This is a genomic window from Methylomonas sp. DH-1 (assembly GCF_046097555.1).
Lineage (GTDB): Bacteria > Pseudomonadota > Gammaproteobacteria > Methylococcales > Methylomonadaceae > Methylomonas > Methylomonas koyamae.
Genome location: NZ_CP143090.1, coordinates 1 through 115343 on the forward strand (window position 1 = coordinate 1; position 115343 = coordinate 115343).

98 protein-coding genes and 9 pseudogenes (1 of these 107 running past the window's edge) are annotated in these 115343 nt (G+C 51.5%); 66 read left to right on the forward strand and 41 right to left on the reverse strand.

Going from position 1 to position 115343, the window contains the following annotated elements:
• The first annotated feature begins 56 nt into the window (after positions 1-56).
• From VXJ35_RS22585 to VXJ35_RS22650, 14 genes are all read left to right on the forward strand, one after another.
• Positions 57-365 carry a hypothetical protein gene (locus VXJ35_RS22585; RefSeq protein WP_064023655.1) on the forward strand — a complete coding sequence of 103 codons (309 nt, stop codon included), beginning with the start codon at positions 57-59 and terminating at the stop codon, positions 363-365.
• A gap of 276 nt (positions 366-641) precedes the next feature.
• Positions 642-1868, forward strand: coding sequence for a DUF1173 domain-containing protein (locus tag VXJ35_RS22590; protein WP_064023656.1), 1227 nt, complete (start codon positions 642-644; stop codon positions 1866-1868).
• A gap of 43 nt (positions 1869-1911) precedes the next feature.
• Complete coding sequence (locus VXJ35_RS22595) at positions 1912-2271, forward strand: DUF6876 family protein (RefSeq protein WP_064023657.1); 360 nt, start codon at positions 1912-1914, stop codon at positions 2269-2271.
• A 277-nt stretch (positions 2272-2548) separates the two neighbouring features.
• Complete coding sequence (locus VXJ35_RS22600) at positions 2549-4486, forward strand: PRTRC system ParB family protein (RefSeq protein WP_082881122.1); 1938 nt, start codon at positions 2549-2551, stop codon at positions 4484-4486.
• A gap of 2 nt (positions 4487-4488) precedes the next feature.
• Positions 4489-4926 carry a hypothetical protein gene (locus VXJ35_RS22605; RefSeq protein WP_064023659.1) on the forward strand — a complete coding sequence of 146 codons (438 nt, stop codon included), beginning with the start codon at positions 4489-4491 and terminating at the stop codon, positions 4924-4926.
• A gap of 11 nt (positions 4927-4937) precedes the next feature.
• Entirely contained in the window at positions 4938-5153 is a 216-nt protein-coding gene (locus tag VXJ35_RS22610) for a PRTRC system protein C (RefSeq protein WP_082881123.1), read from the forward strand.
• Between the two features lie 87 nt (positions 5154-5240).
• Entirely contained in the window at positions 5241-6461 is a 1221-nt protein-coding gene (locus VXJ35_RS22615; protein ID WP_064023660.1) for a hypothetical protein, read from the forward strand.
• Positions 6454-7224, forward strand: coding sequence for a PRTRC system protein B (locus VXJ35_RS22620; RefSeq protein WP_064023661.1), 771 nt, complete (start codon positions 6454-6456; stop codon positions 7222-7224). The genes VXJ35_RS22615 and VXJ35_RS22620 overlap by 8 nt, the downstream gene beginning before the upstream one ends.
• 11 nt (positions 7225-7235) lie before the next feature.
• Positions 7236-7865: a PRTRC system protein A gene (locus tag VXJ35_RS22625; protein ID WP_054758365.1), complete on the forward strand. Its 630-nt coding sequence runs from the start codon at positions 7236-7238 to the stop codon at positions 7863-7865.
• A 35-nt stretch (positions 7866-7900) separates the two neighbouring features.
• The gene (locus VXJ35_RS22630; RefSeq protein ID WP_054758364.1) at positions 7901-8116 is read left to right on the forward strand and encodes a hypothetical protein; all 216 of its coding nucleotides are present in this window, start codon (positions 7901-7903) and stop codon (positions 8114-8116) included.
• A gap of 76 nt (positions 8117-8192) precedes the next feature.
• Positions 8193-8918, forward strand: coding sequence for a PRTRC system ThiF family protein (locus VXJ35_RS22635; RefSeq protein WP_064023834.1), 726 nt, complete (start codon positions 8193-8195; stop codon positions 8916-8918).
• Between the two features lie 78 nt (positions 8919-8996).
• Positions 8997-9239 carry a WGR domain-containing protein gene (locus VXJ35_RS22640; protein WP_082409599.1) on the forward strand — a complete coding sequence of 81 codons (243 nt, stop codon included), beginning with the start codon at positions 8997-8999 and terminating at the stop codon, positions 9237-9239.
• A gap of 30 nt (positions 9240-9269) precedes the next feature.
• Positions 9270-9587 (forward strand): H-NS family nucleoid-associated regulatory protein, encoded by a 318-nt coding sequence (locus tag VXJ35_RS22645; protein ID WP_054758361.1) that lies wholly within the window; start codon positions 9270-9272, stop codon positions 9585-9587.
• 58 nt (positions 9588-9645) lie between these two features.
• Entirely contained in the window at positions 9646-10284 is a 639-nt protein-coding gene (locus VXJ35_RS22650) for a hypothetical protein (protein ID WP_157198326.1), read from the forward strand.
• A gap of 105 nt (positions 10285-10389) precedes the next feature.
• On the opposite strand, the pseudogene VXJ35_RS22655 reads toward VXJ35_RS22650, so the two are convergent.
• Positions 10390-10452: pseudogene (locus VXJ35_RS22655) on the reverse strand (IS200/IS605 family transposase); the annotation flags it as partial.
• Between the two features lie 149 nt (positions 10453-10601).
• Between VXJ35_RS22655 and VXJ35_RS22660 the strand changes: the two are divergent.
• The 5 genes and pseudogenes from VXJ35_RS22660 (at position 10602) to VXJ35_RS22680 (ending at position 19424) form a co-directional block, all read left to right on the forward strand.
• Complete coding sequence (locus VXJ35_RS22660; protein ID WP_054758359.1) at positions 10602-10946, forward strand: site-specific integrase; 345 nt, start codon at positions 10602-10604, stop codon at positions 10944-10946.
• Positions 10947-11062: 116 nt separating this feature from the next.
• Positions 11063-11218, forward strand: a pseudogene (locus VXJ35_RS22665) (IS5/IS1182 family transposase); the annotation flags it as partial.
• A 489-nt stretch (positions 11219-11707) separates the two neighbouring features.
• A complete protein-coding gene (locus tag VXJ35_RS22670; protein WP_054758358.1) occupies positions 11708-12259 on the forward strand; it encodes a hypothetical protein in 552 nt (183 codons plus the stop codon).
• Positions 12260-12329: 70 nt separating this feature from the next.
• Positions 12330-12941: a hypothetical protein gene (locus VXJ35_RS22675; protein ID WP_157198327.1), complete on the forward strand. Its 612-nt coding sequence runs from the start codon at positions 12330-12332 to the stop codon at positions 12939-12941.
• Between the two features lie 822 nt (positions 12942-13763).
• A complete protein-coding gene (locus tag VXJ35_RS22680; protein WP_408953950.1) occupies positions 13764-19424 on the forward strand; it encodes a calcium-binding protein in 5661 nt (1886 codons plus the stop codon).
• Between the two features lie 153 nt (positions 19425-19577).
• Here VXJ35_RS22680 and VXJ35_RS22685 read toward each other — a convergent pair whose 3' ends face one another.
• From VXJ35_RS22685 to VXJ35_RS22715, 7 genes are all read right to left on the reverse strand, one after another.
• Positions 19578-21128: a TolC family protein gene (locus VXJ35_RS22685; RefSeq protein WP_231914932.1), complete on the reverse strand. Its 1551-nt coding sequence runs from the start codon at positions 21126-21128 to the stop codon at positions 19578-19580.
• Positions 21118-22461 (reverse strand): HlyD family type I secretion periplasmic adaptor subunit, encoded by a 1344-nt coding sequence (locus tag VXJ35_RS22690; RefSeq protein ID WP_064023664.1) that lies wholly within the window; start codon positions 22459-22461, stop codon positions 21118-21120. Before VXJ35_RS22690 ends, VXJ35_RS22685 begins: the two co-directional genes overlap by 11 nt.
• A complete protein-coding gene (locus VXJ35_RS22695; RefSeq protein WP_064023665.1) occupies positions 22458-24647 on the reverse strand; it encodes a type I secretion system permease/ATPase in 2190 nt (729 codons plus the stop codon). The genes VXJ35_RS22690 and VXJ35_RS22695 overlap by 4 nt, the downstream gene beginning before the upstream one ends.
• A gap of 824 nt (positions 24648-25471) precedes the next feature.
• A complete protein-coding gene (locus VXJ35_RS22700; protein WP_157198329.1) occupies positions 25472-26596 on the reverse strand; it encodes a hypothetical protein in 1125 nt (374 codons plus the stop codon).
• Positions 26597-26687: 91 nt separating this feature from the next.
• Positions 26688-27113 carry a hypothetical protein gene (locus tag VXJ35_RS22705; RefSeq protein ID WP_064023667.1) on the reverse strand — a complete coding sequence of 142 codons (426 nt, stop codon included), beginning with the start codon at positions 27111-27113 and terminating at the stop codon, positions 26688-26690.
• 90 nt (positions 27114-27203) lie between these two features.
• Positions 27204-27512: a hypothetical protein gene (locus VXJ35_RS22710; protein WP_157198330.1), complete on the reverse strand. Its 309-nt coding sequence runs from the start codon at positions 27510-27512 to the stop codon at positions 27204-27206.
• A gap of 475 nt (positions 27513-27987) precedes the next feature.
• Positions 27988-28389: an HNH endonuclease gene (locus tag VXJ35_RS22715; RefSeq protein WP_082881125.1), complete on the reverse strand. Its 402-nt coding sequence runs from the start codon at positions 28387-28389 to the stop codon at positions 27988-27990.
• Between the two features lie 469 nt (positions 28390-28858).
• On the opposite strand from VXJ35_RS22715, the gene VXJ35_RS22720 reads away from it, so the two are divergent.
• On the forward strand, positions 28859-30106 hold the full coding sequence (locus VXJ35_RS22720; protein ID WP_064023669.1) for an IS256 family transposase: 1248 nt from the start codon (positions 28859-28861) through the stop codon (positions 30104-30106).
• On the opposite strand, the gene VXJ35_RS22725 is transcribed toward VXJ35_RS22720, so the two are convergent.
• Positions 30028-30615: a hypothetical protein gene (locus VXJ35_RS22725; protein ID WP_157198331.1), complete on the reverse strand. Its 588-nt coding sequence runs from the start codon at positions 30613-30615 to the stop codon at positions 30028-30030. The genes VXJ35_RS22720 and VXJ35_RS22725 overlap by 79 nt on opposite strands.
• 577 nt (positions 30616-31192) lie before the next feature.
• Here VXJ35_RS22725 and VXJ35_RS22730 point away from each other — a divergent pair.
• The 16 genes from VXJ35_RS22730 to VXJ35_RS22805 all read left to right on the forward strand — a co-directional run bounded on the left by VXJ35_RS22730 (position 31193) and on the right by VXJ35_RS22805 (position 47409).
• A complete protein-coding gene (locus VXJ35_RS22730; RefSeq protein ID WP_064023670.1) occupies positions 31193-32407 on the forward strand; it encodes an ABC-three component system protein in 1215 nt (404 codons plus the stop codon).
• Positions 32404-32847 (forward strand): three component ABC system middle component, encoded by a 444-nt coding sequence (locus tag VXJ35_RS22735; protein ID WP_157198332.1) that lies wholly within the window; start codon positions 32404-32406, stop codon positions 32845-32847. The genes VXJ35_RS22730 and VXJ35_RS22735 overlap by 4 nt, the downstream gene beginning before the upstream one ends.
• Positions 32844-33875 carry an AAA family ATPase gene (locus VXJ35_RS22740; protein ID WP_064023672.1) on the forward strand — a complete coding sequence of 344 codons (1032 nt, stop codon included), beginning with the start codon at positions 32844-32846 and terminating at the stop codon, positions 33873-33875. Before VXJ35_RS22735 ends, VXJ35_RS22740 begins: the two co-directional genes overlap by 4 nt.
• A gap of 82 nt (positions 33876-33957) precedes the next feature.
• Entirely contained in the window at positions 33958-35055 is a 1098-nt protein-coding gene (locus VXJ35_RS22745; RefSeq protein ID WP_064023673.1) for an IS5 family transposase, read from the forward strand.
• An 89-nt stretch (positions 35056-35144) separates the two neighbouring features.
• The gene (locus tag VXJ35_RS22750) at positions 35145-36056 is read left to right on the forward strand and encodes a DUF3732 domain-containing protein (protein ID WP_157198333.1); all 912 of its coding nucleotides are present in this window, start codon (positions 35145-35147) and stop codon (positions 36054-36056) included.
• A 103-nt stretch (positions 36057-36159) separates the two neighbouring features.
• Positions 36160-37257, forward strand: coding sequence for an IS5 family transposase (locus VXJ35_RS22755; protein ID WP_064023675.1), 1098 nt, complete (start codon positions 36160-36162; stop codon positions 37255-37257).
• A gap of 596 nt (positions 37258-37853) precedes the next feature.
• Positions 37854-38237, forward strand: a complete 384-nt coding sequence (locus VXJ35_RS22760; RefSeq protein ID WP_157198334.1) for a hypothetical protein — start codon at positions 37854-37856, stop codon at positions 38235-38237.
• Positions 38238-38824: 587 nt separating this feature from the next.
• Complete coding sequence (locus tag VXJ35_RS22765) at positions 38825-39142, forward strand: hypothetical protein (protein WP_064023676.1); 318 nt, start codon at positions 38825-38827, stop codon at positions 39140-39142.
• A 15-nt stretch (positions 39143-39157) separates the two neighbouring features.
• Positions 39158-41245 carry a MobH family relaxase gene (mobH, locus tag VXJ35_RS22770; RefSeq protein WP_064023677.1) on the forward strand — a complete coding sequence of 696 codons (2088 nt, stop codon included), beginning with the start codon at positions 39158-39160 and terminating at the stop codon, positions 41243-41245.
• The gene (gene traD / locus VXJ35_RS22775) at positions 41245-43089 is read left to right on the forward strand and encodes a conjugative transfer system coupling protein TraD (RefSeq protein WP_054759902.1); all 1845 of its coding nucleotides are present in this window, start codon (positions 41245-41247) and stop codon (positions 43087-43089) included. The genes mobH and traD overlap by 1 nt, the downstream gene beginning before the upstream one ends.
• The gene (locus VXJ35_RS22780; protein WP_157198335.1) at positions 43067-43465 is read left to right on the forward strand and encodes a hypothetical protein; all 399 of its coding nucleotides are present in this window, start codon (positions 43067-43069) and stop codon (positions 43463-43465) included. Before traD ends, VXJ35_RS22780 begins: the two co-directional genes overlap by 23 nt.
• Before the next feature lie 2 nt (positions 43466-43467).
• Positions 43468-44100, forward strand: coding sequence for a DUF4400 domain-containing protein (locus tag VXJ35_RS22785; RefSeq protein ID WP_054759906.1), 633 nt, complete (start codon positions 43468-43470; stop codon positions 44098-44100).
• A 14-nt stretch (positions 44101-44114) separates the two neighbouring features.
• The gene (locus VXJ35_RS22790) at positions 44115-44606 is read left to right on the forward strand and encodes a thermonuclease family protein (RefSeq protein ID WP_064023679.1); all 492 of its coding nucleotides are present in this window, start codon (positions 44115-44117) and stop codon (positions 44604-44606) included.
• Positions 44603-44971, forward strand: coding sequence for a hypothetical protein (locus VXJ35_RS22795; RefSeq protein ID WP_054759910.1), 369 nt, complete (start codon positions 44603-44605; stop codon positions 44969-44971). Before VXJ35_RS22790 ends, VXJ35_RS22795 begins: the two co-directional genes overlap by 4 nt.
• A 16-nt stretch (positions 44972-44987) precedes the next feature.
• Positions 44988-46400, forward strand: a complete 1413-nt coding sequence (locus VXJ35_RS22800; protein WP_064023680.1) for an MBOAT family protein — start codon at positions 44988-44990, stop codon at positions 46398-46400.
• Positions 46372-47409 carry a hypothetical protein gene (locus tag VXJ35_RS22805; protein WP_157198336.1) on the forward strand — a complete coding sequence of 346 codons (1038 nt, stop codon included), beginning with the start codon at positions 46372-46374 and terminating at the stop codon, positions 47407-47409. The genes VXJ35_RS22800 and VXJ35_RS22805 overlap by 29 nt, the downstream gene beginning before the upstream one ends.
• A gap of 194 nt (positions 47410-47603) precedes the next feature.
• On the opposite strand, the gene VXJ35_RS22810 is transcribed toward VXJ35_RS22805, so the two are convergent.
• Positions 47604-48020, reverse strand: coding sequence for a PIN domain-containing protein (locus tag VXJ35_RS22810; protein WP_064023682.1), 417 nt, complete (start codon positions 48018-48020; stop codon positions 47604-47606).
• A complete protein-coding gene (locus tag VXJ35_RS22815) occupies positions 48007-48240 on the reverse strand; it encodes an AbrB/MazE/SpoVT family DNA-binding domain-containing protein (RefSeq protein WP_064023836.1) in 234 nt (77 codons plus the stop codon). Before VXJ35_RS22815 ends, VXJ35_RS22810 begins: the two co-directional genes overlap by 14 nt.
• A gap of 221 nt (positions 48241-48461) precedes the next feature.
• Between VXJ35_RS22815 and VXJ35_RS22820 the strand changes: the two are divergent.
• Positions 48462-48686 (forward strand): annotated as a pseudogene (locus VXJ35_RS22820) (cold-shock protein); the annotation flags it as partial.
• Positions 48687-48821: 135 nt separating this feature from the next.
• Here the strand turns inward: VXJ35_RS22820 and recD are convergent.
• The 4 genes from recD to VXJ35_RS22840 form a co-directional block, all read right to left on the reverse strand.
• Positions 48822-50828 (reverse strand): exodeoxyribonuclease V subunit alpha, encoded by a 2007-nt coding sequence (recD, locus tag VXJ35_RS22825; protein WP_064023684.1) that lies wholly within the window; start codon positions 50826-50828, stop codon positions 48822-48824.
• Positions 50825-54538: an exodeoxyribonuclease V subunit beta gene (gene recB, locus VXJ35_RS22830; RefSeq protein ID WP_064023685.1), complete on the reverse strand. Its 3714-nt coding sequence runs from the start codon at positions 54536-54538 to the stop codon at positions 50825-50827. Before recB ends, recD begins: the two co-directional genes overlap by 4 nt.
• Entirely contained in the window at positions 54535-58095 is a 3561-nt protein-coding gene (recC, locus tag VXJ35_RS22835) for an exodeoxyribonuclease V subunit gamma (RefSeq protein ID WP_064023686.1), read from the reverse strand. Before recC ends, recB begins: the two co-directional genes overlap by 4 nt.
• A gap of 121 nt (positions 58096-58216) precedes the next feature.
• Positions 58217-59119 (reverse strand): WYL domain-containing protein, encoded by a 903-nt coding sequence (locus VXJ35_RS22840; RefSeq protein ID WP_064023687.1) that lies wholly within the window; start codon positions 59117-59119, stop codon positions 58217-58219.
• A gap of 687 nt (positions 59120-59806) precedes the next feature.
• Here VXJ35_RS22840 and VXJ35_RS22845 point away from each other — a divergent pair.
• Together VXJ35_RS22845 and VXJ35_RS22850 are read left to right on the forward strand one after the other, a co-directional pair.
• Positions 59807-60928 carry an NAD(P)H-dependent oxidoreductase gene (locus tag VXJ35_RS22845; RefSeq protein WP_082881127.1) on the forward strand — a complete coding sequence of 374 codons (1122 nt, stop codon included), beginning with the start codon at positions 59807-59809 and terminating at the stop codon, positions 60926-60928.
• A pseudogene (locus VXJ35_RS22850) lies at positions 60889-61122 on the forward strand (integrase core domain-containing protein); the annotation flags it as partial. The gene VXJ35_RS22845 and the pseudogene VXJ35_RS22850, both read left to right, overlap by 40 nt.
• A 90-nt stretch (positions 61123-61212) precedes the next feature.
• Here VXJ35_RS22850 and VXJ35_RS22855 read toward each other — a convergent pair.
• The 8 genes from VXJ35_RS22855 to VXJ35_RS22890 form a co-directional block, all read right to left on the reverse strand.
• Positions 61213-61992, reverse strand: coding sequence for a zinc-dependent peptidase (locus VXJ35_RS22855; RefSeq protein WP_064023689.1), 780 nt, complete (start codon positions 61990-61992; stop codon positions 61213-61215).
• Between the two features lies 1 nt (position 61993).
• Positions 61994-62650: a DUF1614 domain-containing protein gene (locus VXJ35_RS22860; RefSeq protein ID WP_064023690.1), complete on the reverse strand. Its 657-nt coding sequence runs from the start codon at positions 62648-62650 to the stop codon at positions 61994-61996.
• Between the two features lie 19 nt (positions 62651-62669).
• The gene (locus tag VXJ35_RS22865; protein WP_064023691.1) at positions 62670-63080 is read right to left on the reverse strand and encodes an alkaline phosphatase family protein; all 411 of its coding nucleotides are present in this window, start codon (positions 63078-63080) and stop codon (positions 62670-62672) included.
• A gap of 228 nt (positions 63081-63308) precedes the next feature.
• Positions 63309-63542, reverse strand: coding sequence for a hypothetical protein (locus tag VXJ35_RS22870; RefSeq protein ID WP_157199373.1), 234 nt, complete (start codon positions 63540-63542; stop codon positions 63309-63311).
• Positions 63523-63840: a hypothetical protein gene (locus VXJ35_RS22875; protein WP_157198337.1), complete on the reverse strand. Its 318-nt coding sequence runs from the start codon at positions 63838-63840 to the stop codon at positions 63523-63525. The genes VXJ35_RS22870 and VXJ35_RS22875 overlap by 20 nt, the downstream gene beginning before the upstream one ends.
• Positions 63841-64002: 162 nt before the next feature.
• Positions 64003-64491 carry a putative toxin-antitoxin system toxin component, PIN family gene (locus VXJ35_RS22880; protein ID WP_064023693.1) on the reverse strand — a complete coding sequence of 163 codons (489 nt, stop codon included), beginning with the start codon at positions 64489-64491 and terminating at the stop codon, positions 64003-64005.
• Positions 64481-64732, reverse strand: coding sequence for a type II toxin-antitoxin system Phd/YefM family antitoxin (locus VXJ35_RS22885; RefSeq protein ID WP_064023694.1), 252 nt, complete (start codon positions 64730-64732; stop codon positions 64481-64483). Before VXJ35_RS22885 ends, VXJ35_RS22880 begins: the two co-directional genes overlap by 11 nt.
• A gap of 275 nt (positions 64733-65007) precedes the next feature.
• Complete coding sequence (locus VXJ35_RS22890) at positions 65008-65805, reverse strand: hypothetical protein (protein WP_157198338.1); 798 nt, start codon at positions 65803-65805, stop codon at positions 65008-65010.
• Positions 65806-65868: 63 nt separating this feature from the next.
• Between VXJ35_RS22890 and VXJ35_RS22895 the strand changes: the two are divergent.
• Positions 65869-66547 (forward strand): annotated as a pseudogene (locus tag VXJ35_RS22895) (IS5 family transposase); the annotation flags it as partial.
• A gap of 321 nt (positions 66548-66868) precedes the next feature.
• Here VXJ35_RS22895 and VXJ35_RS22900 read toward each other — a convergent pair.
• From VXJ35_RS22900 to VXJ35_RS22910, 3 genes and pseudogenes are all read right to left on the reverse strand, one after another.
• Positions 66869-67182, reverse strand: a pseudogene (locus VXJ35_RS22900) (transposase); the annotation flags it as partial.
• A 327-nt stretch (positions 67183-67509) separates the two neighbouring features.
• Positions 67510-67689: a hypothetical protein gene (locus VXJ35_RS22905; RefSeq protein WP_140911825.1), complete on the reverse strand. Its 180-nt coding sequence runs from the start codon at positions 67687-67689 to the stop codon at positions 67510-67512.
• Between the two features lie 50 nt (positions 67690-67739).
• On the reverse strand, positions 67740-67925 hold the full coding sequence (locus VXJ35_RS22910; RefSeq protein ID WP_054761739.1) for a hypothetical protein: 186 nt from the start codon (positions 67923-67925) through the stop codon (positions 67740-67742).
• Between the two features lie 269 nt (positions 67926-68194).
• Between VXJ35_RS22910 and VXJ35_RS22915 the strand changes: the two genes are divergently transcribed.
• The 7 genes from VXJ35_RS22915 to VXJ35_RS22945 all read left to right on the forward strand — a co-directional run bounded on the left by VXJ35_RS22915 (position 68195) and on the right by VXJ35_RS22945 (position 77065).
• The gene (locus VXJ35_RS22915; RefSeq protein WP_064023698.1) at positions 68195-68860 is read left to right on the forward strand and encodes a response regulator transcription factor; all 666 of its coding nucleotides are present in this window, start codon (positions 68195-68197) and stop codon (positions 68858-68860) included.
• On the forward strand, positions 68857-70182 hold the full coding sequence (locus tag VXJ35_RS22920; RefSeq protein ID WP_064023699.1) for an ATP-binding protein: 1326 nt from the start codon (positions 68857-68859) through the stop codon (positions 70180-70182). Before VXJ35_RS22915 ends, VXJ35_RS22920 begins: the two co-directional genes overlap by 4 nt.
• Positions 70179-71501: a TolC family protein gene (locus VXJ35_RS22925; protein ID WP_064023700.1), complete on the forward strand. Its 1323-nt coding sequence runs from the start codon at positions 70179-70181 to the stop codon at positions 71499-71501. The genes VXJ35_RS22920 and VXJ35_RS22925 overlap by 4 nt, the downstream gene beginning before the upstream one ends.
• A 119-nt stretch (positions 71502-71620) precedes the next feature.
• Positions 71621-72565 carry a membrane fusion protein MtrC gene (locus tag VXJ35_RS22930; protein WP_231914933.1) on the forward strand — a complete coding sequence of 315 codons (945 nt, stop codon included), beginning with the start codon at positions 71621-71623 and terminating at the stop codon, positions 72563-72565.
• The gene (locus tag VXJ35_RS22935) at positions 72565-75648 is read left to right on the forward strand and encodes an efflux RND transporter permease subunit (protein ID WP_064023701.1); all 3084 of its coding nucleotides are present in this window, start codon (positions 72565-72567) and stop codon (positions 75646-75648) included. The genes VXJ35_RS22930 and VXJ35_RS22935 overlap by 1 nt, the downstream gene beginning before the upstream one ends.
• Before the next feature lie 455 nt (positions 75649-76103).
• Positions 76104-76442 carry a CopG family ribbon-helix-helix protein gene (locus tag VXJ35_RS22940; RefSeq protein ID WP_082409821.1) on the forward strand — a complete coding sequence of 113 codons (339 nt, stop codon included), beginning with the start codon at positions 76104-76106 and terminating at the stop codon, positions 76440-76442.
• Positions 76439-77065, forward strand: coding sequence for a PIN domain-containing protein (locus tag VXJ35_RS22945; protein WP_064023702.1), 627 nt, complete (start codon positions 76439-76441; stop codon positions 77063-77065). Before VXJ35_RS22940 ends, VXJ35_RS22945 begins: the two co-directional genes overlap by 4 nt.
• Before the next feature lie 7 nt (positions 77066-77072).
• Here VXJ35_RS22945 and VXJ35_RS22950 read toward each other — a convergent pair whose 3' ends face one another.
• The 10 genes from VXJ35_RS22950 to VXJ35_RS22995 form a co-directional block, all read right to left on the reverse strand.
• Entirely contained in the window at positions 77073-78452 is a 1380-nt protein-coding gene (locus VXJ35_RS22950) for a hypothetical protein (protein WP_064023703.1), read from the reverse strand.
• A gap of 80 nt (positions 78453-78532) precedes the next feature.
• Positions 78533-78850: a DNA-binding transcriptional regulator gene (locus VXJ35_RS22955; RefSeq protein WP_054761722.1), complete on the reverse strand. Its 318-nt coding sequence runs from the start codon at positions 78848-78850 to the stop codon at positions 78533-78535.
• Positions 78831-79217, reverse strand: a complete 387-nt coding sequence (locus tag VXJ35_RS22960) for a type II toxin-antitoxin system RelE/ParE family toxin (RefSeq protein ID WP_054761721.1) — start codon at positions 79215-79217, stop codon at positions 78831-78833. Before VXJ35_RS22960 ends, VXJ35_RS22955 begins: the two co-directional genes overlap by 20 nt.
• Before the next feature lie 142 nt (positions 79218-79359).
• A complete protein-coding gene (locus VXJ35_RS22965) occupies positions 79360-79560 on the reverse strand; it encodes a WGR domain-containing protein (protein ID WP_064023704.1) in 201 nt (66 codons plus the stop codon).
• A gap of 44 nt (positions 79561-79604) precedes the next feature.
• Positions 79605-80225 carry a recombinase family protein gene (locus VXJ35_RS22970; protein ID WP_054761719.1) on the reverse strand — a complete coding sequence of 207 codons (621 nt, stop codon included), beginning with the start codon at positions 80223-80225 and terminating at the stop codon, positions 79605-79607.
• Between the two features lie 487 nt (positions 80226-80712).
• Positions 80713-81402 carry a kfra protein gene (locus tag VXJ35_RS22975; RefSeq protein ID WP_331711098.1) on the reverse strand — a complete coding sequence of 230 codons (690 nt, stop codon included), beginning with the start codon at positions 81400-81402 and terminating at the stop codon, positions 80713-80715.
• 292 nt (positions 81403-81694) lie between these two features.
• Entirely contained in the window at positions 81695-82147 is a 453-nt protein-coding gene (locus VXJ35_RS22980) for a putative iron-sulfur cluster-binding metallochaperone (RefSeq protein WP_157198339.1), read from the reverse strand.
• Positions 82148-82162: 15 nt separating this feature from the next.
• Entirely contained in the window at positions 82163-82870 is a 708-nt protein-coding gene (locus VXJ35_RS22985) for a MerT/CopZ fusion-like heavy metal transport selenoprotein (protein WP_408953951.1), read from the reverse strand.
• 97 nt (positions 82871-82967) lie between these two features.
• Positions 82968-83375: a MerR family DNA-binding protein gene (locus tag VXJ35_RS22990; RefSeq protein ID WP_064023707.1), complete on the reverse strand. Its 408-nt coding sequence runs from the start codon at positions 83373-83375 to the stop codon at positions 82968-82970.
• 204 nt (positions 83376-83579) lie between these two features.
• Positions 83580-84188: a recombinase family protein gene (locus VXJ35_RS22995; RefSeq protein WP_064023840.1), complete on the reverse strand. Its 609-nt coding sequence runs from the start codon at positions 84186-84188 to the stop codon at positions 83580-83582.
• 162 nt (positions 84189-84350) lie between these two features.
• Between VXJ35_RS22995 and VXJ35_RS23000 the strand changes: the two genes are divergently transcribed.
• Positions 84351-87338, forward strand: coding sequence for a Tn3 family transposase (locus tag VXJ35_RS23000; protein WP_064023841.1), 2988 nt, complete (start codon positions 84351-84353; stop codon positions 87336-87338).
• 14 nt (positions 87339-87352) lie between these two features.
• Here VXJ35_RS23000 and VXJ35_RS23005 read toward each other — a convergent pair whose 3' ends face one another.
• The gene (locus VXJ35_RS23005) at positions 87353-87511 is read right to left on the reverse strand and encodes a hypothetical protein (protein ID WP_231914935.1); all 159 of its coding nucleotides are present in this window, start codon (positions 87509-87511) and stop codon (positions 87353-87355) included.
• Between the two features lie 862 nt (positions 87512-88373).
• On the opposite strand from VXJ35_RS23005, the pseudogene VXJ35_RS23010 reads away from it, so the two are divergent.
• From VXJ35_RS23010 to modC, 5 genes and pseudogenes are all read left to right on the forward strand, one after another.
• A pseudogene (locus tag VXJ35_RS23010) lies at positions 88374-88934 on the forward strand (cation transporter).
• Between the two features lie 381 nt (positions 88935-89315).
• The gene (gene modA / locus VXJ35_RS23015) at positions 89316-90086 is read left to right on the forward strand and encodes a molybdate ABC transporter substrate-binding protein (RefSeq protein ID WP_064023708.1); all 771 of its coding nucleotides are present in this window, start codon (positions 89316-89318) and stop codon (positions 90084-90086) included.
• Positions 90087-90088: 2 nt separating this feature from the next.
• Positions 90089-90892 carry a sulfite exporter TauE/SafE family protein gene (locus VXJ35_RS23020; RefSeq protein ID WP_064023709.1) on the forward strand — a complete coding sequence of 268 codons (804 nt, stop codon included), beginning with the start codon at positions 90089-90091 and terminating at the stop codon, positions 90890-90892.
• A gap of 14 nt (positions 90893-90906) precedes the next feature.
• The gene (gene modB, locus VXJ35_RS23025; RefSeq protein WP_064023710.1) at positions 90907-91584 is read left to right on the forward strand and encodes a molybdate ABC transporter permease subunit; all 678 of its coding nucleotides are present in this window, start codon (positions 90907-90909) and stop codon (positions 91582-91584) included.
• A 4-nt stretch (positions 91585-91588) separates the two neighbouring features.
• Positions 91589-92659, forward strand: a complete 1071-nt coding sequence (gene modC / locus VXJ35_RS23030) for a molybdenum ABC transporter ATP-binding protein (RefSeq protein ID WP_064023711.1) — start codon at positions 91589-91591, stop codon at positions 92657-92659.
• Here modC and VXJ35_RS23035 read toward each other — a convergent pair.
• Positions 92648-92914, reverse strand: coding sequence for a hypothetical protein (locus tag VXJ35_RS23035; protein WP_157198340.1), 267 nt, complete (start codon positions 92912-92914; stop codon positions 92648-92650). The two genes, modC and VXJ35_RS23035, sit on opposite strands and share 12 nt — an antisense overlap.
• A 62-nt stretch (positions 92915-92976) precedes the next feature.
• On the opposite strand from VXJ35_RS23035, the gene VXJ35_RS23040 reads away from it, so the two are divergent.
• The 6 genes from VXJ35_RS23040 (at position 92977) to VXJ35_RS23065 (ending at position 102321) form a co-directional block, all read left to right on the forward strand.
• On the forward strand, positions 92977-93432 hold the full coding sequence (locus VXJ35_RS23040) for a hypothetical protein (RefSeq protein WP_157198341.1): 456 nt from the start codon (positions 92977-92979) through the stop codon (positions 93430-93432).
• A gap of 90 nt (positions 93433-93522) precedes the next feature.
• On the forward strand, positions 93523-94884 hold the full coding sequence (locus tag VXJ35_RS23045) for a TolC family protein (protein WP_064023712.1): 1362 nt from the start codon (positions 93523-93525) through the stop codon (positions 94882-94884).
• Positions 94881-96419, forward strand: a complete 1539-nt coding sequence (locus VXJ35_RS23050; RefSeq protein WP_157198342.1) for an efflux RND transporter periplasmic adaptor subunit — start codon at positions 94881-94883, stop codon at positions 96417-96419. The genes VXJ35_RS23045 and VXJ35_RS23050 overlap by 4 nt, the downstream gene beginning before the upstream one ends.
• A gap of 18 nt (positions 96420-96437) precedes the next feature.
• Complete coding sequence (locus VXJ35_RS23055; protein WP_064023714.1) at positions 96438-99620, forward strand: CusA/CzcA family heavy metal efflux RND transporter; 3183 nt, start codon at positions 96438-96440, stop codon at positions 99618-99620.
• Between the two features lie 3 nt (positions 99621-99623).
• Positions 99624-101948, forward strand: coding sequence for a cation-translocating P-type ATPase (locus tag VXJ35_RS23060; protein WP_082881128.1), 2325 nt, complete (start codon positions 99624-99626; stop codon positions 101946-101948).
• Between the two features lie 49 nt (positions 101949-101997).
• Entirely contained in the window at positions 101998-102321 is a 324-nt protein-coding gene (locus VXJ35_RS23065; protein WP_064023715.1) for a hypothetical protein, read from the forward strand.
• Positions 102322-102387: 66 nt separating this feature from the next.
• Here VXJ35_RS23065 and VXJ35_RS23070 read toward each other — a convergent pair whose 3' ends face one another.
• Positions 102388-102801 (reverse strand): DUF2703 domain-containing protein, encoded by a 414-nt coding sequence (locus VXJ35_RS23070; protein ID WP_064023716.1) that lies wholly within the window; start codon positions 102799-102801, stop codon positions 102388-102390.
• Between the two features lie 173 nt (positions 102802-102974).
• Complete coding sequence (locus tag VXJ35_RS23075; protein ID WP_064023717.1) at positions 102975-103259, reverse strand: hypothetical protein; 285 nt, start codon at positions 103257-103259, stop codon at positions 102975-102977.
• A gap of 600 nt (positions 103260-103859) precedes the next feature.
• Here VXJ35_RS23075 and VXJ35_RS23080 point away from each other — a divergent pair.
• Positions 103860-104636 (forward strand): annotated as a pseudogene (locus VXJ35_RS23080) (IS256 family transposase); the annotation flags it as partial.
• A 33-nt stretch (positions 104637-104669) separates the two neighbouring features.
• Here VXJ35_RS23080 and VXJ35_RS23085 read toward each other — a convergent pair.
• Positions 104670-105917 carry an IS256 family transposase gene (locus VXJ35_RS23085; protein WP_064023669.1) on the reverse strand — a complete coding sequence of 416 codons (1248 nt, stop codon included), beginning with the start codon at positions 105915-105917 and terminating at the stop codon, positions 104670-104672.
• A gap of 99 nt (positions 105918-106016) precedes the next feature.
• Here VXJ35_RS23085 and VXJ35_RS23090 point away from each other — a divergent pair.
• The 6 genes and pseudogenes from VXJ35_RS23090 to VXJ35_RS23115 all read left to right on the forward strand — a co-directional run.
• Positions 106017-106496: pseudogene (locus VXJ35_RS23090) on the forward strand (transposase); the annotation flags it as partial.
• Positions 106497-107357: 861 nt separating this feature from the next.
• Positions 107358-108593 (forward strand): TolC family protein, encoded by a 1236-nt coding sequence (locus VXJ35_RS23095; protein ID WP_064023718.1) that lies wholly within the window; start codon positions 107358-107360, stop codon positions 108591-108593.
• Positions 108586-110040, forward strand: a complete 1455-nt coding sequence (locus VXJ35_RS23100) for an efflux RND transporter periplasmic adaptor subunit (protein WP_064023719.1) — start codon at positions 108586-108588, stop codon at positions 110038-110040. The genes VXJ35_RS23095 and VXJ35_RS23100 overlap by 8 nt, the downstream gene beginning before the upstream one ends.
• A 2-nt stretch (positions 110041-110042) precedes the next feature.
• Positions 110043-113159: an efflux RND transporter permease subunit gene (locus VXJ35_RS23105; protein WP_064023720.1), complete on the forward strand. Its 3117-nt coding sequence runs from the start codon at positions 110043-110045 to the stop codon at positions 113157-113159.
• A 149-nt stretch (positions 113160-113308) separates the two neighbouring features.
• Positions 113309-113662, forward strand: a complete 354-nt coding sequence (locus VXJ35_RS23110; protein ID WP_064023721.1) for a hypothetical protein — start codon at positions 113309-113311, stop codon at positions 113660-113662.
• A gap of 395 nt (positions 113663-114057) precedes the next feature.
• Positions 114058-115343 carry the 5' portion of an SEC-C metal-binding domain-containing protein gene (locus VXJ35_RS23115; protein ID WP_064023722.1) on the forward strand. It continues 85 nt past the right edge of the window, so only the first 1286 of its 1371 coding nucleotides appear in the window; it begins with the start codon at positions 114058-114060; the stop codon falls past the right edge of the window.

The following is a 115343-nucleotide window of genomic DNA, read 5'->3' on the forward strand; positions in this document are numbered from 1 at the left end:
TAAACGGGGGAATTCTCCGTTTAGGGGGAGTCCTCCGTCTAATTTAGGAGGATCTCATGAAAATACGCAAAGACACAGCGGTGCAGGTTCATCCCAGCGTCGAACAGTTCGATATCTTCGTGATCGATTGGGACGCACTGCCTCAATTCACGGAATCGGAATTCGACGAGCTGCGTTACCGTTTGTTGCTGGCGATGTTGAGTTCGCTGAAAGACTTCCGGGTCTGCGACGAACAAAAGACGGATGCCTTGGAATGGTTGAAAAGTGACGACACGTCGCCGTTTTCGTTTCGAGTCTGCTGCGAATCGGAAGGTGTCGATTTCGAAGTAATGCGTGATCTGATTTTGGATCACTTGAGAATGTAATTTACCGAATCGCATCCCATGTTTCATGGGATGCACCTTATTCCTGGCGGCCTCTGGGGTGGGTTTTATGAGTCAAGCGGAACGTGGCGGGCATTCTCCTTCATTGGAAGGGATTGAATCCAACCGTACCGGCGCGCAGAGGCCGTTCGCGATCATCCATGTCAAACCCCACATTTGCAATCCCGGTTCCCATCATCCGGATATGTCGTGCCGCGCCTGTGGTACCGGCAGCTATGCCGAAGACGCTGCTTCACCCTCTGACAAAACAGACAAACCATGAGCCATTATCGATTAGACGGTATCGAATTCACCGAAGCTCACGAGGAGTTTCAAATCATATTGGCCCGAGCGTACGCCAATAAGCAACGGCCGTTGTGCTTGTGCATGGCGGACGGCGTCGAACTGTATATTGCCTATGCCCATGAACGATATTGGCTGAAACGGATGCCCAATTGCGGCGGCCGCCATCATCCGGGCTGCGAATCCTACGAACCGCCGGCCGAATTGTCCGGCTTGGGTCAGGTGTACGGATCGGCCATCAAAGAAAATCTCGATACCGGCGTTACCCAATTGAAGTTCGACTTTCGTCTGGCTCCGGGGAAAAGCCGAACGCCGGCCCCAGCATCCGAAACCGATGAAGCGGCCAAGCCGACCAGCATTAAAGCGTCCGAAGCCAAACTCGGCCTGCGCGGTTTGCTGCATTATCTCTGGGAGCAAAGCGGTTGGCAGCGCTGGGCGCCAGCGACCGAGTCACGGCGCAATTGGCATGGGTTGCGCAAAGCCCTGTTGGGGGCCTGCGCCGGAAAAGTCGCCAAAGCCATGCCACTGGATGAAATCGTGTTCATTCCGGAAACGTTCATCCTCGAAAGAAAGGATGAAATCAGCGCCAGAACGGCGAAGTCCTTGGCTTGCTCGGACAACCAAAATCGCTTTCGGATGTTGATTGGCGAACTCAAGGAGATCAAGCCGGCTCGTTTCGGACATAAGCTGGTTATCAAGCATCTGCCGGAGCACCCGTTTTATCTAAACGACCAGACCTATAAGCGCATGGTTAAGCAGTTCGATGCGGAATTACTTTTGTGGCGAGGGATCGAATCCAGCCACTTGATTGTTATCGCGACTTTTTCGATTAACCAAGCCGGCTACGCGGAGTTGGACAACCTGAGCTTGATGAATGTCTCGTCGCAATGGATTCCGTTCGAAACGGCCGACGAATTGGCGCTAATCGAGTATTTGGTGGCGGAGGGCCGCTCGTTCAGCAAATGTTTGCGCTACAACCTGGCCAGAACGAAACCGTTAGCGTCGGCGGTACTGGTCGATATCAGAATCCCCTTGGCACTTTATATTGCCCGAGAAGGCGGCGGGGATGAATCAGCGGATGGAATCGATGGTTTGATCGCCGACAGTCAGACGGCGTCGTACATCTGGGATCCAAAACAACCGGGTTTACCGTTCGAACCACAACAGGGGAAACCTCAAATCGCCTATGCCGCAACTGTATAACCTTCAATCCACAACGACTTTAGGAATTGAGGCCTAATTGGTCATGAACACAGTCAATTTAATCGCGATTCTCACGCTTTATCGTCTAGCCGAAGACGGTCTATGGTATGGCTACGGTGCGCACAGCTCGATTCGGATTACCAAAGGCGTGAAAGAGTTTGTCGAGGCCGCCGGACAGACTGAACTATTGGCTTGGGCGGTGTCGGTTTTGCCGCCGCTTTCAAATTGTTATCCGTGGCTCAGGATCGAATTAACTCGCAGCGCCGGACAGGCGTTGTTATCGGTGACCGACGAAAAGGGTAAGCGTGTGACCGAGGATTCCTTGTCGTGGCCCGACCAACAGGTCGGACGTTGGATATTCTACTGGACGGATAGGGTATTACTGTTGTCCGGCGAATATTGAATAAATCCATCAGTCATTAAAAGACAAGCCATCGGCGTTTGCTGAGGCATTTAGATCTTACTCTCTTTATCTAATCTCGGTCGCTTTCATCTTATTCGGAAATCAGGTTGCGAGTGTTGTGATCTGAATACTATTCGCCGGCCCCGCTTTCACAGTGCATATCCGTTCATTTTTGGTGTTGCATATTCAAAAAGCCATGTAACAGTTATTTCGTGATTCGAATATTGCCTATTCGAATAAACCATACCAATAATCCAAATAATGATGGAGCTTATCGATGGCCGCGAATAAAAAAAGTACCATTCAATTTATAAGTTTGCCGATCAGTTTAATATCAATCAAAGAGGGGTTTAATCCCAGGGGTTATTTTAGCGATAGTGAAATGCAGGAATTAAGCGCATCCATTAAAGCTGAAGGGGTCTTGCAACCCATTATCGTCCGACCGCAACCCGACGGAGGAGCTTATTGGGTCGTGGTCGGCGAGCGCCGCTATCGCGCCGCGGTTGCGGCAGGACTGTCCGAAATTCCGGCCGCGGTGCGTCACCTGGACGACAAACAGGCGCGGCTGGTGGCTACCATTGAAAACACCCAGCGAGCCGATATGAGTCCAGGCGAAGAAGCGATCGCGGCCCGAAACGTACTCAGCGACTGCGACGGTGATAGAGCGGAAGCATTACGGTTACTAGGGTGGTCTGCCAAGAAGTTCGAGGCGAGGCTGCTGTTGTTACATGCCTCGACAGAGGTCTTGAATGCCCTGACAGCGAGAGCTATTCGGCTGGGTCACGCTGAATTGCTATGCCAGCTACCGTCCGATTTTCAAAATGCCACGCTGGAGAAATTAATCGAGCACCAGTATTCGGTTCCCGAATTGAAAGCGCGATTGAGTCGATTTGCCAGACCGTTGGAAAGCGCGATTTTCGATCGGACCGAGTGTGCGTCCTGCCATCACAATTCGTATTTGCAAGCGAACTTGTTCGACGAGCATGTTGAAAGCGGCCTATGCGCCAACCCCGATTGTTTCAACCAAAAAACCCAGGATGCCGTCGAAGCCCGGAAGCGCGATTTGCACGACCGGTACGCGGCGGTGTTTCTCGATACCGAAAAGCCGCCGCAGAGCTTTGTGGTCGTGATACAAACGGGGCAAAACGGCGTGGGCAAAACGCAATTCGAAAAGGGGTGTAGTCAGTGTCGACATTTTGGAGCCCTTCTTTCGACCAATCCCAATTCGCCGGGGAAAGTCAGCGAAGACTGTTGTTTTGACCTGGATTGCCACGGCCAAAAAGTGCGGGGTTATCAAGCAAGCTTATCGAATCCGGGTTCATCCACGATGACCGGGAATACAGCCGCAGCGACGGGTGCCGATGCGAAGAAGGGCGCCAACCCCGGCCGAGCCGATTCGGCTCAAAAGCCATCGGACGGAACCAGCGGCGCCACACCGGGTAAAGTGCTCGAACACATCGAAGGCTTTTTCCGAGATACCGGCGCCAAATACATTGTCCAACATCGGCACGGTAAACTGTTGGTCAACAGTTATGCATTATACCGGCTAGTGCAAACTACCTTTCCCAAAGAGGCCTTACCGATTGCCGCCGGAACGAAACAAGCGAGCTGGCCGATGTTCGGCACCCTGCGCGACTTTGTCGACGCATTCGGCTATCTCAGTATTGAAGAAATGATGGCCTTCAACGAGAGGATACTGACGCATTTGCTGGGACAGCATGAACGTATCAACACCACCATTAGCAAAGCTTGGGCGATGGGTTCCGCCGGGGTTTGCAAGTTCATGAATATTGCGCTCCAGGACGAGTTTATCGTAACCCGCGAGTTTCTGAGCGCTTTCACCAAATCGGGGATGGAGGGTTTGTTACGGGAAGCGATCAATGGAAAAGGGGTGGCTTTTGTCACCTATTACGAGGGTATCAACAAGAAAAACACCTTCGCCAACCTGATGAAAAAGAAAAATGGCGAAATTTTGGACGAGGTCTTTGGCTGTGGCTATGACTTTGCCGGATTCGTCCCGGCTTGCGTTATCCAATTCATGGGAGAGGATAAACCCGTCTCCGATCCGAACTCAACGCACACAGCCGCTACGACCAGCAGCGCGTTAGCTTTGTCGGCGACCAACAGCATCCCTGAGTCGGGTTGGTTCGATGTCGATGACGACGAGCGCATCGCCAACCAAGACTACACACTAGACCCTGAATTAGAGGTTTAACCATGTTTGCACAGTTCGAAACAATTTTAGGCGATGGCGAAAGAATCGATTTTTCCATCTGCCGCCAAGGCAATCGTTTAACAGTGTTGATTCAACCCTGCTTCAACGGGCCTGCCTCCGGCATTGACGACCCGCAATTGCAACAGGTCAGAGCGGCCATATCTATGCCGCTTTGCGTCACCGATATGGCCGCGAATCTGGACCGGGATTTTCCGGCCTGTTTAATGCAGTACGTGGACGGGGTGTCGGATGGCAAGAGTGAGTTTGCTCAGGCGATGTCTCGCATTAGAGAGGCCGCAAAAATAGCCAATAGTCTCACAACGGCATCGACCGCGAACGAGAAGGCAGCGCAAACGCCAAAAAAAGCCGAGGACGACGACAACGACACGGCGCCGGTCGGCGCCAATCTTCCCACCGATAGCAAAAGCTTATTTTTTTGAGGTCAGCCAATATGTCCGACGCCATTGTGACAAGACCCACACGTGTATTCAAAATGGGTGCGATCAGGCTGGCCGATCCGGCCCCGAATTTGCCGCCCATCGATGCCGTCAAACTCTACGAAAAAGCCTATCCGCATTTAGCGAATGCGGTGCTGGGCGAGCCGCAACTGATCGGCGATGAATTGCACTTTCCGATTAAAACCCATGAAGTCAAAACCAAAGGATAGTGCGGGTAATCTTGCCCTATTACAGCAGTGGGCGAGTGGTTTGCCCACTACCGATGACAGCGACAACGGCCTAATGGATTCTAACGTATGTGTTCTGTTCCTGCTTTCGAGAACGATCAAATTGAAGCGAACGGCGTTAACCCATGTCCCCGCGCAAACCTTGCCCTTGATTTGAATGTATTGTTTAAGGAAGTGCGCCTGGACTTCGACCTGCGGTCGTTGATTGACGGGATTGTCGAACAGCAAGCGATCCAGTTATTCCGGCAGAACAGAGCAGTGTTCAGCACCGCGATACTGTTAGCTTATGAAATGGGCTTGGTAACGCCAGCCGAAATTGACGAGCACTTCGCCGGCGGATCACAGGCGCTTACAGGGCTGTACCGGGAAAGTTTAAAGCGGATTGACGCCAAGTTGAATGCGGTCGCGCAAGCGATCGTCGGCGAGGATGACGACGATTTTGAAGTGATCGCCTTCGAGTTCCGAGTCAGGGAAGATTACGGCCGTAGCGAGGCCGGCCCACAGCCCGTGGATTTGGTGATGGCCCTGAATGCGCGATTCACGCAGTTGGATTTGATCGAAGTCGATCGGGCGTTGGCGAAGGTGGTTATTGGCTGTATTCGCTATATCCAAGATTTCGGCGAAATCGGCATCTGTGCCTGCGATATCCAGCGGACGGGGATTGGCTTTTTCCTTGAAGACGAGCTGAGCGAATTGAAAGCCGAAATCAATGGTGGCAATAACGCCAGCGATCGGGAACTCGCCGAGTTGTTTCTAGAACGAGGCCAGTATCCCTTCAGCGAATTCACTGATGATGCGGATTATCTGGAAGAGCGCATCGAATTACTGCGGCGAATCATTAACAATGACCCGGAGAAACTCTTCGGCGACATTCCGGATTTGAAAGGTATTCGAGCGTTTCATCGCTTACACAAGCAGCAGGACGCTTATGTCACCAGCCCCTGGTGGCCGTTTATCGAAGAAAGCCTCGCGTTTATTCGGTTCGTTGAAAAAATAAAAAAGAACCATCACCCCGAATTCACGATATTTGACTCCACCGGGTCTTTTTATAGCGATTGCGGCATTGGGGTGGGTCATGCTATCGGCTTTGGCTTTGACTGGGAAGATACACTCGCTGCCGAACTGTACGAAGACATTGCCAATGCCGGTGAAACGCCCATGAGTTCAATCGCGTTGAACCCTATTGCGTTAAACCAGACCGCTGACAAACTGATGATACTGGCTAAAGCGAGAGGGTTAATTCGGTTGGCCGAAATGATTCAAATAAACCAGCAAGGTGACGATGACTGAATTTTTTGCACACTGTGTCGAACCGTCGGCCAGAATTAGCCCGATGACCGCCATTCTCGTTCACGAACTGAAACATATAGGGACTGGGGCGAGCGGCGTTAGCGGTAGCAGACTGATTTCATCCGCGCATGAGTTTTTCGAGGGCGATGACGGTAAGCTGGTCGTGGGCGCCGGCAAGCTAATGGGGCGTGACGATCTGGAAAACTTGCTCCGGGAAATCCTGAATAGATCGCTGCGAAAAGCGACGCTATTGCCAACGGCGGTGGTCTCGATCAGCAGCACGCATATCGCATGGACGACCCCGGCCGCAGTTCGCCCCATGATATTCAAGCCGGTAGGATTGAAGCCGCAAACGCTGACGGTGCCTTGGCCGCGTTTACTGATGGTGGCTAACAGCAACAGTCATTTCTCGGTTGCGGCATTAGCGAGCAACCGGAGGATTACGGCGCATACGAAGCTCTACCACGCGCCCTTGATGAACGTTAATCAGGTTGGCAGAGTGTGTACTGGCAGTGCGCCATTGCCGGATTATTGCGATGCCGAGCAATTAACGGCCTGGGAAGCGGTAATGTTCGAAAGCGCATTCACCCATGTCAATCATCCGCATAGCCTGAAAGTCGGCCATCAAGCAGACGCCGTCGAAACCAAAGACTGTTTCAAATTCTGGGCCGATCTGGCCACGCAAAACACAGTGCGATTTCCAAACAGCGCATTAAACCCGTTAAAAATGTCCGTTACAGACTTTATCAGCAGACACGCATAGGCAGACTGAAGATGATGATGAATGCCTATCTAACCGACCCGCGCGACCGGATTTTGTTTGGTGAAACGCCCACCTATATGCAGCCGCTGTTTGGCGAAAAGCTGCCGGCGCCGGAACTCGGCAAACACCGCTTTGTGATTGGCCAAGAAGGTGTGGTGTTAGAGGCCATCAATGAAGTGTTCGAAGTCAGGCTCCCGGTGGCTCAGTCGATCATCAAATTGCCCTATGGGGTTCTTGGGGCGCAAGGCGTTCGGCTTCGACATGGGGCGATGCCGTTTCGGTTATTGGAAATCATTGAGCAAAAGGCCACGTCGGCCTGCCCCGACGAGTGGGCCGGATGGGTGGTTTGGGATGTTTTGCACCAGGGCTACGCATTGATCGAACCCGAGATTCTAAGCGTCGGGCCAGGGCATGTGTCCTATCGCAACGAATTGCCTGAAGGTAGTGCGATCGTCCTGGATGTGCATACCCACGGCCGGATGCCCGCGTTTTTCTCAGGAGTGGACGATGTTTCCGATCGGCACGGTTTTTATGTCGCCGGAGTGATCGGGCATTGCCACGATCGTAAAAATTACGCTACTCGAATGAATGTAAACGGCCATTTTTTCGATTGCGAGGATTTCAGGTTGTTTTTTGATTAAGTTCTAGATCGGATTCAGATCGGGAGTAGTCGGACATGATTATTATGTTGGAGCAAGACAAAAAAGGCGGCTTTTCAAAAAAACCGTACATTGAGGTAATAGGGCCAATGACACGAATTATTTGGGGCTGGTGGTCTGTTGCCGTATTTGAAAATTGCGGCATTAACGATGTCAGCCGAGTGTTCAGAGCGCACGAACGCGACTTGTTGGTCAGCCAAGGGCGCCTTGAAAATAATAGGCCAGCAAGCTAATGGCTTATTCTAATTGCATCAGTGATGAACCGGGTAGTATTTAACACTACGTTTGAAATTGAATATGAAACCGACTATGTTTAAATTCTATACCCCCGCAAACTGGCTTGAAAATCGCGTTAAGATTGCGCTGATTGGCGTTGGTGGCACTGGATCGGAAGTATTGACCAGTTTGGCGAGAATCGATTATGCGATCCGCGAATTGGGACATGCCGGTTTTCATGTGACGGCATGGGATGGCGATCAGGTCGAAAGGCCTAATATTGGCCGGCAGGCCTTCTATCCGAGCGATTTAGGCCACAATAAAGCCGTACTCACCATTCAGCGTATTAATTATCTCTATGGTCAGGATTGGATCGGAATTCCTGAAATGTTTTCTATTGAATGCAATAAGCCGGAATATTTCGATCTGGTTATTACGTGTGTGGACGTGGCGCAATTTAGAGCCGATTTAAGCCAGTGTTGCCGTTCTAAACACTGCAGAACGCTATGGTTGGATACCGGCAATGGCGCACATACCGGCCAAGTGATTTTAGGGCGGTTGTCGCATCACGATGATTGCCAGATTACCTTGCCGTCCGTATATGATTTTCACCCCGAATTGAATGGAATGGTCGATTCGAATACACCGTCTTGTAGCATGGAGGAAGCATTAGCCAGCCAAGAGTTACCCATTAACCGCGCGATCGCAAATGTGGCGATGCAACTGATTTGGGGTTTATTGCGCAATGGCGGCTTAAATTGGCAAGGTGCCTATCTTGATATTACAAAAGGCTCGCAAATACCGATTAACATCGCTTAGTCTTTTTCAGAAATACGGATGACGATTCTTCATTTTTATCGTATATTAATAATGTCGTTTCTTTCTAACGTTATTCTTATGTGCGGTATTTACCTGGAACGCCATGATGCGGATTCGAATATTCATCGATTCTATGCGCTGACGATATCGCCCGGTATTTTTAGCGACTGGTCTTTAGTAAGGGAGTGGGGCCGGGTTGGATCGCCCGGAACCGTGCGTTCTAATTGGTATGAATCGGAAGAAGAGGCGATAAAGGCTCAAAATGATATACTGCGAACAAAACAGCGCAGAGGCTATACGTTAGCCGCGATAACGTGTTAATACTTTAGTTTCTCTATTAAGGAATAAATAATGCTTGAATTTGATGGTAAATCCGAAGGCGAATTGCTCGATATTATCAATAGCGCAAAAAGTCAGCTCAGTGCGAGAATCAGCGAAAAGCGAGAACAGGTGATCGCTCAAATTAAAGAATTAGCGGCTTCGATTAATGTGTCGGTGGAGATTATTGATGCCACCGTGAAAACAAAAGCCTCTCGCAACCCCCAAGTTGCACCGAAATATCGCAACCCGGCTAATGCAACCCAAACCTGGACAGGTCGTGGTGTTGCGCCAAAATGGATGAAGGAATTATTAGGGGCCGGGCGGAGCAAAGAGGAATTTTTAATATGAGTTCTCCGGCTCATTCCAGGCGGGCTTTGTACGGCCGTAGCTAGATCCGCCCAGGACTATGCGTTCTAAAGCTTGCGTTCTATTCGGTTTGTTGGCCAGTACGGGTCTAAACGGCTGCGCGACTCACATTGCGCTAAAACCTGACGCCGACGATCGGGCAAAAAAATATGTGGCCTGCCGGGAGGAAGCCGACAGTCTGTATGCCGTTACGCCAAGGTACCCAACGCTTAGTCGTTATCCTTGGCGGGCATATTCGCCGAACACGCCGGCTTTTCGGTTCAATATGGGCGATACCTTGGACGACGGCGATCTGGATGTCGCGGCCGTCGGAAAGCTTCCTTGTTTCAGACAATCTCCGCCGCCCGGTGTCGAGCTTGACGAGCGGATCTGGGGGCAAATTCTCAGAGAACGCGAGTTCTTAACGGCTGGTGAGTATTTCCAGATGTGGAAGTTATGCGGGGGTGGTAAAAAATACCAGTTTCTCGATGAATGTCCGCAATACCAAATCAGGGCCGACTTGTGCCAAGACCAAGGTCGAAATTGCAAACTCGATATGACCGATTTAACGGATGAAAATCGAAAAATAGCAATGAATGCGTACTTGCGCAGCTGGCTCGTTAAAACGTTGCGCAAGGAGGGCCGCATTGATGACAAGGGTCGCATCATTCGTGGCAATAGGCCAAATTATCTTCAATGAAACTATTAGTTAGAGTTTATCGGATTGCGCGGACATGCTAGTATCCGGTTTGTTCGTTTGGTATTGCTCGATGTACTGCCGAATGATCTTAATCGGTGCACCGCTTCAGCTACTCGCAAAGTAGCTGGGCGACCATAGAGCGCCACACCACAACCTCTTTCGGATGTTCTGATAATAATTTTCCGACTGGAAATGCCTATCAAACTGAGTTTTATCGTGGCAAATTTTGCCAAACGAGGCCAGAAAATCCGGTCCCTAAGCGCGGCCAAGTTCGAACCCGTTACTATTGTAACGTATTATCAATATTATGTTAGCCCATGACCGACACCTCCAAAATCCAACAACTTGTTCCGATCGCGAACCGGATTCTAACCGCCGAAAATTTCCGCCGGCTGTCCGACGTGCCGCCTGAGGTGGAATGGTACGCCAACCTGACATATCCGCAAACCCGCCGCGTTTATCAAAATGCCGTTGAAGACTTTATGCGCTTCGCCGGCATCCAACGACCTGAAGAATTCCGCGACGTGACTCGTGCCCATGTCATTGCCTGGGGGGACGATTTGGGTGATCGTGTCCTAAATGGTACAACTATTAGGCACCGGCTATCGGCCTTTACTTTTGCGACAGAAACGCCGTTGCCAATAATCCAGTCTAAGGCGTAAAACGACCGAGTCGGGCCTGGATTGGCCACACCGGCTTAACCGATACTCTGCCGTCGCCAACAGCATTTGCAGGTGTATATTTCCTATCACATCAACCCAAGTGGCTATGCGGCACCAAACGACTAGGCAGAGCCATTTGGAAGAAATGGAGTGGTTACGATCGTCGCAGCCCAGTTGAAACCAAAATGCGTTGCTTCAAGCTGCTGGGTGAACGGGTCAAAGCGCGTATTTTTAATAGCCAAGTCGCTGAGTTGCAAATTCGAGCCGCGATATCACCAAATCTGTTGGCTTCGTTACTCGGGATTTTTGAAAATCACTGCCCAGTAAGCCAAATTAATCCCGAGCCGAGTGATACTCATCGCGGGGAATGGATACAATTGCTATTGGTTAGCTTGGTCTGTTCTTCCTTGCTGTTTCAAGTCACCTATTCGGCAGCCATAATCCCCGCTTGACGGGGCATATAGCAGGATACCTGCTCGTTTGCGGATACTGGGCGGTTTTGGCTTGCCGTTAGGCAAGCTCTATCTGGAGCCGTGGTATGTTCTGAAATGGGCGGAGGTTATGGAAGCCCAGTCAATTTAACGCCGAGCAAGCGGGCGATTGGCGACAAAGCGAATAGCCCTATCGCATTGCCCGATTGGACTTAAGGACAAGTTTGTTCGAAGTAGCGATTTGTGAAAATTGGCTAACGCCGATGATCATCAGTAAGATGCGCGGCAAAAACCACAAACCCATCGGCAACCAATTTTAGAGACTAACAGATGGCGCGAAGGGAATCGACAAACGACACGGAAGGTTTTGCCTGCCCACTCGACCACCACGCTCGGCATCGATCCGGATTCACCTGCCTGCCTCACTGGAAAAACCTGAACCCAATCGTTATCGGCGTAACTTCGAGAAAGGTCGGCGGCAACCTGGGCGACATCAACCTGATCCAGGATACCTTCCACAGCCAGTTTACCGACCACCTGGATACCAGCGCCGTCGCTACCCTGCCGTACATGCAGGCCTGTCCTGAGCGGAGTCGAAGGGGCGCGAGACAAGTCCGCAGCCTGCGCGAAGCGGCCAGCGTCAGCACCACCTTGGCGGGCCTGCTCAGCCAATTCGCTTGTGCCGGTTGTGCCAACCAGCAAGCCCTGCTCGATCAAATCCTCGACGCCTGGAGCGACACCAGCACCCTGGCCGCCACCTATGGCGGCCACAGCCTGACCATCAACATCCAGGACGTCGCTACCGGCAGCGCGGCCTACACCGCCTGGGCCGACGAGCTGACCATCCTGGAACACTTCAACGGCCGTACCGGCAGTGAATGATGAGGATTGGAGATTGACGGCATGAAAAGCCCAATAAAATATAACCTGACCCTGCTTATGAGTGAAACAAATGAATAATGACAGAAAACTGTTGAGCAACTTTTTTTTAAGATGGAATCCAATCACGTTGTTAAATAATGCAAGAAAAGATTATTTGGCAGCATGGCGAAACTATAGTGCGATTTTTGGCAATCGCGTAATCGTTGTCGGTTTAGGCGCCATGTTTGCTCTGATAGTTTTATGCGTCGATTTGAATGACTATTTATTTAATCCGCCGTTAACTCTTGAGCAAATGAATAAAGATACAGGCAGAGTGATAGGTGTTGACAGTATCAGAAAACAGCCTGCATATTCTATCTTGTTGGACGTTGATGGCCGTCAAGAAAGATTTAGAGTTAACTTTGGCGATTCTCGCGTAAAAAAATCAAACAAAGATGATTTATTTTGGTTGGTAGGAAAAAATATAACCATCTTGTCACAAAGGAAGTTGGATATTTTTTTTTGGAATAGCCATGTGTATGAAATATTTCTTGATGGAAAACCTCTGTTTAACGATTACGCAGAGATATACCAGCGCCGCGTAAGCAGTAGGAATAATTCAAAAATATCAATACCGATAGAAATGCTCATTGGCTTTGGTCCATTAATGTACGTTTGGTTTACATATAGAAACAAAAAATAAAGCAAGGAAATAATTATGACTAACAAATTACCCATAGAATTTGCCGAAGTGCTCCATGAAATCATGGAAACCGGCACGATTCCAACATCCACTGCGGACGCTCTTAATAATGCCTTAGGTTCGGATTCGATTAGCAGGATGAAAGGTCTGCTGGGGTTTATAGGCGTTGCCGATACTATGTTATCGGTTATGAATAGAAGTGTTCCTTATTTAGGAACGACAGCTGAAATCGGCGAGGTACTATTAACTTTATACTCGGCGACTACTCAATTAGAAACAGACAATTATGTTTCTGATGCCACTGTGCTGGATTTGGCTGCTTCCAGTTCTGCACTAATCGCCGCCGGTGCCCTTGTGGTTGGCGCTGCGGCAACACCCGCCGTTCTGGCAACAGCGATTGGCGGAGTTTTGGTTTCGGCTGTGTTGACTACTATTCCACTAGTAAACAATTCGTTTAATACAAGCCATGTTGCATGGGATGCTTATCAATCGTTAGCCAGTGAGACGCGTGACTTATTCAACGGGATAAACCAAGTCAATACTGCGGCAAGCTTATTGCCGGATATTATGTTGGCAGCTTATCAACAAGGGGTTTTGTCTCCACTAATGACACAAATTGAACAGTACGGTGATCATTTTTATGAAGTATTGGATGAGCTTAGTAAGTTGTATGATCGTCAAGTGGAATTCAGTGTAGGCCAAAACCCAAATCTGCCTGGGTCACTGTTCGATTTCTTATCGTCGGCTATAGCAAGCCTTCCGGCTAAATCGTTGACTTTTCTGTTCTCTCATCCAAATTACTTAGAGACGCCCATTGGTGCCTTGTTTGTCCTCGCCACTCTAGCCACTCCACCCGTCCGCCGCGACCCACTGGTCTTCGACCTGGACGGCGACGGCCTGGAAACCGCCGGCGTCAACACCGCCAACCCGATCTACTTCGACCACGACGCCGACGGCGTCAAAACCGCCACCGGCTGGGTCAAAGCCGACGACGCCTTCCTGGTGCTGGACAAAAACGCCAACGGCACCATAGACAGCGGCCGCGAGCTGTTCGGCGACGCGATGCTCAAAAGCAACGGCCTACTGGCCGCCGATGGCTTCGACGCCTTGCGCGACCTGGACGCTAATCTGGACGGCAAAGTCGATGCCGCCGACGCCCAATTCGCCAACCTGCGCCTTTGGCGAGACCTGAATCAGGACGGCATCAGCCAAACCAACGAACTATTCACGCTGGGCAGCCAAAACATCGGCGCGATCAACGTCGGCAGCACCGAGCACAGCCAAGTCTTGGCCAACGGCAACCAGTTGGCCGACATCGGCAGCTACGTCAAAACCGACGGCAGCAGCGGAGCTCTGGGCGAGGTCAGCGGCAACCTGGGCGACATCAACCTGATCCAGGATACCTTCCACAGCCAGTTTACCGATCACCTGGATACCACCGGCTTCGAAGCGCTACCCGACATGCATGGCGCCGGCCAAGTCCGCAACCTGCGCGAAGCCGCCACCCTGTCGCCGGCACTGGCGCAATTGCTGGCCGATTTCGCCGCCGCCGACCGTACCGGACAGCAAGCCTTACTGGACACTATCTTGAAAGCCTGGAGCGACACCAGCACCATGGCTGCCACCTTCACCGGCGCCTACGCCGGTCACAGCCTGACCGTCAACATCCAAAACGTCGCTACCGGCAGCGCCGTCTACAATGCCTGGGCCGACAAACTGACCATCCTGGAAAACTTCAACGGCCGCACCTTCAACACCGTACCCGCCGGTACGACGGCGGCGACTATCAACCTGTGGAGCGTCACCCAGGATTTGCTGCAAAGCAGTTACGACGCGCTAAAGAATTCGGTTTACCAAAGTCTGGTATTGCAAACGCGGGTACAACCGTTGCTGGATTTAATTTCGTTGCGCGTGGACGAAAACGGCGTTGCCTTGGATTTTACCGAAGTGAATGCGGAATTGGATCGCCGCGCCACGATAAATCCAGGCAAGGCAGCCGCCGACCTAGCGGAATTTACCATCATGACCCAAGACTCGCTCAAAGACAGCGGTTGGCGAGGATGGGAAAAACTGGTCGAATACGTGAACACCTACCCGATGACCCCGGAAATGCGTAGCGAGTTAGTTTTGGCCGGGGTCAAATTTGACGGCACAGTCGGAAACGATACTGTCGTAGGCGATGCCGGGAACAACAACATTTCAGGCGGGGCCGGTAACGATACGATTTATGGGGCGAATGGGGATGACAATCTTAGCGGCGGCGACAGCGAAGACGTGCTGTTGGGCGGGGCCGGCGATGACGTCTTGAATGGCGGCAACGGCTACGACAGCCTGACCGGCGGTTTGGGCAACGACACCTTGTACGGCGGTAACAACGCCGACACCTACTACTTCAATCGCGGCGACGGCGCGGATACCGTCATCGAAAGCGGCGATCCTGCGGACAGTTACTCCTACGGAGGCAATAACGACAAACTGGTGTTCGGTGCCGGCATCACGGCGGCGGATATGAGTTTTACCCAAGTCGGCAACGACTTGGTGATGGACTTGGGCGCCGGCGACCGGCTGACCTTCAAAAACTGGTATGTCTGGGTTAACTATGGCCCCGGCATGTTGCCGTACCAAGTCGAGAGCTTCCAGTTTGCCGACGGCACGGTGATGAGTGCCACAGCATTGCTGAACACCAAAGGTGTCGACATGGCCGGCACCGATGGCAACGACAACATTCTCAGCGGTGCCGAGATCGACCGGATCAATGCCGGACTGGGTAACGATACCGTCAATGCCGGGGGCGGTGATGACATCGTCAATGGCGGCGACGGCAACGACACCTTGAACGGCCAGGACGGCAACGACAGCGTGGACGGCGGTACCGGCGACGACACGCTCAGCGGCGGCAACGGTAACGACCTGCTGTTGGGCGGTCAAGGTGCCGACGTGCTGAACGGCGATGCCGGCAACGATCGATTGGAAGGCGGTGACGGCAACGATACTTTAAATGGCGGCGACTACGAAGACACCCTGTTGGGCGGGGCCGGCGACGACGTCTTGAATGGCGGCAACGGCTACGACAGCCTGACCGGCGGTTTGGGCAACGACACCTTGTACGGCGGTAACAACGCCGACACCTACTACTTCAATCGCGGCGACGGCGCGGATACCGTCATCGAAAGCGGCGATCCTGCGGACAGTTACTCCTACGGAGGCAATAACGACAAACTGGTGTTCGGTGCCGGCATCACGGCGGCGGATATGAGTTTTACTCAAGTCGGCAACGACTTGGTGATGGACTTGGGTGCCGGCGACCGGCTGACTTTCAAAAACTGGTATGTCTGGGTTAACTACGGCACTGGTGTATTACCGTACCAGGTCGAGAGCTTTCAATTTGCCGACGGCTCGGTGATGAGCGCGACGGCGCTGTTGAACACCAAAGGCGTCGACATGGCCGGCACCGACGGCAACGACAACATTTTGAGCGGTGCCGAGATCGACCGGATCAATGCCGGGCTGGGCAACGACACCGTTAATGCCGGGGGCGGTGATGACATCGTCAATGGCGGCGACGGCAACGACGTGTTGAACGGCCAGGACGGCAACGACAGCGTGGACGGCGGTACCGGCGACGACACGCTCAGCGGCGGCAACGGTAACGACCTGCTGTTGGGCGGTCAAGGTGCCGATGTGCTGAACGGCGATGTCGGCAACGATCGATTGGAAGGCGGTGACGGCAACGATACTTTAAATGGCGGCGACTACGAAGACACCCTGTTGGGCGGGGTCGGCGACGACGTCTTGAGTGGCGGCAACGGCTACGACAGCCTGACCGGCGGTTTGGGCAACGACACCTTGTACGGCGGCAACCATGCCGACACCTACTACTTCAACCGCGGCGACGGTGCGGATACCATTATCGAAAGCGGCGATCCTGCGGACAGTTACCTCTATGGAGGCAATAACGACAAACTGGTGTTCGGTGCCGGCATCACGGCGGCCGACCTGAGTTTCACCCAGGTTGGCAACGACTTGGTGATGGATTTGGGGGCGGGCGATCGGCTGACTTTCAAAAACTGGTATGTCTGGGTTAACTACGGCACTGGTGTATTACCGTACCAGGTCGAGAGCTTTCAATTTGCCGACGGCTCGGTGATGAGCGCGACGGCGCTGTTGAACACCAAAGGCGTCGACATGGCCGGCACCGACGGCAACGACAACATTTTGAGCGGTGCCGAGATCGACCGGATCAATGCCGGGCTGGGCAACGACACCGTTAATGCCGGGGGCGGTGATGACATCGTCAATGGCGGCGACGGCAACGACGTGTTGAACGGCCAGGACGGCAACGACAGCGTGGACGGCGGTACCGGCGACGACACGCTCAGCGGCGGCAACGGTAACGACCTGCTGTTGGGCGGTCAAGGTGCCGATGTGCTGAACGGCGATGTCGGCAACGATCGATTGGAAGGCGGTGACGGCAACGATACTTTAAATGGCGGCGACTACGAAGACACCCTGTTGGGCGGGGTCGGCGACGACGTCTTGAGTGGCGGCAACGGCTACGACAGCCTGACCGGCGGTTTGGGCAACGACACCTTGTACGGCGGCAACCATGCCGACACCTACTACTTCAACCGCGGCGACGGTGCGGATACCATTATCGAAAGCGGCGATCCTGCGGACAGTTACCTCTATGGAGGCAATAACGACAAACTGGTGTTCGGTGCCGGCATCACTGCGGCGGATATGAGTTTTACTCAAGTCGGCAACGACTTGGTGATGGACTTGGGCGCCGGCGACCGGCTGACCTTCAAAAACTGGTATGTCTGGGTTAACTATGGCCCCGGCATGTTGCCGTACCAAGTCGAGAGCTTCCAGTTTGCCGACGGCACGGTGATGAGTGCCACAGCATTGCTGAACACCAAAGGTGTCAATATGGGGGGTACCGACGGCAACGACATAATAAATGGAGGAGCTGAAACAAACTTTCTTTACGTAGGGCTAGGCGACGACATTATCAACGCGGGAGGTGGTAACGATTATCTGAGCGGAGACGACGGCAACGACACCTTGAACGGCCAGGACGGCAACGACAGCGTGGACGGCGGTACCGGCGACGACACGCTCAGCGGCGGCAACGGTAACGACCTGCTGTTGGGCGGTCAAGGTGCCGATGTGCTGAACGGCGATGTCGGCAACGATCGATTGGAAGGCGGTGACGGCAACGATACTTTAAATGGCGGCGACTACGAAGACACCCTGTTGGGCGGGGTCGGCGACGACGTCTTGAGTGGCGGCAACGGCTACGACAGCCTGACCGGCGGTTTGGGCAACGACACCTTGTACGGCGGCAACCATGCCGACACCTACTACTTCAACCGCGGCGACGGTGCGGATACCATTATCGAAAGCGGCGATCCTGCGGACAGTTACCTCTATGGAGGCAATAACGACAAACTGGTGTTCGGTGCCGGCATCACTGCGGCGGATATGAGTTTTACTCAAGTCGGCAACGACTTGGTGATGGACTTGGGTGCCGGCGACCGGCTGACTTTCAAAAACTGGTATGTCTGGGTTAACTACGGCACTGGTGTATTACCGTACCAGGTCGAGAGCTTTCAATTTGCCGACGGCTCGGTGATGAGCGCGACGGCGCTGTTGAACACCAAAGGCGTCGACATGGCCGGCACCGACGGCAACGACAACATTTTGAGCGGTGCCGAGATCGACCGGATCAATGCCGGGCTGGGCAACGACACCGTTAATGCCGGGGGCGGTGATGACTATTTGGATGGTGGGCTTGGCATAGATACTTTGATAGGAGGTCTGGGTAACGATACCTATGTGGTCGACAATGCTGGAGATATTGTTACCGAAGGTGTAGGGGCCGGGACAGATACAGTCATTAGTAGCGTTGATTACAACTTAAATAATGTTGCCAACGTAGAGAACCTAACGTTGATCGGCTCTACCGCTACCATTGGGACAGGCAATGCCTTGGACAATCGACTCACCGGCAACGGTGCCGCCAACAGCCTCTCCGGCTTGGCCGGCAACGATACCCTTGAGGGTCTAGGCGGTGCCGATACGCTGACCGGCGGTTCCGGCAACGACACCTATGTCCTGGGCCGCGGCTACGCTACGGATACCGTCGTCGAGAACGATGCCACGGCGGGCAACACTGACATCGCGCAATTCCTGTCTGGGATCACAGCAGACCAGTTGTGGTTTGTCCATGCAGGCAACAATCTGGAAGTCAGCATTATTGGCACCTCGGATAAGTTAGTCGTTCAAGACTGGTACAACGGCAGCGCCAACCACGTCGAGCAGTTCAAAACCATGGACGGCAATTTGACGTTGCTGGACAGTCAAGTCGAGAATCTGGTGTCGGCGATGGCGGCGTTCGCACCGCCGGCTGCGGGCCAGATCACCCTGCCGACCGATTACCAAGCCGCGCTAGCGCCGGTGATTGCGGCCAATTGGCGCTAATAGACGGTATCGCGAGCCTGTCCCCGAGGCGTTTTGCCTTGGGGACGATTAGGTTTCGGGTATCGATATTGTTGCCAATTATCAGATTTCGTCTTTGTTTGGCTTATTCGACAAGCTTTAGCCGTCGAATACGCGAACGCCGATCCTTTGAGTTCATCTTTCTGGGGTGGTGATGACCGGCTTCCCGTTTCTGGCTCGCCCTTCGGCCTGTTCGATCATGTCCCGGCCCAGCAGGCCGGTGCTGGTGAACAAGCGCAAGCGGGCCGCTCGCCAGTCGGCCAGGGTGCGCAGGCGCTCCTGGCGGGCGTCGGCTAGTGCGGTCTGGGTATTCAGTAGTTCCAGAATGTCGGCGGCGCCTTTGTCGTAACGCCGCTGCGAGCTGGCGACGGCAGTTTGCGCGCTATCCAGCCAAGTCGCCGAATAGCTCAGATTCCGCAGTGCCGCTTCGGCTTCGGCGTGGGCCTTGACCACGTTCAGCAGGGTCTGCCGCTCGGTGTCGGCCAGTTCGGCCGCGCGTTGTTCGGCTTGGGCTTGAGCGCCGCGGATTTTGTAGGTACGGGCAAAGCCTTCGAACAGCGGGATGGTCAGGTTGATGCCGATGGTTTCCACCCGGGTTTGGTTTTGCGACAGGGCTTGATTGGGGTAGCCGTTTTGGTAGGCGTTCAGGCTGAAGTCCAGCGTCGGCAGGCCTTCGGACCGGGCTTGCACGATGCGCTGCTTGGCGGCTTCCCATTGGGCCTCGGCCGCGACGATGGCTGGATGGCGACGTTTGGCCTCGGCCAGCCAGATTTGCAGGTCGCGGCCGTCTTGGGCCAGCGTTTCCCCCGTTTGCTCAGGCTCGGCATTCTCCGGCAGGGTCAATACCGTTTCCGGGGCGATCCCCATGGCCTGGCGCAGTACCGCCAAGGCTTTGCGGTAATCACCGTCGGCCCGGCTGCGCCCCAATGCCGTCTTGGCCAGGGCGGTTTCGGCTTGCAGAGTATCGCTACGGCTGCTGGCCCCGCTGGCCTCGCGGCGGCGGGCGCTGGCCAGGGTTTGGCCGGCCAACGCTTCGCTTTCGGTCTTGGCCTGCCGTTGGGCATGGGCGGTTTGGGCGTCGAAATAGGCTTGAATCACGCCGTCCAGCAGGCGTTGAAACACCGCGTCCTGGTTGGCCAAGGCCTGGGTCAACAGCCAGTTGGCGGCGGCCAGATTGGCGGCACGGCCGCCGAAGTCGAACAAGCGCCAACTCAGATTGCCGTACAAGGTAAAGCCGTCGGTTTCGCTCGAAGGGAGGGGCGAGTCCGGATATTGGTAATAGCTGTTCAGATGGTTGACCGCCGCGTTCACGGTCGGCCAATAGCCGGCCTTGGCCACACCGAGATTGGCGGCCTGGATCTTGAGCTCGGCCCAGGCGGCTTGGGCTTGCGGATGGTGGCACAAGGCCAGATCCACCGCCTCGTCCAGCAGCAACGGCGCGGCAAAGTCCTTTTCGACCGGACAGACGATGCCGTGCCGGTCGCCCGGCAACACCGCGCCCTGTTCCAGCACCGGCGGCCGGGTATCGAGCGGATCGTCGAGCACATCGGGGATATTAGGTACGGCGGCCCAATCAAAACTCAGCGCCGGCACCGGTAGCAGACTCAGCGCCAAACCCAGCGTGATGACTTTGCTCGAACGGCGGGGGTGGCACGCGGTTCGCGCCGTTCCGGACTTAACGCTCACGCAAGCTTTCCCGGCCGTGCTGCAACAGTGGCGTCAGTACGTATTCGATGACCCTGCGCCGGCCGGTTTTGATGTCGGCCTGGATCGACAAGCCGGGCGACAGCGCCGCATCGTGGCCGTCGACCGCCAGCGTCACCTGGTCGAGGGCAATGCGCACGCTGTAGATCAAGCCTTTTTTCTCGTCTTGAATCGCATCGCGCGAGACATGGGCCACCCGGCCGGTGACGGTGCCGTATTTGGTATAGGGGAAGGCGTCGATCTTTACTTCGGCGCTCTGGCCTTCCTGGACGAAGCCGATGTCCTTGTTTTCCAGGCTGGCGTCCACTTCGACCGTGCTGTCTTGCGGCACGATCTGCAACAAGGGTTGAGCCGCCGCGACCACGCCGCCAACGGTGTGGGCCGCGAGTTGCAGTACGGTGCCGGACACCGGCGCGCTCAGTTTGAGCAAACGGCCATGGGCGTCGGCGCGGGCGGCGTCCTGTTCGGCGTCGCTGGCCAGTTTGCCGGCTTGGGTGTGTTCGTCGAAGGCCAGTTTGCGGGTTTCGGCGATCAGCGCCGCGCGTTGGTTTTTGGCGCTGTCGAGTTGGCCTTGCAGTTCGATGCGGGCCTGTTCTTTTTCCAGATAGGCGTGCGGGGCGACGTCGTGGGCCTCGGCCAGGGCCTGGAAGTCGCGGGCTTGTTGCGCGACCAGCGGCAGCGCCGACGCGTAGCGGGCGATATCGCCGTCCAGGCGTTGCCGCTTGGCGGTGAAGTCGCGGTACTGGCCCTCCAGATGCGCCAACGCGGCTTGGTATTTGGCCTCGGCTACTTGTTCGGGCCGAATCAAAACCGGCGGCCTGCCGCGGTCGATGGCGTCGATCAGCGCTTGGGCCCTGGCCTGTTGCAAGCGGGCTTCGACGACATTGGCTCTGGCCTTGTCGCGTTCGGCATCGAAGGCGCTGCTGTCCAGATCCAATAGCGGCTCGCTTTGGCGGACGAATTGGCCTTCGCGGACGTAAATCGCCGCGACGCTGGCGGTATCGACCGAGGCGATGGTTTTGGTGCGGGCGCTGGGGATGATCTTGCCGGCGGCGTTGACGATGATGTCCACTTCGCCGAACCAGGCCCAGGCCAGCGTCGCGGCGACCAGTGCCATCAACAACCAGGCCACGCCGCGGCCCAGTGGCGAAACCGGTTGGGCCTGCAAGGCCAGGGCGGCCGGCAGAAATTCGGCTTCGTCGTTCGAACGTGGCGGACTATCCAGTTCCCGCCGTTGCCGCCAAAAGTAACGGAAGGTGTCGCGGTAACGGCCCCACAGTTCGGCGTAGGCTTGCCAGCGGTAGCGCAGACTCATGCGCCGGCCTGCTGCAATTGGTAAAGGTGGGCGTAGATGCCGTTCGGCACTTGCAATAATTCCTGATGCCGGCCGGCCTCGGCAATCTGGCCGCGCTCCATGACCACGATACGGTTGGCATCGCGCACCGCCGACAAGCGGTGGGCGATGATCAATACGGTGCGGCCTTGGCAGATGCGGCGCATATTGTCCTGAATGACTTTTTCAGACTCGTAGTCCAAGGCGCTAGTGGCTTCGTCGAAGATCAGGATGCGCGGGTTGCTGATCAACGCCCGGGCGATGGCGATGCGTTGGCGCTGGCCGCCGGATAAACCGGTGCCGTGTTCGCCGACCAGCGTGTCGTAACCTTCCGGCAATTCGCAGATGAACTCGTGGGCGCCGGCCAGTTTGGCGGCTTCGATCACGGCTTCGAACGGCAAGGCCGGGTTGACCAAGGCGATATTGTCGCGAATCGAACGGTTGAACAGAGTATTTTCCTGCAACACCACGCCGATTTGTTGGCGTAGCGAAGCGGTGTCGATGATGCCGATGTCGTGGCCGTCGATCAACACCCGGCCGCGGTCCGGTACGAACAAGCGCTGCACCAGCTTGGTCAAGGTGCTTTTGCCGGAGCCGGAGCGACCGACGATGCCGATCACTTCGCCCGGCGCGATGCGTAAGTCGACCCCGCGAATCACGTCCGGCGCATCCGGCCGGTAACGGAACGACACCTGGTCGAACTCGATCGCGCCGGCAATCCGCGGTAGCCGGGTCTTTTGGCCCATGACTTCGCTGCGGGTATTGAGAATGTCGCCCAAGCGGCGCATCGAGATGCCGACTTGCTGAAAGTCGTTCCACAGCTGCGCCAGCCGCAAAATCGGGGCCGAGACTTGGCCGGACAACATGTTGAAGGCCACCAGCTCGCCGACGGTCAACTGACCGTCGACTACCAGCGTGGCGCCCAGCCACATGATCGCGGCGGTCACCAGTTTGCTGATCAGATTGACGCCGCCGCCGGCCAAGGTGGCGGCTTGGGTGACCGACAGGCCGGCGCTAACGTAAGCGGCCAGTTGCTTCTCCCAGTGTTGGGTCCAACGCGGTTCGACCGCCATGGCCTTGACCGTGTCGATGCCGCTGATGGTCTCCACCAAAAAAGCCTGGCTTTCGGCGCTACGGTTAAATTTCTCGTCCAATCGAGCCCGAATCACCGGGGTGAACACGACCGACAACAGGATATACAGCGGTATCGATACTACGACGATCAGGGTCAGCCAGGCGCTGTAATACAGCATCACGCCGATGAAGATCACCGAGAACAGCAAATCCAGCAACAAGGTGATGGCATTACCGGTCAGAAACGAACGGATATTCTCCAACTCGCGGACTCGGGCGACCGAATCGCCGACCCGGCGGGCTTGAAAATAGGCGGTGGGCAAGGCCAACAAATGCTTGAACAAGCGGGCGCCCAACTCCACATCGATCTTGCTGCTGGTATGAGCGAACACCCAAGTGCGGATACCGGACAAGGCGGCTTCGAACAGCATCGCTCCGATCAGGCCGATCGCGATCACGTTCAAGGTTTTCATCGCGTGGTTGACCAGCACCTTGTCCATCACCACCTGGAAAAACAACGGCGTGACCAGGCCGATCAGCTGCAACACCAGCGAAATCAACAACACTTCGCCGAACAGCTTGCGGTACTTGATCAGAGCCGGAATGAACCAGGTGAAATCGAACTGGGCCGCTTCGCCGGCATAGCTGGCCTTGGAGGTAAAAAACAACAATTCGCCGGTCCAGCTCGCCAGCAGTTCGGGCAGGGTCATCACCGCCGGCGGCTCGCCGGGGCGCTGGATCAAGACTTTGCCGGCGGGGTTGGGCAAGCCGCCATGGGTGGGCGGCCCGGCATCGTATTTGGCCAGGATGAAATAACGGCCGTCCTTGCCCAACGCGATCGCCGGCAACGGCGCTAACGCCAAACGTTTCGGATCCTGCCGGCGCGGCTTGGCGGTCAAGCCCAAGCGTTGCGCGGCCAGTTGCAGTGCTCGGTTATCGAAGCGACAGCGCCCTTCGCGATCCGGCACCAACGCCGGCCCGAACTCGTGGCGCAAGGCGGCTTCGTCGGCGGCGACGCCGTGGAAGGCGGCCATCATCAACAACGCGGCCAGACCGGTATCCAGGTCGGCGGGGATTGGGGTGGTAGAGTTCATTTACAACGGCTGGTCGAGGCTGAAAGGTCTGTGAGTGAACCCCACCTGAACTCACTGATCAAGCGGAGTAGTCGCGAATCGAGCACTGGCATCCTTGGCAAAAGACGAATGGAATAGCGTTAAATAACTTCAAACCTCGCCGCTAACGGCAAACCCGATCGGCGAAAAGACCGGGCAAATCTAGCTGGTGAGAGGGGATTTGTCCAGAGGGACCGGTTGGCAATGCGCGCGAACGCTAAGATTGAAACATCGTCAGCCTTTTTGCACCGTGAAATAGACCATCGGCGCCACCGGCTGTTTTGGTATCGGAATACCTGGCGGTTTTGATCGGAATATGCACTGCGAAAACGCTGGCATGACCCGCTGCTGAAAACTGGCGAGTGGATTCAAAAAGTTCTGCAAGGACATTTGAACTATTTTTCCGTTTCAGGCAATGATTCCAGTATCTGGCTATTCTTCAACGAAGTGCGCCGCCTTTGGCTGCGCCGTATTAGAAGACGTAGCCAGAAGGATTTTATGACTTGGGATCGGTTCATGCGCATTACCTCGCGCTTCTTCCCCAGGGTTAGATTATTACATCCCCATCCTTGTTACCGCTTCGACGTTCGTACTCGAGGGAGGAGCCCAGTGCGTTAGCAGCGCACGCTGGGATCTGTGCGGGGGGTACCGGGCAACCGGTATTCCTACCGCGACCATTCGAAGTTTTGCGCTTAATGTCGGGAGGAATTCAATTAGCAGCCATTCAATGCAAAGTTCAACGTCGGAGTCCGGTGCAACATCATACTAGGCCTGGATTTCGCAAGATTCATCCAGGCAATACAAGTTTATTGTGGGGTGATTACTTTATATTCGACGCTTTGGTTTGGATCTGTTTTTAATGGCGCTTCTGTAGACTCAAGTTTTGATGCGGTAATAGGAGATAATGTTTGATATTTTACCCGCAACGCTAAGTTCTTGATATGCCTTTTTCCGTCATTGTCTTTCATCCATTTATAGCCGCCACCAGCATAAATGAAATTCGCATACTTGATATCAGTACCAGTTTCAAGTGACTCTGCTGTATATGTTTCAACATTGGCATCTTCAATTACGAATGCTTCGGTCAAAAAGTATAAATCACCGCTCTCTTTCTGTTGATCAATAAGTTTGCGTAAAATATCATTTCCTTCTTGGGTGCTTTTAAGCTTTCTTTCTACACTGTGCCAGGTGTATGGCAATGCGTGCCAAGAAGTGTTTTGTATTTCAAACAGATATTTGTATAACTTTGACCTGCTAAAGTCCATATTTAGATTGAAATCGGGGAATTGCGTTTTTAACTGCGCACTACTCGATTCATCAGTAACAGTCGACAAACTAAATCCCCCTTTTTGTTCGCTGGATGGCATAAAGGCATCGCGCCCTATAACGCCATATAATTCGGATGGCGAATATATTCTTTCAAAGCTAATTGCTCCATCTTTCCCGTTTTTTATGTATATACCACCCAAGTACTGCCCCAAAAGAGAGCCTATGTCTGTTGTGGGCGTTTCGTAACTGCCTTTAACGCCAACAAGTTGGCTTTCTATTTCAGATGCATCAGTTATTCTCAGTTGCCCTGTCCTGATATCATCTTTTCTTATTTCAATATTAACAGTAGTGGGGTCTGCTTGTAGATTTGTTACTAGCTCCTTAACTAAAACTCCATCTCGTAATGATGCTTTAACTGTTACATATTTTTGGTTATCAAACTTACCAATATTTTTGAGGGGAGTCTGTCCATTTGAAGGTATATCTTCTTGATGAATTATCCTTCCAGTTTCAGAGTCTTTTTCGTCCATAAGCGAAGCAGATAATACTAATGGGTAATCAGTTGTATTTTTTGCGACTAGATTTAAAGTCGATGTGCAACCGGAATTTAAAAAAAGTAATGCAGCTGCAACGAGTGTGTATCTCAACTGGCAAGTCATCATATGCGTGTCTCCCACATTATTGATTTATTTCAGCCTAATGGGTTTTGATAAGGGGCGTTAGCGGAGTCCGCTGGCGTGTTATATTAGGCTGTTATTTCAATTCTTCCGCCTTAACTTTCAACAACGATTTTCCCCAAACAAATTTATAGTCACTAGCATTGGATACGCTACATAAGAACCAAGTATATTGGCGTTTCAAATAGGGATTCTGCTTTTCTTCGCCTTTGTCATAGGCGGCAATGTTCGCGTTTTCAGTTGCATTGTTGGCGTAGTCAATGCCTTTAAGATGAAACACGAGGGGAAAATCAGATGAAATAGTATTGATTGCATGTGCTTTAGGCCACTGTTGACCGTCTTCTCCAGTATAATATGACAACCAAACCTCACCATATCCATTCACTATAAATTTCGATGTAGTCAATTTTATAGGCCTTTCACCTTCTGCTCTCACGTTCTGTGAAAGTAAACCAAAACAAATTGCAGCGAGAAGACTAAGAGTGGCGAGAGCCTTTTTCATAATAAATCCTATAATTCTGATGAAATCAGCATATACAAGCGGTATATTCTGCCGCTTGTATATGTGTTATTTTCTGAGATTACAAAAATATCAATCAAGATTCATCCATTTTTTGCAAACAGAAGGATTATTAAAATCCCAATCTATGCAGGTTCTGCGATGCTTCTGAGTTTCACTGCTTCCCGAACCTGAATAGCTTTCAGGAAGATTTTTTTGGCCGTCATAAACAGATTCTCTTGGAGGTGTTGACTGTCCTGTAGGACGGTTGCTGATACTGCTTCCCGTCCTTAGACGTTTATTCATATCGTCGTAAGCTTTAGAACCATCTCCTGCGGTTGCGCTGTCAATTGACGCTGCAACGAGAATTGCCGTGATAAATGAGAACATGGAATTGCGCATTTTCAATCTCCTTAATGTAGGGGATGAGGGTAAACGTCAGGTTCCCTGCTAAAACCGCACAGTCTAAGTTAAAGCTGTTAACCGTATATCTACCACGAAACATGTGTAGCCACAATAAGTTTGTGAACTGCAAGGTTTTTTTGATTACATACATTATTCAAACTGCGCTAAAAATTGCTGTTGACGGTTATCATGTTCCCTGTTCGCCGCATCTTTCAGACAGGCGTTTGAGTCTGAGCTCGTTCAGCGCAATATTTCGGATCAGCAGCACCGCAGTTTTCATAAGTGGCTTAAGTTTTATCTGGAATTTTAAACGAATGTTCATTGTCGGCAATAAGCCAGCTTACTGTCATTGGTAAATGGATCTTCTACGACGGCTCTTGGCCGTCTGCCGCCGATGGTCAGCGGCATATATTTCAGTTGCAAATAAGGAATTTGGTATTGTCCGGTTGTCCGATCAATACCAGAGCAATGTCTAGTTTAATCTTATGCTGTGCCACCCTCCCTGGCTCATACGAGCCTGAATTAAGTCTCTGTACTGTTCAGGTTCAGGTGGGTTTTTCCGTTGGTGTCGCTTGTGATTACAATACCAGCAAGCCGCAACGATATTAGTCGGCTTGGTTGAACCACCTTCATGATGAGCTTTAAGATGCTCACCTGTGCATCTTAAGAGTTTGGCCTGGTTAGGCGTTATTTTGTATTTGGCGGAAAATTCAATGATATTCCCCGTCGCCATTGGTTGGTCGCAGTAGTAACAGCGGCCGCGTTGAAGGGAAAAAGCGATAGAGCGGGGTTTTATAAGCGATTTGCGACGTTGTGCCATGAGAGTCTCCGAGTGAACAAAAGGTTGCCCCCTGTCGCTCACATGAGCATCCATGGGGAACCAGTCGAACGCTCGAACTGGCACAATAGGCACCCCAACGGGTAGTGCCCACAGAAAAATTATAGAGTTGACAAATCTGAAAAACAACTAGAGATTACATTCCCAAACCACAAAACCATCGACAACATCCTTCGTTGATCGATGACGCTTGGCGTTGATCAGCGACATGAGTGACTCATTCAGAATTGGTAATGCTTCCGGATCGAAGGCACTAACGTATCGGCTTGACCTGCCTTGCCCGTTCTCGCACCTCTCAGGTAGCCAACGTTGCGGGTAGGATTTAACTTGATAGCCATGGTCAACCAGAATCTCGGCAACAAATGGTCCTCCGCTTTTGACAGTCCACTTAACTTTTTTCAATGTGGAGCTATAACTAAATCTGGTGTTTGGAGTTGAAGAGAAGCGGCGTATCTGGTTGATTATTTGTGACCAAACAAAACGATCAACCGAGGAATACGCCACGATGAAGAAGAGTAATGTAATCGACCTGTCGAGTCGAGAAGAGAACGCCGATCCTTTGACCGACCTGATTCGGCAAGGGGCGCGCAAGCTGATTGAGCAAGCGATCGAAGCCGAATTGGCGATCTATCTGGAAGCCTTCAGCGAGCGGAAGCTGAACAATGGCCGGGCAGCGGTGGTCCGCAACGGTTATCAGCCGGAACGTGAGATTCAGACCGGCATCGGCCCCGTATCCGTTAAAGTGCCGAAGGTTCGGGCGAAAGACGGCCAAAGCGCTACCTTTCGTTCGGCTCTGGTACCGCCGTATGTCCGTAAGACACGTTCTCTGTCTGCCGCGTTGCCCTGGCTATACCTGAAAGGCATTTCCACGGGTGAAATGGAAGCGGCGCTGGAAGTGTTGGTGGGGTCGGAAGCCAAGGGGCTATCGGCCAGTACCGTGGCGCGTTTAAAACGCGATTGGGCAGCCGAATATACCGATTGGCGAGCGACTCGCCTGGATCGTGACCAATGGGTTTATGTGTGGGCCGACGGCATCTATAGCGGTTTACGAGCGGAAGACGCCAAACTGTGTGCCTTAGTCATCATCGGCGTCAATGAGCGCGGCGAGAAGCGCTTTCTGGCGATTGAAGACGGCGTGCGCGAATCGACGCAGAGTTGGCGGGAAGTGCTGCAGGGTCTGAAGGCGCGCGGCATGAATGCCCCTAAGCTGGCCATAGGTGACGGCGCGATGGGCTTCTGGTCGGCGCTGGACGAAGTCTACAGCGACACCCGGCAGCAACGCTGCTGGGTACACAAGATGAACAATGTGCTGAACCGTGTGCCGCAATCGGTACAGCCGAAGATGAAGCAATCGCTCTACGACATCTGGCAGGCTGACACCCAACAGCATGCTGAGCGGGCATTTGATCAGTTTGCCACGCTGTTTGAGGCCAAATATCCCAAGGCGGTTGAGTGTTTGTACAAGGATCGAAATGAACTATTGGCGTTCTATGACTTTCCGGCACAGCACTGGCAAAGCATCCGAACGACCAACCCCATTGAATCGACCTTCGCCACCATCCGGCACCGGACTACCCGAGCCAAGGGCTGTCTCTCGCGGGATGGCATGCTGCACATGCTGTTTAAACTGGGTCAATCAGCCGAGAAAACCTGGCGTCGCCAGCGAGGATTTGATTATCTTGCCAAAGTGATTACCGGCATCCCATTCAAGGATGGCATTGAAGTCGATACCACTGACCGGATCGCCGCTTGATTTAGCCCTGAACACCAGATTTGACAATAGCTCTTCAATGTGTGCAATCCACCCAGAAGGACCAGTATCGGCTCATCGCGTTGTAAATGTTCTAAGCGGTCAGCCATGTGTTCGTCGCGATCCTGATCCGCATCAATGGCCTCGATTCTCAAGCAGGGTGTTTTCGATTTTAGCTTGGCCAGATAATCAATCAGTTTTCGCATACCTGGATGATCGATGGCATACGGTATTTTAATCTCCGATACCCGTGTTTCGCCCTTCGTTACTGCATCGATGGCGGGTTGTTGATTGTGGTTAATTTCGAGCCCTACAGTCAGGCATTGATGTCTTTTAAGTGCTGAATCCACCAGAAGCGCAAACAGTTGTGCCGATTCCGGTTTCTGGTGGGTTTCACCGATGATGACAATGTTGCCGGGTTTGATATTGTCCTGTATGGTCGAGAATTCATCCGACCATACAGGACCGGATAACAGCACCAAATAAATACTAAAAAAGTATCTTTTCAACACCTAAAAGGCTCCTAAACTGTACAAAATGGCGTTATTTATAGCATCTCGTCCTGTAGCTCCTGCGCTAATTTCTGCATTAAAATTCAGCTTTGAACGGCCCGCTAACCGACTACCAATGTCTAATTGTAACGGCTTGCAATCGAAAACGCGCAAACCTGCAATCAGCGCAATTTTCGAACGGAATTAGCTGCAACTGACGGGCGCGCAAACCGAGATTATTTGCAAGTGAACCTGCAATCATTCGCGCCGACCTGCAATCATCCGCAGCAAACCAGGATTATTTGCAACTGACACCAGTTCCAGAAACTCAGCGTCAAGGAAACAATATTGACGTTGATTCATTGACGAGATAGTTGGAATATCAAGGTAAGATTCGGCGTGAAGCGCATCTTGGCAAGACAAAAGTCCAGAAAACGGACGTATTCTGGACTGTCATTTTTCGAAGTAGGTGTCAGCAGCGACTTGGCCGACAAAAACCGACCAAAAGTCGACATTGAACCAAGTAAACTATCACCACAGTTCGTATAGCCTGAATTTGCAATAAAGATGAGCTAAAGAAAATTAAAAAGAGTTCAATGTGACGAGCAAGCATCATACTGAAAAAACATCTGCCGCAGGGACAATTGTTGGATTTGATTTCCAAAATTACTATTTCTTGTACAAGCTGCTGATACTCAAAAAAGGCGAAACAATTGGATTTGAGGTTTTGGATGATGTGCATACCCAGCTTAACAATGATCATCAAGTTCTCATTCAAATCAAACACTCAATCCAAAAAAAATCTAATGGGACTACCGCCAACTTAACTGAGCTTGACCCCGACCTTTGGAAGACGATGTATAACTGGAGTGCTGTTATAACGGATAAAAATGATGGCCGAGAAAGCCAGATTGATCAAAGAAAATTTGTAGAAAAAACCACTTTTATTTTGGCAAGCAATAAGTCATTCACATCGAGCAACACCTTTTTATCAAAGATTTCTGATTTTCAGGTCGGACAAATCGATTTTGAAAAAATGAGTAACCACCTCAAAACGTTACATGCATCTACGAAGTCAGAAGAAATAAAGAGTCATATAGGCTTGGTTATTAGCCTAGATGAATCTGTCTTAAGTGAGTTCTTACGCAACATAAAATCCGAACTGAATGTTGCCAACATAATTGATCAGTGTAAAACAGCTCTTGAGGAAAAAGATGTTAACCCAAGAGAAATTGATAATCTATTCAATCAATTAGATTCAGTTGTACGACAGGATATATTTAAAAACTTCTCTGATAACAAAAAGCTTATTTATTCTTTTGAAGAAAGAAGTCGTAAGTTTCGCAGATACTTTGATATCGCAAATAACCCTGATCTCAAGATACGAAAATTTGAAGGCGGGCTGCCTGACCGAATAGAAGAACAAACGTTTATTAAGCAGCTCTTAGATATAGAAGACATCAACCTGAGCGAACAGGAAATTATCCAAAATTATACTCGTTATAGGATCATGTTAGAAAGTAATTTGTCTAATTGGGTTGCCGATGGCCAACTGACATCTGAAGAAATTGGAATATTTGAAGATGATATTTTTCGCCAGTGGGAGACGGAATATAGGTCGTCATATAGGGGGAAGGGCAATCCTGATGAATATATTGATATAGCCCACAATATACTGAAGGCAATGAGAAGTAAGGCGCTTTCAATTTCAGGGCAAACATTACTCTCAGATATGAGCCATGGAAGCTTGTATAGCCTATCAAACAGACCTGTAATTGGCTGGCTTAAAGATTGGAAGGAAAAGTACAAGTGAGAACCGAAGCTTTAAATAACTTGGCCTTTGCTTCACTAGCAATTGCCATGGTTGTTGAAAAATCAGGAAAGCTCGAATTAACGAAAGCATTGTTAATAATGCCTTTCTTGGCACACAAAGAGCTGCTGTCATATTTGGCCAACGGAAAAACTCAGGTAAGAAGCCTAGACAAGTTGATCGTAGACAAGCTTCACTGCTTTTCAAATTTTAATGAACGATACTACGACAATCTGGGTACATCTTTAAATGCACTGCAATTTCTCTCTGAGGTCGATGTGGTATCAATAGAGAACTCACATATCGTTTCAAGGGAGAAAATTGAGTATATGAGTTTAATGGGTACTCGATCAGATAAAGCATCAAAAGCCTCTCATAATCTATCAAATATTTTAAGCGAAGATGCGTCAAGCCTATATTTGAACTTAAGGATTGAGCTATGAAGTATTCAATACATAAAATAATCCTTTGGATGAACGACAACAGTGGCTATAGGAGAGAGCTACAATTTGAAGAAAACAAAGTAAATGTAATAACCGGAGAGTCAAACACTGGGAAAACAGCAATTCTGCATATTGTTGATTACTGCCTTTTCGCATCAAAGCACAAAATCGCCGAAAGCAAAATAAATGAGAACTTAGCCTGGTACGGACTTAATTTTAAAATTAACGACAAATATTTTACTATCGCAAGAAAAGCACCTAATAGAACCAACGTATCAAGTGATTATTACTTTTCATCGACTGGTGAGATTCCGGAGTTTCCATCGCCGAACATGACAGAGGGAAGCTTAAAAGAAATACTGGAAACTGAATTTAATATTGATAAAGATGTAACAATCCCATTTGGCGGCAGATCCTTAAAGGCCAATAGTAAAATTTCATTAAGATATTTTATGTTATTTTGCACCATCTCGGGAGACATAATTCAGCATAGCGAAGTGTTTTTTGACAAGCAAAATGACAGCAGATACAGAGAGGCACTTCCTCGAATTTTTGATCTGGCCGTAGGAATTGAGACAATCGAAAACATTCTCAAGCGCGAGAAAGTGCTATCTCTGCAAGCTGAACTGGCGAAAATTGAAAAAAAGAATAAACAAATTTCGGAAAAAAAATCCGAATTTTATGACGAACTTAAAAGCATCGCTATGGAAGCAAAAGAATATGGGCTTATTGATGAAGGCGATGATATACCGGACTCAATAGAATCCCTAAAGTCTGTCATTGATGATGGAATTAGCCAAGCTTATGACACAAAAGGAAACAGGTTTGACGAAATAATATCAGAGAAAAACTTGCTGGAAAGAAAAGTGAGAAATCTCATGAGATTTCAATCCGCTTACAATGAGTACAAGTCTAGCCTAAATGTTATAGAGGACAGTTTGAAACCAGTAGAATACTGGAGAAATAAAGACGAAATAGTAAAAACATCCATTTTTGACACTCTGATAACGTCGCTAGCAGGCTGGTGAAAAACTCCCAAAGCTGCAGTCATCAAGGCGCATAGCCTCAGCAAACAAGTAAAATAGCGCATCTAAATTGGAGAAGCCCCCCATGCGCGGACACGATGCCATTCAAAATAGCTGGTTCAGCTACGTTAGCCTGGAAGACCGTATTCCCAAACAGCATCCGTTGCGTCGTTTACGGCTACTCGTCGATGGCGTATTGGCCTCTATGGATGCCGTCTTTGCCGAGCGTTACTCGCACACTGGCCGTCCGTCGATTGCTCCCGAAAAATTGCTGCGCGCCTTGCTGTTGCAAGTGCTGTACACCGTTCGTAGCGAACGCCAGTTGATGGAACAGCTGGACTACAACCTGCTGTTTCGCTGGTTTGTCGGTCTGGGCATCGACGATGCTGTCTGGGAACGCACAGTGTTCAGCGCCAACCGCGAACGCCTGCTGTCCGAAGCGCTGAGTCGCGAATTTTTTGAGCGGGTACTGGCCATAGCCGAATGGCAAAACCTGGTGTCCGACGAACACTTCAGTGTCGACGGCAGCCTCATTGAAGCCTGGGCCTCGCACAAAAGCTTCGTTAAGAAAGACGGCAGCGGCCCGGACAAACCCGCTGGCCGCAATCCCGAGGTCGACTTCAGCGGCGAAAAGCGCAGCAACGCCACCCACCAAAGCACGACAGACCCGGAAGCGCGGCTCTACAAGAAAGGCGAATACACCGAGGCCAAACTGCGTTACATCACCCATGCCTTGTCCGAGAATCGCAACGGCCTGATTGTCGATGTCGAAACCACTCAAGCCACCGGCACCGCCGAAATCGAAGCCGCGCAAACAATGATCAAACGCCGTGTGCCCAAAGGCGGTAGCGTCGGTGCCGACAAAGGCTATGATCAACCGGCGTTCGTCAACGGACTCAACACCCAAGACATCAAGGCCCATGTGGCCCGCAAAAAGACCGGCAGTGCCGTCGATGGCCGCACCGCTCGCGGCAAAGGCTATGCCCAAAGCCTCAAGCGCCGCAAAATCGTCGAAGAAGCCTTCGGCTGGATCAAGACCGTCGGGGGCCTGCGCAAAACCCGCCACATCGGCTTAGCCAAAGTCGCAGGTCAGGCCTTGTTTTGCTTTGCCGCCTACAACCTGACGCGCTTGCTCAACCTATTGGTGTTCACGCCGAAACCGGCGTGGAGTGCGCCCACCTAGGGCGAAGTGCGCCTGAAAACCGTCCACAGACGGCTTCAGGCGAATAAAAAGCCCTTGAAACAGGGGCAAAACGGTTGAAACTCGATGTCATGACCGATTTCAACACGAAAAAATCACGGAAACCGTGGGTAAGGGGAAATATCGGTGGGTTTTTCACCAGCCTGCTAGAGGAAGACTTACAACGAATTAAGCAGATCAATAGAAAAAGAACACCAATTGACGGGAAAACCTCTGATGAAATAGCTGCGTGCAGGCGTTTAATAAATGAACTTGAAGAGGAAGCAAGGGGCTTGCCCAAGCAGGCTAAGAGCTTTAGTGACGATAGAGATAAGTATATTTTTCTCGGTCAAACAAAAACAAAAATTGATATTTATCAGCCTAAAAATGATTGTGATGAAATAAAATCAACAAAAGAAATTGAGGAGCAGATAAATTCAATTCAGGTTCTTGATATTACAGAAAGCAGAGAATTATGCATAAAGGTTGTAGAAGAAATTATTCAAGGATATATGAAATTAGTTGAACCATCTCTAGAGAATTACGGTAATTATTTACCAGTCTTTAATTACAAAGACAAAAAAATTGATTTCAGAAAACCCAAAACGACTTATATTGAAGCCGCCGGGAGTAGTTCAAATGATATGTTTAAGCATTTATTTATGTTTTTAGGGCTTCATGAGTTAATGCTCACTAAAAACAACAAACATGTCCCTTCTTTTTTACTAATTGATCAACCAAGCAGGCCATATTATGGCGAAGAAGAAAATGTATCCGAGTCGAGACTACAGCACTCGGACAGAGCAAAAATCATTGATGCGTTTAAATTAATGGATACTTTTATAGGCAACGTTTTAAACGACATGAAGCAATCCTTTCAAATGATTGTGTTTGAGCATGTCCCAAAGGATTACTTTAATGACTTTGACAACATCCATTTGGTTGAAGAGTTTCGGGACGGGAACGCACTCGTTCCTCAAGAATATTTGGATAGCTTAAAATAGTTTCTACATAGCAGGCTGGTGAAAAACTCCGAAAGCCAAGCAATCCGAGACCGATAACGGCTGGTAGCGGTTAAAATAGGCTAGCTAAATTTGGAGCTTTCCCATGCGCGGACACGATGCCATTCAAAACAACTGGTTCAGCTATGTCAGCCTGGAAGACCGCATACCCAAACAGCATCCGTTGCGTCGCTTACGGCTATTGGTCGATGGCGTCTTGGCCTCAATGGACTCGGTTTTCGCCGAACGTTACTCGCATACCGGTCGCCCGTCGATTGCCCCTGAGAAACTCTTGCGGACCTTGCTGTTGCAAGTGCTCTATACCGTTCGCAGTGAGCGACAGTTGATGGAACAACTGGACTACAACCTGCTGTTTCGCTGGTTTGTGGGGCTGGGTATTGACGATACTGTCTGGGAACGCACGGTATTCAGCGCCAACCGCGAGCGCCTATTGTCCGAATCCCTCAGCCGCGAATTTTTTGAGCGCGTCCTGGCGATTGCCGAATGGCGAAACCTGGTGTCCGACGAACACTTCAGTGTCGATGGCAGCCTGATCGAAGCCTGGGCCTCGCACAAAAGCTTCGTAAAAAAAGACGGTAGCGGTCCAGATAAGCCCGCCGGCCGCAATCCCGAGGTAGACTTCAGCGGCGAAAAGCGCAGCAACGCCACCCACCAAAGCACGACCGATCCCGAAGCCCGGCTTTACAAGAAAGGCGAATACACCGAGGCCAAACTGCGCTACATCACCCACGCCCTGTCCGAGAATCGCAACGGCCTGATCGTCGATGTCGAAACCACCCAAGCCACCGGCACCGCCGAAATCGAAGCCGCCCAAAAAATGATCAAACGCCGCGTGCCCAAAGGCGGCAGCGTCGGTGCCGACAAAGGCTACGACCAACCGGCGTTCGTCAACCAACTCAATGCGCAAGACATCAAAGCCCATGTGGCCCGTAAAAAGACCGGCAGTGCCGTCGATGGCCGCACCGCTCGCGGCAAAGGCTATGCCCAAAGCCTCAAGCGCCGCAAAATCGTCGAAGAAGCCTTCGGCTGGATCAAGACTGTCGGTGGCCTGCGCAAAACCCGCCACATTGGTTTAGCCAAAGTGGCAGGCCAAGCCTTATTTTGCTTTGCCGCGTACAACCTGACACGGCTGCTGAACTTACTGGTATTCACGCCGAAACCGGCGTGGGCTACGCCCACCTAGGGCGAAGTGCGCCTGAAGGCCGTTCAAGGACGGCGTCAGGTGGATAAAAAGTCCTTGAAACAGAGGCCTAACCGTTGAAACTCGATTTTATGACTGATTTCAACGCGAAAAAATCACGAGAACCGTGGGTAAGGGAAAATAGGCGCGAGTTTTTCACCAGCCTGATAGGTACTCCGGGGACAGTTCATTGAGATATTTGGGTGCAAAGAAAAACTCAATGTCAGCTCATGGCCGGATTTAGCCAAAGAGGACGCAAGGTTGCTTACCGAAAAGCTGCCATTCGCTGAGTTTAGGGATGGAAAATTTCGCAAGTATCCTCAGTGGCCGCTTTGGCCGGTTGCGTGAGTTCCCCAGGGGCTGCTTTGAGCCCTTCCGTTGCAAAATCTAGACTTGGCCGGCTCACCGGTTTAGAGAAATGCGACAGGTAAAATGGGTCGGTTGTGTTAATTCGTCACCTCCAAAAGCTGAGATCTACTATTGGTGTACTCATCTCGAAAATCGTGGAGGGTTTTCGACCGGATCCGGTGGCTGTTTTTGATCGGAATGCCTAGATTGTCAAATCGTCCTGGTTCAGCGAGTAGACTGGTGAACCACGAATGATCGACAAGTTCCCTCGACAGTATGTGAATTATGAAAATAGCGAACTCAGTCGATCATTTGTCGATATACAGGCGAAGCGAGTCGTTGTAAGGGCTGTATTCTGTCGATTTATAGGCTTTTTTAATCTTTCGAGAGGAAGAACGGGCATTACGGATACTTTGAGTTCGGGCCGGTTGACGCTAGGGATTGGTAAAGAGCATCAAATGAAAAGAGTTATCCGTGCAAACGACTGCCGATTTCAGGATGACGTAATACCGATTGCTCAGATAGGGCTTGTTAGAGGGCTCTGTTTAATGTCATTGCGTAGTGGAAAAAATATAATGTGGTTTCGCCGCGAACCTATTGAATCGAAAACGGAAAAAAAGGAACGACGTAAATAATTCAACGCGCGAAAAGCAATAATTCATCAACTGCGCTGCCACATTAATTGGTTCACAAGCGTGCACCATTAATAAATCCATCGATATATCAATCACTAAGCAAGAAATGATATTGTTCTCGCTCCAATAATCTCTGGTGTTTTCAAGGCAGAACCATCGCAAAATCGATCATAAATATCGAGTTGAACCATTATAGTTTTCCACCATGAAGACCCATATTTATAAAATGGGGCAAGCAGGTGGAAAAATATAATGTGGCAGAGGCGTGGGTCAATTGAAAATTTGAATAGCCCGTTGACTTATGGTGGCGGGGTAGACCGCAACAGTAATTGCGCGCGCGATCCAACAAGTGACGGGAAGACCCGCTGGCAAAGTGCATTACAGATGCATCTAGCCAGCGGGTTCAAAATTCGGAATGCGATATGCTGACCTGACCCTAACCAGAGGACAGGCCAATGCGGACATCAATATTCTTACTTTTACCTTTTATGGCCGGTTGCGCCCAGGCGCTGATCGATCCAGCAACTTCTCAGCAAGTCATCACATCGATAACCGACGCCGGACCTCGCCACAACTGGCAGCTTGGAATGGATGCCTTTGCCTCCGAAACTGGCGGGGCGGCGGTACGGCAATCGTCCGTGGAGCATGTGGTCACCCGTAAACCGCATGCCGCAGCCGGTACCTTGGCAGATGCGAGTGGATTCGTAACTCTGCCATTGGCCGAAGCGGACGCAGCCTTAGCGCAACCCGGTTTTCAGCGGAGTGGCGACGAAATCGAAAGAGCTTGGCGGAAATACTGCCGGCATAAGCTGGACATGACCGATCGCGATCACGCGATTATTCGCACCACCACCATGCCGGCCAGACTGAAAGCGTCATGCAATCCAAAAAGCTTGAAGAAATAAACGGGTTTATCGGCGATGTTAGCGAAATTGCTCAATACGATATTGCGGATTACTGAACCTGATGAAGAGGTACCTCGATATCCACCATTCGCCAAAGGGCTTCCGGCCATCCCCGCAATTAAAATCCTAGAGTCTCAAGACGAATTAATTAAAAAAATCAAACACTATTTAGGTGTCACCGACCAGGAATATCAAGGCCGGGTATACCCCTTAATATTCAATTACGCGCGATTTGTGCATTTGTTGCCTGCGTCGGAAAAGCATCACCACCGCGGCGCCGGCGGGTTATTCCGTCATGGCCTAGAGGTCGGTTTTGAAGCTGTTTATAAATCCCATGGCGTGCTGTACGGCATGGATGAAAACCCAGGTAGACGAAAACAACTGACGCCACGCTGGCGATTGGCGATATTCATTGCCGGTATGTTGCATGATTTAGGTAAGCCGGTCACCGACGTGGAAATTAAATCCGAGGATGGCGCTCATACCTGCAATATAGTGGGGGACGATATTGAAACCTGGGCAAGGAAGCGCAAAATCCAGCGGTATTATCTGAGTTGGCGAGTCAATCGGAATGGTGACCATGAAATTGTTTCACCGACTTTAATCAATAAGGTCATCACACCCGAAGTTCAGGAGTATTTAAACGAATACGGGCCGGCTATCTACAAAGAAATGCTGCTCACAATTGCCGGCACCTCACACAACTCAAAGATGTACTCACTGGTAATGGATGCCGACTACCTCAGCGTAGAGAAAGACCTTAAAAATAACTGCATACCCATTGACCCGTCGATAGGCGCACCGATCGAATGGTTCATATTAGACGCCATGCGGCAACAGATTAAAAAGGGAGCGTGGACCGATAATGCCAAAGGGGCGGTGGTTTGGCGTCTAAAAGAAGGCACCTTTATCCTGTGGAATGAAGCGGCCGAAGATATTAGCCGCTTGATCACGAAAAGCAATATTCCTGGAATACCAAAACACCCGGATACGCTAGCCGATATTCTGATCGATCGCCAGCTTGCCGTCCCATATCGCTTGAATCCGCAAACCGTCAGGCGCTACTGGAATATTAAGCCTGGCAGCATGGACCGGCCGCTTAGGGTGCTCAAGTTGGCGGATCCGATGAACGTGTATACCGACGCACTGCCTTTGATCGTCGACGGACATGTGATTCACATCGAGACCGAGACCGACGGTCAATCCGATGCGGTAGCACAGGATGGTGAAGCGGCCGTAACCCCAACAAATCACGATAGCGCGAATTCAACCGACGCGGATCGGGCGAACCCGGAATCTGAACCGGATATACCGTCTGGAGGCGTCGTGGAAATAGAGACATCGATAAAGGCTCAACCAGCAACGCCGCCCTCAGCGCCAACAAATCATTCCCAACCGAGTGCGGCTAGTCCTGCCCCGAACGCAGAGGACAATAGCAAGGCCAATAATCCCGCGGAAACCCAAGCCGCCAGACAGTGGTTGGCCTCACAGCACGCGGCCGGCGCCTTGTTGATGCAAAGTCTTGACCCGATATCCGCGGAATATTTTCAAATACAACCGAATGGCCGCGTCTTGATGTTGCATCAGAATATTGCAGCGGCATTGGACCAAAAACCCATCAATATCATCACGACAATAGACGCCGCCGGCATGATCGAAGTCGATCCGCGCAAACCCATGGTCAAGGTTACCGAACTGGGCGGCGTCAAGGGCGTACTGCTGAACAAAGAAACCAGCCGATACCTAACGGTATTGATCCAAAACGCGGAAACGCCGCCGGTTCCCCCAACACCGCCTCAAATCATCGCCACCCATCCGGGTACTAACCGCCCAACACCAAGTCACGGACAACCCCAGGGAGCGCATACAGCGCAACGCAATGCGAACCATGAGATTGAGCAACTTATACAAACGATTAAAGCCTTCGAACTGCCGCTTGCAGTCGATCAAACGGATGATAGCTTGATCGTGGATATGGTGTTACTGAGAGGTTATATCGAGGAACAGCAGTTATTCGAAATGAAACAGTTATTGCGATATGCCTTCGACCGACCGGATATTTCGATCGATAACACCAATAAAAAATTCATCGTTAAAAAGTAATGAAAGACGAATACGACTATCAATTACCCTGGCGGCCCAATTACGAAATTACGGCCATTGTGGTCTGGATCGCGTTTGGTCTTGTAGCGTATTTGATGTATCGGTTTTCGGGATTACCGAGCGAGCCTTTTACAGGTCTTATGGTGGCGTGCGTCTTCATGGCGGTCAAGCGCGTGCCGGCATCGGCCGGGGTTTGGTATCGAAAACACCGGCTCAATTACTTCAAATTTCAGCGGTTCAATGTCGCCAGTCTGGCCGGTATTGTTCGGCGCCACCCGGATCAATGGTGGTTGGGCTGGGGATTCGAGTGGAACCAAAAGCACGCCCAATTGGCTTACGACATCCAAAAGCGCGATTTAACCGGGTTAATCCCGGTCAATCATGATCGGATGGGGGCGACATGGATCCATGGGTTAGGGTTAACCGAGGATTACATTCGGCAAGCGATCTCGCACAGTGCCGGCCACACCTTGATCGTTGGTACCACTGGTGCCGGAAAGACCCGCTTGTTCGACATCTTGGTGACACAGGCGGTGCTGCGCAACGAAGCCGTGATTATCATCGATCCCAAAGGCGACAAAGATCTGAAATGGTGCGCCGAACGCGCGTGCCGACTTTCGCGGAACCCGGACCGGTTTGTCTATTTCCACCCGGCTTTTCCGGACGAAAGCGTCCGTATCGATCCGTTAAAGAATTTCAACCGCTCGTCCGAGTTGGCCAGCCGGATTGCCGCGGTCAGTCCTGGTGAATCCGGTTCGGATCCGTTCAAGGCCTTTGGGCAAAAAGCCTTGGATAACATCGTCCAAGGCCTGTTTGCGGCCGAAGAGCAACCGTCCCTGGTGAAGCTACGGACTTACCTGGAAGGCGGCCCGGTGCCGTTGGTGATTAAAGCCTTGGTGCGTTATTTCGACAAGGTGCTCCATTTCAATTGGCGCAGTAGTATCGGAATTAAAAGAATGGATCTGAACGATAAAACTGCGCAGTTGCTGGTCAAATTTTACCGGGAGCGGGTCCAGCAGGAACGGCAGAACACCGATCTGGAGGGGCTGATTTCCATGTTCGAACACGACCGTACGCATTTCAGCAAAATGATCGCCTCCTTATTGCCGCTGATGAATATGCTGACCTCCGGCAGCTTGGGCGCATTGTTATCGCCGGACCAAAGCGACTCGAACGATACACGTGCAATTACCGACGCGGCCGAAATCATTAAAGGCGCTAAAGTCGCATACATCGGTCTGGATTCCTTATCGGACAGCATGGTCGGCAGTGCTATCGGCTCCATTCTGTTGGCCGATCTGGCGGCTGTCGCCGGCGACCGGTACAACCACGGCGTCGATAACCGGCCGGTCAATATTTTTGTCGACGAAGCGGCCGAAGTGATTAACGACCCGTGCATCCAGCTCTTGAACAAAGGCCGCGGCGCACAATTCCGGTTGTTTATTGCCACCCAAACCTTTGCGGACTTTTCGGCCCGACTGGGTTCCGAAGCCAAGGCCAGACAAATACTGGCCAACCTCAACAACTTGATCGCGCTCCGGGTGATGGACGCCGAGACCCAGACCTATATCACCGACAACCTGCCCAAAACCCGATTGAAGTACATCATGAGAACCCAGGGAGTTTCTACCCATTCAGCGAATCCAGCGGTATTTTCCGGAAATATCGGCGAGCGATTAATGGAGGAAGAGGGCGACTTATTCGCCCCGCAGTTATTAGGCCAATTGCCTGATCTACATTACATCGCCAAATTGTCTGGCGGCCGCATCGTCAAGGGCCGTCTGCCAATACTGATCTCTGACCTGGACAAGGAAAAAACCCATGCCTCGCAAAAAAATGCGTAAACCAAAACAAACCGCGGAAGAAATCATGCTGAATCGATGGCGCAAATTAAACCCAACCGAGAATCGAGATTTGCAAATACTGGAATTGGATTGGCCGGTTGCGATCGACATTCTCCACGCGGCGATCAAGATCATGACCGATCATCACCATAAGGCAGATCAGTTGGAGGACGTGATCACGCAACTGATGTCTCAGGTACTGATCGCTTACGCGCAGGCATCCAGGCAGCATCATACGGACGATGCATATCGTCTGCTCCGGACGGTCGAATCGATTCAGCGCTTTTTGCTCCACAGGTATGTAATGGACGTATCGATTGAGGCTTTGGTGACCAACCCCAGGGTTGTCGCCTTGATCCAGCGAGCAGCGGCGTAATTATGACCAAGAGCCTCATTGTCACCTTGATCTTGTGGGCGGCCGAAGTATTTTTGATTGCGGTATTGGTGTCTGACCAATGGTTAACCAATATGCAAGATGCCGAAGACCGGATGATCATCGAATATCTGGGCGCTGACAACGATCGGCGGATTCGGGATGAAGCCAATGCGGTATTCAACGCCCTGCTGGTGGAAACCGGCATTCAACGTAACGTGTACCATTTTTTCATCCCTACCGTTGCCGAGCGCGAGAAATCGGTCGGGTTTGAACATTTCGGGCAGACCGATTATTTCCCCCTGGTCCAAAGCAAATTGGACGTGCTATTCGGGACGTTTTACCAATCGTTGCGGCGTTTTTTCTTACTGTTGTCCTGGTGGCCGTTTTTAATCGCCGTCGCCATACCCAGTGCGGTGGACGGCTTGGTGCAACGCAAAATCAAGCAATCCAACTTCGATTATTCCAGCCCGTTGGCGCACCGGTATAGCTTCTACACCGTCATCGGCATTATCTACTTGCTGCTGCTCGGCTTGACCTTCCCATTTCCGATCCCGCCGCAGGCGATGCCGATGGCCTGTGTCGGCATCGCCTTTGCGATGAACGTCTATTTTGCTCACACCCAGAAACGAGTATAGCCAGGAGAACCTGTATGAATCCATCCGGACAGACCGGCCGCTTAGTAGTCCTGTTAAGTCTGTTTCTTCTAGCAGGTACCGCTCAGGCACAGAGACTGCTTGGTGTCGTGATAGGCGTGCACGACGGCGACACGCTGACCTTGCTCACCGACGACCGGCAGACCTTAAAAGTGCGCTTGGCCAAGATCGATGCGCCTGAACTCAGTCAAGCCTATGGTCAGGCCGCCAAACACGGACTATCCGACACCACCTACCGCCGCCGAGTTACGGTCGAATATACCCAGCAAGACCGCTACGGCCGCCTTATTGGCCACGTCGACGTGGGCGGTCAGGACGTTAACTTGGCACAAGTAGCCAAGGGCTTGGCCTGGGTGTATCGGCAATACAGCAATGATCCGGTATTTCTTCAAGCCGAGCGCACCGCTCAAGCTAGTCACCTCGGGTTATGGCAAGATCCAAATCCTATTGCGCCTTGGGAATTTAGACGTACCGAGGATGCAAGATGAAGATGGCGATGGCGAAAGCGAATCCGGCAGACCTAGACATGGCCCTTGAACTGGCGTACGCGCTGGAGGCCATCAGCAGCCGACACGGCGGCACCATGCCCGAGAAGATCGCCAAGCCGCAAGGCGGTGAAGACGACACCGAACCCTTTTCTGTTGATGACAGTGAGAATTGCCGGCGTGTGTGCGAATACCTGATTCGCTTGGCACGCAGCGCGTCCTTGTTCCGCGTCGTCATGGGAATGACCGTGTTGCTGGATCCGACAAACAAGGTCGTGGACCCCACAGCCAGCACATTGGAGCATCACCCCGACACGCTAGCCGCACTGGCGGCAATGGCCAAGTCTGCGTCGGACGGCACGGAATAACAGAGGAGACGTCGGCATGCTGTTTACTGCCCCTGAATTCATGTACCTGTTTCTGCCGGCGACCTTGCTGTTGTGGTGGTGGCTCATGTCGCGACACTACGGAGAGATCGCGCAATGGTTCATCGTCGGCTGCTCGGTGCTGTTCTATGCAGCATGGAGCGCCGAGTACGCCTTGCTCTTGGTCGTCAACGCCTTACTGAATTTCTATTGGGGCAAACGGATTGCCGTCACTCACTCCAAAATCAGGTTAGTCTTGGGCGTTGTGTACAACCTGGGGCTTCTGGCCTACTTCAAATACGCCGATTTTCTGATCGAGACAAGCAACGCGCTGACTGGCAGCCAATGGCCATTGCTGCGGGTGATCCTGCCGCTCGGAATCTCATTTTTTACCTTTCAGGCGATTGCCTATTTAGTCGATTGTGCCAAAGGCCGGGTCGACGATTTCGATCTTGGCCGTTTTGCGTTTTCCATTTCGTTTTTCCCGCATCTGATTGCCGGCCCGATCCTGCATTATTCCGACATCATGCCGCAGCTCCGGCAAGGCATTCGCTTCGATCCGGAACGCATGACCAAAGGCTTGTTCCTGTTTGTGGCGGGACTGTGCAAAAAGACCGTGATCGCCGATCGCCTGGCGGCCGTGGTGGATCCCTTGTTTGAGCTCAGCGATCGACTCACCGTGTGCGAGGCCTGGGTAGCGGCCGCGGGGTATGGCTTGCAAATCTACTTCGACTTCTCGGGCTACTGCGACATGGCCAGCGGCGTCGGATTGATGTTCGGACTCGTGCTCCCGCAAAACTTCGCTTCGCCGTATCAAGCCGGTACGATCGCCGACTTCTGGAAGCGCTGGCATATCACGCTCTCGCGGTTTCTGCGCGACTATCTGTACATCCCGTTAGGCGGTAACCGGCAAGGCTTTTATCGTGGATTGTGGGCCGCGGCCATCACGATGCTACTAGGCGGCTTATGGCACGGTGCCGCCTGGACCTTCGTCGCCTGGGGAGCGATGCACGGCGCCATGATCGCGCTTTATCGGTTATGGACCAAGACCGGTTATAGGATGCCGGGCTATCTGGCTCGAACCTTGACCTTGCTTGGAGTGTTTTTTGCCTGGGTGCTATTCCGGGCGGCGAGTATTGACCAGGCACTACACATCTGGCAGGCGATGTTGGGACTCAACGGGATATCGGTGCCGGTCATGCTCGCCGGCTGGTTCGGGTCCGAGACGGTTCCGATATCGGGGCAGGTCAACGGTCTGGACATGCTTGCCATCGGCTTCCTACTGGCGATTTGTCTGCGCTACCGCAATGCGCAAGCACAACTCGACACTTTCACCCCGGATCTGAAGGCACTCGCGACTTTTGCCGGTTATTTCTTCGCCGGCACCTGGCTATCGGCAGCCCATGAAAGCTTCATCTACTGGTCGTTCTAATTTCGGCCATTTCTGGCGTGCCGCTTTGGCCGTGAGCGTGTTGATTGGCGGGGCGATGCTGGTGTGGAACTGGCTGGTGAATCCCTACCAAGTGTTCGATGTCGACCAAGGCATCGGCGAACCTTACACATCCCCGGCGACCAACGAACGTTACCGCAAAGTGAGCCATCTGTTGAATCAGATATCGGCGCCGGACCCGGAGCAGCCGATTGATTGCCTTCTGGTCGGGTCATCGGTGATTGGCTTGCTCGACCCACGGCTCTTGGCGCAGTATTTCCCTGAAGGCCGGTGTTACAACCTGGCATTCTTGGCGGGTCGGCCGGGTGAGATCCTGGCCACGTTAAACGCGTTGATCGCACAAGGACTGCCACTTAAGCGGATCGTCTACGGATTGGAGCCGTTCGCCTTTTCCGACCCGGTAAACGACGGCCCAGCCAATCGATTGCATCCGATCGTGACCGGCGAATCGCTCTGGAAATTCTATTTGAATTACCTGTTCGAACCCAGCCTTGGCGATGGGATAGGGTATCTGTTCGACGCCTTAAACCACACCATTTCCGTTAGATACGATATAGACCATACCGGCCGGTATCAGTTGGTCCGGTACGACACGGAAATACAGAGAAACGAAACTGAATTCGTCAAAAGACAATTCGAGCAGGGTAGGGGGCCCAAGTCTGTTTCGCCTTGGATAATGACGCGATTCGACGAGTTTAAATCGCTGGTGGAGTTTCTAAATAGCCAACAGATCGAAGCTCATTATTATTTAAACCCGCTACATCCGAGTATTGCGAAAGTCTACGGGACATCGGGATTGGAGGAGTTCAAAACCCGGATTTCGAGTAGAACAGGTGGCCGGACTATTCCCGACTGCTCACTCTTGCTGAGTGAAAACGCGAATATCCGATTTTACGATTACAAGCATTTTCGGACGACGGAATCGACGACGGTGTTGGATTGTGCGTTAGGAAATGGCTCAAGTCAAAGTCGACAGCAGAGAGGCAGGTGATCGACAGACGTATTTGCGCAGTTGAAATGATACAGGTGGATATCGAGTGGAACACGACAGACCAATGGCGCGAAAAACGCGTCATTTGGGGCTGGGGACGTGCGGCTGCTTTTACAGAAACCTCGCTTGCGGTTGAAGCGTCAGCCTAGGAACCCACCGAATCATCTTCCTTTGGGGGAGGCTGCGAAAGCTCTTTAGTTAGGAAGAGAAGGTAAAAACGGATTGTTAATGACTAACGAGCCAATAGCTTGACCATGTTGCATGTCTTCCGAATACAATATTGAGCACCCGGCGTCCAGCGCCGCGCTGACAATCATGCTGTCATACAACGAAAAACCAAATTGTTCGGCAATCGCCAAACCTTGTTCGTGGATGCTGACGCTCAAAGCTTGAGTTTGACAGATACTTCGGATAATCGACAAGGTTTCGCGGATTTCGACATACGTCATCTTCAGTTTGCGCGACGCTACCGACGCAAATTCATTCAGCACCTGCACATTGATTATGCCGCCGAAGGCGATAATCTCTTCGGCGCGGTCTGCTTTTTGACTGTCCTCAGACAGTAAATACAGCAAGACGTTGGTATCGAGAAACGGCTTAGCGGTTTTCATTCGCTTCCAGGCGGTCAAACTTAAAATCAGCGGGTAGGCGCCCACGAAATTGATGCAATTTGGCTAACAACGTCTTTGCCGAAGGTTTTTTCTCTAGTTCAAACACCCGTTCGCCGGCGATATGTACTTCAATGTCATCGCCTTCCTTTAACTCTAACGCTTCTACCACCGTGGCGGGCAAACGAATAGCTAAACTATTACCCCATTTTGCGACTTGCATGTGCCTCTCTCGACTCATTAAAAGATATACATAGCACATTGTATATCCATGAGACGATGAATGCTATTGCCTCTCATGGTCAACCCTAAGCCGATGATCGGAATCTGCGGAAACCCCGCCGTTCTGGCGCGAACCAGCCACCCATTCCAATTAAAACCGCCACCGTTGTTAACCGGCGTGTAAATTTTTCCAATTTTTGATCAAAATGAGCGTCCAACTCTTTCCAGGATGAAAAAAGCTTTGGTTTCATTGAACAAGCCGGCGGTAAAGATGTCTTTGTCTGCTTTGGTGTGATCCAAGGCAGCGGTCGGAAAAGCCTGAAGGAAGGCCTGCGCGTGGCCATGGAAGTGACCTCGGGGTCCAAAGGTCCGCAAGCTGAAAACGTGACCCCCTTTATACTCGTCGAAGCAGTGGCTCAGCAAGGCGTGAAACCAAATCCTAGCTAGGCTATTGTTTTTATTTTAAACAATGCCTTTAAATTGCAATAATTTAACATAACCTATATTATGCGAAGTAATATCATAACTGGGCTAGGGGGCTCAGCTCAAACCTGCGCAATTTTTTAATCGTATTAAAAACAGTTACATAAAAATGCAAGATGCCAAAATTGCTTGATTAAACACATCCCTACTACTTTCCAGCAAGGTGAAGTTTTCTTTCGCTCGGGTGATGCCCGTATAGATCAGTTCACGGGTAATAACAGGACTTCTGTTTTCAGGCAGCACCAAGGCAACGTGACTAAACTCCGAGCCTTGGGATTTATGAACCGTGATGGCAAAAGCGGTTTCCACATCCGGCAGCCGCATCGGCGATATCCAGCGTATCTTGATGTCAGCCAAGGGATCGTCGTTTGGAAATGCCACCCTCAGTTTCCCGTTGCTGTCTTTAAGGGCAATGCCGATATCGCCGTTCATCAGGCCCAAATTGTAATCATTCCGAGTCACCATGACGGGACGGCCTTCATACCAAAGGCTGGTTTTTTGTTGTGGAAACAACCAGTCTTCGATGCGCTGATTGAGCTCTTCTATTCCCCACACGCCACGGCGCAGAGCGCAGAGCACCTGAAAGGTATCAAAGGCTACCAGCACTTGTTTAGCCCAGTCATCGTATTGGGTGTTATCGGCAGGACGATTTTCCTCGATCACTGCCAGATAATAGCCATAGCCTTGACGATCATTGGGTTTGCCGTTGTCATTGACGCCGGCATTCAAGGTCACCAGTTTTTTTAACAAGCGGTTTGCCGCATCCGGATTAGGCTGTTCTCTCAGCTTTAAATACTCTGTACGCGGTTCAGGTATTAAATCCGCATAGGTACTTAGATTATTTAAGACGGCTTGGGCTTGCTCGGCATTCCCTAGATTCACCGCTTTGGCCAGCTGGCCAATACCACTGAGTTCATTAAACCGGTGGCTATACCGAAGCATGATGGTTTGTTGGTTGATCGCCGAACCGGTAACTGTGGGCGCATCTAACAGCTCACCTGCATACTGGTTAATCCATGCCCGTGTCGACTCGTCGTAGGCACTGTTTTCGGCGCCAAAGCATAAATCCCCCATCACAGAACCGGCTTCGACCGACGCCAATTGATCCTTGTCGCCCAGCAATATTAATTGGGCAGTATCCGGTAGCGCATCCAGCAACGAGGCCATCATTTCCAGATCTATCATCGAGCCCTCATCGACAACCACAATATCCGCGACGATGGGATTATCTCGATGATGAATAAATCGCCGAGAGTCGTGCCGGCTTCCTAGCAAGCGATGCAACGTGCTGGCTTTCTTGGGGATGGCTTGTTTGATGTCCTCACTGACGTTTAGATGATCCAGCGCCTTGCCAATGGATTCACTGACCCTAGCGGCCGCTTTGCCGGTGGGTGCGGCTAATAAAATATTCAGCTTTTTCGTATGGTTTGATTCGTATTGGGTTAGGTTAATCAATAGTGCTAAGAGCTTCGTCAACGTCGTGGTTTTACCGGTACCCGGTCCTCCGGTAACGATGGTAAACCGCGAACGCAAAGCCAACACACAGGCGATTTTTTGCCAATCTGGGATCTTTGAGTTTTCAGCTGTTTCAGGGATAGCAGGAAACAAGTCTGTTAATTGATCGCGCAACGCGACGGGCAAATGCTCTCGGATTGGCCGCAAGCGTTGTTGGATACTCGTATTCAGGGTTTGTTGATAGTGCCAGTAACGCCGTAAATATAAACGCCCCCCTTCCAAAACCAAAGGTGTGCTGCCCTGCCCCAACGCAACCAGCTTCGATTGTTTCAGCGCCGATAGCCAATGTTCCAAATTAAATGCTTGCAGCGCCGATAACTCGCGGTTTGCCAATTCATGCTCGACTTTCCAGGCATCATCGGTCGGAATGGCCAGCGTTAAGCCAGGCTGTTGACAGAGTTTTTCTAAATCCAGATACACTTCACCTCGATCCAGCTGGTGACTGACCAGAGCCCCGGCCCACAGGACGGCATCGCTCGCATTCTGATCCTGATCGAGCAGAAAACGGACGAAAGCTCTGTTCAACTGGCTTAACCAACCCCGCACTATCCATTGATCCATGTTTTCAAGTACGGATAATCCCTGCGTCATAGTGTGTCTCCATTCAGCGTCGATGCCGAAAACAGTTTATCCAGGCCCTCGATGAGTTCACGCGGCGGTTTAGTCAACAGCCGGCCACCGCTTGGGCTTTGCGATCCACGCAGAAATAAGTACAGTCCGCCGCCGATATGCGTATCGTAATCGTACTGTTCACCCAGCCGAACCTTCAGCAAACGATGCAACGCCAGTAAATAGAGTGAATATTGCAAATCGTAGCGTTTTGACAGCATCGCCTGTTCAAGAGCCTCCTGCGTATAACTCGCATCATCATTGCCCAGGCTATTAAACTTGTAATCCACCACGTAATATTGCTGCTGATACACAAACACCAAATCCATAAAGCCTTTTAATAAGCCGTTGACGAATCTCGGCAGCAAACTCGGCCGGGGAAGCCCTGCAAAGGTATGTCGGGTCACCAGCTGGTCTAAGGCTTGAACATTGACGGCGTCCGCCCCCAGCAGAAACTCCATTTCAGCCTGATAGTCATCGGCACCCAGTTGAGCCAAACTCAGATTTTCACCTTCCAACAAGGGCATGCTTAACCAGACCGATAATGCCGAGGCAATAATCTCTTGTTTGTGAGTCCATTCACTGGCGGTAAAGCCCTTTTGGATTAATTGTTGGCCTAGCGCCGGATTGGCCTGCACAGTCGAAAAACCTAATTGTGCGCATTGCTCCAGCAGGTCATGAATCAACACCCCAGGCCCTGAGCCTCGGGCTAAACCGTGAATGCCGGCCAGTGGCTTTAGCGTCGGCGCGAGATTCAGGTCCGCTTCATCATTTTGTTTATCGTCCCGGGCGGTTTCCAGTTCTTGCGGCAGAGGCGGTTGCTCCTCCTGGATCAACTGAGTCTCTTCAATTTGCAGGGCGCTATAGCTTGCCACCCACCAATTATTGGCAATTCTGGCGGCGGCAGTGCGCGTGGATTCCAATTGCTCCGTTTGTTGCGGGGCAAGGTAAAGCTCATCGTTGATGGTGGGTAAGCCGGTCAGCAGGATGGACTCGCAATGGCCTTTCAGGTGCGTCAGTTGTGAACCCAACGCGCCGACGGACAGTCCGGCTTGCCAGTTCAACAGCGAACCCATGGCGGATTTTTCCAGCTGGCATTCCTTGGTATTGCCGAATTTAATCGGCGCTATCCCTAACCAGCAGGCATGTTGCGCTCGAGTCATGGCGACATACAGTAAGCGCAAGTCTTCCTGCAGGCGTTCTTCATCGCTTAACGCCCTAATGTCATCCGCCTTCGTCAAATCGATGTTGAGGATTTGCTGTTCATCGTGATAGCGGTAGTGGGTATTGAATCGGCTGTTGATTTCCCGAAAGCTGCATATAAAAGGCAGAAACACCAAGGGATACTCAAGGCCCTTGGATTTATGGATGGTGACGATTTTGATCAGATTGGCATCGCTTTCCAGACGGATAATACCTTCGTCGCCGGATTGACTACTCTCGGCTTCGATAGCCTCCGCCAGATAACGGATTAAAGCCTGCTCGCCTTCGAGCTGGCCGCTGGCTTGTTGCAGAAGCTCCGCCAGATGCAATAGATTAGTGATGCAGCGTTCGCCTTCACTGTCCGCGGTGAGCCGCGCATGCAAGCCATAATCGCTCATCAGTTGCCGCAAGGTCGGCAAAATACCATCCTGTTGCCAGCGCGCCTGATAACCCAGGAAACGTTCCAATTGCTCTTCCCAACCTGGCTCATCTATCGCCAGTTGCTGCAGCGCTTGATAAGACCAACCAAAGGTGGCGGTACTTAACGCGGTGCGCACCTTGCGTTCATTACGCGGTTCGGCGAGCGCTTTCAGCCACAGCAACAGGTCTTTCGCCTCACGGCTGGCAAAGATCGAGTCGCGCTCGGACAGATAAACACTACGCAATTGGCGTCTGGCCAGTGCGTTTCGCATCACTTTGGCTTCGGCGCCGCTTCTGACTAAAATCGCAATATCCGAAGGTTGTAAGGACTTTAACTTTTTTGATGATTTAAAACCGGTACGGCCTTGCGTCGCCAAATTCAGCAAGCCCACAATCTCGCTGGCCGTCACCTCGGCCATGGTTTGCCGATATTCCGGCAGTCCCACGGGCTTTAGCTGGCCATCGGCATCGGTGATATCCCAATGCCAGAGCGTTAAGGCCGGCGCCGCCAGATCGTTGATGACCCATTCATCCTCACGGCCCTGGGCGGCCACAGCAATGAACGGCAAGGGATTATCATTCTCGCGTTTGAACCGAAAAGCCCCGTTGGGCTGCTGATCGGCATATAGAAAGACCTGATTCACCGCGTCCACCAGATGTTGGGTAGAGCGGTAGTTAGTGCCTAGCGTGTAATGCTTCCCCTCCGTATCTTGATGCGCCCTGAGATAGGTATAAATATCGGCCCCCCGGAACGAGTAGATCGCTTGTTTAGGATCGCCTATCATCAAGCAGCCCAACTCAGCATTGCCCTCTGCCGGATACAGGGTGGAAAAAATACGGTATTGAACCGGGTCGGTATCCTGAAACTCATCGATTAAGGCGATGGGGTATTGCTGCCGAATCACGCTTGCCAAGCGCTGACCGTTGTTGCCTTGCAGGGCTTGATCAAGGCGGGTCAGCATGTCATCGAACGTCATCCGCGCCACACGTTGCTTTTCACTGTCGTAACGGTTGCGAATCCAGTGGATGGCGTGTTTGATCAGTTCGATTTTTAAATTCGGTAATGCCGCGAGTTGCCCCGGTAATCGGCTAATCGCCTCAAAGCCGGGATGCACGGGTGGCGTTTGACCCGATTTGGCGAGGTTTGCCATACCGGCCGGCGAAAGGCTTTTAAAACCCGTTAGAAGATCAAGCGATTCCTGATTTGGATCAGAACTCCAGGTTGCTATTTTACCGATCCAGCTCTGAATGGAATTGGACTTATAGTTTACGCCAGGCAGTACTTTGTTTTTAACTGCTGTTTCCACTAACGCTTTAATTTCATCTGCCCATACTCCCCAGGGCTGCTTGAGTAATTGCAAAGCCTCTTGTTTGGCGGTATTGACTGCGGTCATCAAGGTTTTGATGTCTTGATCGGGCGTCAGGCAGTCTGGAATTGGATCGGCGTTATTTAACAGCGATCGAATTTCCCCGAGTAAGTTATCCGGTTGCTGAAAAAGGCCATAGAGCGCCAGAAAGTCCGGGTCGTCGTGCGCCATTTCGTAATAGAACGTGCGCCAATAATCTCTAACCACTTCGTTCAACAGTTCGGTATCGTCGGTATTGACCTCCTGATGAAACAGGCTGCCACTATCGAACGCATGTTGTTGCAACATGCGATTACACCAGCTATGGATGGTATAGACAGCCGCTTCGTCCATCCAGTTGGCGGCCAGTTCCAGACGCCGGGCACAGGCTGGCCAGAGAGCCGGATCATAATCCGCGCGGATGGCTTCCAGAAAGGCATCGCTTTTCACCGGTTTCTCACGGAAAAAACGCGCGACCTGGCTAAGACGCTCTCGAATCCGTTCGCGCAACTCTTTAGTCGAAGCTTCAGTAAACGTGACCACCAGAATTTCCGGTGGCAATAACTCACGCCTCGGAAGTGAGTCGTCGGGTTGATGCCCCAGTATCAAGCGCACATAGAGTGCCGCAATGGTATAAGTCTTACCCGTCCCGGCGCTGGCCTCAATCAAGCGGGTCCCGGACAAGGGAAACGTCACCGGATTTAACGCAATAGCCGTACTCATTCTGACACTCCCTGTGCGATTTCGGTTTGCTGGATTTGATTAAAGGCCGGTTGATACAGCGTTTCCACCCAATATTGAAAAGCCTTATCTTGATAGTTGTTTTGACCCGACTTTTGAGCGGTTTCCTGAGGGCTTTGGTTTAAACTGGCAAAATCCGGAAAGAATCGTGTCAGATAGGCATCGTAATCTACCTCCCCTGGCGTCCAATCATCCCCTTGGTATCGGCTGATGGCTTTTTCCAGGGCTTTATCCTGATCACTGTTGGCAGCGGCGGCCAGCCAGGCAAAAGCGGTTTTGCAGGCCACCGGCAACGGGGCTTGCATCCCTTGGTGATACGCTTCGACCAGGGATTGCAGGTGCGCATAAGCCTCGGCTTGATCGATGGCGGGGATTTCAATCACCGTATCGGCGGCAATCACCAGCGTCTGTACCGGTAAATGATCGGCACACGCCGCCAGATGCTGCACCCAATGTAATAACAAATTGGGGTATTTGAGGGTCTTGTCTTTATTGATCAAGCGCTGAGCGGTCAAATAAATCAAGCCATCCCCCTGCTGATCGCTGCTACGCCGTAACTGGCTCAAATCACCCGTCAAATGTACCGTCACCCCATCGGTCAGGGTAAAGGGCGGCAAATGGGTGGCATGAGCTTCGAGTTCGCTGGACCAGATGGGCAGTATTGCTTGGTACTGCTGCCAGGCCAATTTGACCGGTTCGCTGATGGCGTCATAGGTGGCCTGAGCAAATCCGCCTAAAGGCAGCAGGCCCTGCTGGGCCATGGCGGATTGTTGCTGGGTAAAAAACGCCGCGGTGTCATCGAGATCGGCGCCGTTCGCCTGTTCGCTGTTTAAGCGTTGCAGCAAGGCTTCACTCAATACATAGGCTTGCAACGCGTCAAAGCCAAACGGTTCATGATCTTCGCTGGTGACCGTTTCCTCATCGAAGCCAAACTTCAGGGTATGATTGCAGAAGGCTTTGACTGGGGCTTTTAAAAAGCGGGCCAGCGACTCCAGAGAAAGCGTGAACCCTTTTGCTTCCAGATTGGGTACAGATCGCTCGGATAAATGGCTATCCGTTGCCGGCTCATACCATTCCCGCGCATAGGTAAACAGCCGCGGATCACGATTTTGCAGCACATAGGCCAAACTAAACGGTTGCAGTGGATGTTCGACGGTCAAGGACGCCAGTAAGGAAACCTCATCCGCAAGCCGCCATCCCTGAGCTAACACTTCGCGTAATTGACTGATCAACACCGAAGGCGGTCGCTCGCTGTTATCGCGGATGCTGCGCCCTACCCAGCTGATATACAACTGCTGTCTCGCCGACAATAAGGCCTCCAGAAACAGGTACTGATCGTCCTGCCGGCGCGAACGGTCGCCGGGACGATATTGGCCTCGTTGGCTCATCAGATCAAAGCTGGGTGCTTGTTGATTGCGCGGATAGTCGCCGTCGTTCATGCCTAACAGGCAAATCACCCGGAATGGAATGGCGCGCATCGGCATCAAGGTACAGAAATTGACGCGGCCGCTGAGGAAACGTTGCTGCAAGGACGGTTCATCCACGCTGGAGAGCCAGGCCTCACGCACCACATTAATCGGCATCGTATCCGTTTCCGTTAAACCTGCTTGCTCGCAGGACTGGCCCCACTTAGCTAAGGAACTGGTCAGCGTTTCCAGGGTTTTTCGTTCCTGGTCGTTGCTGACGCTAAAAAAGTCGTCCAGCAGCGCTAACAGGGTCCGTTGCCAATCTTTGGTATTTTGTTCACGCTTGAGTAACAAGGCGAATTTCTCAAGCGTCTCCAACAGAAAGGACAAATCGCCCACCCATTGCGCCTCCAGCCCGCCAATTTCGGGATAAGGCTCGATCTGTGCAAAGGCTTCGCCGGCACCCACCGCATAACCTAATAACATTCGGCGTAAACCAAACTGCCAGGTATTGGCCTCCAGATGGGACGGCATACTCACCGTCTGGGTACGTTGTTCGGCATTTAAGCCCCAACGAATGCCGGCTTCTTCAATCCATTGGTGTAATTTGGGAATAGCCGCTTCATCGATAGTAAAACGTGCCCGCAGTGCCGGCACTTCCAGTAAGCCCAGAAACTCGCTGACGGCAAAACGCGATTCCGGCAAATTCAGTAAGGCCTCGACGGCCACCAGCATGGGGTTTTGACCGCGTTGCTGTTGGTCGGCCAAACTGTAGGGAATATAGCGCGGATCATCCGCTTGAATCTGGCCAAACACCGCGCGGATATGCGGCGCATATTGATTGATGTCCGGCACCATCACAATCACATCGCGCGGGTAAAGCGGTTCCCGGTTTTGTTTGGCGGCGGCAAAACGGGCGAGCAATTGATCGTGCAAAATTTCGACTTCCCGCTGCGCGCTATGGGCAATATGAAAGGCGATGGAATCATCCGCTGCGGGTAGGAGCATGGGCTCTTCCGGCAAAGGCTCCAGATCAAGAATGGACTGCTGGAGATGTTGCAATAAACTGCGTTGACCGAGTTCCCCATAGTCTTTGAATAGATCGATTTTGTTCTGCGGCCAATGCCAGTGCTCATAGTGCTGGGTTTCATCAAAATGGTCCAGCAAGCGAATGTAATCACGGCCCTGTTTACCCCAGGCGGCCAATAACGGCGACGCATGAAGGTGCAGTTCTTCGGCGGTCAATGAGGAGGTCATCCCCGCTTTATAGGACTGCCGCCGCCGCTCGGCTTTGAGAAGTTCCTTGTCTTCGATAATATCGGCCCAGTAGTGCTGGCAAGGGTTATGGACAAATAAGACAATCTGACAAAACTTGCCCAGCTTGGCCAACACTTCAAGCGATTGTTGCGGCAGGGACGACAACCCAAACAAAATAATCCGCCGAGGAATCCCCGCTGGACGCTGATCCAGCGTGTCGATATGCGTCATAAACTGGGCATGCACCGATGCTCGACTGGCGAACTGCATCGACGCCTCGCCCAAATCCTCAAGCACCGCCCGCCATAAAAGGGCTTGCCAGTGCTGTTGTTCGGGCAGAGGCTTGATCTCACCGTGGGCGTTGCGCAACACATCATTCCCATCGGCCCAATCCGAAATCCAGTCCGAACGGTACACCTGATATTGGTCGAACAGATCTGCGAGTTGTTCGGCCAATTGATAGCGTTTACGGCTGTTGCTGTCATCCGCCAAAAAGCCGGCCAGGGTTTCAAAACCAGATTGAGTGATCAGCTTGGGCAACAAACGATACAAACGCCAAATCAGCGGGGCTTTGGCCAGGAGTTGCTCTTTGGGAATTTGCTCGCCCAATACCGCACGATAGGCACTCCAGATGAACAACGAGGGCAATTGCACTTTAGTCGCGGCAACAATGCCTAATAAGGCGTTTTGGGCCAAGTTTTGTTTCAACCACTGCCCCATGCCATTGCTCTGCACCAGGAAAATCTCGTTTTCCAAGGGGGCTAGCGGGTGTTGGCGTAGCCAATATTCTAGGACATCCCGGAGTTCTTCCAGTTGATTGGAATGAATCACGGCAATACCGCTATCCAGTGGGCTGGTGTGATTTGATGCGGTCATTATATGTTGCCCTATGATTTTAGTGATCGACTCGGTGCATCTCGCCAAGGATCAGCTTGGCTACTGTCACACCCCTCCCCCTAACCTGTGGATCGGTGCGTCTAGCGTTTTTGGGTTGACTTTAATCCGGCACTTCATAGCCTGGCGCCAGTAGTGCAGTGGAAACGCCATATAACGCGAGATAATTTTTAAGCCAAAGTCGGTATTCCTTTCCTTTTAGCTTATGATCGGCTGAACAATCGACGATCCATTGGCGAAGTACATACCCGGCGACTGCCGCTCGCAATTTAAGGTGCAATACACCGTTTGTCATGCCGTAATCGCACTCAATAATTTCAGGGTATTCCTGATTGGGGTGTGGTACCAAATCTAATTCAACAATGCGATTCCACTGGATATCGGCAGAGGGTAGCTCATCACTCTGAATGGTGCTGTCTTCAATGAACTGGCTTTTCCGGACCCGAGTAAAAACGAAATCACGAAATTCCTTGGATTTTCGGTCAAAAGCACGAACGTGCCAACGCAGCCCATCGTTTACCAAGGCAAATGGGGCAATTTCACGGGTTGATGCTCCGCTTGAATGCGATACGTACTCGATGTTGACTATTTTTTGTTGATGAATGGCTCGAGTAATAGGCGCAAGAATCGCCATGGTTGGCTGGTTTAAGATTCTGGGTAATTCACAGGACAGCAGAGAACTGCCGCCGCCACTAATGCCGTCACCGAATCCCTGAGAAAGTGCTGTCAAGACCCGCTCGGGTACATGATTAAAGGCTGGTACGAAGCCCTCCCCTATCACATAGTATTTTGCTTTGTTATCAAAGCTAATGTTGTCAGGAAAGATTTCTCGGTATTGGGCAAAATCCCTTGTCGCAACTGCTGGAGCAACTCCGAATCTCTGAATCAAATCCTGTCGCCGTGCATCCCCGAGAAAATACAACCGAAACTCAATGAAGATGAGCCGCTCCCGTTGGGCATGACTAAGCGTATCAATGATGTCTGGATAAGGGGCAATGGTATTCATGGAGGGGTATTCTATAGATCTGGCAGGGTAAAGCAACTTATTGGATATTTGACATGATCATAATGAGTATGTTTTATAAATCTGTAGATCATTACTTATACCCAAAGGAGGTCGCATGGCTACAAATCCACCGAAAGGCGATGGGCATCGCAATGGCGCAGTACGAGATCGTTCACAAACTCAAACTCCATCAGGACACTGGGTCAAACGTGACACGGATACTGGCCGATTCAAGAAAGTCGCCCAAGCGGCCTTTTGATTTATTTGTTAAACCCTAGCCATGACTTTCGAAGCCTGTTTTCCTGTGTTCAGCGAGTTGCGCCCGCATCTTTCGCAGGAACAGCTTTTAGCCTAGGTTCGCCGCCAACAAACGCAGTCCTACCAAATTCTGGCTGTTAGACAACAAGGTGCCGTTAAAAGCGTGGCGGGTTTTCGTTTCTCCGAGTTTTTGGCCTGGGGCAAAATACTGTATATCGACGATTTGGCCACGTTAAGCGGCGATACTTCGCAAGATTCTGCCAGCGCCTTGTTCGATTGGCTGATCCAGCATGCGTTAAGCGCACGGTTGCCGTGGCGTAACTTTGGATTCCGTTTATCGGCGCCATCATGCGCATCAATGGTATCTTAACCGGGGCTTTCAATTGAGCCGCCACCACTTTTCCCTGACATGCAACTCGTAACTCTGCAATGAAAATACTGGCTTTATCCGGCAGCTTGCGGGCAGCGTCCATCAATTCGGCCGTGTTGCGCACGGTGAGGCTTCTGGCGCCGGTCTCTATGGAAGTCTATTTGTTCGCGAGACTTGGCGATTTGCCCTTGTACAATCCGGACTTGGAAAACGCGCCTCCGGCCGCCGCACAGCTATTACGCAACGAAGTCGCCTCGGCGGATGCCTTGCTGATCGCAAGCCCGGAATATGCCCACGGCGTTACCGGTACCATCAAAAACGCACTGGATTGGCTGGTGGGCTTCGAAGGCTTTGTTAACAAACCGGTGGTGGTATTGAACGCGACGCCGCGGGCCCATCACGCCGACGCCGCGCTCCGGGAAACCTTGACCACCATGTCGGCCAACCTGATCGAAGCGGCATCGATCACTTTACCGTTGCCGAGCGCGAATGTCACAGAGGAGAACTTGTTGGCTTTGCCGGAGATCTCGGCTTTATTGAACGGAGTATTGGCACAAATCCAACGCGAGGTAATGAATCCCTACCTCGACAGTAGCCACTATATCGACAGCCAACATCCGCTGATCGTAGCGAAAGCGGCAAAATTTGCGGAGGGCTGCGCCGATGAGGAAGAGATCGCCAAGCGCTGTTTCGAATTCGTCCGCGACCAGATCAAACATAGTTGGGACTACCAGCAGAATCCCTTGACCTGCAAAGCCTCCGAGGTGTTAATCCACGGCACCGGCTATTGTTATGCCAAAAGCCATTTGCTGGCCGCGTTGCTACGCGCCAACGGCATTCCCGCCGGGTTGTGTTACCAGCGATTGACGATAGACGGCGACCAACCCTCTTTTTGTCTGCACGGATTGAATGCGGTCTACTTGCAGCAATACGGCTGGTACCGGATCGACGCGCGTGGCAATAAGCGCGGCGTGAACGCGGAGTTTTGCCCGCCGCTGGAGAAATTGGCGTTCCCGATTGTGAATCCTTTGGAACAAGATTTGCCCGGTATCCGGGCTGAGCCCTTGCCGGCCGTTGTCAAAGCCTTAACCGAAAACCAAACCGTCGAGCAGGTTTACGACAATTTGCCGGACGTCGATCCTCAAAACACGGTCGCGGCGCCTGGCGGGATAATGTCTTAGTGGAAAGGCTATGGCGATCCGTCAAATACGAACGAGTCTACCAGCACGTTTAGGATTCAGTCGGTCAAGCCCGCGCCTCAATTTTTGATTATTTCAAGTGGTACAACCACGAACGACCGCATTCCAGTTTGGAACGAAAAACGCCACAACAGGCGTATAACGATGGCTTGCTAATCCTCAAGTTGGCTGCCTAAACCATGGTAGGGATTTCACTTTAAATTCCGGTTTTGCTGTTCAAACGAATGGGGTCACTTCTCAACATCAGAAATTTGATCACCACCCCTTCAAGAAATTGACCGCTGCCGTTCTAAAGGGTCCTGTCGGTAATAGAGCTTCAATTGCCGATAGACGTCAGGGTAATGTGCTTGCAATACCTCTGGAAGGGAGAAGAAATATTCACTGACGACCGCAAAAAATTCAGCAGGACTTGTTGCGGCATATGAATTGATGTAACTGTACTGGTGATGTTGAAGGCGTTCAATCAATCCTTCATATGCAGTCGTTAAAGCTGCTGTCCACTCTGGTACGCGCATTTCATAATGCAAAGGGGGATAGCCATTGTTACTACCATTCAGTGCATCGAGCTTGTGGGCAATCTCATGGATGACGACATTCCGACCGGAATGGCTTTCTTGCATATCCTGTTCGACATCAGCCCAGGATAGTATTACTGGGCCACGCGACCAGCATTCGCCACTTAAAATCCTTTCCTGCTGATGTATAACACCAGCACTATCGACGGAATCGCGACGGACTCGAAAAGCACCAGGATAGACAATAACATCCGTCCACCCTGATAAGCAGTTCAAGCCTAAATGTAATATAGGCAAACAGGCTTGACTGGCGATGTTGACGCGCATGATATCGGTCACTAAAAACTCATGGGCGCCGACAATGTTTTTTTCGCGCACAAACAGGGTTGCTAATTCTCGCAGATGCGCTGTTTCGACCGCGCTCAGTCTTTGCAGTACCGATAATTTTTCAGTCGTCTGTTGCCATAGCGCATGTGGAATCGCATGTTGATGCAGGATATAGCGAATACGAAAGCGTTTGAAGAAATTCAAGTTAGGCTAAAAGCGCCGCAATGATGCCAGTCATGAAGATGCCGTCAAACGTTCCGGCCCCGCCAATGGACGCAACGGGCACACCTAGGCTGCCAACATTTTTGAGATGCAGGACATCGGCACCAATCAATACGCCCAGCACGCCGCTGATGTAGGCCAGATGTGCGGCATGTTCTGAGTCCAATATCAACGCTATGGCGACCGAAACTAATGGCGCCACAAAAACAGGCATCCCAAAGCCAATGCCCGGCTCAGGCCGGCTCATTCGATAACTCAATGCTGTCACAGCAGCAAATGCAATACCCAGCTTGATAGGATCAATCAATTGCAATGAGATGAAGTAGAGACATAATCCAACCGGAATTACGCAGCCGCCGACATTGACCGCAATAACAGTATTGCCCTCTCTGGCTGGCTGGAATAACTCCCAGACTGGTTTTCGGCCTGGTAATTCGACCAAATGTCCACTTTCCTGAGTCCTTATCTTGAAGATTGGCAAATTGATCCCGCTGCCAATTAAAGTTCCGACCAACACCATCAGCGTACCCTGTGGGGTCAATCCCAGCTTGGCGAATGCGATTTCAAAAAACTCCACCTGAATCATGGCAACCATCAGCATCGATAAAACCAATAACACTATCAATGGAAAGATGGGCATCGGTGACTCCTAATGTGGGTTATTTAAAATTAAAGGCGTTGCGTAGATCATCGGCTTTAGCGTCACGATCCGTCAAGGACTCCAGATCAAACCGAGTCTCAATCAGTTTGAGGATTGAGGTGGTGTCATAGACAATGTGATCCACATAGCCTTTCTTGGCAAACGGCGAAACAACAATCGCTGGGATTCTCGTGCCCGGTCCCCAATGATCTATCACCGGCGGCGCGACGTGATCCCAAAGGCCACCGTATTCGTCATAGGTGATAATGATGGCAGTGCTAGGCCAGATGCTGCTGTTGCGAATGACTTCAACAACCTCCCGCACTTCTGCATCGGCATCCTGAATGGTGGAATACCCTGGATGCTGGTTTTTACTGCCAACCGGCTTGAAGAATGCCACTTGTGGAAAGTTGCCCTTCAGATCAGCCAATAGATTGGTTTTATCGAGCGATTACGCGAAATCGAACTGGAGGAATACCGCGCGAAAATCCGCAAAGGTATGGAAAGCCCCGCAGTCCCCGCCGAGGATGTTTTCGCGCGGCTGGAAGCTAAATAGCTGGCTATGAACAAGTAAGCCTGATAGATTCATCTCATTAAGATTTGTTCAGCGTTTCCCTAGTTTACCAAACAGGTGACCAATTTTCTTCCGCGGCCTGCATTAGTCATATCCCAGCACCTCCGCAACCGCATCCTCGCCGATAAGGGTCGGTCGAATTATGAATTCCTCAGAAAATGGGCCTTCGCTAAAAACCCTCACAAATCCCTCCAACTCCAACTTTTTCACTGCCTGAGATAGTGATTTTCTTTTGATCTCCCCACGCTCAACGGACTCGGCCAATATTTTGATCGCCGCTGATCCCATCGCTCTAAGGTCAGATACGGCCGCAGTCATCTCCTCTTCGCTGAAGAACATCGACCGGCTTCGCTCTGTCCCAGGCTTGATCGGTCGGTTCATCGATCACCCCCAATCGATGGAAAATTTGCAATTGAAAATCTCTGGCACCGCGGCATAAATGAGTCTCCTCCTTTCCGTGCAATCGCGGGTGATGGCAAATTTGCGATGCAGCAGTAACACAGCGCTCCCTAACCATGTTTGCAATTTCCCTCTGCCCCTCATTTTGCTCGTGAAATGGGCAAGTTGGGCATCTACCAGCCATCACCGGGAAATCACTGATGTCGATGGTTTTCATGGTATTTTTACCACTCGAATTCGCGCTCTGGTGGCATGGTGTAGCCTCTTTGATTTAGCCGCATCTTGCCTGTCAATTCCTCTTCCGGCTCAGCTTCGCCAATAGCTTGTCGAAACATTCCAAAGGCGCGCTTTAAGTAATCTTTGCGGGCGTTCGTATTCTTTAAAATCGAGGTATTGCACTTCGCTTTAGAATCCGCCGGGTTAAAAAATCGGCCTGTATCAAAGCATCGGCGGGTGACAGGATGGTTACACCCAAGAGCTTCAATTCCTCGGCCAACACCAATAAATCCTGATCGCCCGTCACCAGCCAAGGCGCATTGGCGGCCAGAGCCGTGTGAATGAATTTGTTGTCGTCCGGATCACGGGAAAAGGTTTGTTGTTCGATCTCAGGAGGAACACTTACCCAGTGCGCTACCGCATCAACATCGCGCAGCAATTGCTTGCGGTGTTCAATGCTCAGGTAGCGATCGAACTTGGGTCGCCACAAACGATCCTGCAACTCGGCATAAGTGGCCACTGAAAACACCGGCTTGCCTTGGCTGACCAGTTGGCGAATCACTGACGCCGGTGCGCCGGTTTTGCTCAGGAAACTGCTGATCCAGACGTTGGTGTCGACGACAGCGATGAGTCCTGAGTTTTCAGCTTTCATCCGCCAGCAATTGTTCGAGGATTTCCGGTGTCATACCGGCATTCTCGGCTGCATCGGCGGTTTCGTCCATGGTTTTACGCAAGCGGTCGGCATAAAAGGCCCGCATGGCTTCGTAGTCTTCCGCGCTGACCATTACACCAACCACGCGGTCGTGACGTGTCACCCGCACCGGTTCGCGCTGAACGATGTCGAGGAATTCGCCAAAATGGGTTTTGGCTTCGTTGGCGGTGAAAGTTTGCATGGCACCCTCCTAAGACGGGAAGTTTGTTCCGATAATTTAGTCCAAATCGTTCGATTAGGTCAACTTGAGCGTTAACGGTTCCCGCCACCTTAAAGCTGGCCGCTGAAAGCCTAGTGAAGCAGGGATTTTTCAGGTCGTCGAGTGCGGCGATTTTTTGTTGGTAGATGGATTCGAGGCGCTTACCCTAGTTGCCATATGTAATGTAGGGAAAAAATCCTATTAACCCAGGAAAAAATCCGCGCGAATAGCATGCCCAACCTTGCATGCGCCGCTGTTTAATTCCCCTGTATCGTGACGATCGGCGGTTGGACTTTCTCGTCATTCTCCGCTAGTGTCATGATGATCATCAGGAAGGTAAAGATGGCCTTCGACCTGAAGTCGCGATCATCTATCCAATACCAATAGTCGCGATATTTCACCGCTGCAAAGACATCTGACGGCAGCGACTTTTCCGCATGAATCCTGATCAGAGGCGGTAGCGCCTGGGCACCTTCCGGCTCCTGAAACGGCGGATAAGTCCTTTGTTCGGCAATATGCTCAGATGGCACTTCGACATTGGTACCCAGTAGATTCATGATCTGGAAACCGGAACGCGTCTGCACGGCGATAACGTCATCTTTCTCAGCCACCGCCCCATAAACAACTTTAAATTCTTTTAGCTCGGGCCGCAGACCCAACTGTTTTCTGACCAGCAATCTATCGGCCTCGACCTCTGCAGGAAGAGCCGTTTGACTGATCACCAGAATTGTCCCTTCCTGCTTCGTATCCTTGGACAATTCCACCCGTAACCCCAGCACACCGGAAGCCTGGAGACGTTCCAGGGCCGCCAACAGCACGCCAAAATCGGAATCCGCTGCACGCCCTCGCGCGCCGCCTTTACGGTTCGATATCCCATTGATGCTTTGCACCCCAATCTGCAGCAACATGTCCGCGGGCCAGCCCTCCTCAATGAGCCTGAATAGGGCCGGAGGCGGAATCGGCGTCATCATGACTTGCAGAAAATGAGCACCTGTCAGAGGGGTGTAGGTGATCGTCGGCCGATCGGTAAAGCTCCCCGTACTCCCCAGGTTCAAAACATCTCCCAATGCACTTGCACCATTGAGAGTTCCCGTTATTCCCACGGTTCACTGTAACTGGTATTGCCGAAAGACTTCCCGCACTGGGATAACGTCTACAAAACCTTTCGCCGTTGGAGTGCCCAGGGCCGGTTTGAAGCGATGCATGACCGCTTGCGACAGATGTGGCGAGCCCGGGAAGAGCGCGATGCCATGCCCAGCGCGGCGGTGTTGGATGCGCAAAGCACGCGGAGTTCGCCGCAGGGTGGGCCAGTCGGTTACGACGCCGGCAAGAAGGTCAAAGGTCGCAAGCGCAACCTCATTGTGGATACCTTGGGTTTACTGCTGGCCGTCAGCGTGTGTGCGGCCAACCTGCAAGACCGCGATGCGGGCACCGATGCCGTAGCCAGTGCGGTGGAAAAAGTACCCCACCGTGCAACGGTTGTACGTCGACAGTGCTTATGCCGGACAATGGGCGGCCGCCACTGAGGCGAAACACGGGCTGACGGTCGAAGTGGTGCGCCATCCGGCGAATCGGAATGTCGGCCGTTGGGTGAACGCTGGGCAACAGGACTTGTTTCCCGAAACATTGGCAACCGGCTTCACCGTATTGCCGAAGCGTTGGGTCGTCGAGCGTACCCACGCCTGGAACGAACGTGCCAGACGCCTGGTCATGCACCATGATCGCTTGACCAAAGTATCTGAAGCCTGGGTTTGGCTGGCGGAGGCTAGAATGCTGGCCTGCCGATTAGCCAGGTGATTTATTTTGTCTACACCCTCTCACGATACCCTGAAAAACAGCCTTTGAATTTTTTGACGCTACGTCAAAATTCAATAGACATTTTTCTGCTTGCTCGAATATCCATTTGATTTCTATATAAATCCAATTTCCATTGTTGGTTGGGAATGCTTTTTTAAGAGCATATTGATATGCGGATTGGGACGACAGCCATAGAAACGGATGTCGAGGTCTTGCCATCTTTCGTTCTTGGGTATTTTCACCGACACCGGCCCGATGCCGGTCTGAATTTCGCGCTCCGGCTGGTAACTGTTCCGAACTACGGCTGGGTAACTTCGATTGACGGTCGATCGTCGCTGTGCGCTCATCCATCCCGCCTTGTTGAGCGCGCCCTCTAAAAAATCGTTTTCCAGGGTCAGTTGGCCGATTTTCGCATGCAGGGCTTGCAGATCGACCGGCGGTGATTCGGGCTCCGTTGGCCTCCCAAACACATCGGCCGCCCGCTAGGCCAGTTGCTTTTTCCAATCGACAATTTGATTTTGATGAACCTCGAATTCCAGGGTCAACTGGGCCAGAATTTTATCGCCCGCCAAGGCCGCCAGGGCAACATTGGCTTTGAAGGCCGGCGAATGTTTTCTTCTCGGTTTTTTGGACATCTTCTGCTCCATTGCTTTGTCCTCGCGGACGGTCACAAGTAGCAGGGTTTTTCACTTAATCGACTGGTCAATTTTTCGGGGCTAGCTCTTAGGAATTACAGCGACAAATGCCATTTCATCCGCCAGCGTAAGTGGCTCTAAGCAAGTCGTGCCGTTTTAGGCCAATATTTCTTAGGTTTGGGCATACCTGTTCACGATCAGTGGATTTTCCTTGCACAAAATACGATTTATGCAAAAAAGCCGAACTGGCTCGCTAAATGCCGTTTGAGTTTTGGCAATCAGATCGAGTCTGAGCCTAATTTACCACTATCGAGGTCGGAAATTAAACTAAGCATGAACATCAATGATACGACCTTTTCCACCATCAGATGATGGGCTATGCACAACCTGTGTTATCTGCTGGACTTGAGCCTGCTGCTGTTGCGGTTTTGCAATTGTAGGAGTATTGACCATCCCATTACTCCGTACGTGATTTGTGGTTGCAGAACCAATATTCATATAGGTCATGATTTTTCCTTATATGTAAAATACCATCGGTCCATTATTTCGTATTGGTGTCAGTTAAAGAAGTGCTTCGCAGGTTTGTATTCGTGCCGGGCCAGCGATAAGAGCCCGTAAATAATATCAGGAATTAGACAAACCAAAAACGCCACGATAGCAACAGCCACATCCGAATGGTTGCTACCGGCAGTCTCAACTATATAAAGCGCCAATCCGCCACTTAATAAATATTGCCAATTCATAACCCACCCCATCCAATTTTTCTTGGATCCATTATCCGAATACCCAAATTAATTGCTGCATAAAGCTTCGCAGTTTTGGCATCAATGACCCAGAACAACTGCGGAAATGCAGCGCAATTCTCATATCCAAAGCAATAGTGATGAATTCCGAATAGCTGCTGGTTAATCACCGGAATTGATACCTTCCCGAACATTCCGAAGAGCCTTAACTATTACTTAAATCTTAATCATTTACACTGTTGGCCAGATGAAGAAACTAAAAGGTCAACATGCGTTTGATATTAGCGGAAGACGATCCGATGATCGGCCAGTCGATCCGGGATGGATTGCAGATGGATGGCTTCGTGGTCGATTGGGTACAAGACGGGGAACAAGCCAAACAAGCCCTATCTCATGCGGCGAGCGAGTACGCTTTATTGCTGCTTGACTTAGGGCTTCCCCGCCTATCCGGCCAGCAGCTACTGGTCGAACTTCGCAAATCCGGCAACACCATTCCGGTATTGATTTTAACGGCGCGCGATGCACTAAGTGATCGAGTCGCTGGCCTCAATAGCGGTGCCGACGACTATCTGGTCAAACCGTTTGCCTTGGAAGAACTCGTTGCCCGTATTCATGCGCTGGTACGCCGGAGTACCGGACGCGGATCATCCGACATTGAATACGGTGCGTTGCGCATCAATCCGTTGAACCACGAAATTTGGTTGCGCAATGCCCTGATTGATTTATCCCCGCGTGAATTTGCCTTGCTGCATGCCTTGCTGGAGCAACCAGGGGCTGTGCTGTCCCGCGCGCAATTGGAAGAGCGTCTCTATGGGTGGGGGCAGGAAGTGGCCAGCAATGCGATCGATGTGCACCTACACAACCTGCGCCGCAAACTCGGTGCGGACATCATATTTAATGTGCGTGGCGTTGGCTTCAAAGTGGTGAAGCCATGAGCACCTCTATCCGCCAACGGCTAACTTATTGGTTAATGCCTGTTTTGCTGCTTTCCGGCACCGCGTTTGCCGTACCGACTTGGCTGAACGTTCACGAAGAAATTGATGAACTGTTCGACAAGGTGTTGCGTGAGGCGGCTTATTCCCTGTCTCATGCAAACCACGCGCAAGGTGCCAAACCGGATTCGAACGGCCTCGCATTGCACGGTGATGGTATTGATTTGGTCAGTCAGATTCGCGATCCAGAGGGGCGAATTCTATTTCAATCTCATCCGTTCTCGCCCATTCCACAAGGCGGAAAGCCGGGCTACGACACCGTGAACTGGCAAAACCAAGCTTGGCGCGTCGTGACTTTAACAACTGATAAGGGTTTGGTTCAGGTCGCGCAAGCGCTGCAAGAGCGCCGTGAAACCGCCAATGAAATCACCCTGCATTTATTGACGCCGCTGCTGATTTTGCTGCCGGCACTGACCTTATGGCTCGGTTGGGCGATTGGTCGCGGTTTAGCGCCGCTGGCTCAAGTCGCCGCTGCTGTGGCGCATCGCAATCCTCATTCGTTAGACCCCATCCCAGACAATGGTTTGCCCGCAGAAGTCAGCATTCTAGTCGGCGCATTGAACGGGTTACTGAGCCAATTGGATCAGGCACTGGCTACGCAGCGACAATTCACCGCCGATGCCGCCCACGAGTTGCGTAGTCCGCTCACCGCACTGTCTTTGCAGGTACAACTGGCCGAGCGTGCCACTGACTCGGATCGGCGTGCTCAGGCGTTGCAAACCTTGCGGCAAGGTATAGCCCGTGCCGGTCATTTGGTGCAGCAATTACTGACACTGGCTCGCCTTGATCCGAAAGCCGACGATTCTCCGCTTATACCGTTATTTCTGGATGATCTGGCACGGAACGTAGTGGCCGACTTTGCCCCGCTCGCCGCCAACCGCCATATCGATCTTGGCCTTTCACGAGCAGATCGGGTCAGGGTTACCGGTATTGACGAATCGCTGCGGATTCTGCTTGGCAATCTAATCGATAACGCCATCCGCTATTCACCGGCAAACGCACGGATTGACGTCAGTGTCATTAACGATGCCAAGACGGTTCGCCTGGAAGTCAATGATACCGGCCCCGGCATTGCCTTGAATGAACGCGATCGCGTGTTTGACCGATTTTATAGAGTTTTGAATAACGCCGAATCCGGCAGTGGTCTTGGCTTGGCTATTGCCAAGAGGATTGCCGAGCAACATCAGGCTGATATTACGCTGAGCGATGGGGATGGCGGGATGGGCTTGAAAGTGATCGTCACATTCCCGGAGATCAGAGCATGACACCGTTTGTTTCCGGTCGTTTCCCGTTAACGCTTCTCGCTTTGTCGCTGGCGGCCTGTACCCCGCAAGGCGTGGGTTTAATCGACGTTGCCAACGATCTGGAACAGCGCACGGGACAGCGTTTTGCCGAAACGCGTGCCGACGAAACCGCATGGCCCGCCAATGTAACTTTGGATGCCGGCTTGTCCGAAGACGAATTAGTCAGCTTGGCACTGTGGAACAATGCGGCCTTTCGCGCGACCTTGGCCGATTTGGGCTTGTTCCGGGCCGATCTCGTGCAGGCGGGTATGCTGCCCAACCCTACCTTCTCGATGTTGGTGCCATGGGGCGCAAAACCCTTGGAACTGACGCTGCGCTACCCGTTGGAAATTTTCTGGCTGCGTCCGCAACGGGTCGAGTTGGCAAAATTGGATGTCGAACAAACTGCACAACGTTTGGTGCAAACCGGATTGGACTTGATTCGCGATGTTCGCATCGCCCACGCCGAATTAAGCTTAGCCAAGCGACGCGTGGAATTGGCTGAATCTGCTGTCACATTGAGTCATGCTATCGCCGAACTCACGCAAGCCCGATTGAAAGCTGGCGATGCCAGCGAACTGGAAGTGACCAATGCTCGAGTCGATGCGCTGCAAGCCCTGGAACAAAAAGGCCGCCTGCAACGCGATTGCGAGATTGCCGACGAGCGCTTGCGGCACCTGGTCGGATTGAGCCTGGAGCAGTGGCCGACAAACGTTAGTGCGGAACTGATAGCCCATGATGACCGGTTCGATACCGAAAAGCTGGTCGAACAGGCGCTACTGGCACGTCCCGATCTACGTGCCGCAGAAATCAATGTACAAGGCGCGGGCGAACGCTTTGGCTTGGCGCGAGCCGAAATCTTTAATATCACCGCCAGCCTCAACGCCAAACAAATCAATGGGCCTTTGCTGGCAGGACCGGGCTTGGACCTGACGTTACCTATCGTCAATCAGAATCAAGGTGGCATCGCGCAAGCCCAGGCGCGCTTCGACAAGGCCGCCAGGCAATATGTCGCCACCCGGCAACGGATTGCGCTGGATGTCCGCGAAGCCCATGCCCGATTGCAACAGGCCGGCCAAAGCCTGCAACAGTGGCAACAAACTATTTTGCCGCCGCTGCAAGCCGCCATACAAGACGCTGAAAACGCTTATGCGGCCGGTAATGTCACCTATCTGTTCGTACTAGAAACTCAACGCCGCTGGCTGGACGCGCAATTAAAAACCGCGCAAGCCGCCGCCGATTTGCGCCGCGCCCGTGCGGAACTGGAACGCAGCGTGGGCCAGCGTCTAAAGCCTGCTTGACTCATTATTTCCCGGAATTCAAGACTAGAATCTGTATGAACCGCGTGTCTCCAAACCACAAACTGTTGTTGTCGGCTATAGTGCTTGTTATTGGTAACCTATTGGCTGCCGAAGCAACTGTGCCGCCTGCCAAAATCGAAAACCCGGTCAAGGAAAGCAATTTGACCCAAGTCGTTTTGGCACCCGAAGCCGCGAAGCGGCTGAGCATCGTCACCACTAAAGTTGAAAAACGACCGCTGACGCGCACCCGCTTGTTCGGGGGCGAGATCACGCTACCTGCCTTGAACGGTTCAGGAAAAGCGAACAAGCAATCGGTTTATACCATCCTGCCTTCGCTGGCACCGGCGGAATTGGTGCGTTTGGCGCAATCGCAAATCGACGCCGACGGCCAAGTGGAACAAGCCAAAGTACAAGTGCAAGCCGCGCAAATAGCCTTGAATCGCGCCGAACAGATGCGCCGCGACAAGGTGGGCACCGAACGCTCGGTCGATGATGCGCGAATGCAGCTAGGCTTGGCCGAGGCCAATCTGAAAACCGCGCACGAACGCCGCGATTTGCTCGGCCCCGCGCTGTTGGACGTCAACAACCGCAGCAGGTTTTGGGTGCGGGTGCCGGTCTATGTCGATGATATAGCCGGATTGAATACCGCCGCCCAGGCGCGTGTCGGTGGGCTGACAAATTCGTCCGAGAATGCCACTCGTCTTGCCTTGCCGGTGGCGGCGCCGCCTTCCGCTAATCCGGCTGCCGCCACGGTCGACTTATTCTATGAAGTCAAGAATTCGGATGCATCACTACGTCCCGGTCAGCGCGTTGGCGTGTCTATCCCGCTGCGTGGGGAAGACGAGAATCTGGTCGTGCCGTGGTCGGCGCTTGTGTATGACGTAAATGGCGGATGCTGGATTTATCAAGCACTGCAAGCCAATGTCTACCAGCGCCGGCGGGTACAGGTACTACGGGTGGTTGAAGATCAAGCCGCCGTGATGGGCGACATCGCGGCCGGTATCGAGGTGGTCACCGCCGGCGTGGCCGAATTGTTCGGTACTGAATTCGGTGTCGGCAAATGATGCGTTGGCTGATTTCCGTTGCATTACGCCAACGACTATTGGTGTTGGCTTTGGCTGTGGTGTTGGTGGTTTTCGGCGTGCAAGCCGCCCGGCAAATGCCGTTGGATGTGTTCCCGGAATTTGCGCCGCCGCTGGTGGAAATCCAGACGGAAGCACCCGGACTATCGACTGAGGAAGTGGAAAACCTAATCACCGTGCCACTGGAAAATGCAGTCAATGGCACGGCCTGGTTGAAAACCTTGCGTTCCAAGTCGGTGCTGGGCCTGTCTTCTGTGGTGTGTATTTTCCAGGAAGGCACGGATTTGATGCAAGCCAGGCAACTGGTGCAGGAACGGGTTGCCACCATCGCGCCGCGCCTACCGGTTGTGGCCCGCGCACCGGTGATGCTGTCGCCGTTATCGTCCACCAGTCGGGCGCTGAAGATTGGTATTTCATCGAAAAAACTGTCGCAGATGGAAGTGTCCGAATTGGCGTTATGGACCATTCGCCCAAGGTTGATGGCGGTGCCGGGTGTGGCCAACGTAGCCATTTGGGGGCAACGTGATCGGCAGTTACAAGTGCTGGTCGATCCGGACCGGCTGGCCGCCAACGGCGTGACGCTGGATGCGGTAGTGCGTGCGGCGGGCGATGCGGCCACCGTAACGGCTGGCGGCTTTGTTGATTTGCCTAATCAGCGTTTACCAGTGACGCATGTGTCGCCGCTGCAAACACCGGACGATCTGGCGCGAACCGTGGTGCAATTCACCGGCGGTGTTCCACTGCGCTTGGGCGATGTGGCGGACATTTTCGAAAGCCACCCGCCGCCGATTGGCGATGCAGTGATCAATGATGGTCCGGGATTACTGCTGATTGTCGAAAAACAACCCTGGGGTAACACCTTGGATGTGACGCGCAAGGTGGAAGCGACCCTGGAAGCTCTAAAACCTGGCCTGCACGACGTCGACATCGATCCAACCATCTTCCGTCCGGCAACCTTCATCGAACGCTCGCTGCAAAATTTAAGCGACGCGTTGATCTTGGGCTGCATACTGGTCGCAGTGATTCTGATCGCTTTTTTGTTCGAGTGGCGTACCGCCTTGATCAGCCTGTCGGCGATTCCGCTGTCGCTGTTGGCAGCTGCCTTAGTGCTGTATCTGCGTGGCGGCACCCTTAACACCATGGTGCTAGCCGGTCTGGTGATTGCGGTTGGTGAAGTGGTGGATGACGCAATCATTGATGTCGAGAATATCATGCGCCGTCTGCGCCTTAATCGCGAGGCGGGCAGTCCGTGGTCGCCTTTCCGCGTCGTGTTGAAGGCGTCGTTGGAAGTGCGCAGCGCTGTGGTGTTCGCCAGCCTGATCGTGGCGCTGGTGTTCGTGCCGGTATTCTTCCTCGACGGCTTGGCCGGTACCTTTTTCAGGCCGTTGGCATTTTCCTACCTGTTGGCGATTTTGGCCTCGCTACTGGTCGCGTTGACGGTGACCCCCGCCTTGTGCCTGATGCTGTTACCCAATGCGAAGCAGCGCCAGGGGGATGCACCGCTGACACGGGTTTTGAAACGGCATTATCGCAAGCTGTTACCGGCAATCGTCAGCCGTCCGCAATGGGCGACGGGTTTTCTGTTAGTGGCGTTTGTATCGACAGCTATCGCGTTACCGCGACTTGGCGAATCGTTTCTACCCAACTTTAAGGAAACCGATTTTTTGATGCATTGGGTTGAAAAGCCTGGCACCTCGCTGGAAGCCATGCGCCGTATTACGGTACAAGTTAGTAAGGAACTGCGGGCGATCCCCGGTGTGCGCAATTTCGGTTCCCACATTGGCCGGGCCGAAGTTGCCGACGAAGTGGTAGGGCCGAACTTTACCGAGTTATGGATTAGTTTAGACACGGTGGTTGATTACGACAGTACCGTGGCAAAAATCCAGGCCGTCGTCGACGGTTATCCGGGGCTTTACCGGGATGTGCTGACGTACCTGCGCGAACGGATCAAAGAAGTGCTGACCGGTGCCAGTGCGACCGTGGTGGTGAGGCTGTATGGCCCAGATTTGGGAATCCTGCGAGATAAGGCCGCAGAAGTCAGTCAATCCATCGCTGATGTACCCGGCATCGCCAACCTGAAGGTGGAACCGCAAATAGTGGTGCCGCAGATACAGATACGGCTCAAGCCGGACGTGGCGGCCAACTTCGGCTTGACAGCCGGGCACGTGAGGCGGGCCGCTGCTACCTTGATCAAAGGCAGCAAGGTCGGCGAAATTTACCGTGACCAAAAAATCGTCGATGTCACGGTTTGGGGTCATGAACGAGTGCGCCATGACCTTGCCGCGCTCAGATCGCTTACTATCGATACGCCATCCGGGGCGCGCGTGCCGTTGGGCGATGTGGCCGACATCGATATGGTGCCCACACCTAACGAGATCAAACGGGAAAACGCCTCGCGCCGAATCGACGTCACCTGCAACGTCAGTGGCAACGATTTAGGCGGCGTGGCGCGGGAAATAGAAAATCGCGTGAAGAGGCTAACGTTCGCGCAAGGCTATCACCCGGAGTTTCTAGGCGAATACGCGGCACGACAAGCATCCAGCGAACGGCTGACCTGGCTGAGTTTGGCTTCATTGCTGGGTATCCTGGTGTTATTGCAGGTCGATTTTCGCTCACTACGCTTGGTCTGTCTGGTGGCATTAACCTTGCCGTTCGCGTTGATCGGGGGCGTTGTGGGGGCGTTTTTAAGTGGCGGCGTGCTGTCGCTCGGCTCGCTGGTCGGCTTTATCACCGTGCTGGGTATCGCCGCGCGGAACGGCATCATGTTGTTGAGCCATTACCGACATTTGGAACAGGAAGAAGCTGTCCTATTCGGACCTGACTTAGCGCAGCGCGGCGCCGAAGAACGTCTGGCACCCATCCTGATGACAGCGGCTTGCGCCGGATTGGCCTTGCTGCCGTTGATCCTGAAAGGCAACGTACCCGGCCACGAAATCGAATACCCCATGGCGGTAGTGATACTCGGTGGCTTGATGACCTCGACCTTGTTGAATCTGTTTTTGATGCCTTCCCTGTATTGCAGGTATGGCAACACTACAGTACAAAAGTTAAAGGAGGTTATGTGAATTGAGTGTCAGGACACGGGTGACGTGCGCCCATTGACAAGTGTATAAATCGGACTGCAGTGGCCTTGTCAAATCTGTTGTTCACGAACTTGGTGCCAATTTACAAGGGGATACCAACGAGATTTCAGGTTTTATTCAACAATTACCACCAATGGGATTACCAGCGCCCCATGGGCGAGTGAGAGTAAATTGGTGCCGGCCGATTTTAAAGGCCAAGAACACGAATCACTTCACACCCATGGTCATATGGTGGTTGTCGTCGCGGGTCCCCCTGGCTCACAATAAAACATCCTCGGCGGGGACTGCGGGGCCGTCCATAACTTTGCGGATTTTCGCGCGGTATTCCTCCAACAAGCCCTTGACCAAATATCGATCATTCCCGATTTAAACTCTACCCCCACGTGATCAATCTGCTTTATGATTACACGTGAACCACAAATAACCAGAGCGTAGCCATGGCCACAGAAGCATTTACCGTTAGAACCGAATCAGACATCGTGCATCAGCTTGATAGCATGGCCGGGGCGTTGGATCGTTCGCGTAACTACCTTGTCAATCAAGCCTTGCGCGAATACCTGAAAACTCATGCCCGGAAAATTGAGAAAATTACCCAGGGCATAGCCGCTGCTGACCGTGGCGAAGTCATCGAGCATGAAGACGTGATCAAGGAATTGGAAGTCATCGCACAACCTACAAGCGGCGACGATTTCTTTGACTGTGCCGGCATCTGGGAATCACGAGAAATCGACCAAACTACCATTCGTGTAAAAGCCTGGCCGGATCAGCGTGGATGATTCTCTGCGACACCAATATCTTGATTGAATTCTACAAAGGCAATCCAGCTATCATCCAAACTCTCAGAGCCATAGGATCGGCTAATATCGCCGTCAGCGTCATCACCAAAGCCGAACTGTTTTACGGCGCTAGAGACAAACAAGAACTGGCCAAAATCGAACGCCATTTAGGGTTGTGCCATTGCTACGGCTTCTCGCCGGAACACTACCCGGCACGACCGCCGTATTACGCCGGCCGTTACAAATTTCAAAAGCACTTTTTCCCTATCATCGAGGATTTGAAGGCCCAAGGTGAAGAGTATGAGTGTGCCAAGGCGATTGATAGTTTACCGGAAGTGAAATATTGGATTCGGAACCTGGTTCGCCGGGATCATGCCTCGTTTTGGCTGCCGTTGGCTCATAACCGCTTTTACCCTGATTTTGTCTGCGAACTGACGGACGGCCGGATGTTGGTCGTCGAGTACAAGGGCGAAGCCTATGCCAGTAACGACGATTCAGCCGAAAAACGTGCGGTAGGCGAGTTGTGGGCGAAATCCAGCCAAGGGCGTTGTTTATTTATCATGGCTGTCGAGCAAGATAATCAAGGCCGAGACGTTAGGCAGCAGATTCAAGATTTGGTGTAATTTATCGCTATGTGTAGAACTTCGTCCCCATTTCCTGGAAGAAATGTTTATACCGTTCGCCGAATTCAGTCATTAGCTTCCGGTTTAACAACGGATGTGTGCTGCACTGTGCGCATGTAGAAACAACATCTCTATAGATTGATGCCGGAACCTTTCTTTCTCCCTGATAATTCATTAAGAGCTTTCCGCCTAATTGATCAGTTGTTTTACTTCCCCTTTGGAACATGAATATATTGGGGAGTCTGCCATAGGCAGAAAAAACAACATAACGCCAACTCGGGTCTGGAGTTCCCTTTTCAGGAAGTACCTCCACCGAATACTCCAGGTCCCCGCCATTACTCAGTTCTTCATAAGCAATAGAGCACTTTTTCGGACCTTCTGCAATTAACACACAGGGGCCGATTGCATCGTAATCAACAAATCTAGCACTTGCTTCAATTCCTAGCAGTTTTGACAAATCTTCCCTTTCAGTCTCAGGTAATGCCATCTGGCCATTAAGGAACCAAAGCAGTTGTTTTACTGTAATGCCGATAGCCTTAGCAATGTCGCCCGGTTTATTAGGCCAACAATCCACCAGTATTTTTGCTTTGAGCGCACAACGTCGGTCCCAATCCTCGTCGGTTATGTCATCAATATTTTCATCCTCGCCACTCAGCAGCCAGTAACAGCCAGGTTTTGTCTCATGCCGCCAGAAATGCATTTTCTGATTTTGTGGGACAGTTGTTTCCCATGAGGAAAGCCAGGAGCCGCTAACCCAATCCAATTTTGAGGGGCTCAAAACCGTATTTCTGGTCTTAAAAGGCAACGCCATCCATTTTGAGGCCTGTTCTTTGACTGCGTTGTTTCCGATCCATTCCCACCTGCGACCATTGACGTGCCCGTTGTGAATATTCAAGGCATGATCATTCAACTCTTTAACATCGTTGATGACATGGCCATCACGGTTGTACCAACCAAGTTCCAGTCCGCGTTGTTGAGCAACACGCAATGAGGCCGAGAATTGCTTATCCCTCCCATCAGCGATTTCAAGCGATATGCCGCCAATATGGTCGAGCGATTTTTGCAATTGAGGGCATGCATTGGCAATGTGACGATTGATCTTCAGCTTATCGGGGTATCCACGGAGGCCAGACGCCTTTTCCCAGCCTTCCAGCAAAACGCCAGATAATGATCTTGGCTCATCGAGTAGAGAAAATGTCTGCCATTCAATTTGGGTTCCAGGGACAGTAAGCCCGTATAGAACCAGCGGCTTCAAATCGAATTTTTCCGCATCTTTTAATCGAATCGGATCGTTAACAAAAACAATACCTTTATCGGCGTGTAGAAAAACGTGTTTTGCGATTGCGACATAGAAATGGTGTTCGCGAGTGTAAGCCGTTAAAGTCATGATGATAAGTGGGCGCACACCAGCACAATGGCATCGCGAGTTAAGGGGGCTATTCTTCTTGGTTAAGCCAGGCTTTGGTTTTAAGCAATCGCTTCCAGCCCGTTTTTGGCGACCAGAGACAGAAGCTTCAATGATGCGCCTTTGGGGTGCTTCTCACCTCGCTCCCATTGGCTGACCAGGCCGGTCGTGACGTTCAAATGCCGTGCAAAAACGGCTTGGCTTGCGCGTTCACGCAACCGAAGCGCTCGGATTTCTTCTGGTTGCAAGGGGTTGATTGGCGTTAGGCACAATTCATCGAATTTGCGCATAGTACGCTTATCCATGACGCCCGCCTCATGCAGACCCTCGGCGGTTTCATGCACGGAGGCCATCAAACGGCTACGGTATTGTTTTTTCATTGCAGATTACCTCTATCAATGTCTTATTTGCCAATGCGCAGTTTAGTGCTACTTCGTCATACTCCAGCATGACAGCCGCTAATTTCCGCAAAGCGACCAATTCATCGTCATCTATGTTGGCTTGCTCATTTTTGGCGAAACCGTGTACAAAGAACGCCAACGAACCTATGCGGAACAAGATCAGGGTGCGGAACCCGCCCGATTTGCCACCACCGCTACGGGCGACACGTTGTTTAATGACGCCGCCGCCTAAATCAGCATCCAGGAATCCCTTTTCGGCATCACTGACTGCCTTACAGAGGCTTGAATCGTCTATTCCTGATTTTTTGGCAAATCGTGTGAACGCCTTGTTTTTGAATATTCGCACGCCTGCTCTGTTGCCATTTTCGTCTTTTGAATATAGCGCTTAGTGTTATAGTTTGCAAGAAAAGACCAAGTTGTTGACCGCGAGCCCTGTATTAATTTCGCAGCGCATAGAATACGGACTGGAGTATATTCAATGCTCCGCATCAGTTTTCTGCGCGAAGGGCTCGATAGCCTTTTTTACATTTGGCCGTGCATATCTTATTCCCGGCGACAATGGCTTCTTCCTGGGTCTCGAACCACTCCTTCCTGACTGTGCCTGGAGAACCTACCCCGCCCCATTCCTTGATCAACGACCAATCATTGAATAGACCAGGCGTTACAAACATCTGATAAAAACGATGCATGTTGTCTTTGTCATCAGCCGTTCCAAATAGACGTGGTTCATCACTTACTCCCCAGAAGAGTTGACCGACTTTTCACTTTGCGGTGATTTCAACGCCGCTTCCCGAATCCGCATAATGGTTTGCCGGGTGGTCTTGAATTCCCGAGCTAACTCCGAAACGTTGGCGCCTGCGGCCAAGCGTTTGACAACGTCAGCACGAGCTTCCGCATTGAGTGCCGGCGGCCGACCGAACTGTTTCCCCGCTGCCTTCGCGCGACTAATGCCCGCTTGGGTTCGCTCAATCAGCAAGTCACGCTCAAACTCAGCAACTGCTGCGATAACCTGCATGGTCATCTTGCCGGCAGAACTGGTTAGATCAACCCCGCCTAACGCCAGACAATGAACGCGCACCCCGGACTCAGAAAGGTGCTCGACCGTGGCCCTGACATCCATGGCGTTGCGACCGAGCCGATCCAGTTTGGTCACCACCAACACATCGCCCGCTTCCAGTCGCTCGATCAATTTATTAAAGCCAGGTCGTTCTTTCGCCGCGACTGAACCGCTGATACTTTCTTCAATCAAACGATGCGGCTGAATGGCGAAACCGGCAGACTGAATTTCCCGGCTTTGATTTTGGGTCATCTGGTCCGTGGTCGACACTCGACAGTAAGCAAAGACGCGTGACATGCGCTAATTCCGTCCGAAAGGGATGTACGAATTATAACACATGTCCGTAATTCAAGTGGCCTACTTTAGTACATACCCTGTGAGGACTGTCCGAAACCGGTCGATTTTGGACATTTATGTCAGAAGATGACTGCACTACTTTTGTTACCATTAATATATAGGGTGTCATTTTCAGAGTCCGGCTTCAAACATCAAGCCCCCAGACACGACCATGCCAATCCCAGACTCATTGCCCTGACCTTCTAAGGTCCAACAATGACAGACATGCACCATGCGGCTCTTTTATGCCCAACAAATAATCACGGGCAGTATAGGTGTGCGCCCAGTAATAAGAGCGAAAGCCATACGGTTTAACAACCGAGCCTTTAAAGCCAATGAAAGTCCGACAACGATAACTGCTTATCCATCGATGCATCACTTCTTTGGCCTGTTGCAATTGATTCACGTTCATCATCACTGAGCCCTCCGTTTTTAGCCACAAAATGCCTTATACCTTTTTCGGTTTTTCGGTTTTTTCCGGTTGCTGGTTTCCAATGGCCTGCATCAACTGAGCGGCCTGGATTTTCATGGCTTCCAATTGGCCTGTTAGCTTGGCAAGCTCTTCTCGGGTTTTACCCGCCTCCCCTTTGGCGCCATCTCTTTCCGCCTCAAGCTTTATCAGCTTATCGGCGACTCGCTGTAGCTCAGTGGCAGCCCTTTTTCTCTCTTCCTTATGGGACTCTTCGGCGGCTTCCGCCTTAGCCTGTACTTTAGTCAGTTCCGTTTTCACTTTATCCCGTTCTACCGCCAATTCTTGTGCCGCCCGCTTTTGATCCGCCAATGCTTGCCGGAATTGTACTTGTTCGGCAACATGCTGCTCGCCCGCTACCTTCGCGTTTTTTTCGACCGCCTCTAGCCGTTCGCGTAAGGTAGCCAGTTCAACCGCTTTAGCTTGGTCAGCCGCTAACACCTCGGCCAGACGTTTTTCCAACTCCCCTACCCTGGACCGCTCTTCCGCCAGCATAGCCTCTAACTCATCGACAGCCTGCGAAGCGTCGGCAAGTTCGCGCTCTGCCTGGGCCTGCTGTTCGCCCGCAGCCCGCAAGACATCCGCCACACGGCGCTCTTGGGTCTTGACGGCTTTGTCATTTAACTCCACGGTCAGCGCGTTGATTTTGTCCACCAAGGCCTTGGTCATGGCCGCCAAGGTTTCAGCGACCTCTACGGGCAGCTCTGCTACCGGCTCTGCATTGGTCACCGACTGACTGACATTGTGCTTATCCCAAACTTCTTTAAGTCTTTTGGGATCGCCACCGCCGGTGATTTTGGGGGACGGTAAGGATTCCTTCGTAAATGCGTAACATCATAATCAGGTATGCAACTTAATAGAATGCAGACCGATGTTTACATCTTCTAAAGGTAGGGAACGGCTAGAAGCGGTCAACTAATAACGCAACCAATCAGTCATCTGAATGGCTGGTTTATAGCGATCATTTGACAGCTGTATTGTGCTCATTTTCCAACCGTTTGAAATTGGCCAAACAGCATTGGCCTGACGGGTTCCTGATTTCACAGGCACATTCTCCGGCTTTGGTGCGTTGCATGACAAAATCCTTTATCGGTTCCGCAAGTTGAGCTTTTAACGCAGATAAATACTGCTCGGCGTCAATATCAAAACAGTAACAAAGTGCGTCGTTTTGAATCGCTTGATAACTTCGTAAATGCTGTTTGGGAATGGTGTTGCCTGTGTTGGAAAAGTACCCAACTGCACATGCTTTGGCCGGACAAAAATAATAGCTGTCAGTGATGAGCGTCTGATTCTCGGGAAACCGGACTTGATGATAAAGCGTAGCCATACCGACGCTTTTGCATGTGGAGCCGCATTCAGGGCAAATCTGTTTGGTTTTGGTGGATGTATTGGTGGGGCAGCAGCAATCAGACATAGATGTATCCTTGCCTTATCGAGCAACAGGTGTGGCAAGGGAACCCGGATAACCGGCATCCGCCGTGGCTTTGATCAAGGCTGCACTATCGGTTTTTTGGTTATCGAAGGTGATGGTGGCCGTTTTTGAATCGTAATCGACAGTCACTTCTTGTACGCCTTCGACTTTCTTCAAAGCTTTCTTGATGGTGACTGTACACATGGCACAGGTCATATTTTCTATGTTCAGCGTCACCGTTTGCTGCCGGTTTGGCTGTGCAACAGTCGTTTCAGCATGAGCTGCCGGCATCCACAACACACTTGATGACAAGCTTAAAATAAACAAACTGGATTTAATGGTCATATCTGAATCCTCTCAAGCCATGAAAAAAGGCGCTAACAAAGGAAAGGCCAGCAGTATCAAAATGAATGCGGAACCCAACCAAAACATCAAGCGTTGTCGGCGCTGGATGTCGGATGTGGCGCAGCTTTCACCTTCCTCACAGCGTTGAGGCATTAAATAGAGTTTTCGATACCCTAAAGCCATAAAGACCACGGTCAGGATGATGAAAAATGGACGGACCGGTTCCAGCCCTGTCAACGTGCTCATCCATGCGCCGCCAATGCCTAAAGATAAAAGTAAAAAAGGCCCGACGCAGCATGCCGAAGCCGCTACAGCGGCCAAGAGAGCGCCGATACCTAACCATGATGGGGTGTTAATGGGTGTTTCAGGGTCTGTATTCACGCGAATCTCCTCAACCAAACAATGTTCAATGCTGGCAAGAAGCTTAAACCCTGTTGTTTAGAACAGAGTCAAGTGGTCGATGGTGACTTATTTACAATCAGGATTTGGTTGATGCATCATCGCAAAACGCATCGAGAATGGCGCAACGCGCGGTTGAAGCAGTCTGTTGACAATCGTTGACCAGGGTTTCCAATACCTGACGGAGAGCCGTTAAATTTTTGATCTGTTGGTCGATCTGCTGGCATTTCTGCTCGGCGAGCTGTCTTACGTCAGCACAATGTGCCCCGTCAAGCGATAACAAGGTAGCAATTTCCTTCAAGGTAAATCCAGCCTGTTGAGCGCGTTTGATAAACCGGATTCGGGTAATCGCATCAGCTGAATAACAGCGATAACCGCCGTCGGGTTTCTCTGGTTCCGTTAGTAAACCCATGCGTTGATAGTGACGGATGGTTTCAATGGTGACTTCGGTATGTTTGGCAAGTTTGCCGATGGTCAAAGGTGGCATTTCATTGAACTAAACGTTGAAGGGCTGTTATTTTCTCTCAGTTTTTCCAATCATCAGCTATTTAGAATCACCTATCAATATTATCTGGAGGCGGCAATTGATCAGATACCTGTCTTTAAAGGAATTGGTGTCAAATGGACTGGTTTGGGTCGATGGCTGCAATATGCTTCAATAATTCATTGACCGCTTTTGTTAAAAATCAATTTAGCTGATGATGGATTGCCCCGCCTCTTTTAACGATCCATCGCCGTTGAGGTACATATAAAGTGTCGTAGTCGTAATCCCAAGCCTTTTGGCTACTTCAGACGCATTAGCTTTGGGATCGGACAAAGCTGACATCGCCATCATCAAAGTTGATCTATCCATCTTTCGAGGCCGTCCGCCCTTTCGACCTCGTGCTCTTGCCGCAGCAAGTCCAGCCTGAGTGCGTTCAACAATCAATTCCCGTTCAAATTCGGCCAGCACTGCAAAAATCCCAAAGAACAACCGACCGTTTGAGGTGTTTGTATCGATTTGGGCTCCGGCTCCTGCCAATACTTTCAATCCGACGTTACGAGAACGCAGATCGTCTAGCGTCTTTACCAAATGTTTCAAATCACGGCCTAGTCGATCCAATTTCCATACGACTAGTGTGTTGCCAGGTTGAAGCGCTTTGAGACAGGCATTTAGTCCCGGTCTGTCGTCTTTGCGACCTGATGCCATGTCTTCGTAAATCCGGTTCGACTCAACACCTGCTTCCCGCATAGCGTCAAGTTGCGGCGATAGAGTCTGAGTACCATCGTTCTTGGATACACGGACATAACCAACAAGCATAATGAGTTTCAATGTGCAAGAAAAGATAGAAGCAAGGGTACAATGTTGTATAGATTTTCTCAATGAGTTTTCTTGTATATTTTTTGCCGTGTTTGGGCGATTTTTTGAGTACAAGATAAACGGACGTTTTTCTTGTGCTTAATCACTTTTCGGTTTTTAAAATTGCAACCCAGCGATACAGCCTATCCCCGATTCAAAAGCCGACTTACACAATCGGAATTGGAACGTTTCTATACGGTGACAGATGTCGAACGGGCCTATTGCGATACTGCCACTCGCTCAAGCACCACGCGCTTAGGATTTGCCCTACTATTAAAAACCTATCAACGACTGGGTTACTTTGTAACTTCAGAGCAAGTGCCGAATACCATTGCTGAGCATGTCGCCTCCAGCATGGGTGAACCTTATGATCGGGAAAATTTGAAGCAGTACGATGTTTCCCAGGCCAGACGCAAACACTTGTCGGCGGTGCGTGAATTTTTAACGGTCAAACCATTCGGCGACGATGGCAAGGCGCTGATGCGCCAAACTTTTGCCGAAGCGGCGCTGACCAAGGAAGATGTCATTGATATTATCAATATCGGTATCGAGACCTTGGTACGCCATCGTTACGAGTTGCCGGCATTCGATACCTTGCTGCGGGAAGCTCGCGTCGAACGGAGTGCAACGAATCAGGCGCTGCACACGCAAATTCACGATGCCCTTGGAGATGCTGGCCGGATTTATCTCGACAATCTCTTCGTCGTGGGCGATGACCCGCGCCGGGTGAGTCCTTGGAATGATATCAAGCAAGATGCCGCCAAACCTACGATAGACGGCATGCGCGATTTGATCGAGCGCTATGACCGGCTGACCGAGTTGGCTTCCCACGCAGACCTGTTAAAAACCATGCCGGTCATCAAAATCAAACAATGGGCGCTGGAAGGCAATAGTCTGGATGCTGCCAGCATGATGGATATGGCTGCCGCCAAACGCTACGCCGTTGCCTTGGCCGTGATTCGGCAACGGCTGGCGATTGTGATCGATGATCTGTGCAATATCTTTTGCAGACAGATGAAGCGAACGTTGCACAGTGCTGAAGAAGCGCTTGAAGAATATCTGGAAGACAATCAAGAAAAAACCGATGAGATTTTGCGCCGGTTTGCGGTGTTGGAAACACTTTTAAATTCCAGCCAATCGGCAGACGAACAATTAAAAGGCGTTCGCCAGGCGGTGACGGCTCGCCCGGATTTGTGCGAATTCTCGCGTTTACATGCGGAATACGGCGGAAAGAACGAATTCCGTTTTGTCTGGCAGTTCTTCAAACCACGGCGGGCGGAAATGTTACGGATTTTGAGCAAGCTAAAACTTGAATCCACCAGCCAGGATGCCAGTTTTGAGCGGTCGCTGGCTTTTATGTTGGAGAACAGCCATCGGCAAATCGCGTGGCTATCGCTTAATGGCAAAGGCAACATAACATTAACTGATAACGATCTGGACTGGATTCCAGAAAAATGGTGGAAGTTGGTGACGGGCGAAATCAAGCGTGATTTGGTTCCGACCCGTATCAATCGCCGCCAGTTCGAGGCATGCGTTTGTTTACAAATGGTTAGGGAGCTGAAGTCCGGCGACCTGTGTGTGATCGGCAGCGATGCGTATTCTGATCACCGGAATGAATTGGTGCCGATGGAGGAATGCGAACGCACTCGCGCGGATTATGGCGAGAAGGTAGGCTTGCCGGTTGAGAGTGAGGCATTTATCGAGCATGTTAGCACCCTACTGACAGAGGCGGCGCGGCAAGCTGACAAGTCTTATCAGGAAAATGCCTATTTCAATATCATCAATGGCAGGCCAAAACTTGGCCGCCAAAATAAAAAGGAGATTCCGCCAGGCTTCAAGGAGATGGATGATGCGTTAAGGCGAAAACTCGATAGCATGGGTCTATCGTTGTTGGACGTGCTTACCGATACCATGCAATGGATTGGATGGGGTAAGCATTTTGGCCCGTTGAGCGGTCACAAAGGTAAGTTACTGGAGGAAGACCGGCGCAAGATTCTGACGGTGTTTGCCTATGGCACAGGTTTAGGGCCAACACAAATTTCCAAGAATATTGCCGATGTCAGCGCTCGGCAAGTGTCATTCGTCAATCAACGCCAAGTCACGACGGAAAAACTGGAAGCCGCTATTACTACAACCATCAATGCGTACAATCAATTTCAACTGCCCCGCTATTGGGGCGATACAAAACGCGCGGCAGCCGATGGAACACAGTGGAATCTGTATGAAAATAATCTACTGTCGGAACGGCATATCCGTTACGGCGGGTATGGTGGGATTGCTTACTATCATGTCAGCGACACGTATATTGCGCTGTTTTCGCATTTCATTCCCTGCGGTGTCTGGGAAGCCGTGTATATCCTGGATGGGCTGACAAAAAACAATTCTGATATTCAGCCCGACACCTTGCATGGCGATACCCAGGCGCAAAGCGCACCGGTTTATGGTTTGGCTTTTTTGCTGGGTATCAAGTTGATGCCCCGTATCCGCAACTGGAAAGATTTGAAATGGTTCCGCCCAAGCGCCGACGAAGTGTATAAACACATTGATGACCTGTTTACCAAGGATGCCATCGATTGGGACTTGATCGCCTGTCATTTGCCGGACATGCTGCAAGTGGCACAATCGATTCGTGCCGGGCGTATTCAACCATCGACCATCTTGCGCAAGCTTGGTACCGCAAGCCGGAAAAACAAACTGTATTTCGCCTTTCGGGAGTTGGGCCGAGTTGTCCGCACTATTTTCCTACTGGAATATATTAGCGACGATACGTTACGCCAAGTTATCCAAGCGGCGCAAAACAAGTGCGAAGGATTCAACAACTTTGCGCAATGGGCGTATTTCGGATCGGACACCATCGAGGAAAATGTGCGCGAGGATCAGTTGAAGATAATCAAGTACAATCACCTGATTGCCAATCTGATGATTTTCCACAATTGCCATACGATGACACAAGCATTCAAGGAACTGGAAGCAGAGGGAATGAAGCTAACGCCTGAATTGGCCGCTGCTTTTAGTCCATATCGGACGCATCACGCTAATCGTTTCGGCAAGTACGAGCTTCGGGAGCGGGATTTGGAACCGATTGACTATAGCGTAATGTTCCAAATGTGACGAAACCAGGGATGTTACTCATTTACGAAGGAATCCTTACGGTCCCCCATTTTGCGCAATGCAAAGCCCGTTACATTCCGATTGGCCCTCACCAATGCCTCGCCGGCTTCAATAATGCGCTCATCGGTTATATCGGCGGGACGACCCACTGCGGAATCAAGCTCTTCTTTCATGACGGCCTCCATCAATTTGACTGTGTGTATAGTCTAGCACAAATCAAGAAATTAAGTAATAAAGAAATAAAGAAATAAAGAAAGTAATAAACTAAACAAGAAACAACGAAAGAAAACAACTATAATGTCGAGTGACACAAAAAGTGAAAAGTGTCAGTTCTCAAAATTCATGAAATTTTTCTCACAATTGTGAAATGAAATCTCATAATTAGTGAAATGGGCTCTGGATTGGTTAACCGATGGATTTTTTGGCTTTGGGGGAAATAGGTCGCGGGATAGAAGATTTTGTCTATAAGCATGCAACCCTATGTGATGGTGCTGTCTGCTGAGGCAAATAATGTAAAACTTCTGTAAATGAGATTGATTGTTATTTGTCGCTGTTAACGGGCTGATGTGGGTTAGAGCACGTCGAGGGCGTAGCTTATTGAACAGAGAGGATACAGTTGTCGGATAAGACTGTAATTCCTATATGCCCTTTATGGCGCCCTCGGGCGCCATTTGCTTTTTGAATATTGGAATTCATTAAAAATGTAATCAGGGTGGCGAATACGAAGAGTCTCAGGCAGATACAATCTAATTGGCTGCTGCGAGCCGGAGAATCCTACCTACAACCAGATGTCAGCGTGTACTTTATAGTGATGAACTAAGTTATGATTCCCGACAAAAAGCGTGCCAAATTAGTGAAAAACTAATGACACAAATAACCAAAAATTCCGACAGATATGGAATAAAGATTGAATAAGTTACATAGTAAGCACCGATAAATTTAGAACTGTTGGGTGCTAATATGGCGGATTGTTGCAACGATAAAGCGTGTGAAATCGAGGCGCTACGCTCTCGGCAAAGCGCAACGCTAAAATCAGTGCTCGGCATTAATGCCCTTATGTTTTTGGTTGAGTTAACGACTGGGATCATGTCGGGTTCACTTTCGTTATTAGCGGACTCGCTGGATATGCTAGGTGATGCCTTGGTCTACGGGTTCAGTATTTACGTCATTGCCCGAGGCCCCCGGATGAAGGCAATCGCAGCCGTGGTCAAAGGGGGAATCATGGCGACCTTTGGGTTGTTCGTACTTGCTCAAGCCGTGTACAAGCTCTTCTTCCCTCAAGTTCCCGTATTTGAAACGATTGGCGCAATCGGCGCTCTTGCGCTGTTCGCCAACAGTTTGTGCTTAGCCCTACTTTGGCATCATCGTTCAGATGATTTAAATATGCGTTCGGTCTAGTTGTGCTCGCGTAATGACATCATAGCCAATGTCTCCGTACTGCTTGCTTCGGTGGGTGTTTGGTTTACCGCTGCTGCTTGGCCTGACATCGCAGTCGGCCTGGCGATAGCTCTTCTGTTTATCAAGTCATCATTTACCATACTGCGTGAGGCCGTGGCTGAACTTCGGGATAATAAAGTGGAAAATCCGGAGGCCTGACAGCCCCGAAATATTTCACTGCTAGTGACGTAGCAGGTACTCCTTCAGGGGAATCTGCTCATCTACATTTAATCTGGATTTGTCGAATGATGACTCTTACGATTGTCGTACTCCCAACAATCATAAGAAAAACTATCGAGATAAAGCGCTCTCTGATTGCTCACAAACCATCACCTTATCCCCTAAAAGCAGCGAACACATCCAAAATACCTTGTAAATCATGCCTCGGCCAGGTGGCGTCTATCCGATCTCACATGGCATGCGGATTGCTGCGTATATTATCGATATGTATCTTGGTATATTGCGGAGTTGCGTCGGTTTGTGGTTGTGTGGACGGCTATTTCCGACATACCTATTTTCACAACGATGAGGAATCTATTTATGAAGCTAGCCAAACTTTTTCTGTTCTTCTGTATTTCTTTGCTGTCCATGTCCGCACAGGCTGACAAAATCACCATAGCGGCTGCTTCTGATCTCAAATTTGCCATGGACGAGATCGTTTCTACCTTCAAACAGGACAACCCTGACGATCAGATAGAGCTGGCGTATGGTTCCTCGGGTAATTTCAATACCCAAATTCAACAGGGTGCGCCTTTTGATCTGTTCTTCTCGGCGGATATTGGCTTTCCGCGCGAACTGGTCAAGAATGGTCTGGCGGCGTCCGAGGTAAAACCTTATGCAGTGGGCCGTATCGTCTTGTGGAGCGCAAGCCTGGATGCCACCAAGATGACGCTAGCCAGCCTTACCGATCCGAGCATCACCCGCATCGCTATCGCCAATCCGAAACATGCGCCTTATGGCAAGCGGGCTGAAGAAGCTTTAAGAGCCTCTGACTTGTGGGAGCAAATCGAACCCAAACTGGTGTTTGGTGAAAACATCGTGCAAACCACCCAGTTCGTGCAAACCGGCAACGCCCAAATCGGCGTCATTGCTCTTTCACTAGCAGGCAATCCCGAACTGGCTCAAAAAGGTGGTTACTGGCTGATTCCCGATAATTTGCACGAGCCGCTGGAACAAGGCTTTATCATCACCAAACGAGCAGAGAACAATGCATTGGCCAAGCGCTTTGCCGACTATATGTTGAGCGGTCCTGTTCGCCTTGTGATGACTAAATACGGCTTTGTCCTACCCGGCGAAGCGGTCGGCAAATAGGGATGAGTTCACGTCTCCGTAGCGGCCAGAGCTTCATTGCCGGATCGCTGATCGGCACCTTGAGCGGTTTAATTGGCCTGGGCGGTGCGGAATTCCGTCTGCCGGTGCTGGTGGGGGTATTCAAATTGCCCACCCTGGAAGCCATCATTCTCAACAAAGCCATGAGTTTGGTGGTTGTCAGCGCCGCGTTGGTATTCCGAGCTAAGCAAATTCCAATCGATCAGCAGTTTGCACATGTTGATGTTACGTTGAATCTGCTGGCAGGCAGTTTGATCGGCGCCTGGTGGGCGGCGGGTCACGCGATGACGATGTCGCGGGTCTGGCTGAATCGCATCATCATGGTGTTATTGGCGGGACTCTCGCTGGTCATGTTGTCGGAAGCCTGGTTTGATTTACACAATGGCGTTACCGCGCTGCTTGATGCCGGGCTGTTGCGCTGGGTGGTCGGACTGATTGCCGGTTTCGGTATCGGCGTGGTGGCGGCACTGCTAGGCGTTGCCGGCGGCGAATTGTTGATCCCGACGATTGTGCTGCTTTACGGATTGGACATCAAACTGGCGGGTAGTCTATCGTTGACAGTCAGCCTACCAACGATGATTGTGGGTTTCGCCCGTTATACCCGCTCGGATGCATTCGCCGTGCTGTGCCATGAACAATCTCTATTTCGCTGGATGGTAGCCGGTTCAATCCTTGGTGCCGCTGTGGGCGGCTTGTTGTTGGGATTAATGCCCACGAACGTGCTGATGACCGTCCTGGGTTTAATCTTGCTGATTTCCGCTGCAAAGACCTTTCAACATGCTCATTAGAGACAACACATTTCATGATTTTGACCGATAGCGATCTTCAAGCCGTCTGGTTGACTGTCCGGCTGGCGGGCATTGTCACGCTGATTTTACTCACACTGGGTACGCCTATCGCCTGGTGGTTAGCGCGGACTAAAGCCTGGTGGAAAGGGCCGATAGGGGCAGTAGTCGCCTTGCCCTTAGTCCTACCGCCTTCCGTGCTCGGGTTTTACCTGTTGTTGGCAATGGGGCCAAATGGCCCGGTGGGATACATCACCCAAAGCCTGGGACTTGGGCTATTGCCGTTTACCTTCTGGGGCCTCGTTATCGCGTCGGTGTTTTATTCGCTACCTTTCATGGTACAGCCCTTGCAAAACGCATTCGAGGCGATTGGCGACCGACCGCTGGAAGCCGCCGCAACGTTAAGAGCTTCGCCGCTGGATGCTTTTTTTACGGTTGCCGTGCCGCTGTCATTACCGGGCTTTTTGAGCGCTAGTATCCTCACCTTTGCTCATACCGTGGGCGAATTCGGCGTGGTGCTGATGATCGGCGGTAATATTCCTGGCGTTACCCGTGTCGCTTCGGTGCAAATTTACGATCATGTTGAAGCATTGGAATACGTTCAAGCCCACCGGCTTGCGGCGGTGATGTTGGTCTTTTCCTTTCTGGTGTTGCTATCGCTCTACGTTTGGCGACCTAATCCCAAAAAAGGCTGATGGTATGGATGACATTACGGCTCGCTTTAAGATCAATTGGCCTAGCTTTGCGCTCAATGTAGACATCACCATTCCCGGACGGGGGGTGACAGCCTTGTTTGGTCATTCCGGCTCCGGAAAAACCACACTACTTCGCTGTATCGCTGGGCTGGAACGCGCTCCACAAGGATTTCTTAGCGTCAATGGCGAAGTTTGGCAGGATGATAATCACTGGATGCCGACACACAAACGTCCATTGGGTTACGTGTTTCAAGAGGCCAGCCTGTTTTCTCATCTAACAGTGATGGGTAACTTGCGCTATGGCTTAAAGCGGATATCCGATGCCCAACAAGTCAGCTTGACTCAATCCATTGACTTGCTGGGTATCAGTCATTTGCTGGATCGCAAGCCGGATAGTCTTTCCGGTGGCGAACGCCAACGGGTCGGCATTGCCAGAGCGCTGGCAGTCAGCCCACGGATTCTGCTGATGGATGAACCACTGGCTGCTTTAGACCTCAAGCGTAAGCAAGAGATTCTACCTTACCTGGAACAGTTGCATGATGAATTGAATATTCCGGTGCTGTATGTCAGTCATTCACCGGACGAAGTGGCTCGACTGGCGGACCATCTGGTTGTGTTGGATGACGGATATGTATTGGCGAATGGCTCATTGGCCGAAACCTTGGCAAGATTGGATTTGCCTATCCGGCTGGGTGAGGATGTCGGTGTAGTGATTGACGCCACGATTGGTGCTATCGACGAGCAGTGGCATTTAGCACGGGTCGATTTTTCCGGCGGGAGTCTGTGGACGCGGGATCGGGGCTTGCCGATTGGTCGCAGAGTTAGAGTTCGCGTGCTAGCGCGAGACGTGAGTCTAGCCGAAGAGCATCCTGGACACAGCAGCATTCAGAATGTGCTACGCGGTCGAATCGACGCCATCGCCAATGACGAACATCCTGGTCTGGCACTTGTACGTGTTCAGGTCGGCGATTCTACCTTGGTTGCTCGTTTGACCAAACGGGCGGCGGCTGAACTTAATGTCGCTTTGGGGCAGGAACTATGGGTACAGGTCAAATCGGTTGCGCTAATGGAATAACGGTATTCGAGCTTTGCTGATTCCACCAAAATGGACAATTTTTTCAATATTAGTGGCAGAAAATCCGGGATATTTCATTTTTTGTGTCAAAAGTGGGCATGGTGTGTGACATAAACTATGAAAATTCACTTTAAAATCAATCGACCATTTTTCACTTTTTGTGTCACTCGACAAGTGAAAAGCTAATGCCATAGATAATGAAATAACCCGACAGAACTGTTCGGCTAAAGCAATCAAGCAGCCTTTCAGGGTCATGCTCGCCGGTGTTTGTTCCTAAATGCTTGAATTATTTTGGATGGCGAGTATTCTTTTAAGGAATGGTTACCCTACTCCGCTTTAAAACTTGGCTTTCTATTGTGCTGATAATCGCAGTGCTCGGTCATTTTGGCTTGGGCCATCGAGATGTGTCGGCCTTTGTGCTATGTTTTGGTGCTGATGGTCATGTCGCTGTAGAGAAGAATGGAAAAGACCAATCCGTAAGTTTGACTGTTGTCACTCGTTTCAACGACGAGACAAATGCTCTTACGAGCGATGACAGCGATCCCTGCTCGTCGCCTTGCACTGACATCCCTATCGATGGTGATGATCACATTCCCCTACAATTAACAAATTTGTCAAAAGTAGCGATTGATATTGGGCTTTTGCCGGTATTTTTTCTGATTTCACTCTTGGTTCTTTATGCCAGAGTCATCATTCGGCAATCAGCTTTTTTAGATCCACCATTTACCGATTCCCGACTGCTTGCGCTACGCAGCACCGTTTTACTGATTTAGCCACCACTCCTAGCTGCAACTCACCAGCCGAAGGCGCAGGTTCATCTGTGTCCGTGTTGACGTTCCCTCTATGCTACGGAGAAATTTTCCATGTTCTCGAATTATGTGCGACCACTAGGCGTTGCACTGTGTTTATTGATTACTGCCGGCTCGGTCGATGCGAGTCCGGCAGACAACACGCTATTGCCGGCTCAATCAGGCAATCCGGGTGCAAACGGTTCCAGTGGGCAAACCATTGAGGAACCGGTCGGCTCCCTGGTTTTGTCTCAAGCGCTCGCCCTAGCGCTAACCCGGAATCCCGAGCTATCCGCTTTTTCCTGGGAGAGCCGAGCACAGGAAGCCGCCACCCTGCAAGCGGGCTTGTTTCCCAATCCCACTTTCAATGCCAATGCGGCGAATTTTGGGAATCAAGTGATCAAGGGCTTCGATGGCGATGTCGTCACCTTGGAACTCAGCCAATTGATCGAATTGGGCGGTAAGCGCACCGCTCGCATGGAAGCCGCATCGCTGACCAAACAATTAGCCGATTGGGATTACGAAACCAAGCGAGCCGATGTTCTCACTCAAGTTACTCAGGCATTTATTGACGTGTTGGCCGCCCAACAGCGCTTGACGCTAACACAGCAAATTCATGAATTAGCCAATCAGACTACGGTCACGACCTCTGCGCGAGTGCAGGCAGGCAAGGTATCGCCCGTTGAAGAAACCAAGGCTAAAGTTGCTCGCGCTTCGGTGCAAATCGAGCTGATGCGAGCCCAGAAAGAACTGGAAGCCGCCCGCAAGCGTTTAGCGGCCGGCTGGGGCAGCACGACGCCGCGTTTTGAGACGGTGAGCGGTAATTTGGAAAGCATACAAGCACCGGCTTCTCTGGAATCATTGGCGCAACGCCTCTCCAAAAATCCGGATTTAGCCCGTTGGGCAACCGAAATCACCCAACGTCAGGCGCTCATCACGATGGAAAAATCCAAAGCCATCCCGGATGTCACCGCGACCGTGGGTGCCAGTAAATATCTGATGCCCAATGATTACGCCTTAGTCGTTGGTTTTTCGATGCCATTGCCGGTATTTGACCGCAATCAAGGCCGCATTCAAGAAGCCGAGCATCGATTGACCAAAGCGGAAGACGAATTGCGCAGCACCGAGGTTCGCATCGCCACGGCATTGAACACCGCCTATCAAGCCCTGGATACCGCTCATTCCGAAATCACCACCTTGCAGCAAGACATTTTACCGGGTGCCCAAAGTGCTTATGACGCCGCCTGCGAAGGTTATCGTTTGGGCAAGTTTGGTTTTCTCGACGTACTGGATGCACAGCGCACGCTGTTTAGCGCCAAAAATCAGTATTTACTGGCCTTGGCCGAATATCACAAGTCCGTGGCCAACGTGGAACGTTTGGTCGGCAGCAATATGAACGAGACAGAGGCGGACAGCCAACCCGAGGTATCACCATGAACACGATTAACAAAAAACAATGGACCGCTATCGCCGCGATTATCGTGGTCGGCCTATTGCTCAGCCTATTTATTCTGAGCATCGACAAATCGATGCCCGAAGGCGAGGAACACGGCGAAGAAAACCATGCAGCGGCAAAAGTCGATAGCGCCGAAGGCGGTGACCATGCCGATGAAGCCAAGCAGGCTCAAGGCCCGCACGGCGGTGATGTTTACAGGGACGGTGATTTCAAGCTGGAAATCCTGCTCAGCGAGGAAGGTGGTGAACCGCACTTTCGCGTTTATCCGTTCAATCAGGATAAACCGCTTCAGCCCGTTGCCGATCAACTCTCCGTGCAACTAAAGCGCCCGAGCGGCGAGCAACAGCGCATCGAGTTTGCGCCTGAAAATGCGTATTGGCAGAGTATCCAGTCTATCGACGAGCCCCATGTCTTTGAAGCGAACGTGACGGCAAGGCTTGATGGTCAGACGTTTCAGTTTGCTTTCAGTAAAGAAGAAGGCAAAGTAACCTTGAGCGATCAGCAAATCGCCGAAACCGGTATCTCGATTCAGACCGCAGGTGCAGCGCACATCACCAGCTCTGTCACCCTACCGGGTGAAATTCGCTTCAATGAAGATAAGACCTCTCATGTGGTACCGCGTTTGGCCGGTGTGGTGGAGAGCATTTCCGCCAACCTGGGCCAGCAAGTCAAACAAGGTCAGGTCATCGCCGTGATTGCCAGTACGGCGTTGTCCGAGCAGCGTAGTGAATTGTTGTCGGCACAAAGGCGACTGGAGTTAGCCCGCTCTACCTTTGCGCGGGAAAAGCACTTATGGGAGGACAAAATCTCGGCTGAGCAAGACTACCAACAAGCCCGGCAGGCGATGCAGGAAATGGAAATCGCCGTTCATAATGCCCAACAGAAATTGATAGCACTCGGCGCAAGTCCTGCCGTGTCAGCCAGCGGCGGCTCACTCAATCGTTACGAAATTCGCGCCCCGTTCGACGGCATGGTGGTCGAGAAACACATCGCCATGGGAGAAGCGGTCAAGGAAGATGCCAGCATTTTCACCATTACTGACTTATCCTCCGTCTGGGCCGAAATTATCGTATCGGCAAAAGATCTCAATGTCGTGCAGGTCGGCAAACAGGTCAACATCAAGGCCACGGCGTTCGATTCTTCGGCAACCGGTACGCTGTCTTATATAGGCGCATTGATGGGCGAACAAACTCGCACCGCTACGGCACGCGTGACGCTGGACAATCCGCAGATGGCTTGGCGACCTGGATTGTTTATCACGGTCGAACTGCCTACCAAGGAAAGTGACGTGCCGGTCGCGGTGGCAGCCGATGCCATCCAGATGATCAAAAACAAGCCGACGATTTTTATTCGGGTACCCGGCGGCTTTATTGCTCAACCGGTCACCACCGGACTATCGGATGGCAAAGTCACCGAGATTGTGGCAGAACTCATGCCCGGTACCGAATACGCTGTCAATGGCAGCTTCGTCATTAAATCCGAGCAAGGCAAAAGCAGTGCCGAGCACTCGCATTGATCCCCAGGAGTTCGCATCATGTTTGAACGACTCATTCGTTTAGCGATCGAGCATCGCTGGCTGGTTATCCTGGCTGTACTCGGTATGGCAGGGCTCGGTATCTTCAATTACTCGATTCTGCCCATCGATGCCGTGCCGGACATCACCAACGTTCAGGTACAAATTAATACTACGGCACCGGGTTATTCGCCTTTGGAAACCGAACAGCGGATCACTTACCCCATCGAAACCGTCATGGCGGGTTTGCCGCATCTGGAACAAACCCGGTCGCTTTCGCGTTACGGCTTATCGCAGGTCACGGTGATTTTCCAGGACGGCACTGATGTCTATTTCGCCCGGCAATTGGTGAATCAACGTATTCAGGAGGCCAAGGATAAACTGCCTGCCGGTATCACGCCGGCGATGGGTCCCATTTCTACCGGTCTTGGCGAAATCTATTTATGGATAGTCGAAGCCCAAGAAGGGGCCAAAAAACCGGACGGTTCGGCTTACACCGCGACCGATCTGCGTGAAATCCAGGACTGGATTATCAAACCGCAGTTGCGCAACGTGCCGGGTGTCACCGAAATCAATTCCATTGGTGGCTACGCCAAACAATATCAGGTGGCACCGATTCCGGAAAAACTTGCGTCCTATGGTCTGACCTTGCAAGACATCGTTACCGCGCTGGATCGTAACAACAATAATGTCGGTGCCGGCTACATCGAAAAGCGCGGCGAACAATATCTGATTCGTGCGCCGGGCCAAGTGCATTCGATGGAAGATATTCGCAACATTATTCTCGGCAATGTCCAAGGCGTGCCCATTCGCATTCGCGATGTCGGTGAGGTCGAAATCGGCCGGGAACTACGCACCGGCGCAGCGACCGAAAATGGCCGGGAGATGGTGTTGGGTACGGTCTTCATGCTGATCGGTCAAAATAGCCGTGCCGTCTCGCAAGCGGTCGACAAAAAGATGGCGGAAATTAACCGCACATTGCCAGAAGGGGTACAGGCCGTGACGGTCTATGACCGGACGGTATTGGTCGATAAAGCCATCAATACGGTCAAGAAGAACTTAACCGAAGGGGCGATTCTGGTCATTGTGATTCTGTTCCTGTTCCTGGGCAATATTCGTGCGGCCATCATTACCGCAATGGTCATACCGTTGTCGATGCTGTTCACCTTCACCGGCATGGTGACGTACCAGGTCAGTGCCAACTTGATGAGTCTGGGAGCGCTCGACTTTGGTGTGATTATCGACGGTGCGGTGGTGATCGTCGAAAACTGTGTACGAAGGCTGGCCCATGCTCAGGAGCATCAGGGGCGTTCGCTAACACGTAGTGAACGTTTTCATGAAGTGTTTACGGCGTCGAAAGAAGCGCGGCGAGCGCTGTTATTTGGCCAGTTGATTATCATGGTCGTGTATTTGCCCATCTTTGCGCTGACCGGGGTGGAAGGCAAAATGTTTCATCCGATGGCTTTCACGGTGGTCATTGCCTTGGTGGGGGCCATGATACTGTCGGTGACCTTTATTCCGGCGGCCGTGGCGCTGTTTATCGGCGATAAAGTCGCCGAAAAGGAAAATGTGGTGATGCTGAGTGCCAAGCGTATCTATGCGCCGGTACTGGATAGAGTCATGAGCAACAAGCCGGTGATACTCACGCTGGCGGTGGTCGCGGTGATTCTGTCGGGCTTGTTGGCGACGCGGATGGGCAGCGAGTTTGTGCCGAGCTTGAATGAAGGCGATTTCGCCATTCAGGCAATGCGTATTCCGGGTACCAGTTTGTCGCAATCGGTCGCCATGCAGCAGCAGATTGAACAGGCTTTAAAGCAGCAGTTTCCAGAAATCGAACGGATATTTGCACGAACCGGTACCGCCGAAATCGCATCCGACCCGATGCCACCGAATATCTCGGATGGTTACATCATGCTCAAACCTCGCGAGAAATGGCCTGATCCCGATAAATCACGCGATGACCTGCTGGCGGCGATACAAGCGGCAGCCAACAAACTACCCGGCAATCTCTACGAGTTTTCCCAGCCAATCCAGTTGCGCTTCAATGAACTGATTTCAGGGGTGCGTAGCGACGTTGCGGTTAAAGTGTTTGGTGATGATATGGATGTATTGAATGACACCGCGACTGAAATTTCAGAGGTCATGGAGGTGATTCCCGGAGCATCCGAAGTGAAAGTCGAGCAAACCACCGGCTTGCCGATGCTAACAGTCAATATAGACCGGGATAAAACCTCGCGTTACGGCTTAAACGTCGGCGATGTGCAGGATGCGGTGGCTACCGCGATCGGTGGCACCGAAGCCGGCACCTTGTTTGAGGGGGACAGGCGTTTCGACATTATCGTGCGTCTGCCGGAGAACCTGCGCAGTAACCTGGATGCCATCAACCGCTTGCCGATCTCGTTGCCGCGCGGGCAAAACCCAGATGGACGAACCAGCTATATCCCACTGGCCGAAGTAGCCGGCCTGGAAATGGCCCCCGGCCCTAATCAAATTAGCCGTGAGGACGGCAAACGCCGAATCGTCATCAGTGCCAACGTGCGAGGCCGCGACATCGGCTCCTTTGTCGCCGAGGCCGAACAAAAGCTGCAACAAAAAGTCAAAATTCCATCCGGTTATTGGACGAGTTGGGGCGGACAATTCGAACAGTTGCAATCGGCCACCCAGCGCTTACAGATCGTCGTGCCGCTGGCATTGCTGCTGGTTTTTACGCTGCTGTTCATGATGTTTGGCAACGCCAAGGACGGTTTGCTGGTCTTTAGCGGCATTCCCTTTGCGTTAACCGGCGGCCTGGTAGCGCTTTGGTTCCGCGATATTCCGATGTCGATTTCGGCGGCAGTCGGTTTCATCGCTTTATCAGGTGTGGCGGTACTGAACGGGCTGGTGATGATTGCCTTTATCCGTAGTTTGCGCGACGAAGGCATGTCTCTGGACAAGGCGATTGTAGAGGGTGCTCTGACACGTCTTAGGCCAGTGCTGATGACCGCATTGGTGGCCTCGTTCGGTTTCGTGCCGATGGCAATCGCTACCGGTACCGGCGCAGAGGTACAGCGCCCGCTGGCGACTGTAGTGATCGGCGGCATTCTCTCGTCAACGATGCTGACATTGTTGGTATTACCCATTCTCTACTGGTTCGCGCATCGCCAAGACCAACCAGTAAATCCCATAATACCGGGAATTTCGCAGATTAATGCCAATGAGGATTAAACGATGAGTAGCTGCAAGCCATCAGAAAAAACCTGTTGTTGTCCTGGCGAGAAACCGGATAACCACAAACCAACGCTATCAAACGCGTCGAGTGGTATGACGTTCAAGATCGAGGGACTGGATTGCGCCGAAGAGGTTGCTACCTTGAAAAGCGCGATAGGGCCGCTAGTGGGGGGCAGTGACAAGCTGACCTTTGATGTTTTAAACGGGCGCATGACGCTGTTGTCTGATGCCGAGCCCGTGACTGAAAAAACCATCATCAAAGCGGTAGCGGCAACGGGCATGCAGGCGGCTCGTTGGCAGTCCGGTCAGACCGATGGCGATGCCAAACAACTGCACCGTTCGAAAACCGTTTATACCGTACTTAGCGGTGTATTTATCCTGGCAGGCATGCTGATTCATATCGCCATAGCCGGCGGCTTTGTGGATATTCAAACCGTTTTCAGCTCGGCAAAAAGCGGCACCCTGCAATGGGACGTGGTTACTCGCTATCTGTACAGCTTGCTAAATGCACATGCTCAGCAGGCGATGCCTTTGCCTGAAAAAATAGCCTTTGGTTTAGCGGTGGCTTGCGGTGCTCGGCATGTGATTGTGAAAGCGTTTTATGCCTTGAAACGCTTACGGGCGGATATGAATTTGCTGATGACGATTGCAGTTATCGGTGCGATGTTCATTGATGAATGGTTTGAGGCGGCAACGGTCAGTTTTCTGTTCGCGCTGTCTCTGGCGATTGAGAGCTGGAGTATTGGCCGTGCCCGGCATGCCGTTGAAGCCTTGCTGGATTTAGCCCCCTCGACGGTGACGATCAAGGATGAAGTCGGCCAAGAACGCATGGTATCTGCCACGGAAGTCAGTATAGGTACCCGTTTCATATTAGCGCCTGGGGCTAAAATTCCCCTGGATGGCAACGTAATTGCCGGTTTCAGTTCAGTCAATCAGGCGCCGATTACCGGTGAAAGCATGCCGGTTGCCAAGCAAGTGGGTGACGAGGTGTTTGCCGGAAGCATTAATGTTGAAGGAACCTTGGAAATTCGCTCGACCAAGTTGGTTTCGGACACCACCTTGGCGCAGATTACCCGGCTGGTAGGCGAAGCCCACGGTAAGCGAGCCGAGGTCGAGCAATGGGTGGAGAAATTTGCGCGTATTTATACCCCGGCAGTAATGTTGGTGGCGTTGGTGATGTGCATCATTCCGCCCTTATTTTTCGAAGGGGGCTGGAACGAATGGTTTTATCACGCCTTGGTGTTGCTAGTCATTGCTTGCCCCTGTGCATTGGTCATTTCGACACCGATAAGCATTGTCGCGGCGCTGGCATGCGCAGCCCGACAAGGCATTCTGATCAAAGGTGGCATTTATATCGAAACACCCGCCCATCTTGCTGCGATTGCCTTTGATAAAACCGGCACGCTGACTTCTGGTGAGCCCATCGTAACCGGTGTTTATCCATTCAATAGTCATAACGAAGAAGAACTGTTAAGCCGTGCCGCCGCACTGGAAGCACGAAGCAATCATCCGTTGGCAAAAGCCATTTTACGCTATACGGAACAACGCGGTATCAACGTGGCCAGCGCAGAGAATGTGACGGTGCTGCCGGGTAAAGGTGTCACCGGACTATTTAATGGCACGGATTTCTGGCTGGGATCGCGTCGCTATTTATTGGAACGTAGTCAGGAAGTACCGGAAATCAGTGAAAAAGCGATTGCCCTTGAACAAACGGGGCAAACCGTGATCGCCATTGGCAATGATCGGCATATTTGCGGTCTGATTGCCGTTGCTGATCAGCCTCGCGCCGACATCAGATCGATTTTGCAAGCGCTGAGACAGACTGGAATCCAACATTTAGCCATGTTGACCGGTGACAATCGGGTGACGGCCAATAACATCGCGGCCCAAATCGGTATCGATGAGGTACACGCCGAATTATTGCCCGCCGATAAAGTGGAGATCGTCAGTCAAATGGTCGAAAAATATGGACAGGTAGCGATGATCGGTGATGGCGTTAACGACGCACCGGCGCTGGGGCGAGCCAACCTGGGGATTGCCATGGGAGTGTTAGGGTCGGATGCGGCCATCGAAATAGCCGATATTGCTCTGATGGGCGATGACCTTTCCAAGTTACCTTGGCTGATCGAACATTCCAAAAGAACGCTAGCGATTATTCGCCAGAATATTGCTTTTGCGCTGACGATCAAGGCTGTGTTCGCCATCTTAGCCTTTGCCGGTGTGGCAACCTTATGGGAAGCCATTGCTGCCGATATGGGTGCGTCCTTATTGGTCGTGGCCAACGGATTGAGATTACTACACCCCAAAAACGTTTCTACTAAATAGCCTGAACAACGCTATAGAAACAACTTACAAACTCCTTTTGGAACAAATCATGAAATCAAAATTACTGATTACCTTTTTTTTTGCGCAATATTTACTATCAGGGTGCAGCCTCTTTGACCGGCATGCGATGGCACCTGATCTTGCCATACAGCATGCAGCATTAACCAAACACTTCGAAGATGAAGCGAACGAATTGCAGACCAAGATAGAGGAACACAAAAAATTTCTCAGCCAATTTGAGTCAAAAAGCTTTTTATACGGTAGACATGCGAACGATCTTAAAGCGCACAGCCAAGAAGTGATTGATCTTTACCAGCAGGCCGTCACTGCAAATCAAGACATGGCGGAGATGTTGCGGCAAGCAGATCATTAGTTGTATTCGTAACGCCACCACTCTCTCAGTGATACTAAGCTCAGCGTCGCAGCACCGATACTCACCTTATCGCGGTGGCGCTTCCGGTGTGAGGTCCAACAACTGAGAGGAAGCGACCAAAGCAGCTTTGAGAAAGAGTTTCTCGGGGATAGTCTCGAATGTAGTTCCCTCTACCTCTACCGTTCGACACTCTGATTCGCCACAAACAGAACAGCAACGACTGCTCCCGACTCTCGCACCGAGCCATTCCTCCATGGGTCTGCCCGCGATCCAAATGCGGTTGGACTCGGAGGGGTCGGCCTTGAATGATTTTTCGTTTATCTCTCTGATCTCAAGGGTTGGCTCAATGCCCAAGGGGCGGAGCGCTTCCTTGAGTTTACTGATGGCGCTCTGCATTTCCTGATACGTGGCATGGCAGCGATCACATGTGTTCCCGCCTGAGCTCACGAGCCTCTGCCAAATTATCGGTAGCGATTTCATAACAATGATCCCTTTCTGAGGTGTTCAACAAGTTCTACGCTTAATCCGATAATTCCGATTAAGAAGCCGCAACACTTGATTTAAAGACCAATTAGGGCCTTTCTTGGTCGCTGGCAGCAACAAGAGTCAAACAGTTTGGGACGAAGCAAATCCCAATCTGTGGCACGCTGTACCTATTGTTTTGGCTCATGATCCATCATGTGCTGGTCACCTGCGCAACATCCCATGCCATTCATCATATCGTGCATGTGCCCCATGTGCTCCATATGTTGATCCATCATTTCCTTGCGTTTCTCTGGGTTCTTAGTCTTGCGCATTTCGGCAATTTCCTTTTCCATCTTCTTCAGTTGGTCCTGCATTTCCTTTTCGGACATTGGTTTCTGTTGCTCTTCAGCAGCAAATGCAATAGGACTGCTCAATACTATCAAAGCAATTATGAATAGAGCGGATGTTTTCATGATATTTTTCCTAACGAACTGATAGAACAGTGGATGGAAATCCTTATGGCTGTCGCAGCCCGAAGGCAGGCATAGATAAAGGGCTCATATCAAACTCCTTCTTCGGATTTTTCATATATCACGATTTCAGCAACTGCACAATTAGAACAAATACCAGTATTACCAAAACTCCATTCATTTAGCCATTATTGTTTCCTTGTGTTTGGCAACTTCGCTGGTGACATTTGGCGACAACTGAAAGTTATTCATAGATACTTTAACAATTTACACTGGCCCCAAGCTCTATTTTTACCTTTTTCTCAAGATCGGCTGAGCACTATTTGCAGTACAGTTGACCTTTACCACCACCGGAGCGATTTGTTCTGTTTTCGCCATGCTAGCGATCATGTCGCGTAAGCCCAGCCACAATCATTTACACCAATAGCAATGTGAATTTTTCGTTACGGCCTTTTGGCCAAAAAGTAAACGATGGATATGATTCGGAAGGAATACTAAGATTCGGAGCTATAACTAAATCTGGTGTTTGGAGTTGAAGAGAAGCGGCGTATCTGGTTGATTATTTGTGACCAAACAAAACGATCAACCGAGGAATACGCCACGATGAAGAAGAGTAATGTAATCGACCTGTCGAGTCGAGAAGAGAACGCCGATCCTTTGACCGACCTGATTCGGCAAGGGGCGCGCAAGCTGATTGAGCAAGCGATCGAAGCCGAATTGGCGATCTATCTGGAAGCCTTCAGCGAGCGGAAGCTGAACAATGGCCGGGCAGCGGTGGTCCGCAACGGTTATCAGCCGGAACGTGAGATTCAGACCGGCATCGGCCCCGTATCCGTTAAAGTGCCGAAGGTTCGGGCGAAAGACGGCCAAAGCGCTACCTTTCGTTCGGCTCTGGTACCGCCGTATGTCCGTAAGACACGTTCTCTGTCTGCCGCGTTGCCCTGGCTATACCTGAAAGGCATTTCCACGGGTGAAATGGAAGCGGCGCTGGAAGTGTTGGTGGGGTCGGAAGCCAAGGGGCTATCGGCCAGTACCGTGGCGCGTTTAAAACGCGATTGGGCAGCCGAATATACCGATTGGCGAGCGACTCGCCTGGATCGTGACCAATGGGTTTATGTGTGGGCCGACGGCATCTATAGCGGTTTACGAGCGGAAGACGCCAAACTGTGTGCCTTAGTCATCATCGGCGTCAATGAGCGCGGCGAGAAGCGCTTTCTGGCGATTGAAGACGGCGTGCGCGAATCGACGCAGAGTTGGCGGGAAGTGCTGCAGGGTCTGAAGGCGCGCGGCATGAATGCCCCTAAGCTGGCCATAGGTGACGGCGCGATGGGCTTCTGGTCGGCGCTGGACGAAGTCTACAGCGACACCCGGCAGCAACGCGAGCTATTGTCAAATCTGGTGTTCAGGGCTAAATCAAGCGGCGATCCGGTCAGTGGTATCGACTTCAATGCCATCCTTGAATGGGATGCCGGTAATCACTTTGGCAAGATAATCAAATCCTCGCTGGCGACGCCAGGTTTTCTCGGCTGATTGACCCAGTTTAAACAGCATGTGCAGCATGCCATCCCGCGAGAGACAGCCCTTGGCTCGGGTAGTCCGGTGCCGGATGGTGGCGAAGGTCGATTCAATGGGGTTGGTCGTTCGGATGCTTTGCCAGTGCTGTGCCGGAAAGTCATAGAACGCCAATAGTTCATTTCGATCCTTGTACAAACACTCAACCGCCTTGGGATATTTGGCCTCAAACAGCGTGGCAAACTGATCAAATGCCCGCTCAGCATGCTGTTGGGTGTCAGCCTGCCAGATGTCGTAGAGCGATTGCTTCATCTTCGGCTGTACCGATTGCGGCACACGGTTCAGCACATTGTTCATCTTGTGTACCCAGCAGCGTTGCTGCCGGGTGTCGCTGTAGACTTCGTCCAGCGCCGACCAGAAGCCCATCGCGCCGTCACCTATGGCCAGCTTAGGGGCATTCATGCCGCGCGCCTTCAGACCCTGCAGCACTTCCCGCCAACTCTGCGTCGATTCGCGCACGCCGTCTTCAATCGCCAGAAAGCGCTTCTCGCCGCGCTCATTGACGCCGATGATGACTAAGGCACACAGTTTGGCGTCTTCCGCTCGTAAACCGCTATAGATGCCGTCGGCCCACACATAAACCCATTGGTCACGATCCAGGCGAGTCGCTCGCCAATCGGTATATTCGGCTGCCCAATCGCGTTTTAAACGCGCCACGGTACTGGCCGATAGCCCCTTGGCTTCCGACCCCACCAACACTTCCAGCGCCGCTTCCATTTCACCCGTGGAAATGCCTTTCAGGTATAGCCAGGGCAACGCGGCAGACAGAGAACGTGTCTTACGGACATACGGCGGTACCAGAGCCGAACGAAAGGTAGCGCTTTGGCCGTCTTTCGCCCGAACCTTCGGCACTTTAACGGATACGGGGCCGATGCCGGTCTGAATCTCACGTTCCGGCTGATAACCGTTGCGGACCACCGCTGCCCGGCCATTGTTCAGCTTCCGCTCGCTGAAGGCTTCCAGATAGATCGCCAATTCGGCTTCGATCGCTTGCTCAATCAGCTTGCGCGCCCCTTGCCGAATCAGGTCGGTCAAAGGATCGGCGTTCTCTTCTCGACTCGACAGGTCGATTACATTACTCTTCTTCATCGTGGCGTATTCCTCGGTTGATCGTTTTGTTTGGTCACAAATAATCAACCAGATACGCCGCTTCTCTTCAACTCCAAACACCAGATTTAGTTATAGCTCCAGCAACGCTGCTGGGTACACAAGATGAACAATGTGCTGAACCGTGTGCCGCAATCGGTACAGCCGAAGATGAAGCAATCGCTCTACGACATCTGGCAGGCTGACACCCAACAGCATGCTGAGCGGGCATTTGATCAGTTTGCCACGCTGTTTGAGGCCAAATATCCCAAGGCGGTTGAGTGTTTGTACAAGGATCGAAATGAACTATTGGCGTTCTATGACTTTCCGGCACAGCACTGGCAAAGCATCCGAACGACCAACCCCATTGAATCGACCTTCGCCACCATCCGGCACCGGACTACCCGAGCCAAGGGCTGTCTCTCGCGGGATGGCATGCTGCACATGCTGTTTAAACTGGGTCAATCAGCCGAGAAAACCTGGCGTCGCCAGCGAGGATTTGATTATCTTGCCAAAGTGATTACCGGCATCCCATTCAAGGATGGCATTGAAGTCGATACCACTGACCGGATCGCCGCTTGATTTAGCCCTGAACACCAGATTTGACAATAGCTCTAAGATTCGTGACTCTGCGCACACGGGGGGCAGCTAGTAAAACTATCAAAGCGATACCGCAAAAACTCGCCGCTCGCGATGTCTTGCTCTATACTTTAAAGGATGACGTTAATGAATCTTTGGCTTGAGCCAAGTATTCATTTTTTGTTTTTGATAGGGAAACTTTACGCTTGGGATTGAATCCACGCTTTATTCGCGATAGGTTTCAAGAGCATTAAACACATCAATTGATCTTAGTGGCGAAATGACCGTGGGATTTTTTCGACATCATCACTATCAGACCGTTATGGTGCTGATCATGTTGACTAGCTGGCTCTTCATGCTGGTGTCGTCAACGTGTGCGATGCCGATGCCTGCGCAAATGCAAATACCAGTGACGGACACGATGCCAGTTGGTTGTTCCGATTCGGCGCATCATGGCGCCGCAGCGACACAACTCTCACCAAACCAAAACTGTACACTCAAGGCTTGTCCGGACTCCCAGCCTAACCCCGCGCTAAATTTCAAAATCGATAAGCCTGATCTACCCGTTTTTATCTTGTGCCTGACTTGGCTAAGTCTTTATATTTTTAGCCCATTACCCTGCCTTTTTACCCGTCATAGACAACGAAGACCGACTGCCAATCCCATACCGATACGCTATCGGTTCTGTACCTTTCTGAATTAGCCATTTCTCCCAGGTAACCCGCGCCTTGTAGGCGTGATAGGGCTTCATGCTTTGGCGTGAGCTTGTGTTTCCATTGCTTGGAGAAAATGATGTACCCCTTGTTATATCCCACGCCCCTTGATCGGGTGTCTTGGCCCTATTGGGCGCTCGGTTGCTGTCTGATGATTTTTATCAGCATAGTCCATGCCGATGAAGCGATTTTATCTATTGAACAGGCTGTTCAACTAGCTCAGGCGGGCAATCCCGGTCTTGCTGAAATTAAAGCGCGTGCCGAAGCACTGGCCACTATTCCTTCGCAGGAAGGTGCACTTCCAGACCCAACGCTTAGTTTCGATACACTGAATGTCCCAACCAGTAGCTTCAGTCTTCACAAGGAAGACATGACCATGATGGATGTTGGCGTCAGTCAGACGATTCCCTTTCCGGGCAAGTTGGCCTTGAAGGAACAAGCGGCGGAACAGGAAGCCCTGGCTGCTGCCGATTCGGTAGATGTCGCCCGTTTGCGTCTGGTTCGCGATGTCAAACAGGCCTGGTGGCGCTTGTTCTATTACGATCGAGCAATCAATGTCATTGCCGAAAGCGAACAATTTTTTCAGCAATTGATCGATACCGCCCAGTCCCGCTACAAAGTTGGTCAGGGGCAACAGCAGGATGTGCTGCTGGCCCAATTAGAACTCTCGAAGCTCAAGGATGAAAAAATCGAGCTGATCAGCATGCGCCACAGTACCGGCATTCAGATCAACACATTGCTCAGCCGCAACTCCACTACCTTGGTAAAACTGCCAGACCAAGCCGAGATCAAGACCCCGGTCTTGGTGGTTGCGGATTTGCAAACACAAGCCATGGAACATAGCCCACGGTTCGAGCAGCATCACAAAATGCTCAGTGCCGCCAAGACCCGCATTGAAATCGCCGAAAAGGATTTCTATCCCGATCTGACACTGGGTGCGGGTTATGCAGTCAGGCAGAACACGCCGTCCGGCGAATCACGTAGTGATTTTGCCAGTGTCAAGCTCAGCATCAACTTACCGATCTATGCCGAACAGAAACAGGCTAAGGCAGTCGATCAACGCAATAGTGAGTTATTGCAGGAGCAGTACGCGTTGCAGGATGAGCACAACAAAGTCCATGGTGAAATTGCTACCAATGCTGCCCAATACCAGCACGCCAAACAGCGATTGGCGTTATTTGAGCATGAAATTATTCCCCAAGCACAACAAGCCGTTAGTTCGTTAATGGCCGGGTATCCCGTCGGCAAGGCGGACTTCAGTAATTTGCTCCGCACCCAGTTGAGCTTGTTTCAGTATCAAAGCCAATATTGGAAATCGTTGGTCGAAACCCAGCAATTGCTGGCGGAATTATCGAATTTAATTGGCGAGGAACTGACTCATGACTAAGCAAGCCATTCTGGTCAGTATATTGACCATGATCATCGGAATCGCCGGCGGCTTTTGGCTGGCGAATAAGCCGCAATCCATGGAAAAGACTGTGTCGGTCGCAGAGCATAAACCACGGTTTTATCGGCATCCGATGAATCCAAAAGTGACGTCTTCGACACCGGCCAAGGATGAAATGGGCATGGATTATCTACCCGTGTATGCCGATGAACTTTCGCCGACATCCCAACCGAACAAAGGGCGCATTCTGTATTACCGCCACCCCATGGGGGCCGCAGACACATCGCCGGTACCGAAAAAGGACGAAATGGGCATGGATTATCTGCCGGTTTACGAAGGCGAGGTAACGAGTTCTAAACTCTTGACGATCAGCCCGGAAAAAATCCAGAAGCTCGGCGTCAAAACCGAGAAAGTTCAATATCGGGATTTAGTGCGTTCTATCCGTGCGCCGGGCAGTATTCAAGTTGATGAGCGTCGGTTACATGTCATCAATGCCAAATTCGAGGGTTGGATACAACGGTTGCTAGTTAATAGCACGGGACAAGCTGTCAAACGCGGCCAGCCATTATTGGAAGTCTACAGTCCTGATCTACTCACGGCTCAACAGGAATACCTGATCGCCAAACAAGGCGAGGCGTCATTGCAACAGGCCAGTCCACAGGCGCTAGCCACCGCGCAGCAACTCACCCGTAATGCCTTAAAGCGGCTGAATTATTGGGATATAGGCCAGGCACAATTGCAACGTTTGCAAGAGCAGGATCGCGTGATCGAAACTCTGTCGTTGCAATCGCCTGTCAATGGCGTCGTGATGGAGAAGCCAGCAGTAGACGGGATGCGTTTTATGCCGGGCGAAATATTGTTCCAGATTACCGACTTGAGTCGCGTGTGGCTGATGGTCGATGTGTTCGAGCCCGATTTAGAGTGGGTCAAAATGGGTCAAGCGGTCGTCGTCGCTTTCAAAGCTTACCCCGATAAATCTTTTCATGGGCAAGTGGGTTTTATCTATCCCACGCTGAATACCGACACGCGCACCATCAAAGTTAGAGTGGACATGGACAACGCGCAAGGTTTTCTGAGGCCTGGTCTATACGGTAGCGTTGAATTAATGGCTACTCAACAACGACACCGAGAACTGAGTATCCCCGATTCGGCTATTCTCGATAGTGGCACGCGGCAGGTGGCACTGGTACAGGTCGATGATGGCCGATTCGAGCCGCGCACCGTAAAGATAGGCCATCAAGCAAACGGATTCAGTGAAGTACTTGAGGGTTTGCAGGATGGCGACAATGTCATCACCCGCGCTAATTTCCTGATCGATGCCGAAAGCAATTTGAAATCGGCATTGGACAGTATGAGTAGCGCAGAGACGATGCCGGAACCTGAGTCTAGCCAGAACGACGCGGCCATGTCAGGGCATGAGCACAATCAACATGTGATGGAGCACTAGCCATGTTGGAACGTGTGATTGCCTGGTCGTTAAAAAATGTGTTTCTGGTGTTGGTCACGACGCTATTTTTAATCTGTGGCGGCATTTACGCCGTGATCAAAACTCCGCTAGATGCCTTGCCTGATTTATCCGATGCCCAAGTCATTGTCTACACGGAATTCCCTGGCCAAGCACCTCAGGTGGTCGAAGATCAAGTCACTTATCCACTGACCACCGCGATGCTGAGTGTGCCGCGATCCAAGGTGGTTCGTGGTTTCTCATTTTTCGGTGCATCCTTTGTGTACGTGATCTTTGAGGATGGTACTGATATTTATTGGGCCCGCTCCAGGGTGCTCGAATATTTAAATTTTGCGGCCGGACGGTTACCACGTGGTGTTACGCCGCAGTTAGGGCCAGATGCCACCGGCGTGGGCTGGGTGTATCAATATGCGTTGTTGGGCAAGGATTACTCCCTGGCAGAACTGCGTACCCTGCAAGACTGGTTTGTGCGCTATCAGTTGACCAAGGCACAGGGAATTGCCGAAGTCGCCAGCGTCGGTGGGTTCGTCCAGCAGTATCAGGTGACCGTCGATCCGCATAAGCTTCAGGCTTACGGTATCCCGCTCAAAACCGTGACCGAAGCCATTGCCAATGGCAACCGCGATGTGGGAGGGCGGGCGATTGAAATGACCGAAACCGAATACATGGTAAGGGGGCGAGGCTATTTGCATGGCACCCACGATCTGGAGCGCCTAGTATTGAAAGTCGCCAATGGCACGCCTGTTTTAGTGCGGGATGTGGCCAGAGTTGAATTGGTACCCGATGAACGTCGCGGTATTACCGAACTGAATGGTGAGGGCGAAGTGGTGTCCGGCATCGCCATCGCTCGCTACGGTCAAAATGCGCTGGAAGTGATTGATAACTTGAAACTGCGGTTAAAGGAAATTACCGCAGGTCTGCCAGCGGGCGTCAGCATAAAAGCGGTGTATGACCGTGCTGATTTGATTCAACGAGCGATCGAGAATTTACGCCATACGCTATTGGAAGAGAGTGTGGTGGTCGCCGTTATTTGTGCGGCATTTCTGTTGCATCTGCGTAGTGCGCTGGTGGCCATCGTCATGCTGCCGGTTGGTGTCCTGATCGCTTTTATCGTCATGCATTTATTGAAGATGAACTCCAATATTATGAGTTTGGGGGGCATCGCCATTGCGATTGGCGCAATGGTCGATGCCGCCATTGTGATGATTGAAAACGTGCATAAGCACCTGGAGCACGATGCCGGAAAATTGCCCAGACACACCATCGTGCTGAATGCCTGCCGGGAGGTCGGGCCGCCATTATTCTTCAGCCTACTAATCATTACCGTGTCGTTCTTGCCAGTGTTCACACTGGAAGCCCAAGAGGGACGGCTATTTCAGCCATTGGCGTACACCAAGACCTTTGCCATGGCCGGAGCCGCGTTGCTTTCGGTCACACTGGTGCCGGTACTGATACTGCTGTTTGTGCGTGGTCATATCCGACCGGAGCAAGACAACCCCGTCAACCGGGTGTTGCTGTGGCTGTATCGTCCGGTGATTACTTGGGTGATGCGTTTTAAGAAAACCACGGTTTTGTTGGCGTCGTTGGTCATGGCTGCGAGTATTTATCCGGCAATGCAATTGGGTGGTGAATTTATGCCGACCTTAAACGAAGGCACGTTGCTGTTCATGCCACAAACATTGCCCGGCATGTCGGTAACCAAAACGGCTGAATTGCTGCAAACTCAGGATCGCATCATCAAAACCTTTCCTGAGGTCGAATCGGTATTCGGCAAAGCCGGGCGCGCGGCCACAGCCACCGATCCGGCACCCTTAGAAATGTCCGAGACGGTGGTCAACCTCAAACCGGAATCGCAGTGGCGGCCTGGTATGACCGTTGACAAACTGATTGCAGAAATGGATCAAGCCCTGCAAATCCCCGGTGTCAGTAATGCCTGGACCATGCCGATTAAAAACCGCATCGATATGTTAGCCACTGGCATCCGCACCCCCGTCGGCGTCAAGTTGTTCGGTAACGACCTGGCGGAAATGGAACGGCTGGCCCAGCAAATCGAACAAGCCATCAAGAACGTACCCGGCACCACCAGTGCTTATGCCGAGCGGATTACCGGGGGATATTATCTGAATATCGATCCTGACTATGACGCCTTAGCTCGCTATGGCTTGATGGTAGGCGACATTCAAAATCTGATTTCAACCGCTATTGGCGGTGAAATGGTGACCACTATGGTTGAAGGCCGGGAACGCTTTGGCGTGATCGTGCGTTATCCGCGCGAACTCAGGAACAGTCCTAGTGCCATAGGCAATCACTTACTGGTAACGACTGCCGATGGCGCCATGATTCCTTTATCGTCGGTTGCACATCTCAGCTTATCCAAAGGACCGCCCGGCATTCGTACCGAAAACTCGCTGCTCTCCGCCTATATCTTTGTCGATTTGCGGGATCGCGATATTGCCAGCTATGTTCATGATGCCAAACTCGCAGTCGAGAAAGCCGTGCAACTGCCTACCGGTTACTACATCACCTGGAGCGGACAATTCGAGTATATGGAGCGTGCCGTTGAGCGATTGAAGATAGTCGTACCGTTGACCATGCTGATCATTTTTATCCTGCTGTATTTGAATTTTGGACGCATGACGGAAACCCTAATCGTCATGTTGTCCGTGCCTTTCGCCCTAGTAGGTGGCGTCTGGTTACTGTGGGCGTTGAACTACAACGTCAGTGTAGCGGTTGGCGTCGGCTTTATCGCACTGGCCGGGGTGGCTGCTGAAACTGGTGTGATTATGTTGATTTATCTGGATCACGCCTATCAAGCGAAAGTCGAAGAATGTAGACAACACGATCAGAATTTTACCCTGAATGAACTCTATACCAGCGTGGTGAGCGGAGCGGCAGAACGGCTGCGGCCCAAGATGATGACAGTGGCTGCCATTATGGCGGGTCTATTACCCATCATGTGGAGTAATGGAACCGGATCGGAAGTGATGCGACGCATTGCTGCCCCGATGGTGGGAGGGATGGTCTCCTCAATGCTGCTGACGCTGATCGTAATCCCTGCAATTTATGCGCTGTTGAAAGGCCATTCGTTGAGGCCACGATGAGCCCAAACCAGTAAATTTCACATTCATAGATACAGGAGGTTTATGACTATAAATACAGTCCAAATGATGCATTAAACAACACCCTTTTAACGACGCAGGACGGCATTTTGATTGCTGTCTGAAGAATTTAACTTAACTGGAGATATCTCATGAAAACCATCACTAAATTATTGGTCGTCACTTCTTTAACGCTGGGAGTTTTATCAGGTTGCCAACAAAACCCCCATCCCATGGATATGAGCGCAGCTATCCAAAGCGCTAAAACCAAGGATGACCATGAGTCTTTGGCAACTCATTATGAACAAGCAGCAAAGGATGCCGAAGTTAAAATGGAAGAACACAAAAAGCTTCTGCAACAGTACAAGCAGCACAGCTACCTATACGGCAAGCAATCCGAAATGTTCCTAGAGCATTGCCAATCGCTAATCAGCTCCTACCAAAAAGCGGTTGATGCCAATACAGCGATGGCTAAAATGCATCATCAAATGGCAGGTACCCAATAAACTCAGTCTTAACTATTGAAGGATTTGAGGGCATGAACGTTTAATTTCGTGCCTTCAAATCAACAGTCAGCATTCTGTTGAATTTCCGCCCGTAACAAAATATTGGTGGTAGGCAGTTTTGGCCGAATTAACGCTACCAAAATGAAGGGTGCGAAAGTTTTCAATATTAGTGGCACAAAATCCGGAATATTTCATTATTTGTGTCAAAAGCGGGTATAGCTTGTGACACAAATAATGAAATATCACTTTAAAATCAATCGACCACTTTTCATTTTTTATGTCACCCGACATATAAAGAAAGTAATTGGAAAGGAAGAAAGTCGTGTCGGGTTGCCGGGCTATGCTGCAAAAATTTCAATGCAATAATCCTGGGGTTGGCTTAAAGTCACCCTGACATGAAAAAACTAGGCCGAAACGATCCCTGCCCTTGTGGCAGCGGTAAAAAATACAAGCAGTGCTGCTTGAAGACAGCAGACGCCCAGATTGCGCATGATCGGGCTGAAGCCGTCCCGAAAGCCATCCAGTGGCTCTTCACGAAGTATGAGCAGCCGGCCCGTGCCGAGATTGATGAAGGTTTTTTTGGTGGACTCGACGACGATGAATATGCCGAGCTTCAGGACCTACCCGAGGACTCGTATACCGGCATTATGATCAATGCCATGGAATGGCTGCTGGCAGATGGCGTGCTGACCCTCAAAGACCAGGACTATCGTGTTGCGGATTTGTTACTTGGAAAGGGTGGTCCGCTATTGTCTGCTGAACAGCGACAATGGCTTGAGCGTCTAACAGCCCTACCCCTCAGGCTTTACGAAATTGTGGCGGTGGTGCCCGGCAAATGCCTGACATTAAGGGATGTGATGCTGCCCGAACGCCCGCCCGTTCTCGTCCAGGAAAAATCAGGCTCACAACAAGCTAACCGGTATGACCTGATCGCGGCACGCATCGTGCCGTTTGACGTTCATTTTGAACTGTCCGGCGCCGTTTACTCTTTCCCCCGCCAACAAAGCTGGGATTTGTTGGAAGAACTCAAAGACGAATTAGAGGGCGTCGAGCCGGATTCTGCTCTCGCCAAGGAAATCACTAGTGCCATCATCCCGTTTCACTGGCTCCAGTTATTTGTCAGGGCCTTTGAAATGCCGCCAGTGGTTGATCATGTCACGGGTGAATCGCTGCTGTTCGTGACTGATCATTACCGGGTTCTGGACTGGGACGCATTGGACCAGGCCTTGACCAGGGCAGCGGATATCGAAGGCAATCGTGATGCAGGTTGGAGCCGTATATTTGTAGGCGAAGATGGGCTGACACGGCAAAGTCTCAGTATTCATCCCAGCAAACGCCAGGATCGAATCAAAGTGTCCTATCATACTCAACAGTATGCGGACAAAGGCAGACCTTGGTTCGAAGCGGTTTCAGGCACTACGGTGGCCTTTATCAGCCGGGAACTGGCCGCCCCCAAAGGCATGCTGGCTAATATGCAGCCTCATGACATCCCGGAAAGGTCGGAACCGATACCCCTGCCACCCGAGATAATAGGCGAGCTCATAGAGAAAAGAATTCGGCAGCTTTACGCTGACTGGGCTGACAAGCCATTACCGATATTGAACAATCAAACGCCGCGCGAGGCCATCAGAACCCCGGAAGGATTGGAACAAGTCAAATTCTTGCTGCACACCTACGAACA

Bases quoted from the DNA above. Each gene is read 5' to 3' on its own strand.
- VXJ35_RS22610 (WP_082881123.1), top strand. From the start codon at position 4,938: ATGTCCGACGCCATTGTGACAAGACCCACACGTGTATTCAAAATGGGT.
- VXJ35_RS22780 (WP_157198335.1), top strand. From the start codon at position 43,067: ATGCCTCGCAAAAAAATGCGTAAACCAAAACAAACCGCGGAAGAAATC.
- VXJ35_RS22750 (WP_157198333.1), top strand. From the start codon at position 35,145: ATGACCGATTTCAACACGAAAAAATCACGGAAACCGTGGGTAAGGGGA.
- VXJ35_RS23075 (WP_064023717.1), bottom strand. From the start codon at position 103,259: ATGAAAACATCCGCTCTATTCATAATTGCTTTGATAGTATTGAGCAGT.
- recB (WP_064023685.1), bottom strand. From the start codon at position 54,538: ATGAGTACGGCTATTGCGTTAAATCCGGTGACGTTTCCCTTGTCCGGG.
- VXJ35_RS22990 (WP_064023707.1), bottom strand. From the start codon at position 83,375: ATGCCACCTTTGACCATCGGCAAACTTGCCAAACATACCGAAGTCACC.
- VXJ35_RS23045 (WP_064023712.1), top strand. From the start codon at position 93,523: ATGTTCTCGAATTATGTGCGACCACTAGGCGTTGCACTGTGTTTATTG.
- VXJ35_RS22760 (WP_157198334.1), top strand. From the start codon at position 37,854: ATGATCGACAAGTTCCCTCGACAGTATGTGAATTATGAAAATAGCGAA.
- VXJ35_RS22965 (WP_064023704.1), bottom strand. From the start codon at position 79,560: ATGCATCGTTTTTATCAGATGTTTGTAACGCCTGGTCTATTCAATGAT.
- VXJ35_RS23110 (WP_064023721.1), top strand. From the start codon at position 113,309: ATGAAAACCATCACTAAATTATTGGTCGTCACTTCTTTAACGCTGGGA.
- VXJ35_RS22615 (WP_064023660.1), top strand. From the start codon at position 5,241: ATGTGTTCTGTTCCTGCTTTCGAGAACGATCAAATTGAAGCGAACGGC.
- VXJ35_RS23050 (WP_157198342.1), top strand. From the start codon at position 94,881: ATGAACACGATTAACAAAAAACAATGGACCGCTATCGCCGCGATTATC.
- VXJ35_RS22595 (WP_064023657.1), top strand. From the start codon at position 1,912: ATGAACACAGTCAATTTAATCGCGATTCTCACGCTTTATCGTCTAGCC.
- VXJ35_RS22765 (WP_064023676.1), top strand. From the start codon at position 38,825: ATGGATGCCTTTGCCTCCGAAACTGGCGGGGCGGCGGTACGGCAATCG.
- VXJ35_RS22690 (WP_064023664.1), bottom strand. From the start codon at position 22,461: ATGAGTCTGCGCTACCGCTGGCAAGCCTACGCCGAACTGTGGGGCCGT.
- VXJ35_RS22935 (WP_064023701.1), top strand. From the start codon at position 72,565: ATGCGTTGGCTGATTTCCGTTGCATTACGCCAACGACTATTGGTGTTG.
- VXJ35_RS22740 (WP_064023672.1), top strand. From the start codon at position 32,844: ATGAAGTATTCAATACATAAAATAATCCTTTGGATGAACGACAACAGT.
- VXJ35_RS22995 (WP_064023840.1), bottom strand. From the start codon at position 84,188: ATGCTTGTTGGTTATGTCCGTGTATCCAAGAACGATGGTACTCAGACT.
- VXJ35_RS22645 (WP_054758361.1), top strand. From the start codon at position 9,270: ATGCTTGAATTTGATGGTAAATCCGAAGGCGAATTGCTCGATATTATC.
- VXJ35_RS22940 (WP_082409821.1), top strand. From the start codon at position 76,104: ATGGCCACAGAAGCATTTACCGTTAGAACCGAATCAGACATCGTGCAT.
- VXJ35_RS22845 (WP_082881127.1), top strand. From the start codon at position 59,807: ATGAAAATACTGGCTTTATCCGGCAGCTTGCGGGCAGCGTCCATCAAT.
- VXJ35_RS22955 (WP_054761722.1), bottom strand. From the start codon at position 78,850: ATGAAAAAACAATACCGTAGCCGTTTGATGGCCTCCGTGCATGAAACC.
- VXJ35_RS22950 (WP_064023703.1), bottom strand. From the start codon at position 78,452: ATGACTTTAACGGCTTACACTCGCGAACACCATTTCTATGTCGCAATC.
- VXJ35_RS22670 (WP_054758358.1), top strand. From the start codon at position 11,708: ATGGCGCGAAGGGAATCGACAAACGACACGGAAGGTTTTGCCTGCCCA.
- VXJ35_RS22840 (WP_064023687.1), bottom strand. From the start codon at position 59,119: ATGAATACCATTGCCCCTTATCCAGACATCATTGATACGCTTAGTCAT.
- VXJ35_RS22875 (WP_157198337.1), bottom strand. From the start codon at position 63,840: ATGAAAACCATCGACATCAGTGATTTCCCGGTGATGGCTGGTAGATGC.
- VXJ35_RS22910 (WP_054761739.1), bottom strand. From the start codon at position 67,925: ATGAATTGGCAATATTTATTAAGTGGCGGATTGGCGCTTTATATAGTT.
- mobH (WP_064023677.1), top strand. From the start codon at position 39,158: ATGTTAGCGAAATTGCTCAATACGATATTGCGGATTACTGAACCTGAT.
- VXJ35_RS23105 (WP_064023720.1), top strand. From the start codon at position 110,043: ATGTTGGAACGTGTGATTGCCTGGTCGTTAAAAAATGTGTTTCTGGTG.
- VXJ35_RS22620 (WP_064023661.1), top strand. From the start codon at position 6,454: ATGACTGAATTTTTTGCACACTGTGTCGAACCGTCGGCCAGAATTAGC.
- recC (WP_064023686.1), bottom strand. From the start codon at position 58,095: ATGACCGCATCAAATCACACCAGCCCACTGGATAGCGGTATTGCCGTG.
- VXJ35_RS22720 (WP_064023669.1), top strand. From the start codon at position 28,859: ATGAAGAAGAGTAATGTAATCGACCTGTCGAGTCGAGAAGAGAACGCC.
- VXJ35_RS22640 (WP_082409599.1), top strand. From the start codon at position 8,997: ATGTGCGGTATTTACCTGGAACGCCATGATGCGGATTCGAATATTCAT.
- VXJ35_RS23040 (WP_157198341.1), top strand. From the start codon at position 92,977: ATGGTTACCCTACTCCGCTTTAAAACTTGGCTTTCTATTGTGCTGATA.
- VXJ35_RS22715 (WP_082881125.1), bottom strand. From the start codon at position 28,389: ATGGATGCTCATGTGAGCGACAGGGGGCAACCTTTTGTTCACTCGGAG.
- VXJ35_RS22810 (WP_064023682.1), bottom strand. From the start codon at position 48,020: ATGAAAACCGCTAAGCCGTTTCTCGATACCAACGTCTTGCTGTATTTA.
- VXJ35_RS22925 (WP_064023700.1), top strand. From the start codon at position 70,179: ATGACACCGTTTGTTTCCGGTCGTTTCCCGTTAACGCTTCTCGCTTTG.
- VXJ35_RS22695 (WP_064023665.1), bottom strand. From the start codon at position 24,647: ATGAACTCTACCACCCCAATCCCCGCCGACCTGGATACCGGTCTGGCC.
- VXJ35_RS23020 (WP_064023709.1), top strand. From the start codon at position 90,089: ATGAGTTCACGTCTCCGTAGCGGCCAGAGCTTCATTGCCGGATCGCTG.
- VXJ35_RS22635 (WP_064023834.1), top strand. From the start codon at position 8,193: ATGTTTAAATTCTATACCCCCGCAAACTGGCTTGAAAATCGCGTTAAG.
- VXJ35_RS23060 (WP_082881128.1), top strand. From the start codon at position 99,624: ATGAGTAGCTGCAAGCCATCAGAAAAAACCTGTTGTTGTCCTGGCGAG.
- VXJ35_RS22805 (WP_157198336.1), top strand. From the start codon at position 46,372: ATGAAAGCTTCATCTACTGGTCGTTCTAATTTCGGCCATTTCTGGCGT.
- modB (WP_064023710.1), top strand. From the start codon at position 90,907: ATGATTTTGACCGATAGCGATCTTCAAGCCGTCTGGTTGACTGTCCGG.
- VXJ35_RS22815 (WP_064023836.1), bottom strand. From the start codon at position 48,240: ATGCAAGTCGCAAAATGGGGTAATAGTTTAGCTATTCGTTTGCCCGCC.
- VXJ35_RS22600 (WP_082881122.1), top strand. From the start codon at position 2,549: ATGGCCGCGAATAAAAAAAGTACCATTCAATTTATAAGTTTGCCGATC.
- VXJ35_RS22860 (WP_064023690.1), bottom strand. From the start codon at position 62,650: ATGCCCATCTTTCCATTGATAGTGTTATTGGTTTTATCGATGCTGATG.
- VXJ35_RS22660 (WP_054758359.1), top strand. From the start codon at position 10,602: ATGACCGACACCTCCAAAATCCAACAACTTGTTCCGATCGCGAACCGG.
- VXJ35_RS22880 (WP_064023693.1), bottom strand. From the start codon at position 64,491: ATGAAAGCTGAAAACTCAGGACTCATCGCTGTCGTCGACACCAACGTC.
- VXJ35_RS23035 (WP_157198340.1), bottom strand. From the start codon at position 92,914: ATGACCCTGAAAGGCTGCTTGATTGCTTTAGCCGAACAGTTCTGTCGG.
- VXJ35_RS22605 (WP_064023659.1), top strand. From the start codon at position 4,489: ATGTTTGCACAGTTCGAAACAATTTTAGGCGATGGCGAAAGAATCGAT.
- VXJ35_RS23070 (WP_064023716.1), bottom strand. From the start codon at position 102,801: ATGAAATCGCTACCGATAATTTGGCAGAGGCTCGTGAGCTCAGGCGGG.
- VXJ35_RS22790 (WP_064023679.1), top strand. From the start codon at position 44,115: ATGAATCCATCCGGACAGACCGGCCGCTTAGTAGTCCTGTTAAGTCTG.
- VXJ35_RS22700 (WP_157198329.1), bottom strand. From the start codon at position 26,596: ATGATGACTTGCCAGTTGAGATACACACTCGTTGCAGCTGCATTACTT.
- VXJ35_RS22915 (WP_064023698.1), top strand. From the start codon at position 68,195: ATGCGTTTGATATTAGCGGAAGACGATCCGATGATCGGCCAGTCGATC.
- VXJ35_RS22710 (WP_157198330.1), bottom strand. From the start codon at position 27,512: ATGCGCAATTCCATGTTCTCATTTATCACGGCAATTCTCGTTGCAGCG.
- VXJ35_RS22975 (WP_331711098.1), bottom strand. From the start codon at position 81,402: ATGACCAAGGCCTTGGTGGACAAAATCAACGCGCTGACCGTGGAGTTA.
- modC (WP_064023711.1), top strand. From the start codon at position 91,589: ATGGATGACATTACGGCTCGCTTTAAGATCAATTGGCCTAGCTTTGCG.
- VXJ35_RS23005 (WP_231914935.1), bottom strand. From the start codon at position 87,511: ATGAAAGAAGAGCTTGATTCCGCAGTGGGTCGTCCCGCCGATATAACC.
- VXJ35_RS22630 (WP_054758364.1), top strand. From the start codon at position 7,901: ATGATTATTATGTTGGAGCAAGACAAAAAAGGCGGCTTTTCAAAAAAA.
- VXJ35_RS23055 (WP_064023714.1), top strand. From the start codon at position 96,438: ATGTTTGAACGACTCATTCGTTTAGCGATCGAGCATCGCTGGCTGGTT.
- VXJ35_RS22795 (WP_054759910.1), top strand. From the start codon at position 44,603: ATGAAGATGGCGATGGCGAAAGCGAATCCGGCAGACCTAGACATGGCC.
- VXJ35_RS23095 (WP_064023718.1), top strand. From the start codon at position 107,358: ATGATTTTTATCAGCATAGTCCATGCCGATGAAGCGATTTTATCTATT.
- modA (WP_064023708.1), top strand. From the start codon at position 89,316: ATGAAGCTAGCCAAACTTTTTCTGTTCTTCTGTATTTCTTTGCTGTCC.
- VXJ35_RS22905 (WP_140911825.1), bottom strand. From the start codon at position 67,689: ATGACCTATATGAATATTGGTTCTGCAACCACAAATCACGTACGGAGT.
- VXJ35_RS22590 (WP_064023656.1), top strand. From the start codon at position 642: ATGAGCCATTATCGATTAGACGGTATCGAATTCACCGAAGCTCACGAG.
- VXJ35_RS22650 (WP_157198326.1), top strand. From the start codon at position 9,646: ATGCGTTCTAAAGCTTGCGTTCTATTCGGTTTGTTGGCCAGTACGGGT.
- VXJ35_RS22785 (WP_054759906.1), top strand. From the start codon at position 43,468: ATGACCAAGAGCCTCATTGTCACCTTGATCTTGTGGGCGGCCGAAGTA.
- VXJ35_RS22585 (WP_064023655.1), top strand. From the start codon at position 57: ATGAAAATACGCAAAGACACAGCGGTGCAGGTTCATCCCAGCGTCGAA.
- traD (WP_054759902.1), top strand. From the start codon at position 41,245: ATGAAAGACGAATACGACTATCAATTACCCTGGCGGCCCAATTACGAA.
- VXJ35_RS22885 (WP_064023694.1), bottom strand. From the start codon at position 64,732: ATGCAAACTTTCACCGCCAACGAAGCCAAAACCCATTTTGGCGAATTC.
- VXJ35_RS22870 (WP_157199373.1), bottom strand. From the start codon at position 63,542: ATGACTGCGGCCGTATCTGACCTTAGAGCGATGGGATCAGCGGCGATC.
- VXJ35_RS22970 (WP_054761719.1), bottom strand. From the start codon at position 80,225: ATGTCACGCGTCTTTGCTTACTGTCGAGTGTCGACCACGGACCAGATG.
- VXJ35_RS23085 (WP_064023669.1), bottom strand. From the start codon at position 105,917: ATGAAGAAGAGTAATGTAATCGACCTGTCGAGTCGAGAAGAGAACGCC.
- VXJ35_RS22675 (WP_157198327.1), top strand. From the start codon at position 12,330: ATGAATAATGACAGAAAACTGTTGAGCAACTTTTTTTTAAGATGGAAT.
- VXJ35_RS22745 (WP_064023673.1), top strand. From the start codon at position 33,958: ATGCGCGGACACGATGCCATTCAAAATAGCTGGTTCAGCTACGTTAGC.
- VXJ35_RS22800 (WP_064023680.1), top strand. From the start codon at position 44,988: ATGCTGTTTACTGCCCCTGAATTCATGTACCTGTTTCTGCCGGCGACC.
- VXJ35_RS22755 (WP_064023675.1), top strand. From the start codon at position 36,160: ATGCGCGGACACGATGCCATTCAAAACAACTGGTTCAGCTATGTCAGC.
- VXJ35_RS22945 (WP_064023702.1), top strand. From the start codon at position 76,439: ATGATTCTCTGCGACACCAATATCTTGATTGAATTCTACAAAGGCAAT.
- recD (WP_064023684.1), bottom strand. From the start codon at position 50,828: ATGACGCAGGGATTATCCGTACTTGAAAACATGGATCAATGGATAGTG.
- VXJ35_RS23065 (WP_064023715.1), top strand. From the start codon at position 101,998: ATGAAATCAAAATTACTGATTACCTTTTTTTTTGCGCAATATTTACTA.
- VXJ35_RS22980 (WP_157198339.1), bottom strand. From the start codon at position 82,147: ATGTCTGATTGCTGCTGCCCCACCAATACATCCACCAAAACCAAACAG.
- VXJ35_RS22705 (WP_064023667.1), bottom strand. From the start codon at position 27,113: ATGAAAAAGGCTCTCGCCACTCTTAGTCTTCTCGCTGCAATTTGTTTT.
- VXJ35_RS22920 (WP_064023699.1), top strand. From the start codon at position 68,857: ATGAGCACCTCTATCCGCCAACGGCTAACTTATTGGTTAATGCCTGTT.
- VXJ35_RS22625 (WP_054758365.1), top strand. From the start codon at position 7,236: ATGATGATGAATGCCTATCTAACCGACCCGCGCGACCGGATTTTGTTT.
- VXJ35_RS23100 (WP_064023719.1), top strand. From the start codon at position 108,586: ATGACTAAGCAAGCCATTCTGGTCAGTATATTGACCATGATCATCGGA.